Genomic DNA, 101,034 nt, shown 5'->3' on the forward strand with positions numbered 1-101,034 from the left:
CACCTCGGGCAGACAGCGGGTGATCTCCTCGACGCGCGCCACCCGTCCGGAGCGCATGGCGGCGAGCACGGGCGAGTCCACCAGGGCCTGGGGTGTGGGGCCCTGGGCGAGGAGGAGGGCGTAGTTCCAGCCGTAGCGCAGGGCGTCCTCGGTGGTGCCCGCGGTGCCCTGCACGGTGAGCGCGCTGGTGCCGCAGACGGCCGCCGCCAGCTGTTCGGACAGCATCGACTTGGCCGTGCCGGGCTCACCGACCAGCAGCAGTCCGCGCTCTCCGGCGAGCGTGACCACGCACCGTTCCACCAGGGCGCGTTCGCCGACGAACTTGGGGGCTATGACGAGTTCGCGGGGCAGTGTCTCGTGGGGCTCGGCGAGCTTGAGCGGTTCGCCGGCGGTGCCGCACACGAAGGTGATGACGGAGCGGGGAGTCAGCCGCCAGCCGGGCGGGCGGGGCCCCTCGTCGTGGGCGGCGAGGAAGGCGAGTTCGGTGGCGTGGCGCTCTTCGGCGGGCAGCGTCTGCCGGTCGGGCAGGGTCCTCGCCGTGTCGGTCGGGGTCATGAATGTCCTTGCTGGGTAGGTCTGTTGGTCGTTGGTGAGGGGGCGCCGGTGGTGTCCGGCGCCCCGGTACGGCATCCGTCAGCGGCGGCGGCCCCGGCGCACCTTCAGCTCCTCGAACCGGGGTGCGTCGCCCTCGCGGACCCGCTGCCAGGCTCTGCGGTAGAGGTCCGCGGCCGGTTCGGTCGGCACGATCACGCCGAGGGGTGCCTGATCGCCGTCGGCGAGGTCGAACAGCGGCAGCTTCCAGCGCTCCAAGGGCACGCGCGGGGACGGCTGTTCGGCCCAGCCGCCGGGCAGGAAGAGCGAGCGTCCGGCCCTGGTCCGGGTGGCCTGGACCACGAGGTCGGTGGCGGCCAGTTCGGCGCGGGCCGCCTTGAGGCGGGCCGGCTTCCACCCCGTCCACCGGGCCGTCGTGCGGTCGGTCGGGTCGGGCATGGCGAGCAGTATCAGATACAGCGCGGCCGCGTCCTCGCCGAGGTCGTACTCCTTGGCCACCTCGACGACCAGATCGGGCACGGAGTGGCCCGGGTGCTGGGGCCACCAGGTGCCGTCCTTGTCGCACTCGCCCGCGATCGGCTCGCCGGGGTCGGCGAGAAGCGCCGCGAAACGGGGGTCGCGGACCAGCCGCAGGGCGACCTCGGCCGGATACGGCTGGTCGTTGACGCGGGTCGCGGGCAGGTAGGGATCCTGGCCGGCCTCGTCCAGGAGGTCGACCCGGATGCCCGGGGCGGGCTGGTCGTCCTGGGTGGCGAGGACGACGGCGCCGTAGCGCTCGAAGCCCGCACCGGTCTCGGTGGGGGTGCCCGCCGTCTTCCGGAACGCGGGGAGGCTGATGTACTGGTCGAGGTCGAGCATGAGCCCGGGGGCGGCGAGGCGTTGGCGCACGGCGGTGAGCGCGGGCGGCAGTGCGGCCCGGATCGGGTCGCCGGAGGGCAGCCGGTGGGCGAGCCACGCGGCGAGGCCGACCGAGCCGACCAGGATCTGCGCGGTGAACCCGGCCGTGTCGTCGCCGACCGGCCGTACCCGGTCGCCGATGACCTCCCAGCGCAGATCCCGGCTGAACTCCGGGGAGCGGGCCGGGTCCAGCAGCGCGGGCAGGGCGTCCCGCACTCGCCACGGGTTGTGCTTGAAGGCGCGGATGGCGTCGCTGAGCAGGTCCTCGGGTACGGCCGGACGCTTTCCGATCCTGCTGTTCCACACCGCGGCGCCCGCCGCCACGTCCGGGCCCTCGGTCCACAGGCGCACCGGGTCGGCGGGGAGCAGCGCGGCCACGACCGCGGCGCGGACGGCGCTGTCGAGGGCGCGCAGTTCGTCCTTGGCGACCGCCGCCGGGGCGACCTTCACCCCGATGACGGTGCGGGCCTCGGTGGTGAGGAAGGCCCGCTCGTAGGCGTCGACTCCGGGCAGTCCGGCGACGACGAGCCGGGCCATGGTCTCGGTGACGCCGGTCAGCCGGGCGAACTCCTCGGCGGCGTCCGGGAACCAGGGTGCCGGACCGCGCTCGTCGAGCGCGGCGAGGAACGCACCGAGCCGGCCCGGGTGTTCGTCCTCACCGATCGGCTCGCAGGCCAGGACCTTGTACGGCTCCGGAGCGGCGAACCGTCCGGTCGGGTCGTGGAACAGACCGGTGAAGTCGCAGCCGTCGTCGTTCGGGGATCCGTGTCCGGTCATCGCGATGAACGCGCCGTCCGCCAACGGCAGCAGCCCGTTCCAGGAGCCCTCCCGCCAGGCGCCCGAGGCCAGCCGCAGCCGGTGCGCGTCCAGGCGCAGGGTCACCGTGCGCCAGTGATCGGCCCTGCCGAGCCCCAACTGGTCGAATCGGGCGAGCAGTTGTCGAAGTGCCTTACGGTGCTCGTCGGTGGTGGTGCAGGCCGCCGCCCGATGGGCGAGGGCCGTCACCCGCCCGAGCAGGGTCTGCAACTCCGGCTGTCCGACGGGCAGTTCGGGCCCGTCGAGGTGGAGCCGGGCATCGCCCGGTTCCGGTACGACGTCGGTGGCGTCGGCGGCCCGGGTCAGCGTCCGCAGGACGCGGAAGACCGTGTCGGCCTGGTCGTCGCGGTTCCACCAGTAGCCGTTGGAGGCGCCGAGACCGCTCATCGCGTCGCGCAGCAGGCTGTCCGTCGGACCGGCCGGACCCTCGTCCGCCACGCCGCCTTCCAGGGCCAGGGTGAGCCGGGTCGCCGCCGCGTCCAGGACCGCCTGCTGGGCCGCCGCGTACCGCACGACCCCGGCGATGCCCGCGAGCAGGGCGGGGTGGGTGACGTGCAGCAGGGTGCGGATCGCGCCGGGCAGCGCCTCCGGTTCCTTGTCGCCGGCGGCCGACAGCAGGGCGGCGGCCGTGTCCCGGTCGATCTGCCGCAGTCCCGTGGAGCCCGCCGGGTCGCGCGGGGTCAGGCACTCCCAGTACTGCACCGGCGGCAGCAGCAGCGAGCCCTCGCCGAAGACGCCCGCCGTGCGGTCGGTCTTCCCCCGGGCGGTGACGACACCGTCCGCGTCGACCAGGTCGAGCTGCCAGCCGTTGTGCACGACGGCGGTGGGCCGCTCGGCGCCCGGGAACATCACCAGCGTGAACGGCCGGCCCGCGTCGGCGGGCAGCGTGAGGGAGTGTCCGGCGAGATCCTCGACACGCGTGGAGCCGTCGGGGAGTTCCAGCCTGCGCAGGCCCACAAGGCCGTCGACGGGCGCCGAGGCAGGGGCGGCGCCGGTCGTGGGGGAGGGCCGCAGCCGGCCCCCGGCGAAGGTGCTGCCCGCAGGGGCGTCGCGCAGCGCGTCGGCGAAGAAGGCGGGGCGGCTCATGCGTCCGCGCTCGTCGGTGGCCGGGTCGTACTCGTACCAGCCGTGCTCCTCCCGGTCTTCGGAATCCGCCTGCCAGACCCAGTAGTTGGCGCCGTCGAAGAGCAGCGGACGCTCCTCGGGCACGGTGGTGTCCCCGGCGTGCAGCACACCGCGACCGGTGGTCCGGCCGCCGCCGGGGAGCGGCAGGGTGATGGGGAAGTTGCCCTTGTACCAGTCCATCTCGGTGCCGCGGGTACCGCGCGGGCCTTCCAGGTTCTCGACCCGGTCGGCGCGGGTGTGCCAGTAGCCGCGCAGCCCGTCGTTGCGGCTGTTCCAGTAGACGAGGAGTTCGCCGTCGACGTGGTGGAAGCCGGGGTCGCCGTACCGGTCGTCCTTGGGGATGCGCAGGTCGTGGGTGAGCAGGGTGCCCTCGGCGCCGATGACCCGGGCCTGGGCCTCGCCGGCCACCACGAGGTGGGGCCAGGCGTCGGCGACGATCAGGTCCTCCACCTGCTTCTTCGGGACGAGTTCGGCCGCGGCCTCCTCCCAGGCGGGCCAGCCGAGTTCGTCGAAGAGCCCGGTCCGCAGGGTGTGTGCCAGCACGGGGGCGAGGTCGGTGGCGACCGCCTCGCGCACGTCCGCCTCGGCCAGTGCCAGCGCCTCGGCGGGCAGCCACTTCAGGCGGGCCAGTGCGTCGGGCAGCTGGGGCAGACCGACCGCGGTGAACCGCTCGACGACCGTGCGCACCCACTGGGTCAGCAGCGGACGGCAGCCAGGCGACTGTGCCAGCAGCCGGATGGCCCGCAGACCCGGCTCGTCGTCGCTGAACCGGTCCGCGCCCTTCAGGAAGGCACCGTGGAACCGGGCGTCGGCGCCCAGGTGCAGCAGGTCCCGGTGGCCGTCGCCCGAGGCCCACTGCTCCAGCGGCAGGGCGTGGCCCCGCTCCGGAGCCGCCACGGGTACGTCCAGGGACAGCAGCAGGTCGATCAGGTCGATGTCGTGGGTGACCTTCAACGCGCCGCCGGACGCGGCGAGTTCGGCCCGCAGTCGGTCCACCGCCCGCTCCACGAGCGGGTACAGCTGCGGCATCCGGGTCGAGCCGCGCCAGGACCGGGCCCGCTCACGGAACGTCAGGAAACGCTCCAGCCAGCCCGCCGTGCCGTCCCGGGGACGCTCCTCCTCGGGCAGGGCGGTGTCCCACAGCCCCGCCGTGGCACCGGAGTCCTCCAGCACCTGGAGCCACAGCGCGGGCATCTCGTCGTCGGAGCCCGCGGGGAGCATGTCCAACAGGGTGCCGCGCACCTGCCGTTCCCGCGCGGCCAGTGCCACCAGCGCGGCACGGTGGCCCTTCCACCAGCCGGCCGCGGCACGCAGCGTCGCCGGCAGACCGAGCAGCTCGGACAGGTAGTCCTGCTCGGCGAGGTCGGCGTCCTGCCCCGCTGCGCGGGCCAGCTTGCGCAGGTCGCCCGCCATCTGCGCGGACGGCGGCAGACCGCCCGCGGTACGCCGCAGACACAGCCTGGTGAAGCGCCGCAGCGCCTCCTCGGCCGGTACCCGCGCGGCCAGCTCCTTGCCGTAGGCGGACAGCACCTTCACCGGCAGCGCGCCCGCCAGCGCGAACTCCAGGAACACCGCGTCGAGCCGGTCCTCCTCGATGACGAGCCCGTGCTCCGCCTCGGCCTTGCGGGCCCGGGTGAACAACTGGGCCGCGTAGGTGGCGTTCTCCTCGGCGAGGAACACCCGGCCCGCCTGCTCGTAGAACGTCGGCAGGAAGTGCGGGACGGAGGCCGCCAGCCGCGCGCCGAGTTCCACGTAGGCGTCCAGCGCGGCTTTGGGCCGGGACTTCGCCTGCCGGGCCGCTCGCTCCAGGTCCGGTACGACACCGAGCGCGTGGTGCCCGTCCTCGGGATGGTGCACCAGCACCCACTCCGGGAAGCCCAGCGACTGGCGCAGCCCCAGCCCCACGACGGCCGGTTCGGCGGCCTGCTCCAGGCCGAGGAAACCGGCGGCCAGGTCCTCCGCCGCGCCCAGTTCACCGGCGACCAGCTGCACCACCACCCGGTCGTCGAGACCCGGGTGCGTATAGGTGCGCGCCGTCAGCGGCACCGCCCGCTCACCGGCGCCCTCCGCGTCCGGCGGCAGCACGGCCCCCGCCGCGAGCATGTCCTCGTACGACACCTGCGTCCCCCCGCTCATGCGCTCTTGCCTTCCTCGATGTCACGCCCGGCGTACAGCGCCGCCGCCATCCGCATCCCCTCGGACCAGGCCACCGGTCCCACCTCCCGCAACGGCAGGGCACGGCCGTCCTGGTCCTGCCAGCTGAGGCCACCGGTCTCCACCGTGTCCTCCCAGTACGGCTCCCCGATCCACACGGAGGCCTCGACCGTGCGCCCGCCGTCGCGCACCCGGGCCGTGGCGTAGCCGCCGGAGACGCGGTAGCCCAGCGAACTGGCGCGCGCGGCAAGGGCGAAGCGGGAGCGGAACGTGCCACCGGCGAACTCCCGTATCTCGGTGGCCTTGGGGGCGAGTTCGTCGGGGCGCTGCCAGGTCGCCCGGTGGATCTGCTCGACGCGCTGGACCATCCCCAGCTCGGCGGCGAACTCCCGGATGTCGTCGAGGTCCGGCAGCAGCACCGGGTGCGGCAGGGTCACCGTGCGCGGGGACAGCCGTACCGTCTCGCCGTCGAGGTTCACCACCCGTAGCTCGCCGTCCTCGGTGGTGCCCCGCAGGAAGCCGACCTCGTCGGGGTCGTCGCCGACCACGGCCAGGTCGCGCAGCGCCGACTGCCAGGCCTCGTCCGGCCACACCCGGACCAGCAGACCGGTGGGGACGGGCAGCGACGACACCATCCAGGAGTCGACCTGCGCGACACACCCCGCAGCGTGCCGATTCAGCCATTCGGCGAACCGCCGCAGCCGGTCCACCTCCGGGTGGTCCTTGAGTGCGCGCGGCAGTGACTTCAACTGCCGTCCCGCTGCCCGGCCCCCGGTGGCGCGCGCCGCCACCCGCCCCTCCACCAGGGCGACTTCATACCCGTCACCCGCCGACAGCCAACCCACTATGCCCCCGCCTCCACATCAACGCAGCCCGAAGAAAGCACAGTTCAGCCGGGACGTCCCGACATCTGTGCGACGACAAGTGGAACGTTAGCGGCGATCACTGACAATCGGCCGGGGAAGCTGTGGACGGGCTGAGACGAGACATCTGCGGAACCGGTGAACGAGGCGCGCGGCCATGCTCGTTCCACGTCCTCGCGCAGGTCCGGCGGGTGGTTCGCCGGGCCGCGAGTTCAGGCCAAACGCAGGGCCCCGGCCCGGAACGGACGCGCCGTCAAAGACGCAGGACGATCAGGGCCGTGTCGTCGGTGTTGCCCTCGGCGGGGAGCAGATCGGCGAGCAGGGCGTCGGCCATGGACTCGGGCTCCGCGTGCCGGTGGTGGGCGAGGGAGCCGGCGAGGCGGGCCAGACCGCGGTCGATGTCCTCCGTACGACGCTCGATCAGCCCGTCGGTGTACAGCACGAGGGTGGCGCCCTCGGCGAAGGGGACACTCGTCTGCACCCGGCCGACATGCTCGGGCATGGCGCCCAGGGGCGGGTCGGTGGCCTGGTCGAGGAAGGTGACCGTGCCGTCGGGGTCGAGCAGGGCCGGCGGCGGGTGGCCCGCGCAGCTGTAGGTGATGGTGTGGTCGTCCCAGTCGATGTACGTCGTGACCGCGGTGGCCGACTCGGCGCCCTCGACGAAACGGGAGTAGAGACCGAGCGCCTCAAGAGCGGCGCCCGGCCCGTCGGCGACCCGGCAGGCCGCGCTCAGGGCGCTGCGCAGCTGGCCCATGGCGCAGGCCGCCGCGAGACCGTGTCCGACCACGTCACCGACGGCGACCGCCATCCCGCCGTCGGGCAGGTCGACCAGGTCGTACCAGTCCCCGCAGACGTTCAGCGCGCCCACGGCGGGCTGGTAGCGGACGGCCGCCCGGTGATGGCCGACGGGTCGAGGCGGGGGCAGCATCGCCGCCTGCAGGGTGAGGGCCACCTCGCGCTCGTGGGCGTGGGCCGTGCGAAGCCGCTCGTTGACCTGCTGCAGCTCACGTGCCCGGGTGTACAGCTCGGCCTCCAGCACCCGGGCCCGGCTGTCGTCGGACCGGTCGCCGAAGCCCCGGACGAACTCGGTGACCTCCTCGACCCGGTGCACGATCAGCATCACTTCACCGTCCGGGCCGCGGACGGGCGCGTTGACCGGGCTCCAGAAGTGCTCCACCCAGCGGCCGGAGAGCGGGGGATCCTCGATGTCGTAGCGGAGGAGTGCCATGGTGTCGCGCTCCCCGGTGGTCACCGCGCGGAGCATCGACTCCCGGGTCTCGCGCATGCCTGCCGCCGCCGGGTCCTTGGGGTTCTCGGGGAAGACGTCGAAGATGTACCGGCCGACCAGTTCCTCGCGCTTGCGTCCCGACAGGCGCTGGAAGTCCTCGTTGGCGTCGAGGTAGACGAGCTCGGGGGTGAGCAGGGCCACCATCCCGGGCAGGTCGCGGAAGACCGCCGCGTAGTCGATCTCCGGATCCGGATCCTGCATGGTCTGCCCGCTTCGACGCCGATGGTCACTGTGTCGCTCCACGATAAGAGGGATCTGGCCATGAAGCCCGGAAACGGCACTTTTCGGTCCGCCAAGCAGCGGTGATGCCGTCGGCCGTCACCCGACCGAGTGGCCGGCCCGCGGAGGCCGCCGTGGGCGGCCGGGCGATGGTATTGCCCGATGGGCGGCCATGCCGTTCATGATCAGGTGTCCGTCGTGCCGACGACGCCGGTGGTGACCCGGCGGTAGGCGGCACGGGCGTGGAGGAGGCGGGCCAGAGCCGTGCCCAGCAGGGCGGCGGCGAACAGGCAGCCGAGCCAGAACGTGTCGCGGTGTCCGGCCCAGGTGAGGGTGCCTGCGGGCGGAATGGCGAAGCCGTTGAGGAAGAGCCGGCACAGCACCGCGATGCCGGGGGCCGCCGTGAAGCGGGCGCACAGACCGAGCACCACGGAGAGCAGGGACAGCGCGGCCAGCGCGGGCGAGGGCCGGTCGGGGCCGCGGACATCGAGGCCCTCGCCGACCGGTTCACCGCGATGGTCGACGGCCTGGCGATGCAGATCCTCGCCGGCTCGACCGAGATGCGGCCGGACCGCATGCGCTCACTCCTGCTGCGGGCCTTCGAACCGCACCTCGACCTGACCTGACCGATCGGCTCGGGACACCGGCCTCTGCCGAACCCTCCGAAGCGCCGGGGGCACCGGCCCGGCGCGAACCGGGTCCCGGCGCCCCCGCCGGCATCGATCTGTCGGAGCTTCGGAGTCAGGCTCGGGGTGTCACGGCTTCCGGGCGAGGCCGCCGTGCTCGCCGATCTGTTCCGGAGCCGGGGTGGCGGTTTCCGGACGCCAGAGGGGAACCGAGACCACACCGGGGTCCACCAGTTCCAGGCCTTCGAAGTAGGCGGTGATCTCGTCGACGGTGCGCAGGTTGTAGGGGACGGCGCCGCTCTCGTTGTAGGCGTCCTGAGCCTGCTCGAAGACCGGGTCGATGCCCCGCGAACCGTCGTTGATGGAGAGGTAACTGCCGGAAGGCAGCGCTTCCATCAGGCGGGTGACGATGGAGAGCGCCTGGTCGTGGGTGGCGACGTGGCCCAGGATGTTGCTGAGGATGAGCGCGGTGGGCCGGCTGAGGTCCAGCGTCTTGGCGGCCTCCGCCAGGATGCGGTCCGGGTCCGTCACATTGGCGTCCACGTAGGCGGTCACCCCCTCCGGCGTGGAGTAGAGCAGAGCGTGGGCGTGCGCGAGGACCATCGGGTCGTTGTCGACGTAGACGATCCGGGCCTCGGGGGCGATCCGCTGGGCGACCTGATGGGTGTTGTCAGCGGTCGGCAGGCCGGTGCCGACGTCCAGGAACTGGCGGATGCCCGCCTCGGAGACCAGGTATGTGATGTTGCGGCGCAGGAACGCGCGGCTGCTGCGGGCGATGGTCACGATGCCGGGGAAGACGGCCGTGTACGCGTCGCCGGCCTCCTCGTCCACGGGGTAGTTGTCCTTGCCGCCCAGCCAGTAGTTCCAGATCCGGGCCGAGTGCGGCACCGATGTGTCGATCTTCTGCTGTGCGGCCGGTCCGGGGGTCATTGCTTGGTCTGGCATGGGTAGCGTTCGTCCTTCAGCCGAGGTGTGCGGTGTCCGCCGCTCAACCTACGTCCCAACGGCCCGGCCGCGTAAGCCAGTTCATCTCTCCGGAGGAGCCGAGTGCCGGTCCGTGCACATTCCGTGACCCGGACCGCTGCCCGCCCCCGGGCGGCGCGGGAGCAGTGGTTATCCTCACAAATGCTACCCATAGTGCTTTTTCGTGGCACTGGTCACGTCGCGGAACCGCCGCCTCGTCTACGTTCGCAGCTCTGTGCCCCCGAACCGCCGAGGCCCCATGTCGTACCGACCGAATTCCCGCCCGACCACGCCGACCGCGAGCACGCCCGCCCGACGCGGCAGGCGGGCGGTACTCCTCACCGGAGCCGTGGCCGCCCTTCTCGCGGCCGGCGCGGCCGGTCCCGCCGCGGCAGCCGTCAGCACGCGGACGCCGGCGACGACCCCGCCGAGCCAGGCACGCCTGACGACCGCCGTACTGAACCTGGACCACCCCGACCGGAGTCCGCAGGTGCGCGGCAAGGACGTCCCCTACGACACGGCCAGCATCATCAAGGTCGACATCCTCGCCACGCTGCTCCTCCAGGCGCAGGACGCCGGACGTGGCCTCACCCAGCAGGAGCAGAGCCGGGCCGAGGCGATGATCGAACGCAGCGACAACGACGCGGCGACCGCACTCTGGCGGCAGACAGGCCAGGCCACCGGCCTGGAGACGGCGAACAAGCGCCTCGGCCTGTCCTCGACCGTGGGCGGATCCGGCGGCAAGTGGGGACTCACGCAGACCACGGCGACCGACCAGATCCGCCTGCTGCACGCGGCCTTCGCCGACGACGCAAGCGCGTCCGCACTGACCACGACGTCCCAGAACTACATCCGTACCCTGATGACCCGCATCTCCGCCGGACAGTCATGGGGCGTCTCGGCGGCCTCCGACGCCGGGTGGGCGCTCAAGAACGGCTGGCTGCAGCGCAGCACCACCGGCCTGTGGGACATCAACAGCGTCGGAGAGGTCACCTCGGGAACACACCACTACCTCGTCGCGGTCCTCTCCAACGGCAACGCCTCGATGGCGGGCGGCATCGCGGCGGTCGAAAGCGCGGCCCGCACGGCGGTCTCGGCGGCACAGGCGGCCGGCTGACAGCGGACCCCGCAGCGATCAGTCGACCGCGACTTTGGTACCACCCCGTGGAACTCACCTGCTGTTCCCCACGGCCGAGCCGCCTAACGTCGGGGTCGTACCCATCCCCGTGCCGCTGCGCGAGAGGAGAGGGGGACCGACGAAGAAGAGGGACGGACATGGAGTACGCGTTTCTCGGTTCCAGCGGGCTCAAGGTGTCGGAGCCCGTCGGGCAGGGCCCGAACGACGGCTCGTTCACCACGCCCTCTCCACCTACGCCGGTTGGGAGTTGACGGAGGCCGTGCTCACCGCGGACCGGCTCGGGGCCCGGCGGCCGGTCTGCCATCCGGTCCTGGGCCTCCCCGCGGTCGCGGTCCCGACCGGCGTCGTCGACGGCCTCCCGACCAGGGTCCAACTCCTGGGCGGCAAGCTCCAGGAACGCGTCCTGCTCCAGGCCGCGAAGGCGATCGAGTCGGCGGTGGGGAGGTTCACTCCGATCGACCCGATGCGGTGAACGCGCGGTCGCCCGGGCCACCGCAACGGCGGGTTCCGCAGCAGCGGGGGCTTCCCGCCCGGGCACGTCCCGCTCGAAGGAGCTGGGCGAGGACTGCGGAGGCCGCCCTCCGGCGTGCGGGCCGGGTGGACCACACCGCGGGCAGCACGACTCCCGCGAACACGGAGAACACCAGGGCGGCCGGCACGAGAGCCGGTACGGGGGCGGTGAACCAGGACATGCGCACTCCTCAAGGAAAGCGGGGGTGTCTCGCATCGACCGTGGCGGACGGCGGACCCGGGTCGGCGATTCGCTGAAAAGTCCCAAAGCAGACGGGAGTTGACGCAGGCCACTGCCTACGCTGCCAGAGATCACACTGATTCAGCGTGAACGGCGGGGGTGGGGGCGTGAGCGCGGAGGAGACCTCGGGGCCGGTAGCGGTCTTCTGCAAATTACTCGGACGCCTGGTACGAGAGCACGGCATCCAGCAGAGCGACCTCGCGCGCGCCGTGAACCGCAGCAACGCCTCCATCTCCATGCTGCTCAACGGGCATCGCACCACCCTGCCTCCCTGGGACGAGGTCGCCCGCATCGTGGAGTACTGCCAGCAACGGGCAACAGCCGCCCGCCCGTTCGGGCTCGACCCGGACCTGGCCTACTGGCGCCGCCGCCACCGCGAGGCGGAGACCGACGCCGACCGGGAGCCACCGCGGCCACGCGCCGCCGAACCGCCCGCACCGCCACCCGCCCGGACCGTCCCCGAGGTGCCCGACGACTTCGTCGGTGCCGTGGACGTCCTCATCGGAGAAAGGGCGGGCTTCGACCGGCTGGCCGCGGAACTACTGGAGCCACTGAAGCTGCAGGGTGCAGTCGTCACCGACCTGAACGCCGTGCTGGAAGGATTCGCCGACCGGGTAGGAGCCAGTTGCGGCACCACCCGAACCGCCCTGCTGCGCGCGGCCGATCTGGTCGTCCTGGTGACGGCGTTCTGCGAGACCGTGGGCGCCTCCGGCATCCGCTACACGACCGAACTCGGACACGAGCAGTCCGATCTCGCCGGCGACGTGGTGGCCGAACTGGAACGCGTCACCCTGGGATCGCAACGGGTGAGGCACCCCGCCGAGCTGCGTGCCGAAATCACCTCGGCCTACGCCTACGCGGCCGACACCGTATGCGACGAGAGCGGCGTGGGCGGCCAACGGCCGGACAAGCTCGCGTACCGCGCCTGGCGCCGCTACGAAGCCCTGCTGACCCACGTGACCTGGGAATGCCCCGAGCTGCGCCTGACCTCCGAGACGCAGGACCCGCCCGAAGCCCTGGACCCGTCCGGGACAGTGGCAGCGGCCGCCTCGTCCCGCCGTGGTCTTGCCGGGTTGTCCCGGCTGTTGGACGCCTTCGCCCGGGACGACGGCGCCCCTGCCCCGGCGCACCAGCAGCAACTCCGTGCTCCGCTGGCCCAGGTCGAGGAGTCTGGCCCGCGCATCCCCGACCTGGAGACCGGCTACATCGACCCGGCCTTTCGCGTGGCCGGCCGCTCGGGTGACCGCGCCCTGGCCCGCGACGACTGGTGGCGGGCCCAGCCGCTGTGGGACGACCTGGAGGACTTCCTCGCAGCCCATCTGCTCACCGAGGACGCCACCCGTGCCCCGCTGCTGATCCTGGGCCATCCCGGGTCCGGCAAGTCGCTGCTGACCAAGCTGATCGCCGCCCGGCTGCCCGCCGCGGAGTTCTTCTGCCAGCGCGTCGAACTGCGCCATCTGCCCGGGGACATGGGCGTCCAGGAACAGCTTGAGGAGGCCGTGCTGCGCTCCACCGGCCGCCGCACGCCCTGGCCCGACGTCACCGACCCGGACGCGGAGGTCGTCAGAGTCGTCCTCCTGGACGGCTTCGACGAACTGCTCCAGGCCGCGGCCGACCACATGGATCCCGCACACCACTTCGCCTATCTGCAGAGCGTGCAGCAGTTCCAGCAGCGGGAGGCCGACCACGCCCGCCCCACCATCGTGACCGTCACCAGCCGCACCGTGGTCGCCGACCAGGCCCTGACCCCGCATCCCAGCACCGTCATCCGCCTGGAACCCTTCGACGCGGACCGCATCCGCGGCTGGCTCCAGGTCTGGAACACCACCAACCGCCGCTACTTCTCCACCCACGCCCTGCGGCCCCTCACCTGGGACGTGGTGCGCCGGCACGAGGAACTCGCCGGCCAGCCGCTGCTGCTGCTCATGCTCGCTCTCTACGACGCCTCGGGCAACGCCCTGCATCTCCTGCACGGTGAGGACATCCAACGACTGGGCCTGTACGAGCGGCTGCTGACCGAGTTCGTCCGCCGCCAGGTGACCAAACACAACGCCCTGCCGCCCGGCACCGAGGCCGACCGCGTCGCCCACGAACTGCAGCGCCTGTCCGTCATCGCGATCGGCATGTTCAACCGCCACCGGCAGGGCATCACCGCAGCCGACGCCGAGAACGACCTGGCCGCCCTGCTCGACACCGCGCCCGCCGACGCGATGCCGCTGCTGTTCGGCCGTTTCTTCTTCATCCACGAAGCCCAGGCCATCGTCACCGGCCACGCACGCCAGGCCTACGAATTCCTGCACGCCACCTTCGGCGAATACCTGCTGACCCGCCTCGTCACCGGCGAACTCCGCCAACTCCTGGCCACCACCGGCCCGGACCACGACCGCCCCGTCGACGACAGCCGACTGTACGCACTGCTCTCCCACGTCCCGCTCACCGACCGGGCCGAAGTCCTACGCAACACCGGCGAACAACTCACCCGCCTCACCCAGGCGGAGCGCGCGCACCTGACCACGCTGCTGACCGGCCTCTTCGACCAGACGCCCGGCGACACCCACCACCGCACCCAGGTGCCGTACCGCCCCGCACCCACCCACCGCACCCGGCAGGACGCCGTCTACAGCGCCAACCTGCTCCTGCTGGCGGTCCTCGCCGACTCCACCCTCCGCGCCTCCACCCTCCTGGGCAGCCGCAACACGGTCGACCGGTGGCGCCGCCACACCCTGCTGTGGCGCTCGCAGTTGAGCGAGGGATCCTGGAACGCCCTCACCCGCACCCTGACCGCGGAGCCCTTCACCGATCCCGCCACCGGCCACGGAGACCTGCGTGTGGCCCTGTCCACCCATCGGCCCGAACAAGAACTCGCCTGGACGGTCAACCTCGCCACCCCGGACGACAGCACGGCACAGACCTTCCAGCATCTCGACGGCGCCGCCCCGGCCGACCTGTACCGGCCGGCGGCCTTCGCCCACGACCTCGGCGCCCAGCACGTGCTGCACGCCGTGGCACCGGTCCTGCACCGGATGCCCGCCGCCCTGGAGACCTACCACGGGGTCGACCGCACCCGCGGCCTCTCCCTCGCCCACGCGCTGATCTCCCTGCTGTACCGGCCCACCGACGATGCCTGGCCGCCCGGCGCCCCCTACGCCGAACTCCTCCTGATGCTGCGGAGCCTGTCCGGCGACGAGCGCCTGGTGGCCGCGGACGTCCTGGGACGCCACCTTCTCCACGCCGCCGCCGACCTGCCCGCGGCCACCGTCGTCGACATCCTCGACCAGCTGACCACCATCAAGTTCACCAGCGCGGGCGGCCTGTCCGCCCCGACCTGGCTGGTCCTCGCCCAGTGTGTCGACGACCTCGTCGGACGTCCGGACGTCCCGCACGACCAACTGGCCCGGATCGCACGCCGCTTCGGCCCCGACGCACCCGCCCTCGATGTCGGCGGCGACCCACTGACCCGGCTGCTCTGCCTGTTCACCGAGGCCCGGACCAGCACCGTGTGGCGCGCCGCCGACCACCCACCGGGCCGGGCCGTGCTCACCGAAGGCAGCACCCTGCTGGAGCGCATCCCCCACCCCAGACCGCCCCAGGCCGTGGTCGGCCTGCTCCGCCTGGCCCGCGACCTCGGCGCCGACGACTGGCTCGCCCGACGCGCCGAGCCGTTGCTGAAGACACTCACCCGTGACGGACTGCAGCGCCTGCGCCCCACCGATGTCGACTGGCTGCGGCCCCTCGTGCACGACGCGACCCTCCTGGACGAACTGAACCTCCTCACCCGCCGCTGGCGACAACAGTGACGGGCCGTCGCCGACCGCGAGGACACCGCCCCGGATCCTCAGCCCGCCGAACGGGCCGCAAGGTTTTCGCAAGGCGACCCCGCCACCATCGAGAGCGCACGACAGGTTCAGGTCGTACGGAAAGGTACTTGCGTGAGAATGCTCAACAGATCGGCCGTCGCTCTCGGGATGAGCACGCTGTTCCTCGCTGTCGGCGCCGCCGGAGTCGCCACCGCCGCTCCCGCGGCACCCAACGCTCCCCAAGTGGCGCTCGGAGGATGCAGCAGTTTCCCGCCCACCCCCTGCGGTGAGGTGCAGAACAACTCGAACCGAACGGTCCGTGTCTCCTTGAACTGGACCTGCACCGCGGACACCGGCAACATCGGCTCGACCTGCCCGAAGGACATCAAGTCCGTTGCCGCGGGCCATCACATCGGCGGCGGCAGCGTCGACGTCGACGCCTTCGAGGTGCCGACCGGCTGCACCTTCGCGTTCGACATCGACGGTCTGAATCTGACCCGGGGCGCGGGCTGGTACAAGTTCTCCAGCCTGAACACCGTCACCATCCACCGGGCCACCTGCTAGGTGCGGTATCGCCTGCCGCCGAGGGAACGGCAGGCGGTACGGCGTGCCTGGGGTGGTGCCTGCTTCAGCGGAATCGGCATCGGAATGTTCAGCATGACGGAGGGAGCCAGCATGATCATGAAGAAGACAGTGGCGGGGTGGGCGGCGTTCGCGGCCGTGAGCGCGGTGGTGGCCAGTGCCCAGCCGGCGGCTGCCGAGGCGACCGTGCACGGATGTGTCTATCCGCGGGTCTGCTTCTACCTGACGGAAGCCCAGTTCACCGCCGGCACTCCCACGGCCGCGTACCAGGACGCGGACTACAACCAGACGCTCGGTTCCAAGAGCAAAGGGGCCGATGTGGTCTACAACTCGCGCAACGACGACACGGTCCTTCTGCGCGTGGGCACCACGAGTATCGCGATCTGCCTGGATCCGAACACCACCCTGTACAACGACGCGACCGTCACGGTGACAGCCATCCGGATCCGGTCCACCCCCGCGAAGTGCAGCGATCTGTTCGAGACGTGGCCGTCGAGTTGATCGTCGAGCGGTTGTCCGAGAGTCGGAGCGACGTACCGAGTGAAGGAGATGCACGGTGAAATTCAGAACGCGGGCTTCGCTGCCGAAAAGGCTGGCCGTGGTCGCCGTATCGGCCTCCGCCGCCCTCATCGGTTTCTCGGCTGTTCCCGCCCAGGCGCTGACCTACAACCTGAGCACGACCGGCGCCGCGGGTTCCGTCACCTATGTCGGGAACGGGGACTGGTCGCTCCACGCCCATGACCCGCTCACCGACGGCCACTGCGCGCGCTTCCAGGTGAAGGAGACGGACAGCGCCAGCTGGCAGTGGTACGGCGACATGGTCTGTACGTCCGCCGACCAGTACGTGACGGGAGCACGCACGTTGTGGTCCGTCCGTATCTGCCGGACGGGGATCGGGAACTGCTCCGCCGCCGTCAAGCTGTGAACCCTTTCGTCAGCAGCAGGCTCGTGCATGCGGTGGTCCGGCATGGTCGCCGGGTCACCGCACGTCGAGCATCTTGCGGATGTCCTGGGCGCGTGGGGAGTTGAGCGCGGTGTAGAGGTCGAGGGCCTTGGACAGATGGTCGGCGACCTTCTCCGGTCGATCGTTGTCCCGGAGGACGGCGGCGGTTCCGAGGTGGGCGCGGGCCTGTTCTTCCTGTTCCTCGATCTCCAGGGCGACTTCCAGCGCCTGGGCGTGCGCTTCGAGCGCCTCGGTGGCCTGACCGAGACCGTTGAGGGCTTCGCCCAGGCCGTTGAGGGCGCCGGTCTCGCCGTAGCGCTCGCCGATGTCGCGGAACGTTCTCAGGGCTTCTCGCTGGTGTTCGGCCGCTTCTTGGTGGCGGCCCAGAGCGCTGAGTGCGTTGCCCAGGTTGGACAGCGCGTGTCCGGTTCCGGCGGGGTTGGTCAGCCGCCGGAACAGTGTCAGTGCCCGCTCGAAGCAGCCTGCTGCCGCCGTGTGGTTGCCCTGTCGCGCCGTGAGGATGCCGAGGTTGCCGAGAGCGCTGGCTTCCCCGAAGGGGTGGTGCGCGGCCCGGTACAACTCAAGGGCCTGCTCGTAGCGTTCGGCCGATGCCGTGAAGTCCTCCAGCAACTCCAGCACGATGCCGAGGTTGTTGAGGACGTCCGCTTCGCCGTGGGCGTCGCCGGCCGAGCGGAAGAGTGCCACCGCCTGCTCGTGGTGTTCCGCCGCCTCCCGGTAGCGTCCGCGCAATTCGAGCAGGACGCCCAGGTTCGTCAGGTGCCGTGCTTCGCCGGCCGGATGGTCGGTCTTGCGGCACAGGGCGAGAGCGGTGTCGTGGAGTCGGCGCGCGCTGTCGTAGTCGCCGAGCCGTCGGTGGACGGCGCCCAGGCAGGCGAGGACGTCCACTTCGCCGCGCGTGTCGCCCGCCGACCGGGCGGCCCGTAGCGCGTGGGTGTGGATGGTGAGGGCGTCCGTGTAGTGCCCCGAGCGCTCGTAGTGGCGGTGCAACGTGGTGGCGATGAGCACCGTGTGTTCGGACGGGCCCGGCTCCTCGGTACGCGAGCACAGTGCCACGAGGGTGGGTTGCGTGGCGGTCAGCCAGGCGCGTGCCTCATCCGCGGTCCGCAGGGGTGGCAGTCCGGTGCCGGAGTGCTCGACGACGGGGCGCAGGTGACGTTCGGCGGGGTAGAGGAGGTCCATCGCGGCCGCGGACGAGGCGAGGCAGTGGTCGAGCAGGCGGGTGAGGGCGGCCCGGTGTTCGGCCGGTGTGTCGTGCCGGGCGGTGAGATCTGCGGCGTAAGCCCGCAGCAGGTCGTGCATGGCGTACCGGCCGACCGGGCTGCGGTTGAGCAGGTGCGCGCGGGCCAGCACGTCCAGGGCCTGTCGTACGGTGTCCACGGGCTCGTCGGCCAGTGCGGCGGCCGAGTGGGCGTCGACGTCGGGTCCGGGGTGCAGTCCGAGGAGCCTGAAGAGGCGGGCGGGCAGCTCGGCGAGGCGGGCGTAGGACCAGGAGAAGACGGCGCGGACGGCGGCGCGGGGATCGTCGCCCAGGTCCAGCAGGTCCAACCGCCGCTGGTGGTCCGCGAGTTCGGCCACCAGGCGGTCCAGTGTCTCGGTGGGCCTGGACAGGACCAACTGCGCCGCCACCCTGAGGGCCAGCGGCAACCGCGCGCACTGTTCCGCCAGATCCATGGCGGCGGGGCGCTCCGCCTCCATCCGCTCACCGATCAGCGCCCGCAGCAGCTTGAGGGCATCGGAACGGGAGAGCGCGTCGAGCACCACGGGGTGTGCCCCGTGCACCGCCATGAGCCCGCTCAGCGAGTCCCGGCTGGTGATCAGTACCCGGCAGCGGGGGTTGCCCGGCAGCAGATGCCTGACCTGGGCGGTGGAGGCGGCGTTGTCGAGGATCACCAGCAGCCGACGTCCGTCGAGGGCCGTGCGGTAGCGCGCCGCCCGGTCCTCCAGACGCAGCGGGATCTCCGGCCGGGGCACACCGAGAGCCGTCAGGAAGCCGGTCAGTGCCTGGGCGGCGGAGACCGGTTGGTGGGGGTCATAGCCCCTGAGGTCGACGTACAGCTGTCCGTCGGGGAAGGCCTCCCGTGACCGGTGCGCCCAGTGCACCGCGAGCGCGGTCTTGCCGACGCCCGCGGTGCCCAGGACGGCGGATACGGTCGCTTCGGTGTCGCCCGCGGCACCGCCTTCGTCGAGCAGGACCCGGGTCAGGGCGGAGAGTTGGTCGTCCCGTCCGGTGAAGGGCCGGATGTCCATGGGCAGTTGGGCCGGAACGGGAGCCGCGGCGGGTGGAGCGGCCGGTCGCGGCCTCGCCGGGGTGACGGCGGACAACTCCTCGTACACCGACCGCAGTTCGGGTCCGGGCGCCAGGCCCAGCTCGTCGGCCAGTTGCTCGCGGATCCTGGTGTAGACGTGCAGCGCGTCCGTACTTGAGCCGGTGGCCGCCAGCGCGCGCATCAACGCCATGGCCAGCGGCTCGGACAGCGGATGTTCGGCCAGCAGGGGCCGCAACAGCTCCGGCACCCTTTCCGAACCGCCCTGCCGCAGCGAGCCCTGTGCCCAGGCGCATGCCGCCTCGATCCGCTCCTGCCCCCAGGCCGCCCGGATGCGCTCCGCCCAGGCTCCGGGCAGTCCCGCCAACGCGGGGCCCTGCCACAGGCGCAGCGCCTGTTCGAGGAACTCCGCACGTTCCGTGTCGGAGCAGGCCGGCTTTCGCCCGCGGGCCACGAGCCGGCGGAACTGCGTCAGGTCGACGGCGTCGTCGTCCGCCTTCAGCAGGTATCCGCCGGACACCTTCCCGATGTGGATCGACGGGCGGCGCGCCCCCGTGCCGCTCTCCTCGGCCGCGGCATCGTCCAACAGCCGCCGCAGACGGCTGACATGGGAGTAGACCACCGAGCGCGCGCCGTTGGGCGGATCGCCGTCCCAGAGCCGGTCGATGAGCGTTTCGACAGCCACGGGCCGTCCGGCGTCGGCCGCCAGCGCGGCCAGGATCACCCGCCTGCGCGGCTGTCCCGGATCCCGCTCGCCGTGTGCGACGCGCAGATGCATCGGCCCGAGCAGAAGGAGCTTCAAAAACCCTCCATCACAAAATTTTCGCAAGACGGATCCTAGATCCTCACATGCTGGGTCGCCAGGCGGATATCCGACCCAACTGCCGTACGTGCACGGGGCATTGACGACGCGACAGAAAGTGACGCGACGCAGTCCTCCGCGTGGGCATGGCGAGGCGGGGGCCGGTTCGGTGCTGAACCGGCCCCCGCACCAGGTGTGTCAGTGGACGTACGTCAGCAGTAAAGGTTGCTGCCGGGGCTGACGCCGAGGATGGAGGTGAAGCGGTTGTAGGCGTCGACGCGGCTCTGGACCTGCGCGGGGTTGCGGCCGTCGCATTCCAGGGAGCCGTTGATGGAGCGGATGGTCTGGCCGAAGCCGGCGCCGTTGACCATGGCGTTGTGCGGGGTCATCGTGCCCGGGCCGGACTGGGTGTTCCAGTACCACAGGCCGGTCTTCCAGGCGACGGCCGAGTCGTTCTGCACCAGCCAGGGGTTGTTGAGGAGGTCGATGCCCAACGCGTCGCCCGCGGCCTTGTAGTTGAAGTTCCAGGACAGCTGGATGGGGCCGCGGCCGTAGTAGGCGGCCTGTCCGGCGGGGCAGCCGTAGGACTGGCTCCAGTCGCAGTACGTAGGGTAGTTGGCGGTGTTCTGTTCGACGACGTAGACCAGTCCGCCGGTCTCGTGGCTGACGTTGGCGAGGAAGGCGGCGGCCTCCTGCTTCTTGACCGTGTCCGAGCCGGTGTTGGCGAAGCCGGGGTACGCGGACAGGGCGGCGGTCAGGCCCTGGTACGTGTAGAAGCCGTTCCGGCTCGGGAACATCTGGTTGAACTGGGCCTCGCTGACGACGAAACCGGACGGGGTCGTGCCGCCGCCGCTCGCCGGGGCGTTCCACTTCTGGTTGGCGCCGCCCGAGCAGGTCCAGATCTGGAGCCGGGTGCCGTTGGCCGAGTTGTTGCCGGTGACGTCCAGGCACTTGTTGGCCTGCGGGTTGACGATGTCGTTGGCGGAACTGACGGCCCACTTCTGGGCGGCGCTGCCGTTGCAGTCGTAGAGCTGGACCGTCGTGCCGTCCGCCGTGCCGCCGGAGGTCACGTCCAGACACTTGCCGAGCGCGCGCAGTGTTCCGTCACCGGAGTTGGACCAGGTCTGGGCACTGGTGCCGTTGCAGTCGTAGAGCTGTACGGCGGTCCCGTTGGCGGTGTTCGCCCCGGCGACGTCGACGCACTTGCCGGCCAGACCGGTGATCCGGCCGTCCGCAGCGCGGGCGGGGGAGATGGTGAACAGGGCGGACAGGGCCGCGGCGAGCAGCATGACGAGGGTCAGTCTGCTCAGGGCCGTGAGTCCCCGGAGACTTGGTGTGGAGTGGGGGGTGACCATGGGGTCTTTGCTCCTGTGGTTGAGAGGCGGGCGAGAGCGGTCGGTCGGCCTGTGTCGGCCGGCCTGGTGAGCCGGGCGTGCCGCGGTCGTCAGCCCAGAACCGTCTGGGTGACGACGATGTGTCCGGCGTCCGGGTCGAGGACGCCGCCGAGGCGGCTGAAGGCACCGTCGGTCAGATCGAGGCACTTCGGTTCCTGCGGGGTCTGGGCGAACGTCCCGCGGTCATTGATCCGTACGGTGAGGGAGCGGTCGTTGGCGACATTGGTGACCTGGACCCGCGTACCGAAAGGCAGTTGGGGCTGGCGCGTGAGCGAGGTGGCCGCCGTGTCCGCGTTGTTGTCGAACACCTCGCCGCTGGCCGTGAGGGCACCGGCGGGCTGGGGACCGTAGTGGGTGGCCCAGCACTGTTCCCCGGACTGCTGTGCGGGGGCGTTCCACTTCTGGTTGGCGCCGCCCGAGCAGGTCCAGATCTGGAGCCGGGTGCCGTTGGCGGAGTTGTTGCCGGTGACGTCCAGGCACTTGTTCGAGGCCGGGTTGACGATGTCGTTGGCGGAGGTGACGGTCCACTGCTGGTTCGTGCCGCCGGTGCAGGTCCAGAGCTGGATCTTGGCGCCGTCGGCGGTCGAACCGCCCGTGACGTCCAGGCATTTGCCCAGCGCGCGGACGGTGTTGTCCGTACCGACCGTCCACTGCTGGGCGCCGGTGCCGTTGCAGTCGTAGAGCTGGACCGGTGTGCCGTCGGTGGAGGCGGCTCCGGCGACGTCGAGGCACTTGCCGGCGAGGCCGGTGATCGCCCCGGTCGCCGCGGCTGCCGGTGCCGCGGTGAGGAGGCCGAGCAGCAGGGCCAGCAGGGCGAGGACCGGGGTGCCGCGTAACGCGATGCGGGGGAGGGGGGAACGAGTGGTCATGGGGGTGTCGGGGCCCTTTCGAGCGGTTCGGCGCACGCGGAAGAGGGCGCACGTCTCAACTGGGCGTGAGCCAAAGGGAGTTGACCACTCGAAGGTAAAAGTCTAGACCAGCTTGGTCAAGGTGTGTGCATGACAGTGCTGGTCGGTGCCGTGCCCGTGGTGCCGGAACCGTGGCCGGCGCCTTGCCCCCCGGCGCGACCGGCTAACCAGAAGTAAATTACTGGTAGCCGTCAGGCGTACAACCCTTCACTCCTGCCTCGCGTCGAACTGGCGTGCAACGGCGCCGCCGTCGCGGGAAGTCCTGTGGGGGGATCCCTTGTCCATGATGGTTCGTTGGTTGTGTGCTGCCCTGCGTGTGCGGGCGAAGGCCGACCTGCTGCTGGTGTTCCTGTTCGCCGCCGGCTTCGCCGCGCTGCCCGTCTTCGCACTGCTGCCGTCCCTGTGGGGCTTCACCGTCGCGTCCGCCGTGAGCTACGGCGTGGACGAGGCCCTGCATGTCCGGGCACCCCAGTTCGTCCGCCGGCTCGCGGCACTGCAGCTCGACCGCACCCTGCGGTTCGCCTTCCGAACGCTGATGCTGCTCGCCCTGGCCGACCGGACGGGGGCCCCGGACCGGGTGCTGGTCGCCGGACTCGCCGTCTTCGGCGCCCACTTCACGCTGGTGATGCTGTACTCGGCGGTGCATCACGCGATCAGCCGTCGGCGCGTGCTGCCGGTGGCCGTGCGCAACCTCGACATGAGCGGGTCCGGCATCGAGAAGCCCCCGCCCGCCTATCTCTACCGGCGTTTCCTGCGCAAACTGCTGCACCTGGACCTGCCCGCCCACGTGGGACTGCTGGTGGCGCTCGCGGCCGGGACCTGGTACCCGGCCGTGATCGGCTACGCGCTGACGGCCGCGTCCGCGCTGGCCGCCGTAGTGGCTCTGCTGATCGCGTTCCGCCGGGCCCGCCGCATGCCGGCGAAGGCCGAGGTGATCGCCGAGGTCAACCGGCAACTGGCCGCCTACCGACCCGAGGTGGCCCTGTACTTCAGCTTCGCGGCGGTCTCCCGGGACTTCATGTACCAGGTCAACATGTGGATCGAGACACTGGAGCAGCTCGATCGACGCCCGCTGATCATCCTGCGTGAGCAGGCCTCGTTCCGCTACCTCAGCCGCACCTGGATCCCGGTCCTGTGCGTGCCCAAGGCCGACGACCTGGCCGAGCTGGAACTGCCGGACGTCCGGGTCGTCCTGTACCCGGGCAACGCCGGCAAGAACGTGCACATGCTGCGCGTCGCCGAGGCCAAGCACGTCTTCATCGGCCACGGCGACAGCGACAAGCTCGCCAGCAGCAACCGTGTCAGCAAGGTGTACGACGAGATCTGGGTGGCCGGACGGGCCGGGCGCGACCGCTACCAGCGGGTCCGGCACGCCATCAGCGACGGAGCGATCGTCGAGGTCGGGCGCCCGCAACTGTCGTCGATACGGCTGCACGCCGACCACGTGCCGGGCTCACTGCCGGTCGTGCTGTACGCCCCCACCTGGGAAGGATGGAGCGACGACGACTGCCACACCTCCCTCATCCCGATGGGCGTGCCCCTGATCGAGAAACTCCTCGCTCAGAACGTACGGATCATCTACAAGCCGCACCCGCTCACAGGCCGCCGCTCTCCCGAAGCGGCTGCCGCGGACCGGGCCGTCCGTGAACTCCTGAGCAACGACAACGAGCGACGCGAGTCCGCGCACACGAAGCACACGCAGCACACGCAGGCGCGGGCCGCACTCGCCGTCGGGACGAGACTGCGGGAAATCCGGTCCCGGATCGACGAGTTGGCCGGACGGCACAGTGGCGACCCCACCCAGCAGACCCGCGACTCACGGGTCCCCGACCGCGGCGACACGGCCGAGTGGCCCGCCCTGCACAGCGAGTGGCACCGGCTCTTCTGGGAGAGCCACGGGCCGGTCCACCACCATGTGATCCTCGGACAACTGCCCACACTGTACGAATGCTTCAACCAGGCGGACCTGCTCATCAGCGACGTCTCCTCGGTGGTCGCCGACTTCGTCGCCAGCCTCAAGCCCTATGTCCTGACCAACGCACACGACCTGCCCGACGACGACTTCCGCGCCGCCTACACCACCGCCGGCGGCGCCTACCTCCTCGACCGCGCCTGCACCCGGCTGCCGGAGATCCTCCGCTCGGTCCGCGAGCCGCGCCACGATCCGATGGCACCGCTCCGCCACGACTTCAAGGAGTACGTCCTGGGCGCCGACCGGCCCAGCTCCATGGAGCGCTTCAACACCGCCGTCGACACTCTGGCCGACCGGGCCGCGGCGGAAGGGGGCGAACACCTGGCGGACGGAGATCAGCACACCGTCAGGGAGTTGGCGTAGTTGCATGACGTCCGGTTCGTGATGGCGGACCGGACGGTGCGGGATGCCGCGGGCGGGGCGGGCGAACACTATGAACGCAATGATCGACGGCTGGTCCCCGCATGCGGCGCTTCCTAACATCACGGTTCGCAGCGCAACTTTGCACAGCGAATTCATAGGAGCCGCTCCCGTGACAACAATTGACGCGCCCGTGCCGGTACGCCGACGGCTCCCGACCCCTCGCCACCGTCGGGCACTGCTGGCCGTCGGCGTGGCCGCGACGCTCTTCGGCACGCTCGGCAACGCCCCCGCGCCCACGGCAGAGACCGCGCGGCCGACAGTGGCCGCCTGCCCGCCCAGCCTGGTCGGGCAGGCGACGTGTTACACCGGCCAGGACAGCAACGGGGCGTACTACGCGATGGCCGTCCCGACGCACTGGAACGGATCCCTCGTGGTGCACGCGCACGGCGGACCCGATCTCGGCGACGTCTCGGACCCGGCACGCAGCACCGACGACCTGGGACGTTGGGCGGTGATGGTCAAGGAGGGGTACGCCTGGGCCGGTTCGTCCTACCGCCGCGGTGGCTACGGCACCCGGATGGCCGCCGCCGACACCGAGAACGTGCGCCGACTCTTCGTCTCGGAGTTCGGCAAGCCCAGGCGCACCTACGTGCACGGCCAGTCCTGGGGCGGCGACGTCGCCGCCAAGGTCGCGGAGACCTACGGCAGACGCCCCGGCGCCTACGACGGCGCGCTGCTGACGAGCGGAGTCCTCGGCGGCGGTTCGCGCGGCTACGACTACCGGGTCGACCTGCGGGTGGTCTACCAGTACTACTGCCACAACCACCCCCGTCCGACGGAGCCGCAGTACCCGCTGTGGCAGGGGCTTCGCGCGGACTCCACCATGACGAGCAGCGGACTCCGCGCCCGCCTGCAGGAGTGCACCGGGTTCTCCTCCACCCCCGCGGAGCGCACGGCCCTCCAACAGCGCAACCTCGACGACATCCTCGCCGTCACCCGCATCCCGGAGCGCTCGCTGGAGTCACATCTGCGGTTCGCGACCTTCACGTTTCGGGACATCGTGTCGACCCGGCTCGGCGGCCGCAATCCCTTCAGCAACCAGGGCGTGCGATACACGGGTTCACACGACGACAAGGCGCTCAACGCGGGTGTCGAACGGTTCTCCGCCGACCCCACCGCGCGCCGCGACCTCTCCTACGACAGCGACCTGACGGGCAAGGTCTCCATCCCCGTCCTCACCCTGCACGCGATCGACGACCCGACCGCCTTCGTCGAGCACGAAGCGGCCTACCGCGCCACTCTCCAAGGCGCGGGCAGGGGCGGCAACCTCGTCCAGACCTTCACGAAGGAGACCGAGCACAGTGCGCTGAGCGACTCGGAGTACGCCGACTCCATCGCGGCGCTCGACGCCTGGGTGCGCCATGGACACAAGCCGACCGCGCGCTCGATCGCGGCTTCCTGCGCGGCCTTCGACCAGAGGTACGGCACCGGCTGCCTCTACGACCCGGCCTTCCACCCCGCGCCGTACGCCTCACGCATCCGGCCGAGGCCCGGCGGACTCACCTGGCCCGCCATGACCGCGAAGCAGGAGCGGGCGTGGAGCCGGATCGACGGCGTGGGTATCGCTCCCTGACCACGACTGCACGAGGTCCGTCCCGCCGGACCTGTCGGCGGCGGAGGTGCTCAGTGCTGTACCGCGAGTCCGGGGCAGTGACGCCGCATCGCGTCCAGGATCGTCTCGGGCGGTACCGGCAAGGTGTTCGTGGCCATGACGGCCGGACCGAAACCGAGTCGGGCGTTCATGGACGCGGTGCTGCGGACGAGCTTGGGCGCTCGGGCCAGATAGGCATCCGGATCGTGCAGTACGAGTTCGATGAACCGCTGCGAGGCGTTGCGTACTCGCTGTTCGCGTATCCGTACGGCGGCTATCTCGTCCCAGCGGAACCGGCCCAGTCTCTCGTGGTCCACCCCGGTGTCGTCCAGCATCAACTCCGGCCGGTCTCGGCGCAGACGCTGAACGATGATCACCGAGCACAACCCGAAGAAGGGCACGGCCACTGCCCCCGCCGCAGTCATCTTCACGGTGCTGTGGGCGATCAGGAAACCAACGCCCAGACCGACGAAGACGAGAGAGCCGGCGAGCATGGCCCACACACGTCCCTTGGCGAGGGGGTAGACCGTCGGGGGCAGTGGAACGCCGTTGTTGATCACGAGGTCAGACGATAGGACGAGAGCCCTCGTCGGCGAAAGCCTTTTCGTGGACCAGGGGCGGCCACGGCCGGTACCTCGTTGTGGTCGGCGTTTTCGCCGGGGGGTCTCCGATGGCGCTGCTGTTGTCGGTGAAGTTCAGCCGACTGTTCGGCGATGGGGGAACTGACGGGCGCCTGCCACTGTGCGCGGCCCTCCGCCTTCGCCCTGAGCGGAGTCCCCGGCGGAAGTCTCGGGCTCACGCGTCGCCCCTGACCCACAGGGCACCCGGCGGTCTCACGAGCAGCGACGTTGTCCGCAAGATGGCCGACGGGGACGCAGTGGGCGCCAATGGCGCCGCTCTGCTCCACCGGGAAGGCGCCCGCGCCTTCCCGGTGTCCTCCGCGACCCGCCGGATCGCAGGGGAGTGGCAGTTCTGTCTGCTGATGATTGGCTATTGCGGGTTCTTGATCGAGGCGACCGGCTTTCCACGCGAGAAATCGATCCGGCAGTTCGAGTTCGACGCGAACCCCGCCATCGACCCGGTCGCCATCCACACCCTGGCCTCGTGCGACTGGGTCAAGAAGGGCCTGCCGCTGTGTTTGATCGGCGACAGTGCAACCGGCAAGTCCCATCTGCTTGTCGTGCCGGCCAAGACCATCGCCTGCTACGACCGCGTTGGCCTTCTCTGTATTGACGAACCAGCGGAGCTGCCGTCCCAGCTATTGACGGAGCGTGAGGAGAGGAACGGCGTGGCGGCCGCGGACGCCGGTTGACGAAGACGTGGGGCGGGTCGCGGTGTCCTCGCGCCCGCCCTCGCCTACCGCAGGGAGATATTGAGCTTCTCGCCAACGGTTCGGTAGCCGATCCGGGCGTAGATCCTCTGGATGCCCGGATCGCCCGGCTCCAGCCACACCGTCCGGCAGCCTCGGTCGAGGACTGCGGCGGTCAGGTAGGCGGAGAGCATCGCGCCGATACCGCGCCGCCGGGAGTTCTCGGCGACCGCGAGGCCGGCCAATTCGCTCAAGCCGTCCACCGGCGAAGAGCAGACACCCGCGCCGACCGCGGTGCCGTCGTCAGCGCTGGCCAGGGCGACCACGCCGCCGCCCGCCACGGTGTCGCGCAGCCAGGCGGTCTGACCCGTTGTCGGCTCACCCGGATGTCCGTACCCGGCGTGCTGCACCGTCGCGGTGGCAAGGAGCCCGGCGTCGTCGGTCGGCTCAGTGATCAGGACATCGGCCGACGCTCTGGGGGTGATGAGTGTTTCAGCTGAGCAGACCATGACCGCGGCACGGTTCTCGGCCGTGAACCCCGCCGCGAGCAGGGCCGGTTCGACCTGCGGCGCGCAGCTGGGCAGGTACTCCAGACGCGGCACCCGATCCAGCGTGCGAAACGTGCTGACAAGGGCGCTGATCTCGCTCGCGGTCGGCGTGGCCCCGTCATCCGGGATCGCGTAGTTGGCGAAGGGGCTCGACCAGTCTCGGTCATGGCGCACCACGAACGGACCGCTCCGCAGATGGCCGTCGGAACGCAGGGCGCGCGTGCGCGCATGGTTTTGGACGTCGAAGTCCATAGGAAGATCCTTCTGAAGGCATGAAAAAAAATCGGACATGCCGCCGATATCGCCCGGGCCTGCAAACAGGCACACGTCGGGTGATTCATTCGGTGCATCGGCGGCTCAAGTAGTGAACTCGCCCGCATCCAATTGGCGTCAGCTCCAGCTCTGTGAGTCCTTGCAGTCAGCGGTGATCTTGGCATGTCCGCTGCCCATTGGGCAGGCGATTGGTCGATGACCAGGCCAAACGAGACGCCTGGATGGAGCCGGAAAAGACCTACAACTGGAGCCAGTTGTCACCTACGAAGCCACCGATCCGTTGAGCGCTCATCGGGTCGCAGTCGCCCGGCGAGCCGAGTTTGCCCAGATCAGAGGTCAGTGCGCCTCGGACTGAGGTGTCCTGTCGTCTTCCAAGCGCTGGATCAGGTCTTCCACGTATGCGCGCGTCTCGTCGTGGCCGGCGGACATGCCCAGGCGGTCCTCCAGGACCAGGACTCGGGCGACGCAGGTGGTCAGGAACACCAGCACGATCGGGGGACAGGTCCCGGGCGGAACTCCATAGCGTTGCAGGATTCCTGGGAGGGCCTCGGCCTGCGCCGCACGCAGTCGCTCGGCGTAGTGGGCGACTTCGGTGCGGATGACCTCGCGGTGGTTGGCCAGAGACATGAACTCCATGGTCAGCGAGGCGCCGGCCGGGTCGGTGCTGAATGCCCACAGGGCTCGCAGCGGCCGGTCGGAGGCGAGCGCGGCGGCCTGCTGTTCCAGGCCCTGCTCGGCGCGACGGCGGAACAGGGCGAGGAAGAGGTCGTCCATCGTGTGGAAGTAGTAGTGCACGAGTTGGTGCTTGAGCCCGGCCTGCGCGGCGACCCGCCGTGCGGTCACGGCCGAGTAGCCCTCCGCCAGGAGCAGTTCCTCGGCGGCGTCCAGCAGCACACTGCGGTTCTTGGCGTCGGGCGAACCGTAGCGGCGAGGTGACGACGTCACACAGCCTCCGTTCTCTCGGTGTAACTCCGCCCCGCGCCGCATGCCTTGACGGCTCAGGACCCCGGCGCTAAGCATATGTCCAGCATTGCTGTACGACCGTCCAGCATCCGTGCCACGGGTGCGGCCCCAAGGGAGGACGCAGTGCCCGACTTCGACAGGACCGACTTCTTCACGGACGGATCGGTAGTGAACGATCCGTATCCCTACTTCGAGCACCTGCGGGCCCGCTGCCCGGTCCACCGGGAGCCCCACCACGGCGTCGTGGCCGTCACCGGCTACGACGAGGCCGTGCGGATCTACCGCGACCACGAGACCTTCTCCTCCTGCAACTCGGTGACGGGCCCGTTCCCGGGCCTGCCCACCGAACCCGAGGGCGACGACATCGGGCCGCTGATCGAGCAGGTGCGTGAGCAGTTACCCATGAGCGAGCACCTGGTGACGATGGACCCGCCGCTGCACACCGCACACCGCGCGCTGCTGGCCCGCCTTCTGACGCCCCGGCGGCTGAAGGAGAACGAGGAGTTCATGTGGCGGCTGGCCGACCGGCAGATCGACGAGTTCGCCGCCCGCGGACGGGTCGAGCTGCTGAGGGAGTACGCCCAGCCGTTCGCTCTGCTCGTGATAGCGGATCTGCTGGGTGTCCCCGAGGAGTTCCACGAGCCGTTCCGTGTGCGGCTCGGCCTGCAGAAGGTGGGATCCCTGGTCCCGGACGAGGCAGTGTCCGGCAACGCGCTGGAGTTCCTGGAGGAGCAGTTCGGCTCGTTCGTCCGGGAGCGCAGGCGCGAGCCGCGCGCCGACGTGCTGACCGCGCTGGCCACCGCCACGTTCCCGGACGGATCGGCACCCGACGTCACGGACGTGGTCCGGGTGGCCACGTTCCTGTTCGCCGCCGGCCAGGAAACCACGGCCCGGCTGCTCAGCTCCGTGATGCTCGTCCTCGCCGAACGCCCCGATCTGCAGGCCCTGTTGCGCGAGGACCGCAGCCTCATCCCCGCCTTCGTCGAGGAGACGCTGCGGATGGAGAGCCCGGTCAAGTCCGACTTCCGCCTCGTGCGCCGGTCCACCACGCTGCACGACGTGGAGCTGCCCGCGGGCACCACCGTGCTGCTGCTCAACGGCGCCGCCAACCGTGACCCGAACCGTTTCGAGGAGCCCGACCGGTTCCGCATCGACCGGCCGAACGCACGCGAGCACCTGGCCTTCGGCCGCGGCGTCCACGCGTGCCCCGGCAGCCCGCTGGCGCGGGTCGAGGCCAGGGTGAGCGTCGAACGGCTGCTGGACCGCATGGCCGACATCCACCTCGACGAGGCGGAGCACGGCCCGGCCTCCGACCGCCGGCTCACCTATGAACCCACCTACATCCTGCGCGGCCTGACGGCCCTGCACCTCGGCTACACCCCGGTCGGCTGACGGCCCGTATCGAGAGGAAGGCCGATGCGCCCCGGCACAGACCCCGCCTCGGCGAGCCCCCGAACCGCCGTGGTCACCGGAGCGGCGTCGGGTATCGGGCTCGCGGTCGCGCACCATCTGACGGCAGCAGGCCACCGCGTGGCCCTGCTCGACCGGCGGGCCGAGGCCGCCGAGTCGGCCGCCGCCCGACTCCGTGACACCGGCGCGGAAGCTACGGCCTACGCCTGCGACGTCTCCGACCGCGGTGCGGTCGCATCGGCGGTCCAGGCGGTCCGTGAGGCGTACGGTCCGATCACCGTCATCGTCACCAGTGCGGGCGTCGAGACGTTCGCCTCCGTCACCGACATCACGCCCGATGCCTGGGACCGGGTGATGGCGGTCAATCTCACCGGCACGTTCACCTGTGTTCAGGCCGTCATCCCCGACATGCGTGCTGAGAAGTGGGGGCGGATCGTCACCATCTCGTCCTCCAGCGCCCAGCACGGCGCCCCGAACATGGCCCACTATGTCGCCGCCAAAGGCGGCGTCATCGCCCTGACCAAGGCTCTCGCGGTCGAACTGGCCGCCGAAGGAATCACCGTCAACACCGTCCCGCCCTCGATCGTCGACACTCCGATGGCCCGCGAGGCCGAGAAGCGCGGGGATTTCATCGGCGTCGACACCGTCGCCGGCATGACCCCGGTGCGCCGCGCCGGAACACCGGACGACATCGCGGCCGCCTGCGCCTTCCTCTGCTCCGACCAGGCCGGATTCATCACCGGCCAGCAGATCGGCGTCAACGGCGGCTGGTACATGTGAACCGGTCCGCCGCGAGGGCGCGTGTGTACGGGATGTGCACCGCAGTGGACCGGACGACAAGTATCTGTAGCCCTGGCGGGCGTCGGCGATGAAGTTGGCGTTCTCGTCCCGGGCTCCGGCGCGCACGAACGCAACGACGTGGGCTCCGTAGCCGACCGCGAAACCGAGATCACGAATCGCGATCGCGCACCCAGCGGACGGGTAGTCACACCCGCGCGGTCGCCTCGTGGCGGATGGTGGCCTCGGCCAGCCGACCAGGTTCGAAGACCGCCATCGCCACGCGGAACTCCGGGGTGAGCGCACCCCACACCTCATCCAGGAGCCCGGCCGGGTCGGCCGCCCCGGTCCGGGCTTCGACGAACGGCTCACCGGTGGTGACCCGGTGTCCGTCGGACCGGTACGTCGTCATCAGAACGGCGTCACCGGGACCCAGGTCGCGGACGGCGAGCGTCAGTACGTCGGCCGACGTCCTGCCGCCGGCGCTGCGGCGGGCAGCACCGAACCAGGCGTCCTGCCCCACGCTCAGGTCAGCCACCACCGTGATGCGGGGCGTGAAGATCGGCGGGTCGGGTTCGTACTCCAGGCCTGACATCGCCTCGGTCGGTGTTCGTCTCTCCTGGAGCAGGTCCGACACCACGGCGACCTGTTCTCCGTTGCCGAAGACCAGCCAGTCACTCAGCTCGCGCGCCGCGACATAGTGCCGCAGCGGATCGTGAGCCGACTCGCCGGTCGGCGCGACGATCACCTCTCCGTCTCCTCTCCGCAGGACACGGGCCTTGGAGGCGGCGCTGCGTCCGGTGAGGAAGTACGCACCGCACAGCGCGCCACCGAGGGTCCGCGCCCACAGCACACCGCGCCCGGGATAGCGATTGCCCGCCAATGCCTCGTGCACCAGGTCCACCGGGACGCTCCTCTGTTGGTCGACGACATCAGGGACGGTCTTCACGCACCGCCATCCCACCGCGGTCGCCGATGACGAAGGCGGCGGGCCAGGTATCCGTCAGCACCTTGGTGAGCAGGGGATCGCTGGACTCCAGAATTTCGCTGAGGCGGACCGAGCCGTCCTCGTCGATCCGCTGGCCGCCGAGGACGACGGGGGCGCGCAGGACGTCCTCGCCCCAGGGGCCGATGGCGTTGCACAGCAGGCCCTCGAAGCGGTGGCCGGCCAGGTCGTCGTCGCGGACCCGTCGCACGAAGTCGTCGAACACGGCTACCTGGAGGTGGACCCAGGCGAGGTAGACCGCCGTCCTTCCGTCGTCCAGACGGATCGGGAGGCGGACCTTGAGGAAGTTGCCGACGCCCTCCGCGGTGATGACGGCGCCCGTGTCGGACTTCACGCGGCGCCTGCGTTCCTCCTCGGAGAGTTCGGCGACCAGGTGGGGCAGGGCCAGGTCGAAGCCGGGGTGCTCAGAGTCGAGGTGGCCGCCGCAGTCGCAGGAGGGGCCGTGGGTGTGGGGAGTGGCCTGCGCCGGGGCAGGAACGGGATCGGGCCGGGCCGTCGTCGGTTGGCTGGGCTCGTCCTCGTCCTCCGACGGCGGAAGCAGCAGCGCGTAGAACCGCACGGCCGTGAATGCCGTCGGCTCGGGCAGTCCGAGCGCCGTCATCGCTGCCGAAGCGGCCTCGTGGCGCTCACCGTTGACGCGGATCTCTGCCTGCATCGCGCCTGGGCGTCCGCCGTAGAAGACCTTGACGCCGTTGAAGAAGGGCGATTCCAGGTCCGCGGTGAACGAGTCCGCGATCCGGTGCAGCACGTTCGCGTCCAGCAGCGCGCGCTGCAGTCGCCGGTTCTCGTCGACGTCGGTTCCGAGACCGACCGCACCCGACGTGATCATGTGCCAGCCGGGCACGCCGCGCTTCTCGTCGGGGCCCGCGTGGTCCGCGAACCGCTCGCGGCGGTCGAGGAGTTCGAGCAGGCAGGCACCCGCCGTCTGTACCCAGGTGTTCGCCGCGTCCTGCGGATCGGCGGACATCGACACGACGCAGTCCATGAAGCACGGCACGTCCGGCTGGAGACTGACGTCCGGCAGCGCGACGAGGTCGTAGTGGTGGCCGCCCCCGTGGTGCGGCGGGGCCACGGCCACCGCCCAACCGTCCCGGCTGATCAAGGAGTTGCCCTTGAGTTGGGCGCCCTGCGTCGAACCTGGCGCGAACTCTTCGAGCCCGGCCCTGACCAGGGCGAGGAACTCCAGGTCGGGCAGCCGCTCCGCCGGCGGCTCCGCCTTGTGCTTACGACGTCGTATCCAGGACATCCGTGGATGGTACTGAGCCCGGCCGACGACCGACGCACCGCATCGCCTCGACAGGGCGCTCCGGTGCCGCCGTTGGACCACCGCGGCATCGGAGCGCCCGCAGGTGTCAGAACCAGCTCTGGTTCTGACCGGCGTTGCACGCCCAGGTGCGGAAGCCGGCGCTGCTGTCGTCGATGCAGCGGTTGGTCGCCTGGTTCCTGAGCTCGATGGTGTTGTCGCCCCACTTGTGCACGAGCCAGCTCTGGTTGGTGCTGGAGTCGCAGTTCGCGGTCTTGAACCCCTGGTCGCTGTCGTACATGCAGCGGTTGGTGAAGGCGTTCTTCAACTGCACGGTGCCGTCACCCCACTTGTGGACGATCCAGTTCTGCGGGGTGGAGCCGTTGCAGTCCCAGGTGCGGAACCCGGCGCCGGTGTCGTCGATGCAGCGGTTGGTCGCCTGGTTCTTGAACGTGTTCACGGCGTCGGCCGCCGAGGCCGTCGCGGCGGGCAGCAGCGCGATGGCGGCGGCGGAGACGCCGAGAGCCGCGACGCGGGTCAGGACGGAGACGGACATGGGTGTTCCCTTCGGTGGGGTGGTGGTGCCCCGCAGCCGAGTGCGGCGGGGAGTCGGGTGCGGGCGCTCGGACCGGGGAGCGGTCAGCCGCACTGGCGGCTGACGTTGCCCTTGTCGTCGCCCTTGAGGTAGATCGCGCTGACGTAGCCGACACCGCCCGCGTTCAGGGGCAGTTCGATCCACTTGTCGTTGCTGTAGCCCTCGGCCGTGACGAGCTGGCCCGTCTTCCAGCAGTTCGCCGGGTAGCTCTCGTTGGGGTACACCGTGCTGACGACGGCGCACGAAGTGGCCGCGCAGGAGCGGACGTTGGCCTGCGCCCAGGCGGTCACGGTGGTGCCCTGCCCGCCACCACCGCCGGGCGTGCAGGGCAGGTTCACCCCGCGGTCGCGCAGATACGGCACCGGGTCGATGCCGCGGACCGTGGTGGAGGTGCCGATCCTGACCCGCAGGTGCAGGTGCGGCCCCGTCGCCTCGCCCTCGCTGCCCATCAGGGCGATGCGCTGACCGGCCTGGACATGCTGGCCGACGACGACGTCCCGCTGGTACATGTGCCCGTACTCGGTCACCGTGCCGTCGTCGTGCAGGATGCGGATCCACTGCCCGTAACCGCTGGCGGGGCCCGAGTTGATGACCTCGCCGGAGCCCACGGCGTAGATGGGCGTGCCCTGGGCGTTGGCGATGTCGACGCCGTCGTGGCTGTCGCCGTACCCCTGGGTGATGACCCCGGCGGTCGGGCACGAGGCGGCGAACGCGGCCGGGGTGGCCGGTGCCGCGGCGGCGGGCAGGGCCGCCGACAGCGGCAGCAGGACGACGGCGGCCGTGATGAGTCCGGCGTACGGGAACAGACGCACGAGGCTTCCTCTCCGGTGACTTCTGGTGGACGGCACGGAAGCTATCCGCGCCTCCACGACCAGCGGCATCCGGAACGTTCCGGAATGACGCGGCGGTGCGCGGGCGGATAGGGCTGGGGATCGTCAACCGCACCGTTTTCCCGACCAGTTGGAGAGATGCGTCATGCGATCCACCACCAGACGACTGATACAGGGCCTGTGCGCCCTGCTGGTTCTGGGCGGGCTGCCGCCGGTCGCCGCCGCTGCCGCCGACGGCCCCGGCCACGAACGCCCCGCCGCCCGGCCGGCCACCGACTGGCGCATCGACCTCGCCGCCGCCTCGGCCGACCAGCACAACATCGACCATCGCAAGAACGGCGCGCTGACCATCGGTGACCGCCGCGCCCGCACCGCGTCCGCGCCCGGCAGGGCGTTCGCCGTGTACACCGCGCCGGCCCGCAGCCTCGGACGGCAGGCCGACGCCTTCACGATCCGCCCGCGGGTCCAAGTACCGTCCGGAACACAGGTGTTGACCGAGGTGCGGGGAAGCGACCACCCTGGGCGGTGGACGCAGTGGACCACCCCCGACCGCACCGGTCGGCTGCGGCTGGCTCAGGCCGTCTCCGTCGTCCAGGTGCGACTGACCCTGCTCGGCAGCCGTACCGCCGCCCCCGTGGTCTCGGCCGTCTCCGTCCACGCCGACCTCGCACAGCCGGCTCCCCAGGCACCCCGCACACTGACCACGGCCTCACCGACGTACCGCGTCTTCGCCACCCGCGAGGGCCTCGCCGGGCAGACCACCGCCAACGGCCATGTCATCCAGCAGCGCGACCACTTCGTCGCGCTGCCGTCCCGGCGGATGCTCGCCTCCAACGGGGGCCACGAGTACCAGGTACGGCTGTGCTACCAGCGCACGGGACGCTGCGAGACGGCACCGGTGTGGGACGTCGGTCCCTGGAACACCCAGGACGACTACTGGAACCCGTCCGCGCAGCGGCAGACGTGGCGTGATCTGCCGCAGGGCACGCCCGAGGCTCAGGCGGCCTACCAGTCCGGCTACAACGGTGGCCTGGACGAGTTCGGGCGCCGGGTCGCCAACCCGGCCGGCATCGACGTGGCCGACGGCACCTTCTGGGACGGCCTGGGCATGACGGACAACGACTGGGTGGACGTCACCTTCCAGCCGTCCGGCGACACCGGCGGCCAGACGAACGTCACGGCGTGGATGCAGGCCAACGTCCGCTCCTGCGCCTCCACTTCCTGCGACGTGGTCAGCACGGTGTACCCGAACCAGAGCTACCCGGCGAACTGCTGGAAGACCGGCCAGGTCGTCACCGACGAGGGCTACACCAGCGACAAGTGGATCGAACTGGCCCTGAACGCGGGCGGTGTCGGCTACGTCAGCGGCATCTACCTCAAGGGCGACGCGACCGGCGGCGTGACCCGCCAGTGCGGCACCTGAACCGTCCCACCCCGTAACGTGCCGGAGTCCTTTCAAAGCCCGTGTACGGCACCGTCGTTGCCGCACACCGAGGCGAAGAGAGGGCGAGAACCATGAAGTTGAGGCCGACGGGAAGAGCGGGCTGGGCGGCGACACTGACGGCGCTGCTGATGACGGCGGGACTGTGCGCGAGCACACCGGCCGCGTCGGCGGCGCCCACCGCCCGCCCCGACTTCCGGCTGCCGTTCCCCTGCGGACAGACCTGGCAGCTGCAGACGTACCTGGGCCACGATCCCGACGACAAGAAGCTCGACATGTACCACGTCGACGGCCCGACCCTGGGCGCCACCGTCACCGCGTCCGCCGCCGGCACGGTCACCGAGTTCTTCGAGCCCGGCGGCATCGAGATCAACCACGGCGGCGGATGGTTCAGCGTCTACCTCCACATGGACCGCATCGACGTCCACCTCGGCCAGCAGGTCGCGTCGGGAGACCCGGTCGGTCGGCTCGGACTGGTCGGCACGGAGGAGGCGCATCTGCACTACGAGCAGCTCTACGACACCAACGGCGACAACGACGGCGAGACGGACGAGATGGTCCACCCGGTGCTCCAGGGCACCGAGTACCGGCTCACGCCCGACGGCCCCTTCCCCCGCGTCACCAGCACCAACGCCTGCGACGGCGGGGGAGAGCAGCCGACCCGGCACTGGGTGGACACCCTCGCCGACGCCACCGGCTATCCCGACGTCAACTGCACGCACGACAGCACATCGCGCTGCGCCGCCCAGGGCACCCTGCGCAAGGGCACCAACTACGTCCTGTGCAGGAAGTGGGGCGACGAGGTGCGGGTCGGCTCGGCGTACAACCACTGGTGGCTGCTGACCGACCTCGACGAGGTGGCACCGGGCGGCCGGGGACGGGCGTACGTCTCCGCCTACTACCTCGACCGATGGGGCAACGACGAGGCGAAGGACAACGACGGCCGGGACATCCCCGCGTGCACCTGATCCGGCCGGATCAGGTGCACGGCCTCATCGGCACGTGGGCAGGGCGGGCCGGTCCTTCGTGCGCACGGCGGGGAACCACGCGGTGGAGTCGGCCGCGCCGCCCGGCAACCGGACGCGGTACCACACGGTGGAACGGGTACCGAACTCGTCGGTCACCGGCAGCCCTTGAGGCAACCGGCACTGCGCCGTGAGGACGTCCCCGTGCCACACACGGGTGGCCACCACATTGGCCACGGTGTACGGCGCCAGCGGGTCGATCGCCAGACCGAGGCTGCACTGCTGATCACGGTCGGCCGCATGGGCCCGGCAGGTCGGCTCCACGTTGTACACCTTGATGGCGGCGGGGCCGGCGGTGTCGGAGACGTTCTCGGCACGGACGGGGGCGTTCCGCGTCGCACTGTCGTCGTCGGCTACGTAGACCCATCCGGCGACCGTCGCCGCGCACAGGGCGGTGGCCGCCGCGGCGCCGAGGAGGACCCGTCGTCTGCGCCGATGCCCGCGGTCACCCGCCGCACCCGCACCTGTGCCGTCGGCCGACGCACCGATGCGGGCCAGCAGGGCTCCCGCGGTGCACGCGGCGCGCGCCTCATGGGTGGGGGAGAGGCAGTCCGTGGCCAGATCGCGCCAGAACGGCGGTACGGCGGGATCCAGCCGCAGGGGCGCCCGTCCGCCGGCGTACTCCTGCGCCGCGGCACCCCGTGCGGCCGGGGTCGCGCCGGGGAAGGGCGAGATTCCGCCGGTGAACATCTGGTGGACCATGATGCCGAGCGCCCAGATGTCGGCGCTCGGCCGCGCCTGCACACCGCGTTCGCCCAGCGGGGCCTTCCAGCGCTCCGGCGGCAGATAGTCGGGAGTGCCCAGAGGTGGCATCCACGCATGTGTGCCGTGGGTGCCGTCGAGTTCCGAGGCCAGCCCGAAATCCGACAGACGAACCGATCCGTCCGCCATCAGGAGAACGTTGTCGGGCTTGAGATCGCCGTGCACCCAGCCCAGCTCGTGCAGATGGGCCAGCCCCTCGCAGATCTGCGTCAGAATCAGCTCGGCCTGCCCGTCCGTCAACCCCGCCTCGCCGCCGAGGAGTTGGCGGAGACTGCGCTCGGCACGCTCCATCACCAGCACGATCGCGCCGTCGAGTTCGGGATGGTCCGGCTCGTTCAGTACGAGAGAGTCGAGCACCCGGATCAGCCGGGGATGCCGCGCCCGACGCCCGAACTCCCGCTCGCGGTGGGCACATTCCAGCAGCCCGCGCGCCTGTTGAGGGGCGAGTCCGGACGTGGGCAGGAACTTCAACGCGACGACGGCCGGGTGGCCGTCCGTCGTCCCGTGCACGCTCCGACCCTCGTAGACCCACCCCCAGCCCCCGTCCGCGATCGGTGCCCCCACCTCCCAGTCCCCGACCCGGTAACCGGCCGGAACCCGCTCGGCCTCGGCCCCACGGCTCACCGGCCCACCGCCTGGGCCTGGGCACTGCCGCCGGAAGCCGCCGACCGCGGCGGAAGCAGCCCCAGATGGGACTCGCCGACCACCCCGAACCGCAGGGCGATGCCGACCAGTGCCTCGCGCTTTCCGTTGCGGCGGGCACCCCGGCCCGCGTCACGCGACTCCGGCAGGACGATGCGGAGTTTCTCCTCGGCGAGGTAGTCGATGTGAGCGCTCACCCCGCGAGCGGTGAGGCTCGCGCACTGCGGCAACTGCCGCAGACGTTCGACGATCTCGGGCGTGGTCGGAACGGCAAGCGCGGACTCGTCACGCAGCCGCGGCTCGCACAGGGCGACCAGGACCAGGAAGTACGTCGCGGTCTCGTCCAACGAGTACGCGGTCAGGGTCCGCGTGCCCAGTCGGCCGCCGACCACCCCCTGAGGGTCCAGATACACATGGTCGGGGGCGAACACCTGAAAACTCACCACCCGTTCCCGGGTGGGCAGAACCACACGCGCGAACTCGAAGGGAATGGGCGCCCCGAGACGGCGCGGCGGCACCCGCAGATACTCGCCGGCGCCCTCCGGGTTCTCCACCAGATAGCTCTGCGTGGCGCTGAGGTTGCTCAGCAGCCAGTGGTCCTCGCTCACCCGGATCTCCCCGGCCAGCCGTGACACCGCCGGATCATCGAGCCGCAACTCCACGGCGACCGTGTCCGAGCCGCGCCCGAAGCGGGCGACCTCACCCGCGCCGAGCCGTAGCGTCAGCGGCGGGTCCTGTGGCACATGGATCAGTACGCCGCTCATCGTCCCCCGATTCCGACGCGGATCTGTCGCTTGTCACTGCCCCCGACTTGCAGGCCCCTGGTCCGGGCCGCTTCTCTTCCGCACAAGGCAGGCACACGAGCGCTGGTCATCGCGCACACCCCGTTTTACCTCGATTCGTTCCGCTCTTTCGCACGCAGGCCGAAGGATCACACGAGCCCCGTTCGTCAACACCGCTGACGCGGCGCGGCGGTTGCATGCGCGAGGACTCTTGCACAAAGCTCTTCGAACCGAATGGCGGAGGCTCCGGCTTTGGCCGATATCCGCTGCTGCCTCGCCCCGTTGCCGTACTTCCGCCGCTGGACGTGCAAGTCGGTGGCGGCCTGAGAACCACCAGGGTAAGTTGGCGATCTTCGGATGCCAGAGGCTTCCGGAGTCCCCGAATGCGAACGCCATGATGAACCCCGACCAACCCTCCGCACGACCGCGACTCACTGCCGCGCTCGACGGCCTGGCCGCCGTCTTCGGCGGCATGACGGCCCACCCCGACGAGCACAACTGCGAGTGCCACTGGGGCAGCGCCGGCGAACTCGCACAGCTCAAGGTTCCGGACACGGAGCTGGACCTCGACCTCCTGGGCCGCACCTGGCGGGCCCCCGACTGGAGCGACCACGCATCCGTACTGCGCCGGATCCTGCCCCAGTTGGCCACGGCCCTTGTCAAAGGCTCCGTCGAGACGCTCTTCGGTTCGGAGGAAGTCGGCCACTCTTTTGCCCGCGGTCATTGGCAGCAGTGGCCCACCGCGCAGGCCGAAGCCGTCAGGGACTTCCTGCACGCGTGGTGGGCCCACACGCTCACGAATCCCGATCCCGCGGTACCCGCGTACGAGGTCCTGGCATTGATCACCGAGGCATCAGCCACGCTCACCCCGTGGCTCACCACATGGGAAACGCAGACTGACCATCCGGCCGACGACCACTTGGCAGAGGCGGCGGCAAAGTGGGAGTACGACCTGCTCGGAGACCAACTCCCCTGGGACTCCTGGGAGAACGAGGAGGAGAAACGCACCGAGCTGACCGCCTGGCTGGTCCGCAATGCCCCTGCCCGGCTCCGGGCCCACGGCGCATCGGAGGAACTGCTCCACCGAATAAGGCTGTTGGGCCTCACCGGCGACGATCGTTGGGAGGACCCGCATTGGCCCGGCTACCGCTACTGATCCACCGGACCGTGAGGGCGTTTCCCTGTGCTTCGTGGAGTATCGAGGCGAGCACCTTCGGGCGGCTCCCGGTGTCGCCGTCGATGACATTCGGCCAGGGCGGTGCGACAGTGCCACCGACGTGACCCGCTTAGGTACGTGATCGCGGTGGCGTGCAGAGCCGCCCGGTTGCGGCCGTGGTGGCGTCCGGCCGGGCTGTCACGGGGGGAACCTCTCGGGGCGGAAGTCTGCGAGCAACTCGTCTCTCTTTCCGCCGAGGATCTCTGAAGCCAGCAGTCGGCCGAGTACCGGCCCGAGCGTGATCCCGCTGTGAGAGACGGCCTCGTAGTAGCCCGGCACGGACGGCACCGCTCCCACCGAAGGGAATCCATCAGCGGGGATGGGCCGATCGACCACCCGTGTCTGTGTGATGCGGGCGTTGCCGAGTTCGGGGACGGCGTGGCGCGCCAATTCGTGGAGCAGCCGCGCGAGTTGGGCTGGATTTTCGCCGGTGTCGATGAGTGCGTCGATCTCGCGGCTGTGGAGAACCACGGACCCGCCTCCGTCAGGGCGGATCTCGACGTGAGGCGCGTGCATGACCCGGTGAACGGGGACCTGGGCGCAGTCGACGCGGGTGATGACGCCGGGTTCCCGGCGCATCGGCAGGTGCCGTGCGACGAGTCCTGCGACATGGGATGCGCTGGGACCTGCCGCGTTCACGACGATGTCGGCGTCCAGACGGCTTCCGTCGGACAGAGCGACTGTCCGGATGCTGCCGTCGGCGCCGGTGCCGATGTCACATACCGCGTTGCCGGATCGGATCTCGGCGCCCGACGCGACGGCCTGGCCGACCAGGAGGCGCACGAGGTGACGTCCGTGCACCCAGCCCTCTTCGGGGTAGAACACGACTGGAGTCTCGTCGGGCATCGTGAGGGAGGGTTCGAGCTGGCTGCGGACCTCGGCGCCCGTGTACATCTCGACCCGATAGTCCCAGGCGGTCAACAGTTCGGCTGTTTCCAGGAACTTCGTCTCCGCTGCGGGGGTGTCCGCCCAGCGCAGGTGGCCGCTCGGATACCACCACGAGTCCGGCCCGATGATCCCGGCGAGTTCACGGTGGGCAGCCATGCCCGCGACGTTCAGATCGAAGTAGGACTTGCGCACGGTCTTGTTGCTGGCGTTGACCCACGAGAAGGACCAGTCGGTGACGCCTTCGCCCGGCTGTCCCGCGTCGATGAAGACCACGTCGGCGCCGTGCCGGGACAGGTGCCAGCCCACACTCGCTCCGACGATGCCCACTCCGATGACGGCAACACGTTCAGGCCGCTGCACGGACTCGTTCCTCACGAACGCCCCCTTTTTGCAGATCACGGGCGGACTTCCGTCTTTGCGGGCTCGCCTCGGCCATACCCCCGCGAGGTCCACGGAATCGTGCCCCTCGCCGCAGCAGAGCAGCCGACTCGGCGATGCCCAGGCCGCGCGGGACAGCGGAGTCTCAAGACCGGCTGATCAGTGTCTGCGGAGTCCGTCGAGGATGAGCGCCAGCATGTGGGGCGCCCGGTCCTCCGGTGTGGACGCGGCGCGCCACAGGGCGCCGGTGAGCTGGAGGAAGTCTCCCGGGTCGGCGTCCGGGCGGATGCTTCCGTCCTTCTTTCCGGCGTCGAGTAGTTGTGTGATCGCGGCGATGACCGGCCCGTAGCTCTGCTCGCTGATCGTCTGGTGTGCGCCGGGGCCCAGGGCGTCGCCGAGGCCGTGTTTTCTGCGCATGCCCTCGACGAGGTCGATCGTCCAGTGGCGGAGCGCTTCCAGTGGAGGCATGCGGGCCAGCAGGTCCGGCACGGTGTCGACGATGCGTGCCACCTCGTCCTGGTAGACGGCCAGGACCAGCGACTCGCGGGTGGGGAAGTTGCGGTACAGGGTGCCCGCGCCGACTCCCGCGCGCTGGGAGATCTGGTTCATCGACGTACTGCCGTCCTCCGCGAGCGCTTCGCGTGCGACGGCGAGGATGCGTGCCCTGTTCTCACGGGCGTCCGAGCGGACCACGAGACCTCACCTTGATAAGCGGAGAGTTCTCCACTACGTTATGTGGAGACCTCTCCGCATACTTTAAGGAGCGCCATGCGTTACATCAAGCTCGGCACGACCGGCCTCGACGTGTCCCCGATCGCGATCGGCGCGATGACCTACGGCGAGCCCGACCGCGGGCACCCCGTCTGGTCGAAGGGCGAACAGGACGCGCGACCACTCGTCAAGCACGCGCTGGAGTCGGGCATCAACTTCTTCGACACCGCGAACATGTACTCCAACGGTTCCAGCGAGGAGATCCTCGGCCGCGCGCTCAAGGACTTCGCCGACCGCGACGCCGTGGTGATCGCCACGAAGCTGCGCCATCCCATGCGGCTGGGACCCAACGGGCGGGGACTGTCGCGCAAGGCGATCATGACCGAGGTCGACCACTCGCTGCGCCGCCTCGGCACCGACTACATCGACCTCTACCAGATCCACCGCAACGACCACTCCACCCCCTGGGAGGAGACTCTGGAGGCGCTCAGCGACCTCGTGCGGGTCGGCAAGGTCCGCTACCTCGGTGCCTCGTCCATGTACGCGTGGGAGTTCGCGAAGGCGCTGCGCCTGCAGAAGGAGAACGGCTGGGCGCGGTTCGTGTCCATGCAGGACCACTACAACCTCCTCGCCCGTGAGGAGGAGCGCGAGATGATCCCGCTCTGCCTGGACGAGGGCGTGGGCACGATCATCTGGTCACCGCTGGCCCGAGGCCGCCTCACCCGCGCGTGGGACGACGCCCGCTCGACGGTGCGCTCAGAGACGGACGGCGCCTACGCGGACACGCTCTACTCGCCCGCGGAGGAGGCGTCCAACCGCGCGATCGTCGACGCGGTCGGACAGGTCGCGGACGCCCACGGCGTCAGCCGCGCACAGATCGCGCTCGCCTGGCTGCGGAGCCGGCCGGTCGTCACCGCGCCACTGGTCGGCGCCGGCTCGATCCGGCAGATCGACGAGGCCGTGGCCTCGCTCGACATCGAACTGGCCGACGACGAGGTGCGCGCACTGGAGGCCCCGTACACACCCCGGCACGACTGGCAGGGCGTCTCGGACGAAGCCGAGATGGAAGCCATCCGCAAGCGCGTCCCCGGCATGGCCCTCGCGTGAAACCCGTCCTTCGCGACCCTTCACGCCCACCGGCACTCATCACCGCACGAGTCCACAACTGAGGAGAGACAGATGACACACGTACTGGTCACCGGAGGAACAGGATTCATCGGGAGCTGGTGCATCCAGGCCCTGCTCGACGCCGGGTACACCGTCCGCACCACGGTCCGCGACCTGCGGCGCGAACCGGCACTGCGAGCCTGGCTGCACGCGGCCACACCGTTCGACGACGACCGTCTCACGGTCGTACGCGCCGACCTCGAACAGCCCGACGGCTGGGACGCTGCCGTCGCCGACTGCGACTTCGTCCTCCATGTCGCCTCGCCGACCCTGCGTCATACGCCCGCGAACGACGACGACCTGGTGGTCCCGGCACGCGAGGGTGTCCTGCGGGTGCTGCGCGCGGCCCGCGACGCCCGCGTGAGCCGGGTCGTCCTGACAAGTGCCTTCGGCGCCATCGGGATCGGACACCCGCCGCGCTCGACCCCGTTCACCGAGGAGGACTGGACCGACGTCGACAGCGACATCCCGCCCTACCAGCGCTCCAAGACACTCGCCGAACGCGCCGCCTGGCAGTTCGTTCAGGACGACGGCGGAGGTATGGAACTGGCGGCGGTTCATCCCGTGGGGGTCCTCGGCCCGCTGCTCGGCCCCGACGACCCGCCGTCCCTGCGGCTGGTCCGCAGAATGCTCGAAGGACACGTCCCCGCGTGCCCTCCCTTCGGGATGGGCTTCGTCGACGTGCGCGACGTCGCGGACCTGCACCTGCGCGCGATGACCGATCCGGCAGCCGCCGGCGAACGCTTTCTGGCGGTCGCCGGGCACAGCCTGCGTGTCCTCGACATCGCACGCATTCTGCGCGACCGCCTGGGCGACCGGGCCGCGAAGGCCCCCACCCGTGAACTGCCCGTGTGGCTCGCACGCGCCCTGGGCACCGTGAACCCGGAACTGCGACTGCTCAGGCACCAGCTCGGCCGGGATCTCGACGCCACGAGCGCAAAGGCGGAGAAGGTTCTCGGGTGGCGGGCGCGTCCCATCGAGGACACCATCGCGGAGACCGCCGAGAGCCTCCTCGCCCACGGCATCGGGACGAAGACCGGCTCGTAGCCGGCCGACGACACCACACCTCGGCAGGGGCTGTCCGCTTCTGAACCAGAACCGGGAATCAGGCCGCGACCAGCTCCTGCTCACGCTCCGGCGCCTTGACCGTGGGCTTCTTGTTCGGCAGCGAGAGCCGGAAGACCTTGTGCCACGCGGAGTACACCTGCTTGGGCAGCGGCCCGGTGACGTACTCCAGCTCGTACTTCTCGAACAGCGCGCGCACCTTCACCGCGACCTCGGCGTACCGGTTGCTCGGCAGGTCCGGGAAGAGGTGGTGCTCGATCTGGTGGGAGAGGTTGCCGGTCATGAAGTGCATGGCCTTGCTGCCGCTGATGTTCGCCGAGCCCATCATCTGGCGCAGGTACCACTGGCCGCGCGTCTCGCCCTTGATCGACCGGCGTTCGAAGACCTGCACGCCCTCGGGGAAGTGCCCGCACATGATCACCGAGTGGGTCCAGATGTTGCGGACCAGGTTCGCGGTGAACGTGGCGGCGAGCGTGGGGAGGAACGAGGGGCCCGACAGCAGCGGGTGGATCACGTAGTCCTTGAGCACCTGCTTGCGGATCTTGCGGCCCACGGCCCTGGCCCGCGCGCGGAACTCCGGGTTCTTGCGGCGGCGCTTGTTCAGGTTCTTGCCGAGCTCCAGGTCGTACGCCGCGATGCCGTACTCGAAGAAGCAGGCGTTGAGGAAGTTCCACAGCGGCTGGCCGAGGTGGAACGGGTGCCACTTCTGGTCCTCGTCGACGCGCATGATGCCGTAGCCGAGGTCGTTGTCCTTGCCGATCACGTTGGTGTACGTGTGGTGCAGCTCGTTGTGCGAGTGCTTCCACTGCTCGGACGGCGAGACGTGATCCCACTCCCAGGTAGTGGAGTGGATCTTCGGGTCGCGCATCCAGTCCCACTGGCCGTGCAGGATGTTGTGGCCGATCTCCATGTTGTCCATGATCTTCGCCACGGACAGACCGGCGGTGCCGAGCAGCCACGCGGGCGGGAAGAGCGAGAACAACAGCACGCCCCGGCTGGCCAGTTCGAGCTTGCGCTGCGCCGAGATGACCTTGCGGATGTAGGCGGCGTCCTTCTCGCCGCGGCCGGCGATCACCTCGTCGCGGATCGCGTCCAGCTCGCGGCCGAGCTCCTCGATCTGCTCCGCGGTCAGGTGGGCGGTGGGGTCGATGGCGGTCAAGGTGCTCCTACCGTTCGATGTCGCAGGGGCCCGCCGCGGCGGACACACAGGTCTGGATGAGGACGCCCGGCTCGGCCTCGGTGATCTCGCCGGTGCGCAGGTCACGTACGGCGCCCGCCTTGAGCGGTGTGACGCAGCCGAAACAGATGCCCATGCGGCACCCGGAGGGCATGAGCACGCCGGCTTCCTCGCCGACGTCCAGCAACGGCGTGGCGCCGTCCGCGTCGACGGTCCTGCCGGTGGCGCTGAACGTGACCTCGCCGCCGTCGCCGGTGACGACGATGCCGGGGCGGAAGCGTTCGGTGTGCAGGCGCTCTCGTACGCCGTACTCGGCCCAGTGCTCCTCGGCGGCGTCGAGCAGTCCCGCGGGCCCGCAGGCCCAGGTCTCGCGCTCGGCCCAGTCGGGCACGAGTGCGTCGAGACGGGCGATGTCGAGTTTGCCGTCGGTGTCGGTGTGCACCTCGGTGAGCCGCAGCTTCTTGTCCGCGACCAGGCCGTGCAGTTCGTCGCGGAAGATCACGTCCTGCGGCCGTGGCGCGCAGTGGACCATGACGACGTCGTCGAACTCGGTGTCGCGCAGCATGCCCATCACGGGTGTGATGCCGCTGCCGGCCGTCAGGTAGAGCACCTTGGCGGGCCTGGCCCGCGGCAGCACGAAGTCACCGGTCGCCTGGTCGAGCTGGATCAGCGTGCCCGGTTTCGCCCTGCGGACCAGGTGGTTGCTGACCTTGCCGTCCGGGATCGCCTTCACGGTGATCGTGAAGCGGCCGTCCTGGCGGTCGGTCGGCGAGGTGAGGGAGTAGGCACGCCACAGGCGCACCCCGTCGACGTCGACCCCGATCCGCACGTACTGACCGGCAGTGTGGCCGCGCCAGCCCCGTCCCGGTCTGATCACAATGGTTGCGGCGTCATCCGTCTCGGGGTGTACGGCCTCGATGCGCCCCCGCAGGTCGGCGCCCGCACGCAGCGGGCTGACCAGGTCGAGGTAGTCCGACGGCAGCAGCGGCGTCGTGACCATCTCCAGCAGTTTCCACGCCCTGCTGCGAAGGGCTGTACTCGTCATGGCTCCAGCCTGCTGCGCCCGAAGGCGTAAAGTCCTGTCCGTAGGGCGTGAATCGAATCGGCAGAATTGTTCGCAGGGAACAAAAACGTGAGTCATGCAATCCAGAGGGCCGGCGAACTGACCCTGGACGAGACGACGGTCACAGTACTTCGGGCCGCGCTGAAGAGCACCGCCGACGAGGTCGTCCAGGCGATCATCGACGAGGTCCCTCCCTACGCCAACGCCCTCTCGGGCCCCATGGGCGGCACCATCCGCCGGGCCGTGCGCACCGCCCTGGGGCACTACCTGGACCTCGCGAGCGGCAACGCCACGGGTGGCGACGGCGGCGACGCGGCCTACGACCTGGGCCGCGGCGAGGTGCGCGACGGCCGTTCGATGGACGCCCTGCTCAGCGCCTACCGCGTCGGCGCCCGCGTGGCCTGGCGATGCCTGGCGGCGGGCGCCGTACCCGCCGGTCTGCCCGCCGCCGAGGTCGCCAAGTTCGCCGAGCTGACCTTCGCCTACATCGACGAGCTCTCCGCCGCGAGCGCCGCGGGCCACGCCGACGAACTGGCCGCCCGGGGCAGGGCCCACGAGCGCCACCTGGAACACCTGGCCCGCGACCTCCTCGCCGGCGCCGGCCCGGACGTCCTGCTCGCCTCTGCTCAACGGGCCGGGTGGCAGCCTCCGGTCTCCCTGACCGCCGTCCTGCTGCCCGCCGCCCAGGCCCGGCCCGCCTACCGCACGCTCGACCCGAGCACCCTCGTCCTCGACGATCTGCCGGACGCCACCGGGGTGTTGCTCGTCCCCGACGCCGACCGGCCCCATCTCCTGCGGCAGTTGACCGACCGCACCGCCGTGGCCGGCCCGGCCAGGCCATGGACCCGAGCGTCCGCCTCGTACGCACGAGCCGTACGCGCGCGCTCCCTCTCCTCCGACATCCGCGACACCGAGCAGCACCTGCCCGAGCTGGTGCTGAGCGCCGACGCGGACGCGTTCGCGGATCTGCGGGCCCGAGCCCTCGCACCGCTGCGGACCCTGCCTGCCGCGACCGCACGGCGGCTGGAGGAGACGTTGCGGGAATGGCTGCTGCACCAGGGCAGACGGGACGAGGTGGCGGCGGCGTTGTTCGTCCATCCCCAGACGGTCCGGTACCGGATGTCGCAGCTCCGGGAGCTGTTTCCGGATCTCGCCTCGCCACAGCGGGTCCTTGAACTGACGCTGGCGGTCGGTCTGCGGGCCGGCTGAGAGGCGGGACCGGGCAGGCTCGCCGCAGCGTGCGGGGGATGATGGGGACGGAACGACGGAACGTGAGGTCAGGAGCTTCCATGGCGAAGAGGGTTCACCGACCCCGTGAGGACGCGGAGTTCGACTTCATCCTCGGGATGAGCGGAGTTCCCGTCCTCGCGTACTTCACCGGGACATGGCCCAAGGCGATCGAGCCCTGCCGGGTGATGGACCTCGTCGTGGAGGCCGTCGCCGAGGACTACCCGGGCCGCCTGACGGCCGTCCGCGCCGACATCACACGTTGCCCGGCCGCCACCGAGCGATACGGGATCACCGGAGCCCCGTCCTACGTCCTGCTGAAGGAGGGAGAGGCGGTGGCGCACGGCACGGGGCCGATGACCGTCGCCGAGGTACGGACGTTCCTGGACGGCCACCTCTGAGTGAGTGCCCGGGGGCGGCGGGCCCCGGACTGTACTCTTGATCCACTCTGCGATGCATGTCGTCGAGGCCCGGTCGATCACCGATGGGGCCATGACCGGGAAGCGACATTGAACAAGACCGGAACGACGCGCGATACGCAGCGCCACGGACCCGACGCGGGTCTCGGCTCGGCGCGAGCCCTGGCCCGCCTCGCCCTGCTGTGCATCGCGGGAGCAGTGGCGGCAGTGGTGGCCGGCACCGATCATTGGTTCATTCTGCTGCTCGGCCTGGCGGGCCTCGGACTGGCCGGCGCCGGCCTGTGGTGGGCGTTGGCGCACCGCGGATTCGCCCGGCTCCTCGGCGCCCTGCTGGCGATCGGCGCACCCGTCGGCGTCCTGGTGGCGTACGCCGTGTCGGGCCTGTGGGTGGTCGCGGTGGTCGCCCTCGCGGCATGGACGGCCGCGCTCGGCTGCGCGCGCAGCGCCCTGCGCCGTCTGCGCAAGCCCCACGGCATGCACACCCGCACGGTCCGCCCGCCCCGCCGGGCCGTGCTGATCATGAATCCGAAGTCCGGTGGCGGGAAGGTCGGGCGGTACGGACTCGTCGAGCGGGCCGAGGCACTGGGCGCGCGCGTGATCCTGCTCGACCCCGACACGGACCCGGATCCGGTGGCACTGGCCCGGCAGGCCGTCGCCGAGGGAGCGGACCTGCTCGGTGTGGCCGGCGGCGACGGCACGCAGGCCCTGGTGGCGGGAGTGGCCGCCGAACACGGTCTGCCGTTCATGGTCGTGACGGCCGGCACCCGCAACCACTTTGCCATGGACCTCGGTCTCGACCGGGACGACCCGGTGCGCAGCCTGGAGGCGCTCTCGGACGGTGTGGAACTCCGCGTCGACCTCGGAGACATCTCCGGGCGGCCGTTCGTCAACACCGCCTCGTTCGGCACGTACGCGCACATCGTGCAGAATCCCGACTACCGCGACGCCAAAGCGGTCACCGCGCTCGACCAGCTGCCGGACCTGCTGGCGGGCGAGGCGGGCGCCGAACTCAGTGCCCGGACCGACGAAGAGCGGTTGGAGGCCCCGCAGGCGGTGCTGGTCAGCAACAACCCCTACGCACGCGCCGACCCCCTGACCGGCGGCCGCAGGGAACGGCTCGACACGGGCACGTTGGGCGTGATCGCGGTCCGGGTGGAGGGCGCGGTGCAAGCCGCCGAACTGGCGCTGCTGGGGGAGCGGGCCAGCGGCATCACGACCCTGACGTCCCGCAGCGTCCTCGTGGAGTCCGACGAGGAGACCATCCCGGTGGCCGTGGACGGCGAGGCACTCGTCCTGCCTCCGCCCGTCGTGTGCACGATACGGCCCGGCGTGCTGCGCGTCCGCGTGCCGCGCGAACGCCCCGGGGCACCGTACGTCGCACCGACCGTCGACTGGTACCGCGTCGTGCGTCTCGCCTTCGACCTGTCGCCCCACGCACGCGAGAGCCACGACCGAGCGACCTCCCGCGACAACAACCAGGAGCAGAGCGATGATTGACCGTCGGACTCGGCAACGACGAGTACCGCAGGGCCTGTTGCGCGACCTCGCTGGCCTCGACCAGGCGCTCTACGAAGCAGTGACGGTCACCAGCACACCGGCACTGGACTCGGCACTGCGCCGATTGTCCGCGGCGGCCGACCACTCCAAGATCTCCCTCCTGATCGCCGCCACCCTGGCGCTGCGCCCGGGCCGCTCCCGCCGCGCCGCGGTGCTCGGCGTGGCGGCGATCGGCGTCGCGTCCACCACGGCCAATCTGCTCGGCAAGCGTCTTGTACGGCGGCCACGCCCGCACCGTGCCGAGGACTCGCCGTTCCCCGGTCGGCACGTCCCCATGCCGGCGTCCGCCTCGTTCCCCTCCGGCCACACCGCTTCCGCCGTGGCCTTCGCGGCGGCGGTCGGGCCCGCGTTCCCGGCCGTCTCGGTCCCTCTCGGCCTGCTGGCCTGTGCCGTGGGCTACTCGCGCGTCCACACCGGGGTGCACTACCCGGGCGACGTCGTCGCCGGCGCCGTACTCGGAACGGGCGCGGCTGCCGCCGTCCTCGCGGCGGCCGCACACTGGGACGGCTCGGGCGGCGGCAGCGCCGGGCGGCTGACCTGCAGCCACTAGGCCCGAGGATCGAGTTCAGCCGGGTCGGCGTTTTCCGCCACTGGATCCAACGGGCAGCGGCCTCGTAGGTGGTGTCCGGGGCGCTGTTGAACGCGATCGCCGCAGCGGGTGCGTGCCGCCGAATCAGGTTGATGATCAGCTCAAGGAGTTCGACCTGGTCGTCCGAGTGCCGCAGACGGTGACGCACTCCCATGGATGAGCGCGCAGCGCACTCCCGACGACCACTTCAACCTCGTCACTCACATCGATGCCGATCAGGCAGGTTTCCACGCCCACGCCGTGTTCGGACGATACGCGTCGGTCGTCACCGACATGCGTGCCGTCCTGCCGCCCGGGAATGCACGGCGGGGCAAGGTGGTTGGAAGGACCGTGGGAGTGGAGGGGACAGTGTCCCCGGGCCTCACCTATTGCCTGCGGGGACGATCGTCCGGCTGAAGCCCCGCAGAGCGCATCGCCGCGTAGGCGACCGCCCTCCATTCCCGCAACGCGCAGACGCGGCCCCGAGTGCTTCGATCGCCTCGGGGCCGCGGTGTGCCCTTTCCTCTCCCCCTTCCGCGACGGACTGACTTCTCCAACTGGCCGTCGGTGCAAGGGCGTAGCGTCCGCCAGTTCGTGCCGCAGGGGTTGACGGGCGTATTGGTCTAGGCCTTAATGGCTTCAGCTTGTTCACATGAACGGAAACTGTCCATGAACATGAACAGGCGTGGTTTCCTCTACCCCCCACCAGCGCACCGGGTGCGCCGCGTCTTGGAGGACTCATGCGTCGAAAGAGCAGCTACACACTGGCCGTTGCAGTGACCGCCGGCGCGGCGGTGGCAGCCGTCGTCGCCCCCTCGGCATCCGCCGCCCCGACCGCGGCGAACCCCGGGCCGGGCTTCCCCGCCCGGTACTCGGCACCGTATGCCGAGACCTGGAACTCCCCGTCCGCCCTCGCCAACGCACGCAACGCCACCGGCCAGAAGTACTTCACCCTCGCCTTCGTCATCGCCGGAAGCGGCTGCAACGCGACCTTCAACGGCGACACCTCCATCACCGACGCCTCCTGGACCGCCGCCATCAACTCCACGAGGGCGGCCGGCGGCGACGTCATCGCCTCCTTCGGCGGCGCCTCCGGCACCGAACTGGGCGTCGCCTGTACCTCGGTGTCGACCCTCAAGGCCCAGTACAAGCGGGTCATCGACAGCCTCGACCTCACCCGCGTCGACCTCGACATCGAGGGCTCGACCCTCAACAACACGGCTGCCAACGACCGGCGCAACAAGGCCCTGGCGCAGTTGCAGAGCGAGTACGCGACAGCGGGTCGCCGGCTCGACGTCCAGTACACCCTCCCGGTCAACCCGACCGGCCTGGAACAGAACTCCATCAACCTGCTGAACAACGCCAAGAGCAACGCCCTGACGGTCAATCTGGTCAACATCATGACCATGGACTACGGCCCGGCCATGGACATGGGCAAGGCGGCCACCGACGCGGCGACCGCCCTGCACGACCAACTGGGCCGGATCTGGACGACCAAGAGTTCCGCACAGCTCTGGGCCATGGAGGGGAACACCCCCATGATCGGCGTGAACGACAGCACAGCCGAGGTGTTCACCACCGCCAACGCCACCACGCTCGCCAACTTCGCCGCGAGCAAGGGCATCCAGGAACTGTCCTTCTGGTCGCTGGGCCGGGACAAGGCCTGCGCCACCAATGGCCGGCTGTCCGACACCTGCAGCGGCACGTCGCAGAGCGCATACCAGTTCACCCGCACGCTCCGCTGACCCGGCCCGGGCGGCCCCTGGGGGCGCAGGAGACCTCGGGGGCTCAGCCCCCGTAGGTCGCGAACAGTTTGGAGAACTGATACGGGGTCTGCGGGATGTTCGTGCACTGGCTCAGGGCGCCGGTGCAGGCGTTCCCGTCGCGGGTGACGTCCCAGAAGCCCAGCTCACCCAGGTGGTTCTGCTTGGCGTAGGTGAGCACCTGCTGTGCGTCGGCGGCGGTGAACACCTCGCTGGCGGTGTCGTTCTGACCGAGCATCGGGGTGAGGCCGACCATCGCCCAGGTCTCGGCGGTGGTGAGGTTGGGCCACACCGCGGCGATCTGGGCGCGGGTCGAGGTCGCGGCCTGGATGGCGTACGTGCCCATCTTCCCGGACGGGCTGGGCGCGGCGCTGTCGCCGTAGTCCATGGCCATCAGGTTGACGGTGTCGACGTTCAGGTTGTGCGACTTGGCGGAGTTGAGGATGTATACGCCGTCGGCGGTGAGACCGCTGGGCAGGACCGGGAGCGTGAGGGTGACCCTGAGGTCGCGGCCCTTGGCACGCTGTGCGGCCTGGACGGCGGCCACGGCCGTCGAGCGCCGGTCGATCGAGGTGTGGTCGACCGCCGCTGCGCCCTCGATGTCGAAGTCCACGCGGTCCAGGGCGTAGGCGTCCACGACCTTCTGGTACTGCGCCTGGAGCGCGGTCGTGCTGGTGCAGGCGAGGGCCAGTTCGGTGCCCGACGCGCCGCCGAAGGACGGCCGTACGTCACCGCCCATCGCGCGCAGGGAGTCGAAGTCCGCCCGGTCCCAGGCCGCGCCCGGGTCGAAGGAGTTGAACCAGCTCGCGTTGCAGCCGGTCGACCCGGCGGTGATGAAGCCGAGCGAGAACTGCCGCAGCCCGGTGTTCGTGGCGATCTGTGTGAGGTTCGGTGTCGGGTAGGCCCCGAGGTCGACAAAGGGGGCCGCCACGCCGGGAGTTGTGCCGCTGCCCGCGGTCGCGGTGAGCGTCGCGGAGTGCGCCGACTGGTTGTTGGAGTCGTCGAGGGCGGTTACCGAGAAGCTGTGGCTGCTGCCGGGGAGCAGGCCGATCACCGTGAAGGTGGTGCCGGTGCCGGAGGTGGTGGCGATGACGTCGCTGCCCTCGTAGACCCGGTAGCCGACCACGCCGACGTTGTCGGTCGAGGCGTTCCAGCCCAGCGTGACGCTGCCGGGGCCGGTGGCCCGGACGGCGAGGCCGGTGGGGGTCGAGGGTGCGGAGGTGTCGGCGGGGACGCCGGCGCAGGGGCCGTTGTTGATCAGACAGGCGCTCGGCGGGACGACCGAGCCGGTGTAGCTGAAGTCCATGCCGACGACGGGCGCGGTGTCGCCGGGGGCGAGCGGGGCCTCCCAGGTGGGGGAGGTGATGGTGTACTGCGTCCCGCTGTGGGTGACCGTGCCGTTCCACGAACTGGTGACGGCCTCGGTGGCGGGCAGGGTGAAGGTGATGGTCCATGAACTGACCGTGTGGGTGGACTTGTTGGTGACCGTGTAGCCACCCTCGAATCCGGCACCCCAGGTGGAGGTGATGCCGAAGGAGGCGATCAGACCGGTGTTGTCGGCCGCGTGGGCGGCCGGGGCGGCGGTCGTGGCCAGGCCGCCGACCATCAGGGCGGCGGTCAATGCGGCGCGCAGCGACGCACGTCTCATGCGGTTGCTCCTCCGTGGGGGCGAGGCCGCGCACGGCGTCGCGCCGGTGCGCGGATTGTGGTGCCCTGCATGCCCGTCGCACGGTGGAGGGGTGCGGGTGGGGAGGAGCCGTGCGACGTGATCAGGGCGGAGTGAGGCAGGGGAAATCCGTCGAACGGCGAGTCGTGAAGTTAATCGGAAGCTTTCCTTACATCTGCCCGCGGTACGAAGCGTGGCCGTCCGCGTCGGCCTGCGTCAAGAGATCTGGGAAAAATTCATCTAGACCAATTCCGGCCTCGGGGGCGCGAGTTGCCGAGGGCCGTCACCGCAGTCCGCCGTAGGCGGCCATGATCATCTCCATGCCGCGGCTGTCCTCCTGCTGCTCCCGGTCGAGCATCTGGTTCATCACGTAGGCCACCGTCATCCGTGCATCAGGGTCGCTCGCGACGAGCGAGCCGCCCCATCCGCCCCAACCGAACATGGTGCCGAACTTGCCGAAGCCCACGGTCCAGGACATCGAGGTCCGCAGCACCCGGTCCTCGCCGCGGAACACCTCCTGCCACGCGGGCTCGCAGCCCTGGGCCGACAGCAGCCGTACGCCCCCGGCGGAACCCCGGTTCGCCAGCACCGACTGGACGAGGGCGACGGAGCGAGCGTTGCCGAAGCCGTTCACCGCGGGGATCTGCGCACGGCGCCAGGCGACGGAGTTGGCGTCCCTGACCCGGATGGCGACACCGTCGTACTCCCGACGTGTGCCGTCCGGTCCGGTCGGTGCGTCGGCGGTGTACTCGTCGGTCAGCGACGGCGGCGGGACGAGCGGTGCGACGCGGCGGTCGTCGGCGGCGGAGAGCCCGATGTGGAAGTCCGCGCCCAGCGGCTTGGCCACTTCCTCCGCGAAGAAATCGCCGAGGGAGCGGCCGGTGACACGGCGGACGATCTCACCGATCAGGAACCCGAAGGTGAGCCCGTGGTACCCGGCGGCGGTTCCCGGTTCCCACTCGGGGGTCTGCGCGGCCAGCCCTGCCGTCACGCTCTGCCAGTCGTAGAGGTCCTCGACCGTCGTCGGCCCGGACAGGTCCGGCAGCCCCGCGGTATGGGACAGCACGTGGCGTACCAGCAGACGCTCCTTGCCCGCCGCGGCGAACTCGGGCCAGTAGGCGGCGACCGGCGCGGACAGATCGAGCAGGCCCTGATCGGCCAGGATCAGCGCGCACAAGGCGGTCATGTTCTTGGTCGTCGAGTTCACGCCCGTGAGGGTGTCGCGCTCCCAGCCGACGGTACGGTCCGCGTCGGCGTACCCGCCCCACAGGTCGACCACCGGTTCGCCGTCGAGGTAGACGGCGACCGAGGCGCCCACATCGTCCTTGCCGAGCGAGGCCGCGAGGGCCGCCTCGACTGCGGCGAACCGCGGTTCGCACATCCCCTTAACATCAGTCATGTGCGCCAGCCTCAGGCAACGCCGGGGCCACCCGCCCGACAATTCCCGCACGGCTTCTGTCGGGCGGGGCGCGAAGAAACCACCTACACCTGAAAACGGCCCGGCTGTAGCGGCAGGAAGAGGTACGGACACACGTGCTGGAGCGGCTGAATCAGGCGCTGGACCACCTGGAGGCCTGCCTCGACCGGGAGGTCGACGTGGCCGAGGCGGCCCGGATCGCCGCGGTGTCGGAGTACCACTTCCGACGGTTGTTCTCCGCCCTCGCCGGGATGCCGCTCCCGGTCTACGTGCGGCGCCGCAGGATGACCCTCGCAGCGGCCGAGGTGCTGGCCGGGGAACGCACGCTGCTCGATGTCGCGGTGCGCTACGGCTACGGCTCGGGTGAGGCGTTCGCCCGAGCGTTCCGCTCGGTGCACGGCATCGGTCCGGGCGAGGCCCGGCGCACGGACGCACTGCTCACGGCGCAGCCGCGCATGTCCTTCCGCGTCGTCGTCGAAGGGAGTACGACGATGCGCTACCGGATCGTGGAGAAGGAGGCGTTCCGGATCGTCGGCAGGAAGGCGCGGGTCCCGCTGGTCCACGAGGGGGCCAACGCGGCCGCCGCGGCGCACCTGGAGAGCCTGGACGAGCGGGCGATCGTACGGATGAAGGAGCTGTCCGACCGGGAACCCGAGGGGATCATGTCGGCAGCGGTGTATCTGACCGACAGCCGGGAGGAGGGGGCCGAAGCGGACTACTGGATCGGCGTGGCCACCGGCCCCGAGTCGGGCACCGAGGAACTCGACGCCCTCGACGTGCCCGCCGGGATCTGGGCGGTGTTCGACAACGACGGGCCCTATCCGAGCGCGCTCCAGGCACTGTGGCGGGACGTGTTCACACAGTGGTTCCCCTCGAACCCGTACACGAGCCGGCCAGGTCCTGAACTCCTGCGGACGCAGCCGGTGGAGATCGGCGCAGAGACCCACTCCCAGCTGTGGATCCCGGTCGAGCGGAGCAGCGGCAACACCGGCGCGTGAGCATGGGGCTGCCGACGGGCGGGGGTGCTCCAACTCGGCTTGACCTCACGACTGGGCGAGCGGTGCCCGGAGCGCTCGTAGACTCTTCCTGCCCCCAGGGGCGCATCGGGCAACGGCGGCCGAGGCGACAGGTTACAGAAACAGGGCGAACCGGACGCATCACGGTCCTGCCCTCTTCCCCCCGCATCCGCACGCACACCGCAGCCCGTGAAAGGTACTCGCGCCCCATGCCACTGGCCCTGCTGGCCCTTGCCCTCGTCGCGTTCGGAATCGGTACGACCGAGTTCGCCACCATGGGGCTGCTGCCCCAGATCGCCGACGGCGTCGGCGTGTCCGTGCCGCACGCCGGCAACCTCGTCTCCGCCTACGCGCTCGGTGTCGTCGTCGGGGCGCCGATCCTGACCGGCATCGGCGCGCGCATCGCCCACAAACGCCTCCTGCTCCTGCTCTCCGCGATGTTCGTGATCGGGAACGTCGCCTCCGCTCTCGCTCCGAACTTCGGCCTGCTGTTCGCCGCACGGTTCCTGGCGGGTCTGCCCCACGGAGCACTGTTCGGCGTGGGCGCCGTCGTGGCCTCCCGACTGGTTGCCCCCGAACGGGCCGGGCGGGCCGTGTCGAGGATGTTCCTCGGGCTCACCATCGCCAACATCGTCGGCGTCCCGGCCGGCACCGCCCTCGGCCAGCACCTCGGCTGGCGGTACGCCTACTGCGGCGTCGCCGTCATCGGCCTGCTCGCGCTGGCCGCGCTGGCCGCATTCGTCCCTCATCAGCCCCGCGGCAACCAGTCCGGCATCCGGTACGAACTGCGAGCGATGGCCAACCGGCAGGTCGCTCTCGGCCTGGCCACCGCCGTCGTGGGATTCGGCGGCTTCTTCGCCGTCTACAGCTATCTGGTGCCGATCCTGACCCACGTGACCGGCCTCGCCGACTCCTCCACCACCTGGGTCCTCGCCCTCTACGGCATCGGAATGACGCTGGGCACCCTGATCGCGGGTCCGCTCAGCGACCGGGCCCTGCGCCCGACGTTGTACGGGGGTCTCCTCCTGCTCGGCTCGACGCTCGTGGCGTTCTACTTCACCGCGCACAGCACCGTCCCCGCCCTGGTGACCCTCGTGTTCATGGGCGCGATGGGCGCCCTGGTCACCACCCCGGTCCAGATGCTGCTCATGGCCAAGGCGAGGAACGCCCCGACGATGGCCGCGGCCTCCAACCACTCCGCCTTCAACCTGGCCAACGCCGGCGGCGCCTGGCTGGGCGGCCTGGCCATCTCCGCAGGCTGGGGCTGGGCCTCACCGGCCCTGGTCGGAGCGACGCTCGCCGCGGCAGGTCTCGGCCTCGCCCTCCTCGCGGGCCTCACGGACCGTGACACCGGCAGCTCCGCGCTGATCACTTCTTCTTCGACCCCGACCTCGTCGGGGGCGGTACGGGACGCGGACCCTCAGTACGCCCAGACGCGGTCGGCGTAGTCGAGGAGGGTGCGGCCGAGGATCTTCTCGATGCGTCCGGAGCGGTAACCGCGCTTCTCCATGAGGTGGATCAGGTGGCGGAACTGGTCCGGCTGCCACCTTGCTGCCGAAGCAGTAGGGCCCTCCCAGAGGGGTGTGCGAACGGCTCCGGGAGAGACGGTGTTGATGCGTACTCGTTTTTTAGGGTCGAATTCCTCGGCCAGGGTCTTCCCCAGTGCGGCGAGGGACGCCTTGGCTGCACTGTGGGCGACCGGACACCGGCCACTGGAGTCCACCGGGTGTCGTCGGTGTCGAGGAAGCCGACGGGCCGTACGTCGTCCCCGGCTCCGACGTTGTTCACCAGCAGATCGATGCCGCCCAGTTCCGGTGCCCGTATCGATGTTGATCCAGTCGTCCAGATTCAGCAGATCTGCGCGGCGCAGGTCGGTCAGCAGGGCGGTGTGCGAGTGTAGCGAGACGTCGGCCTTGGTCCAGTCCCGCAGCCGACGCCAGGACGTCGCCGCGGAACAGCCCGCAGTCTCCGCGGGGGGCATCGCGCCAGGCGACGCCGGTCCGCAGCACGTACCTGACGCCGGCGGGTGCCGCTCGGTCGGGAACACGCAGCCGCCCGGGGTGGGGGCTGGGCCGTTCGGGAGCGGGCGGCAACAGCGGGGTCACCCGCTTCCGCAGGTCGTCAGGGACAAGATCAGCACGTATCTCGGACACTCTGTCGACCGAGATCGCCGAGCACGAGACCAGCAGCTCGACTCATGCTGAATGATCAGTGGAACAGGCCCTGGATGGCGGAGGGTCACCCCGTGACGTGGAACTCGTTCCCGCCGGCGTCGAGGAACTCGCCGGATTCCCAGTCGGGTTGGGTGACCTCCAACCGAAGCCTGTTCCGCGCCTCTTTCGGCGCCGCGGGCGGCCCCATCACCAACGAGACCGTACTGGCGGACCTCCGGCGCAGCCGGACACCCCAGTCGTGGGATTCGACCGCGTGCCAGTCCGCCTGGGACTGCCAGAAGGCCCACTGCGCGTAGCGATCCTCCTCCGCGACGTCCAGGCAGACCGCGACGAGGCCGGAGTCGGCAAGCACGCCGGGGTGACCGGGACGCAGCACGCAGAACTCGTTGCCCTCCGGATCGGCCAGCACGTCCCACGGGACGTCTCCCTGGCCGATGTCGACCCGCGCCGCACCGAGTGCGAGCAAGCGCGCCACCTCGGCCTCCCAGTCCGGCCCTCCGGCCAGGTCGAGGTGGAGTCGGTTCTTGCGCACTGTCTTCGGCTTCGCGGTCGGCACGAACCGCAGTTGCAGGCCACCCGACCGGCCTCGCGTCGCCTTGGACCAGAAGCGGTCCATACGCCCGACATCCAGCGCGTCGATCACGATCCCAGTCAGCATCCCATTCCCCCGAGCCCTGAAGCTGTCGCCTGTTCATTGTGGCCGCGCTGTCGGTGTCAGCGCTGGGCCCCCGGTCGGGAGCGCGCATCCCGGACACCCTGCCGACCAAGATCGCCGAGCGCAAGACCAGCAGCTCGACTCATTCTGAAATGATCAGTAAGGCGACTTCTTCCGGTCCCACCGAGGCGATGGCAGAGGGCCCGGAATCGACGGGTTCCAGTGAGCACAGGCCAGGGCCGCGTCCCGATGCCCGGAAGTCGCGGGTTCAGCGTCAGTGCGGGGAGTCGGGCAGCGCGGTGAGCAACTGTTTGTCCGTCACCACGGCCAGCGACAGAGTGCGATAGCCGACCGACGTGAACAGGATGGTGATCTTGCCGTCGCCCCCGCTCATGACCTCGCCCTGGCCCCACTGGTCATGGTGCACGCGAACGCCCGGCGGGTAGGCGTGCTCGTCCACGGTGGGGCGTGGCGCCGTCCTCGCCGCCCGGACGGCACCTGCGGAGGCGCCCGCGCGCGCACCGGCCCGTGGCCACCGGCGCAGCCGTCCGGCGGGCTTGTAGGGATGTCCGGCGTCCCTGGACCGCCCACGCTTCAGCCCGCTCACAGGATTGACCACCGCTCTCGTGCAGTTGTCGCATGCCGTGCACGGGACGGGGACGGAGTCGCCGAAGTATCCGAGGAGGAACCGCCGTCGGCAGTCGGTCGTCTCGGCGTACCCGCGCATCATGTCGACCCGGGACTGTTCGAGCTTGAGGTGCGTGGCGTGGACGGCGAGCGCGCTCCGGACAGCGGCGTCGACGTCGTCCTCCGCGGAGGCGCCGAGCGCGCCGGTGAAGCGGCTGCCGTCCCGTCCGGTACGGACGGCGCCGACTTCCTCCAGCAGGTTCAGCACGGCGGACAGTGTCGTCGCACTGAGTTCGCAGTCGTCTCGGAGCCCGGTTGCGCTCACGGCGCCTGCGTCGGCGCGCAGGCGCCCGGCGACGCGGCGCAGTGCGTCTGCGTCGGGGGCGCCGGAGGCGAAGAAGCGTTGCAGACCCAGGTCCTGCGGGCGGTAGGCGAGGATCGCCCTGGCCGGTGCGCCGTCGCGGCCGGCCCGGCCGATCTCCTGGTAGTAGGCGTCGAGAGAGCCGGGGACGGACGCGTGCAGCACGAACCGTACGTTCGCTTTGTCGATGCCCATCCCGAACGCCGAGGTCGCCACCACCACGTCGAGTTCACCGGAGCTGAACCGGTCCTGGGTCTGGCGGCGTTCGGTGGGGGAGAGGCCCGCGTGGTAGCCGGCGGCGGACAGCCCGAGGCCGCTCAACTGCTCCGCGTAGCTGTCCGCTGCCTTCCGCGTCCCCGCGTACAGGATCCCCGGCTTCTCCTCTACGACCGCCCGCTCCACGACGAACCGCTCCTTGGCGGCTGCGTCCTGAAAGGCCGACACGTCCAGGTGGATGTTGGGACGGTCGAAGCCGGCCACGATCTCCACCGGGTCGTTCATGCCGAGACGTTCGGCGATGTCGCGTCGTACCGGGGCCGCCGCGTTCGCGGTCAGGGCGAGCACCGGCGGATTGCCGAGCCGTTCGCGCGCGTGGCGCAGCCGCAGGTAGTCCGGCCGGAAGTCGTGGCCCCAGGACGACACGCAGTGTGCCTCGTCCACCACCAGCAGTCGGGGACGGACGGCGGCGAGCCGGTCTGTGACGTCCGGCTTGGCGAGCTGCTCAGGAGCGAGGAAGATCACGTCGACCGAGGAGGAACTGATGCGGGCCCATGCCGTCTCGTTGTCGCTCCGGCGCTGCGCGGAGTTGATGGCGGCGGTGCGCAGCGCGCCCGATCCGAGCAGACTCTGCATCTGGTCCCGCTGAAGCGCGATCAGCGGCGAGACGACCACGACCGGACCGCCGAGCAGGACTGCAGGGACCTGGTACACGGCGGACTTGCCCGCGCCGGTCGGCATGACGGCGAGTACGTCACGCCCCTTCATCACGGCCTTCATCGCGGTCAGTTGGGCCGGACGCAACTGCTGCCAGCCGAAGACCCGACGCGCGGTGCCGCGCAGACGCCGGGACGTGAGTGTGAGCATCGTTCTCCTTGAAGCGTGGGCGTCCAACCGCTGGGTGTCTGGCGGCTACCCCGGTTCGCCGGAATATCGCCTCGCGCGATTCGGTCGCCCTTGGCAAGATCACCGCGGTATGCCCGCAGCGCCCGGTATCCGACCGCAGATGCGATGTGGATCCGTGGGCGTTGCTTCTCCGAAACGGCTTCCCGGTACCGCCCTTTGAGGCACCGTCAGCCCGCTGGGGCTCGAAAGAAAGCCCTTGGCCGGCGGGAACGACGAGCTGCCGCTGGAGTGCTCATGGGTGATGAGTGGTCATCCGCGAGCAGGCAGCACCATGTCCGACGGATCCAGGCCGAGATGATGGTGGAGCCTGGCGCGCAGTGCCGCGGCATCCGGGTGATCAAGTTCCTCGAAGAGCGCCGGGGACAGGGTCCAGGCTTCGTGGGCGGCTTCGGGATTCCGGGGCGCGTGGTGGGTGCCGCCGAGGTGGGCGAGGATGTCCGCCTCGTAGTAGCGGTTTCCGATGTCGTGGAAGGGCGCCAGGGTTCTTTCGTAGCAGGTGGCAGCCTTGCTGTGTTCGCCGAGGTGGTGGTAGGCGTATCCGATGGTGTCCCAGGTGTGAGCCTCTCCGGAGGCGTGGCCGGTCTCTTTCACCGGGGTCAGCGCCTGCTCGCAGTAACTGATGGCATGCCGATTCTCGCCCATCTCCGCGTGGTCCCAGCCGACGTTGTTCAGTGCCAGTGCCTCCCAGGCACGGTCTCCGGCGGCGCGGAATCCCTGCACGGCCTGCCGTGAGTGTTCCAGTCCCTCGGTGTGGCGACCCTGTTGGGCCGAGATTTTGCCCAGTGCGAGAAGGGTGTGCGCTGTGCCTGACGGCCCACCGGGTTGCCGATAGACCGGCACCTCACCTTCAGGCACTCCGCCTCCCCGCCCGCCCGTGTGCACCTCGGCGCAGGGGGCCTGTTCGTGCTCGGCTACGTGGTCACGTCTGCGGCGGTGCTGTGGTTGAAGCGGCTCGACACCGGCGCCTCGCCGGCCGCGGTCCATACCACGGCCTCCCAGCCGACCGTCGGTTCCCCACGAACAGTCACGAGACGGCCGGTGCCGCCGAGTTGCCCGCTCGCGACGACGCCACGGCCGACGCCGTGCGCCACGACGGCTACGCCTCTTCGTCCTCCTGCCGACGGACGACGGATCTGTTCCCGTTGCCGGCGCTTCGTGCTGTGCGGACCGCCGATTGCCGACGTGCTCCTGACATGGTGCCTGGTGAAGTGTCAGGATGCTGATGACAAGGGGCATTTGGGGGATTCATGCGGCAGCGCTCGTTGCTTCCTGTGCAGATTGTCGTGCTGGTCTCGGCGACCCTGTTGGAGGTCCTGGCCAATTTCGCCGCGAACGCTGCGCAGTCGCCGGTCGTCAGGCTGATCAGCCGGATCGCGCCACTGGCGGTGGTGGTCCTGATCTGCGTGGTGATCGCCGGGCAGGTGGTTGTCCAGAAGCGCTCGAACCCCGCTGCTCCGCGACCCGCCTGGGACAGCGACCGCACCCCCTACCCGGGACTGGCCGCCTTCGACCGTGGCGACGCGGCGGTGTTCTTCGGCAGGGAGGACGAGATCGCGGGGATCATCCGGCGGTTGCACCTGTCCGCGCAGCAGCCCGAAGAGCGGTTCGTCTGTCTGACCGGTACCTCGGGCAGCGGCAAGAGCTCGCTGGTGCATGCGGGCGTGCTGCCCCGGCTGTTGGAGTCCCGGTGGCGGCTGCTGCCCGTGATCGTGCCCGGCGCCGACCCTCTGCGGCATCTGGAGGAGGCGCTGGCGGCCAGGCCCCGCGGCGTGGCCGCGGTCAGATCCGGGCGCACCCTGCTGGTCGTCGACCAGCTGGAGGAACTGGTGACCGCCTCGCCACCGGAGCGGCGTGAGCGCTTCCTGGGCGGGCTGGCCGAGGCGCTGCGGGAGGACCGTCGGCTGTGGGTGATGGCCACCCTGCGGGTGGAATTCCTGCCGGAGTTCCTCGCCTCGGCACAGCAGGAGCTGTTCACCGCTCCCACCGCCCTCGGCGCGATGAGCACCGCCGAGCTGGTGGCCGCCGTGGAGCAGCCCGCCCGGCTGGCCGGTGGCGCGTTCGAGCCGGGACTGGTCGCGCGGATCGTGGAGGACACCGGCACCGCCGACGCGCTGCCGCTCCTTGCCTACCTGCTGCGGGAGCTCTACCTCTCGGTCGGCGACTCCAAGATCGCCACCAAGGAGAGCTACCTGGCCCTCGGCGGCGTCACCGGCGCCCTCGCCCGTCAGGCCGACGAGGTCTTCGCCACCGTCGTCGAAGAGCACGGCGCGGACACCGTGCTGACCGCGCTGCTGCTTCTGGTGGGGATGGAGGCGGGCGAACCGGTCAAACGCCGGGTGCCGACGGCGGAACTCTCGCCCACCGAGCGGGAGATCCTGCGGCCCTTCGACGCGGCCCGGCTGCTGGTGGTCACCAGAGTCGACGACGTGCCCGCGGTCCAGGTCGCCCACGAGGCGCTGTTCCGGCAGTGGCCGCCGCTGCAGCAGCAGGTGACGGTCCGGGCCGAACTGCTCAAGAGCCGCAGCGAGTTGGAACGCTGGGCCGCTGACTGGCAGGCCTCGGGACGCAGCCCCGACTACCTGCTCACCGGGGAGCGGCTGGCGGTGGCCGGGCGCTGGCTGGCCGGTCTGGAGACCGCGGACGGCGCGACGGTGGCGGTGCGGGAACTGGTCGTGGCCTCGCGCAGCCGGGACCGGGACTTCCTGCTGCGGGTCTCGGAGTCGATCGGCCAGTACGTCCTGGCCAACGCCGAGCGCGAACCGGAGTTCGGCACCCTGCTGGCCGCGACCGTCCTCACCGAGTGCCCGCCCACCTCTACGGCGGTGCGCGCGCTGATGACCGCGCTGGCCCACAACCACACCCGGGCCGTGCTGATTGGTCACCGGGCCGGGGTGCGCGCGATGTCCTGGTCCCCGGACGGCGCCTGTCTGGCGACCGGCTCGCTCGACGGCACCGTACGTCTGTGGGACGCGGCCACCGGAGCGGCGGGCGCGGTCCTGGAAGGGCACGGCGACGGCATCGTCGCGGTGCACTGGTCGCCGGACGCGCGGCTGCTGGCCACCGGGTCGCGGGACCGTACGGCCCGGGTCTGGGACCCGCTCACCGGACGGACCGTCGCCGTGCTCGACGCGGCCACCGACACCGTGCGGGACGTCGCCTTCTCGCCCGACGGCGAGCTGCTGGCGACCTGTTCCAGGGACCGGCGCATCCGGGTCTTCGCCACCGCCGGGTGGGCGCAGGTCGCCGAACCGGCCGGGCACAGCGACGAGATATACCAGCTGGCCTGGTCCCCGGACGGGACGCGGCTGCTCTCCGCCGCCTACGACCGCAGCTACATCCTATGGCTGCGGGAGAACTGGCGGCCGCAGCGGGTCGGGGACCGGCCCTCGGGTCATGCCACGCCGTTCGGCTGGACCGTGGACGGGGCCTTCCTGGTCTCCGGCGAGCAGTGGATCAAGGTGATCGACGCCGCCACCGGCCAGGTCCGGCAGGTCTTTCCCGAGCGCAGCGAACTGATCGTCAGCCTGCGCTGCTCACCGGCCGGCGACAGCTTCGCGCTGTCCTCACGCGGGCCCGAGGTGAGAATCCGTACGCTCGACCACGGCGACGTGCGGGCCAGACTCTGCGGTCACGCCACCCGGGTGGAGACAGTGGCCTGGTCCCCGACCGGAGAGCAACTGGCGGCCGGAGCGGAGGACGGCGCCGCCCGGATCTGGTCGGTCGACGTCCCCGGAGCGGAGCTGTACGCCACGGCCCGGCATCCGGGCCTGGTCACCGGCCTCGACCTGAGCCCGGACGGGGAGTTGATCGCCTCCGGGGCCGCAGACGGTGTGGTGCGGATCTGGAGCGCGCACGACGGCAGCCCGGTGGCCGCCCTCGCCGGGCACGGCACCTCTGTCAACGACCTGCGCTGGCACCCGCACGGCGGGGCGCTGGCGAGCTGCGCGGACGACGACACGGTCCGGATCTGGAGGCCCGCCGCCGATGGAACATGGGCCGGAGCGGAAGCGGGGACGGAGACCGTCCTCACCACCGAGGAGACCGTCGAGGCACTGGCCTGGTCACCGGACGGCGGACGGCTGGCCCTCGGCCGGCGGGACCAGCGGGCCACCGTGCTCGACGCCGGGACCGGGCAGGTGCTCGGCCGGTACGGCGAGCACTCCCAATGGGTCTGCGCCGTGGCCTGGTCACCCCGCGCCGATCTGCTGGCGACCGGCTCGGACGACCATACGGCGCAGCTGTGGGACGTCGCCTCGACCACCCTGCGGCACCGGCTGGTCGGGCATCAGAGCTGGGTCGACGCGGTCACGTTCGCTCCGGACGGCGCCCGGCTGGCGACCAGCTCGGCCGATCTCACGGTACGGCTGTGGGACACCGCCACCGGGGAGCAGGCCGCCGAGCTGCGCGGCCACGAGGCACGCATCCGCGCGGTCGCCTTCGCCCCCGACGGACGGCTGCTGGCCACGGCCTCCGACGACCGCACGGTGCGGCTGTGGGACGCACGCACCGGGCAGGAGCATCGAGTGATCGGCATCCACCGGGACCGGGTTCAGCGGCTGGCCTGGTTCCCCGACGGCCGCCGGGTGGCCACCGCCTCCGAGGACGGGACCGTGCGCGTCTGGGGTGCCGGGGGAGACCTCGACGCTCTGCTGGCGACCGCGAGGGAACGTATCTTCCGCACACTCACGCCGAACGAGCGCCGGACCCATCTGCTCCCCGAGTAGCCGGCCTGTGCCGCCTCGACGGGCATCGGCCTCCACGCCGTCGAGGCTGCCTCATCCTGGTGCGAAGTGGTCGATGCTCGGAGTCCTTCGGGGGTTGATCAGGCGGCGAGAGGGGTGGATTCTTTTTGGCGATCGCGTGCGTGCCGGTCGAGCCCGGCCGGCGGATCGTCCAGGTCGGAGAGGGTGCACCTCCACCGGAACGGCTGTGCTGTGACGTTGTGGCGGTCTTCGAATGCTCGGAGTCTGTCCCGGACCTCGGCGAGGTCTGTGACGTCGTGGGGTGGGACGGCCTTGCGCCGGACGATCGGGAAGAAGATCTCGGTTTGGTTGGTCCACGAGGCGTGGACGGGGGTGTGGACCATGACGGCGTTGGGAAATGCGCCGGCCAGACGGTCGACAGCCCGCTCGCTCCGGTGGGACGAACTGTCGTCGACGATCCAGAAGACGTGCTTGGCGCCGGCGTGGGGCTCGGCGGTCATGGCCTGTTCGACCACGGCCGCGAACGGCACGATTCCGGTGGTCGACTCGTAGCGGCCGAAGACCGTCGCGTGGTGGACGTCGTAGGAGGCCAGGCAGGCCGGCGCGCCGCCGCGACCGTACTCGTGGTTGACACGCATGGCTCGGGCCCGGCCCGGTGCCAGGGCCGGGTGGCAGCGGCAGTGGGCCTGGATCGAGGTCTTCTCGTCGTTGGAGACGACATATTCGTCCTCGCTGAGCGGGATGCCTTCGAAGGTGCGGGCGTACAGGTCGAGGATCCGTTGGGCCTTGGCGCGGAAGTCCGGGTCGCGAATGAATATCCAGGACCGGTACCGCCAGGGCTTGATCGCGTTCTCGCGCGGCCGGCGGCGCACCGTGGACGCGGAGACGCTGTCGGTGATCCCGCGCGGTCGGTTCGGCGGCCGGCTCCGGACACGACCAGCGCGACAGCGGCATACCGGTCTCGGCGGGGCACTGGCGGAGCCAGTGCCTTGGCCTCGGTGACCTGCGCGGGGGCGAACCGGGCGGGGGGCGCTGAGCGCTTGCGGTCGGCCAGGGCCGGCGGCCCGCCCGCGGCGAATCGGCCGAGGCCTCAGGTGACAGGAGGGACGGCTGCCTGGCGGGTCTGCTGGATCAGCACGGTGGTGGCTCTCTCCAGGAGTTCGCGCAGTGCGGCATGCTCGGAAGGCGTGAACGCGTCCGCGAGTGCGCGCTCAAGGACGACCACCTCCTGGTAGGCGCGGTCCAGGAGTGCCCGGCCCTCGTCCGTGAGGGTGGCGATCTGCACCTTGGCGTGGACGGGGGACGTCTCGCGGCGGATGTGCCCCTTGGTCTCCATGTTGGTGAGCACGCTGCTCATGCTCTGCTGGGTCACCCCGCAGGAGCGGGCCAGTTGAGCGCCGGACATGCCGCCCTCGCGCGCGAGGGCCAGCAGCACGGTGTACTGCGTCATGGTCAGCCCGTAGGCCCGCAACACCGCCTCGTGGTGCGCCATCAGCGCCTGCTCGGAGCGCCTGATCCGGACACAGAGGTCGTCCTCGACCGGAGCCTCCATCATGTACTCCCACTCCATTAACAGGTTCATGGATTGACTCAGGAACCTTACATACCTACAGTCCTTGACTGACGACTGTAAGGATACTGAGTCAGCGCAAGGGGCTGTAATGAAAGCTGTCCTTTTCGACGCCGAGAACCACTACCGCGTCACCGACCTGCACGAACCCGAGCCGGGCCCCGGCCAGGTGGCGATCCGCGTCGCCTACGCCGGGATCCAGTGGGGCGACACCATGGTCCGCGACGGCCACTTCCCCGTACCGCGTCCCTTCGTACCCGGCTTCGAGGCATCCGGGCACATCGTCGCGGTCGGCGACGGCGTCGATGCGAGCCGCATCGGCGAGCCCGTCGCCGCACTGACCTCCGCGGGCGCCTACGCCGAGGTGGCCCTGGCACCCGCCGCGCTCACGCTGAACATCGGTGACCTGTCACTACGGACGGCGGCAGGCCTCGGCTGGGGCGCACCGACCGCCTACGACCTGATCAACACCGTCTCGCGGGTACGACCCGGCGAGAGCGTCCTGGTCCACGCCGCCGCCGGTTCGGTCGGCACCCTGGCCGCCCAGTTCTCCCGCCTGGCCGGCGCCGGCCGGGTCGTCGGAGTGGCGGGCAGCAGCGCCAGGGCCGACTACGCCGCCCAGTTCGGCTACGACCAGGTCCTGCTGCGCGAGGAGTTCCAGGACAAGCCCGGCGACGAGAAGTTCGACGTGATCCTCGACCCGGTCGGCGGCGCGACCCGGCGGTACGGCCTGGAACAACTCGCGCCGCACGGCCGACTGGTGGCGTACGGCAACCTCAGCACCTACGAACCCGTCCTGGCCGACGTCAACGACCTCCTCATGCAGGGCACATCCCTCATGACCTACAACAGCAACCTGCTCAGCCGAACCCACCCGCAGCAGCTCGCCGACAGCGCCCGCCGCGCACTCGACCTCGTCGCGGACGCTCAGGTGCGCGTGGACATCACCGCCGAATACGACCTGCCCGACCTGGCCGTCGCCGTACAACGGCTCACCGACGGCTCCACCCACGGCAAGAGCATCCTCCGGGTCTCCTGACAACACACACAAAGCGCCGATCGCGACGTGGCTCCCCTCACTCATCCCATCAGGAAGGGACCACGCCCAACGCGGGGAGTGATCCCCTGTGACCCTCCATCAGTACGGGTCTGCTGCACGATCGGGTGACATCTTGACCTGCCCCACATCTCGGGTTCCAGTTCTGGTGGCTAACTGACAGTCCTTCACGGAAGGCCGGCAAGCAGGCCAAGCAGACGGCGGTGGAGCTCGGCATCCATCCCGTCACGTTGTCGAAGTGGTTGCGGCAGGACGACATCGACAACGGGCGGCGACCGGGAACGCCGTCGAGCGAGTCTGCTGAGCTGCGGGCCGCTCGCCCCGGCTGTGCAGATGGATGCGGGGCATCGTCTCGGAGAAGGAGCCGGGGTCGACGGGGTCGGTGATCGAATTCTTGGGGATCCTCTGTTGGAGCGTGCCCGGCAGGTCGATGCCCAGCACCAGGATCGGCACCAGCGCCCGGTGCCGGCTGAGTCGCTGCGTAAGGAGCTTCGGATCGGTGCGGACCGGTCGAGGCAGTTGGTGGCTCTGCTGCGTGCTAACCGTAATGGCAGTGTTCGCGGTTGAAAGCAGACCAAGTTCCCGCAGGACAACTTGGGGCCGTCTCCTTCGGACTGGACAGGGTCAGCTGAGCGCCGTCGCCCAGGATGGTTCAGCCGCCCAGGTTGCCCTTGCGGATCTCCGTGCTGGGGGCTGCGTTCGTAAGAGTCGTGAGGACGAGGTTCCCCCGGGCAGAGTGCGAGCCGGTTTGAAGGCGGACTCGATCGGGCCCGTTACCGGCCTTGACGGACTACGGCGAACTCCCGGCGGCCCTTGACGTCAGGTCCGGGCCGGTCGGCTCACGTTCGGTGTCGGACATGTCCTCGACCGCGCGGCCGAGCCTGCGGGTCCCCTCGGTGATCTCCTCGGGGGTATGGGTCGGGAAGGACAGCCGCAGGGTCGCGTGGTCGGGAGGTCCGGAGAAGAAGGGCGCTCCCGGAACGAAGACGACCCCCCCTCTCGGTCGCGTGACGCAGCAGGTCCGTAGCGTCGTGTCCATCGGGGAGCCGGGCCCAGACGAACATTCCACCGGCGGGGCGTACCCACTCACTGCCGACGGGCAGGGCCTGTGCCAGCCCCGTGAGCAGCGACTCACAGCGTTCCCGGTAGCTGGAGCGCACGCGTGCGAGGTGGCAGTCGACGTCGGCCGAATCCAGGTACGCGGCGGCCGCCGCCTGATCGATGGTGGAGGAGTGGACGTCCATGGCCCCTTTGACCGTGACGCATGCCTGGCGTACCGCGGCAGGGGCCCTGAGCCAGCCCAGCCGTAGCCCCGGTGCCATGGTCTTGGACAGGCTGCCGAGCAGCACCGTGCGGTCGTGGCACTCCGGCATCGACGCGACCCAGGGCTCCGACCGGCCCGCGAGGCGCAGTTCGCCGTAGGGATCGTCCTCGGCGATCCAGAAGCCGTGCCGTTCCGCGCAGACCGCCACCTCCCGGCGGCGTTCGACGGGCATGCTGCGCGCCGTCGGATTGTGGAATTCCGGTATGAGATACAGCAGCTTGGGCCGATGGCGGGCAACGGCCTCTTCCAGTGCCTCAGGGATCACGCCCTCGCGATCGCAGGGCACGGGAATCACCTCGGCATCCGCGTAGGCGAAGCACTGCAGCGCGAGCAGATAGGTGGGTTCCTCGACGAGGACCGCGTCACCCGGAACGAGCAGCGCACCACTGAGCAACGCCAGAGCCTGCTGTGCCCCCGTGGTGATGACCAGCTGGTCCTGGGTGGTCTCCAGCCCCCGCGTGCTCAGCCGGGGCGCGATCGCCTCACGAAGCCGAGGATCGCCTTCGGTGGTCGAATACTGCAGGACCTGGCGGGGGGACCGCAGCGCGCGGCTGTATGCGGCTGTGATGCCTTCCGAGTCGAACAACTCGCTGGCGGGCATGCCCCCGGCGAAGGAGATCACGTCCGCGCGGGCGTTGTGGCCCAGTATGTCGCGGAGGGAGGAGGCCAGTCCGTCCATCGCCGCGATGCGGCCGGCCGTGCGGAAGGGCTCGACCTGGCCTCCGCCTGCTTCCGCTGTGCGCCGTAAGGCGTCGATTCCGTCTTTCATCCGAACTCCTCCCGATTCCGCACCGAAGCGTGCGCGAATCTTCACAGGTCTTTTACTGCGACGCCCGCATGAATTCCATTCAGTATCGCGGGGTGGATGCAACGGTTCCTGGGTCCTAAACGGCATCATCACCTGGGAGGCCCAGCAGACCGACTATCCCTCGGTGGGCCCGGACCGCCCCGAGTACGAGCCGCGCGGTTGCCCGCGCGGGGCCGCGTTCTCCTGGTACACCTACTCGCCCACGCGGGTGCGCTACCCGTACGTGCGCGGTGTGTTGCTGGAGATGTACCGGGAGGCCAAGGCCCGCCTCGGCGATCCGGTGGCGGCCTGGGCGGACATCGTCTCCGACCCCGTACGCGCCCGCCGCTACAAGGCGGCGCGCGGCAAGGGCGGTCTGGTACGGGCGAGTTGGGACGAGGCGGTGGAGATGGTGGCCGCCGCGCATGTGCACACGATCAAGGAGTACGGGCCGGACCGGCTGGCCGGGTTCTCCCCCATCCCGGCGATGTCGATGGTGTCGCACGCTGCGGGGGCGCGGTTCTACTCGCTGCTCGGCGGCGTGATGCTGTCGTTCTACGACTGGTACGCCGACCTGCCGGTGGCCTCGCCGCAGGTGTTCGGGGACCAGACCGACGTGCCCGAGTCGGGGGACTGGTGGGACGCCGGCTATCTGATCATGTGGGGCTCGAACCTGCCGGTCACCCGTACGCCCGACGCGCACTGGATGGCCGAGGCCCGCTACCGGGGCCAGAAGGTCGTCGCGGTGTCGCCGGACTACGCGGACAACGTGAAGTTCGCCGACGAGTGGCTGGCGGCCCAGCCGGGTACCGACGGAGCCCTGGCGATGGCCATGGGACACGTGATCCTCAAGGAGTTCTTCGTCGACCGGCAGACGAAGCACTTCGCCTCCTACGTGAAGCGGTACACCGACCTGCCCTTCCTGGTCGCCCTCGACGAGGCCGAGGACGAGCCGGGCACCTACACGCCGGGCAAGTTCCTGACCGCCGCCGACCTCGGTGGCGAGGCCGCCCAAGCCGAGCACGCGGAGTTCCGTACCGTGCTGCTGGACGCGGCCACCGGGGAGCCGGTGGTGCCGAACGGCACGCTCGGCGACCGCTACGGCGAGACCGGGGTCGGGAAATGGAACCTCGACCTGGGCGACACCGATCCGTTGCTGTCGGCCGACGGCGGCGGCGAGCTGCCGGTCACGGTCGGACTGCCCCGCTTCGACGCTCCGGACGGCAGCGCGGACAGGCTGCGGCGCGGAGTGCCGGTACGGCGGGTCGCCGGACGTCTGGTGACCACGGTGTACGACCTGCTGCTGGCCCAGTACGGGGTGGCCCGCGACAGCCTGCCCGGTCGCTGGCCGTCCTCGTACGAGGACGCGACGGAGCCGTACACCCCGGCCTGGCAGGCGGCGATCACCGGCGTGGACGCCGAACGGGCGGCCCGTATCGCCCGGGAGTTCGCCGCCAACGCCGAGGAGTCCGGCGGCCGTTCGATGATCATCATGGGGGCGGGCACCAACCACTGGTTCCACTCCGACACCATCTACCGCGCCTTCCTGACCCTCACCACACTCACCGGCTGCCAAGGGGTGAACGGCGGCGGCTGGGCCCACTACGTCGGGCAGGAGAAGGTCCGTCCGATCACCGGCTACTCGGCGATCGCGACCGCCGCCGACTGGAACCGGCCGGCCCGGCAGATGATCCAGACCGCCTACTGGTACCTGCACGCCGACCAGTTCCGCTACGACCCGTTCTCCGCCGACACCCTCGCGGCGGCCGGTCCCGGCCGGGACGGCCCGTTCGCCGGGAAGAGCACCGCGGACGTCATCGCGCAGTCGGCTCGGATGGGCTGGACGCCGTCGTACCCGACCTTCGACCGCAACCCGCTGGACCTGGCCGACGAGGCCGCAGCCGCGGGCCGCCCGGCCGCCGAGCACGTGGTGGACGAACTGAAGGCCGGTCGGCTGCGGTTCGCGGGCGAGGATCCGGACGCACCCGAGAACTTCCCCCGGGTACTGACCATCTGGCGGGCCAACCTGCTGGGTTCCTCGGCCAAGGGCAACGAGTACTTCCTGAAACACTTGCTCGGCACCGACCACGCCGTCCGGGCGGCCGAGGCGCCGCCGGACGCCCGCCCGCGGGACGTGGTCTGGCGGGAGGAGGCCCCCGAGGGCAAGCTCGACCTCCTGCTCACTCTGGACTTCCGCATGACCAGCACCACGGTCTTCTCCGACGTGGTGCTGCCGGCCGCCACCTGGTACGAGAAGCACGACCTGTCGAGCACGGACATGCACCCCTTCGTGCACGCCTTCAACCCGGCGATCTCCCCGCCCTGGCAGACCCGTACCGACTGGGACGCCTTCCACACCCTCGCCAAGGAGTTCAGCCGCCAGGCCGCCGGTCATCTCGGCGTACGGAGGGACGTGGTCACCGCGCCGCTGCTGCACGACACCCCCGACGAACTGGCCAACCCGCGAGGGGAGGTGCGTGACTGGAAAGCCGGGGAGTGCGAACCGGTTCCCGGCCGCACCATGCCGAAGCTCGTCACCGTCGAACGCGACTACGGGGCGGTGGCGGAGAAGATGGCCGCGCTCGGCCCGCTGCTCGACTCGCTGGGCGCCACGACCAAGGGCGTCACCTTCAAGGTCGGCCGCGAACTGGAGTACCTGCGGCACAAGAACGGCACCGTGCAGGGCGGAGTGGCCGACGGGAGGTCCTCGATCGCCCGCGACACACACGCCTGCGAGGCGATCCTCGCCCTGTCCGGCACCACCAACGGGCACCTCGCCACCCAGGGCTTCCACACCCTCGAAGCGCGCACGGGCAGGCAGTTGGCGGATCTCGCGGCCGAGCACGAGGGGAAACAGATCACCTTCGCCGACACCCAGGCCGCTCCCGTCCCGGTCATCACCTCACCGGAGTGGTCGGGCTCGGAGACCGGCGGACGCCGATACTCCCCGTTCACCATCAACGTCGAGCGCCTCAAGCCCTGGCACACCCTCACCGGCCGCCAGCACTTCTACCTCGACCACGACTGGATGGCCGCCCTCGGTGAGCAACTGCCGGTCTACCGGCCCCCGTTGAATATGAACGCCCTGTTCGGCGAGCCACGCGTCGGCGACACCGGCGAACTCGGCGTGACCGTGCGCTACCTGACCCCGCACAACAAGTGGTCGATCCATTCCGAGTACCAGGACAACCTGTTCATGCTGTCGCTGTCCCGGGGCGGTCCGACGATCTGGATGAGCAAGGAGGACGCGGCGAAGATCGGCGTCCACGACAACGACTGGGTCGAGGCGGTCAACCGCAACGGCGTGGTCGCCGCCCGCGCGGTCGTCTCGCACCGCATGCCCGAGGGCACCGTCTACATGCACCACGCCCAGGACCGCCTGATCGACGTGCCCCGCACCGAGACCAACGGCCGGCGCGGCGGCATCCACAACAGCCTGACCCGGCTGCTGATCAAGCCGAGCCATCTGATCGGCGGCTACGCCCAGTTGACGTACGCCTTCAACTACCTCGGCCCGACCGGCAACCAGCGCGACGAGGTCACCGTCGTCCGCCGCCGCACAAATCAGGAGGTGACGTACTGATGCCCAGTGGCGAAGCCACCATCGGACGTGTCATGGCCCAGATGGCGATGGTGATGAACCTCGACAAGTGCATCGGCTGCCACACCTGCTCGGTCACCTGCAAGCAGGCGTGGACCAACCGCACCGGCGTCGAGTACGTGTGGTTCAACAACGTCGAGACCCGTCCCGGCCAGGGCTACCCCCGCCGCTACGAGGACCAGGAGAAGTGGCGCGGCGGCTGGGAACTCAACAAGCGCGGCCACCTCACGCTGAAGGCGGGCGGCCGTTTCAAGAAGCTGATCACGATCTTCTCCAACCCGGTGCTGCCGTCCCTCGACGACTACTACGAGCCCTGGACGTACGACTACGAGACCCTGACGAACGCGCCGCTGCAGGAGCACACCCCCGTCGCCCGCCCCAAGTCCCTGATCACCGGCAAGGACATGAAGATCGCCTGGTCGGCGAACTGGGACGACGACCTCGGCGGCTCCGTGGACCACGGCGACAAGGACGTGCTGCTGAACCAGGTCTCGGAGAAGATCAAGTTCGAGTTCGAGCAGACCTTCATGTTCTACCTGCCGCGGATCTGCGAACACTGCCTCAATCCGTCCTGCGCGGCCTCCTGCCCGTCCGGCGCGATCTACAAGCGGGAGGAGGACGGCATCGTCCTGGTCGACCAGGACCGCTGCCGGGGCTGGCGCATGTGCGTGACGGGATGCCCGTACAAGAAGGTGTACTTCAACCACCGCACCGGCAAGGCCGAGAAGTGCACCTTCTGCTTCCCGCGCGTCGAGGTCGGCCTGCCCACCGTCTGCTCCGAGACCTGCGTGGGCCGGCTGCGCTACCTCGGCCTCGTCCTCTACGACGCGGACAGGGTGCTGGAAGCGGCCTCCACCCCCGACGACACGGATCTGTACGAGGCCCAGCGGCAGGTCTTCCTGGACCCGCACGACCCCGCGGTCGTGCGGGCGGCGGAGAAGGCGGGCATCCCCCGGGACTGGATCGAGGCCGCCCAGCGTTCCCCGGTCCATGCCCTGATCAACACCTACAAGGTGGCGCTTCCGCTGCACCCGGAATACCGCACCCTGCCCATGGTCTGGTACATCCCGCCACTGTCCCCGGTGGTCGACGCCGTCCGCGACACCGGCGAGGACGCCGAGGACCACCGCAACCTGTTCGCCGCCGTCGAATCCCTGCGCATCCCCGTCGACTACCTCGCCCAGCTGTTCACCGCCGGCGACCCGGTCCCGGTCGACGCGGTGCTCCGCCGCCTGGCCGCCATGCGCGCGTACATGCGGGACATCAACCTCGGCCGCGAGCCGGACGCGTCCATCCCGGCGGCGGTCGGAATGGGCGAGGAGCAGATGTACGACATGTACCGGCTGCTGGCCCTGGCGAAGTACGACGAGCGGTACGTCATCCCGCCCGCTCACGCTGAACAGGCCCACAAACTGGAAGAGCTCGCCACCGAGTGCAGCCTGGACTACGAGGGCGGCCCCGGTATGGGAGGATCCGGCCCCTTCGGCGAGTCGTCCGGCGGCGCCGCTCCGATCGCGGTGGAGAACTTCCACGTCCTGCGCGACCGGCAGACGGCCGACACCCCGGCCGCCCCCACCGACAAGACCACCCGCGTCAACCTCCTCAGCTGGGACGGCAAGGGCTCCCCGCCCGGCCTGTTCCCGGACAGACCGTCCGACGGCAGCGAGGCCGACGGGGAAGCCGAACTGAGGCCATGAAGAGCAAGAGCACGCGCACCGCCCGCACCCAGCCCTGGCACCCCCACGCCTGGCAGGCCCAGTCCCTGCTGCTCGACTACCCCGACGAACAGTTCGAGCAGCGCCTGGCCCTGGCCGGCCAGGTCGCCGCCACGCTGCCGGGACCCGTCGCCCGCCCCTTGCTCCGCTTCACGGCACACGCCGAGCAGACCACCCCCGCCGATCTGGCCACCTCCTACGTCGCCACCTTCGACCACCGCAAACGCTGCTGCCCGTACCTGACGTACTACGCGTACGGCGACACCCGGAAGCGCGGCATCGGCCTGCTGCGGCTGAAGCAGGCCTACGCCGCGGCCGGCTGGCGCCTGGGCGAGGACGAACTGCCCGACCACCTCGCCGTCGTCCTCGAATTCGCCGCCACCGACCCCGCGGCCGGACACGGCCTGCTCACCGAACACCGTGCCGGCCTGGAACTCCTGCGCCTGGCCCTGACCGACGACGGCTCGCCCTGGGCGCACGTCCTGGACTCCGTCTCCGCCACCCTGCCCGCTCTGGCCGGCGACGACCGCGAAGCCGTCATGCGCCTGGCCGCGCAGGGCCCGCCCGAGGAGCAGGTCGGCCTCGACCCGTACGCGGCATCCCCCGTGTTCCTGCCCGACCCCGTCGTAGGAGGACCCCGATGACCGCGACCGCGCAGCCCCTCACCCTGGCGGCCCAGGCAGGCACCGGCGGAACCCTGTTGTGGGCCGTCCTGCCCTACGTCTCGCTCGCCGTCTTCGTCCTCGGCCACATCTGGCGTTACCGCTACGACAAGTTCGGCTGGACCACGCGCTCCTCCCAGCTGTACGAGAGGCGGCTGCTGCGCATCGGCAGCCCACTGTTCCACTTCGGCATCCTCGTGGTGCTCCTCGGCCACATCGGCGGCCTGGTCATCCCCAAGGGCTGGACCGAGGCGGCCGGCGTCAGCGAGCACACCTACCACATCGGCGCGGTCGTGCTCGGCACGATGGCGGGTGTCGCCACGCTCGGCGGGCTGGCCATCCTGATCTACCGGCGCCGCACCGTCGGCCCGGTCTTCTCCGCCACCACCCGCAACGACAAGGCCATGTACGTCTCGCTGACCCTGACCATCGCGCTCGGCCTGTCCGCCACGGTGGCCGCCAACGTCATCGGCGGGGGATACGACTACCGCGAGACCATCTCCCCCTGGTTCCGTTCCATCTTCTACTTCCAGCCCGACCCCGATCTGATGACCGGTGTCCCCGTGCTGTTCCAACTGCACGCGATCAGCGCCCTGCTGCTGTTCGCGGCCTGGCCGTTCACCCGGCTCGTCCACATGCTCACCGCTCCACTGGGCTACCTGACCCGCCCCTACATCGTCTACCGCAGCCGCGACACCCACCTCGGCGCCCGCCCGCCACGCCGCGGCTGGGAACGCGTGGGGTGATGAGCGACCGACCGCCGTGCAGTCATCCTGCGGCGTGTCAGTGGCACCGCGTCACGGCCGGAGCCGGCCCACGCCCACCGATCGACGCTTCACCGGTCGGCGACCGGGCGGCCAAGCGAGCGGTAGGTAGGCAAGCGGGCAAGGGACCGCCCGGTGACCTCATCTCGGGCCAAGGGGCCCCGTAGCGAGGGAAGTTCGGCCCTGTCGGCGTCGGCGGAGCCACCGGGATCATCGACGGGACGGGTGGATCCGCTCCCCACCGGTGGATCCGCTCCCCACCGGACCCAGTGGTGAAGGTGCGTCCCGTTCCCGGCATTCCCGCACCCTGAAGGAGTCCCATGCTTTCGCCCGAGTCGGCCGCTGTCGTCCGTGCCACCCTGCCAGCTGTCGGTGGCGCCCTGGACGAGATCACCACCCGCTTCTACGCCACGATGTTCGGCGAACGGCCCGAGCTGCTGGACGGGCTGTTCAACCGCGGCAACCAGGCAAGCGGTGAACAGCGCAGGGCGCTGGCCGGATCCATAGCCGCCTTCGCCCAGGCGCTGCTCGCCGACCGCGACACCCGGCCGGACGCCCTGCTGGCCAGGATCGCCCACAAGCACGCCGCGCTCGGCGTCACCGAGGACCAGTACACGATCGTCCACAAGTACCTGTTCCGTGCCATCGCCGACGTGCTCGGCGAGGCGGTCACCCCGGAGGTGGCCGCTGCCTGGGACGAGGTGTACTGGCTGATGGCCGGCGCCCTCATCGCCCAGGAAGCCCGCCTCTACCAGCAGGCACAGGTCGATCCCCACAAGCCGTGGCGGCAGTGGACCGTGGTGGAAAGCCGGGAGGAGACCGCGGACGTGACCTCCTTCCTGCTGCGCCCCACCGACGACGGCCCCCTGCCACCGGCCCGCGCCGGCCAGTACGTCAGCGTCCGGGCGCTCATGCCCGACGGAGTCCGCCAGACCCGCCAGTACAGTCTGTCCAACGCCCCCGGCGACCGGATACGCCGCATCACCGTCAAGCAGGTCGCGGGCGTGGCCGAGGCCCCCGAGGGCGAGGTCTCCAACCACCTGCACCGCACCGTGCGCGCCGGAGACGAACTGACGCTGTCGGCACCCTTCGGTGACGTGGTCCTCGACGACGCCGACACACCGCTGCTGCTCGTCTCCGCGGGCATCGGCTGCACCCCGATGGTCGCCATGCTCGAACACCTCGCGGCCACCGGAGCCACCCGGCCGGTATGGGTGCTGCACGCCGACCGCTCCCCGGCCGAGCACGCCCTGCGCGCCGACACCGACCGCGCCCTGCGTGAACTCCCGGCCGTTCGGGCCCAGTTCTGGTACGAGCAGGACGCCGCCCGCGAACCGGGCTCCCGCCCCGGCCTGATGGACCTCACCGACCTGGACCTGCCCGCCGACGCCGACGTCTACCTGTGCGGCTCACTGCCCTTCATGCGTGCGGTGCGCACCCAGCTGCTGAAGGCGGGCATCTCCGCCCGCCACATCCGCTACGAGGTCTTCGGCCCCGACCTGTGGCTGGCCCACGTGGAGGACTGAACCCGCCCGCTTCATCGGTGACCTGACCGCCGCAGGGGAGGACGGACGCTCCCGGTCTGTTCGGACGGGGTGGGGAACTCCAGGCGGGACTACGTGCTGCAGTAGTCGCCCATCGGCGCGGAGAGCCCCGTTGCCAGGCTATTTCAGTGGCAGTAGCTGCCTCGTGCTGGATGGCGGCCGACGGCTGGGCCGCGATCACCCTTATGACCAGGCGAATCACCCGCGAAGTTCTCGCAGAAGCGGACAGTCGACCTCCCGCGAGGCCCAACGCGACTGATCGTCTTGGCGCTGGCAGTCAGCAACCCCAGCAAGAGGACGCCTGGGCCCTCGGACCTGGACCATCCTCCCGTCACCACTGCGAGACCGTCAGCGAGAGGCCCAGAACTTCGCAAACCGCACTCAGGGGTGGCTCGCCGTGTCGATGTACATCTTGGTGACGTCGGTGATGAAACCGCGGCTGCTGTCGGGACTGAGGGCCAGGGCCTGGAGGTGGTCGAACATCACGCTGTAGTGCTGCACGTCGGATGGCTTCTCCAGGTAGAGATCGCTGGTGAACCGTTCCAGGTACACCAAAGGAACAATCCGCTGCCGCTGCCCTTGAGCGGTCGGAGGATGTGATAGTGACTGACGAGTGTGATCAGGATGTCCTCGATCTCACCCTTGAATCCGAGGTGTTCCATGGTGCGGAGCTCGGATCGGATCACGTCCGTGTTGCCCGCCGCCGCAACAGTCAGGTCGAGGTCCTTGCCACCCCCCCCCCAGAGTGCCCAGCGCCATACCGCTGGTGAAGTCGACCAGGGCAGTTCCCAAAGCGCCCTCGATCGACGTCATGATGTCCTTCAGACAGATCTCCACATTGCTCATGCAGGCATCTCCTCCTTGTCGCTGCGAGACTCGGGCGTAGCCCTCCTCGCCGATGCCCCGGACCTTACGTAGCACTGTGGCCCGGCAGTCCCGTTGTTCCTGTACTGGCCGAGGGAGCCCCGAAAAGGGCGGATGATGCGATGCCTGCGACCGCTCGTGCTCGGCGAATGGCGCTCTCCGCAACCCCGATGCCAGTGCCGCCGAGTGTCAGCGAATGCCCGAGTCGAAGGGGGGCGACGGTGGTGAACCGTCCGATCGTGATGGTGTCGGGCACTCCCTCGGGCAGGCAGGTGACCGCCGCGGTTGGCACAAGTGCGGTCGGGGTCCGAACGCCGGTCGGCTTTGCGAACCCGTTGCGAGCCCAAAAGGTTCCGCGGGACCCCGCATCCGTACTCCTGTACGTGCGGCTCCGAACCGGACAGGAGACACAGTGCTCGTTTCACGGAGAACGGCGGGAACTCTCTTCGTGGGTGGCGCGCTCAGCCTCACCCTCGGATCGCTCCTGTACCCCGCCATGCTCGGAGTCCAGAAGGTCGGCAGCGCGCCCGAGCGGGTCATCGCCACCCCGGCGACCGGACCGCTGACGGAAGCCGACCGGGATTTCGTGGTCGAGGTGCGCTCCGCCGGATTATGGGAGTACCCCGTCGGTCAGATGGCGTTGAAGAAAGCCACGACGAAAGCCGTCAAGATCGCGGGGGAGCACCTGATCGACGGGCGTGCCTCGCTCGACGCCGACTCCCGCGAAGCCGCCGGCAAGTTGGGCATCACCCTGCCCGACCAGCCGTCACCACAACAGCAGGGCTTCGTGGCCGGACTGAACGCGGACAGAGGCAAGCAGTTCGACACCGACATGGCCACCCTCCTGCGCGCGACGGACGGCCAGTTCCTCCCCACGATCGCGAGCGTCCGTACCACCACGAGGAACTCGCTGGTCCGCGCCCTGGCCGACCAGGCCAACGACATTGTCCTGGACCACATCGCGGTCCTGGAGAAGACCGGTCTGGTCGACTTCGACCAGGTCCTCCCCCAGGAGACCACCCCGCCCACGCTCCCGGCCCAGGAGCTGACCCCGCCACCCCCGGTCGCGACACAGCCGCAGGTCGTTCTCACTCCGCCGGCGAACAGCACGCTCTCGCCGAGTCCGACGGTGGGGTGAGGACGCGGGCCGAGCCGCCTACGCCAGCCAGGCCGTCGCGTCCGGCCGCGCTTTGAGGAACACCGGGCCACCGGGCGGCGGTCGCCTTCGCCGTCGGCGAAGCACCACCAGCCATCCAGTGGGGATGGTCAGCCTCGCGGCAGCGAGCGGGGGAACCCGAAGCGGGCGAGGACCCCCAGGTCTCCGAAGCGGGTGAGCGTGTGGATCCGGTTGCCCCGCAGCGTGAGCACGATGAGACCGCAGGCCCGCCGGATCGGCGCGCTGGGGTCGGGGAGGTAGAGAACGAGGGCGGGCTGGCTGTTGGCCCGGGTGGGGAGGAATGTGAGGTCCTGGCCCACGTGGGATTCCAGGAGGAATCCGGCGATCGGCCGGGGGCCCCGGTGCTCGGCGGGTTCGGGTGGCATGGTGAGCCTGGCGTCGTCGGTCAGAAGGGCCACCAGTTCGTCTCCCACGCCTCCCAGGTCGGCGAGAAAGGGTTCGTGCTGAACGGCGGGCTCATCCCCAAGATGAACCACTCCTGCGAGCCGGACTGCGGAGTCCGCCTCAACGCCGGCGGCGCCCACGACCTCATCGCCCGCCAGCCCATCCCCGCAGGCCAGGAGATCACGTTCGACTACGCCATGCGGAACTGCTCCGTCGATCACTTCGCCGCCCCCTGCCGGTGCGACTCACCGCGCTGTCGTGACCGCATTACCGGCTGGAAGGATCTACCCGCCGAGCGCAAAGCCGACTACCACGGCCTCGTCGCCCCCTATCTCACCGACATCGACAACCAGCCCTCTACCGAGCAGCCCGGACAGGTCGCGCTGATCGAGTGAAGGACGCCGCGCAGATCCCGGTACATGACCGAGAGAGCCGCGACTGCCCCCTGGACAAGGGACTCCCCAGCTCGGAAGGCCGTCCTCGTCCATCACCACAACCTCGCTGTGAGATCGGAAAGGCTCCTTTTGGAGCAGCGGGTGTGGACGCCGGGAGCGTAGTGGCACCAGGTGCCTCCGGCCCCGGCTGCAAGTTGGGCGGTCGTCTCGTCGTGGTAGCCGAGCATGCAGGCGATCAGGGGTGCGGGGACCTTCGCGACGAGGTGGCGGATCGCCGCTGTGCGTCCTCGCTGGGCAGACAAGCCCAGACGGCGGAGCCGGAGTTATGGACTGGGTTAGGTGCTGTCCATTGTCCATCGGAGCAGTCATTAGCCACATTGGGCCGTAGGTCCGGGGTCATGCCGCCCGCAGGAAGCCAGACACCGCCCGCTGCGGGAGCCGACTGCCGACCACGACAAACTCGGCTGGCACGGCGAAGACGGGGAAGACGAACCGACCGTCAGGGTGATGGTGTCCAGGCGATTGTGCAGCGAGCAGAAGCCGATCTGGTACACGCGTCAATCGTTGGCGAGAGCCGTGTGGACGGAGGAGACTGCGCCAGCGCCGTCACCGACGGCGGTGGCCACTCTTTTCGTCGAGCCTGAGCGGAGGTCGCCGACAGCGAAGATCCGGGGTGCGCTTGTCTGGAATGGCAGGGTTGTACCGAACGGTTTTGCGGGCAGCCGGCTGCCCGTGAGGATGAAGCCGTCGTCGTCCTTGGCCACATCGGTCAGCCAGCCCGACACCGGGTCGGCGCCGATGAAGCAGAACAGGGCGCGGCAAGCCAGCCGGTCCTGACGCCCATCGGACCTCTCGGCAATGATCGACGCGAGGGTGTCACCGCCGACCAGTTCGCGGATCCTGCTGCTGGTGTGGACCCGGATCCGCGAATGTGCCCGGATCCGGTCGCTCAGGTAGGACGACATCCGGGCTCCGAGGTCGGCGCCGCGGATGATCAGGTCCACTGTCGCGCCACGGGCGGCGAGGGACAAGGCCGCCTGCCCGGCAGAGTTGGCGCCCCCGACGACCGTCACCGGCTGACTCTCATAGCCCCGGACGTCCAACTCGGTCGCGGCGTACCGGACACAGCCGGACTTTTCGAAAGTCGTCCATTGCGCCAGGTCGAGGTGCCGGTAGTGCACCCCGGTCGCGGCGATCACCGCGCGGCATTGAATTCTTGCGCCGTCCTCCAGCAGGACGGCAGGCCGTCGCTCCTCGGAGAGGTCCAAGCCGACCACCGCGCAGGGCGAGTGGATCCTTACGCCGAACTTGAGTGCCTGGACCATCGCCAGACGGGTCAGGTTCTGGCCGCTGACTCCGTGGGGGAAGCCCAGGTAGTTCTCGATGCGGGCGCTCTTGGCGGCTTGGCCACCGAGCCCGGCGCGATCCAGCAGTACGGTGACCAAGCCCTCGCTCGCCCCGTACACGGCGGCGGCCAGACCCGCCGGGCCGGCGCCCACCACGACGAGATCGACCGGACGCCCGTCGGCTCGATAGGTGAGACCGAGCACCTCGGCCAGAGTTCTGGGCGTCGCGCGCCTCAGCAGCGAACCTTTGACCATCGCGGCCGGGAGGTCGTCCTCGCCGAGCCCCGCTCGTCTCATCAGTGAGCGTCCGGGGTCCGAGGCCGCGTCGAGCCAGTAATTCGGCAGAAGCATCTGCGCGACATAGGTGCGCAGTTCCAGCGTCTCCGCCGCATCCGACCGGCCGACAAGCTCCAGGGCATTGCCGGCCGTCTCACTGATCACTTCTCGCCGCTCCCGGAACGCCTCGATCAGCGTGTCGGCGATGTCGACCTGTTCGGCGAGGGCCTGGCGCAACATCGTCGGCCGGATTCGGATGATTGTCCCGGCGGACGCCACCCGGGCGGTCAGGTAGACGTGCTGTCCGGTCAGCAGGTTGAGCTCCCCAAGAAAGTCTCCGGGGCCGCTCCGGTAGATCAGACGCTCCGGCTCGATCGCCGTCGCTTCCCGGACGATGTCCACGCTCGCCGACCGGAGCAGGAAGAAGTCGTAGGTGTCGTCGCCGGACGTGTGGAGCTCCCGGCCGGGCTCGGTGTGCTCCGCCTCGCCGTACTCGGCGAGGCGGCGGAACTGCTCGTCGTCCAGGACCGGCCCGCGCTCCGCCACAGCGTCGTTCACGTGGTTCCTCCGTCGCATCGGACCAGAACGGGTCTCTTGCCAAAGCAGTGGTTCCAGCGAGCTGTTCAGACACGAACGGGAACGGGCGTCGGCTTCACCCGGGCGACGGTCATGACGTACAGGAGCAGACCTACGGTGGTGAGGACGAAGCCGGCCCAGACGGTGGATAGTGTCCCCCAGCCGGCGTCGAGGGCGATCGCGCCGCCGATCGCGCCGAGACAGTTGGCCAGGTTGAGGGCGGCCAGATTGAGCGTTCCCATCAAGGTCGGGGCGTCCGGTGCGAGATCGGTCAGCCGGACCTGGATGGTGGGGATGGCGAACATCATGGTCGCGCCGACGCCGAACAGGCAGGGCAGCAGAACCACCAGGTCGGCGCCTGCCACGCCGATCAGCACCAGGAACGCCAGCGCACCGCTGTAGCCCCAGATCAGACCCCGGTTCTCGTACCGGTCGGCGACCCGTCCGCCGACGTGGTTGCCGACCGCCATGCCGAGGCCGAAGACGGCGAGCGCGATCGGGATGAGCGAGGCGTCCCGCCGCGCCGCGTCGGTGACGAACGGGCCGATGAACGTGTAGACGGCGAAGATGCTGGAGATGCCGAGCGCGGCGACGGTGACCATCAGCCAGACGCCTCGCCGCCGGAGGGCGCCCAGTTCGCCCGTGAGGGAGCTGCCGCGCAGGTCGTCGGTGCGGGGCAGCCAGGCCATCAGGGCGGCTCCGGCGAGTAGGCCGACGGCGACCACGGTCCCGTACAGGGCGCGCCAGCCGGCGTGCTGGCCGATGAAGGTGCCGAGCGGCGACCCGGCGATGGTGGCGAGGGTGAGTCCTCCCATCACGGTGGCGAACGCCTTGCCGCCCTTGCCCGGCCCGTACACGTACGCGGCGACGACGGCACCGGCGCCGAAGAACGCACCTTGCACGCTGCCCGCGACGAACCGGAAGACGACGAACGACGCGATGTCCGGCGCCAGGGCGGAGAGTCCGTTGCCGACCAGGAACAGTCCGATCAGGCCGAGCAGCAGAGTGCGCCGGTTGACCCGGGCGGCGAGCAGGGTGATCGCCGGAGAGCCGACCATGACCCCGAAGGCATACGCGGTGATCGCGTAGGTCGCGACCGGAACGGACACACCCAGATCGGACGCGAACAGCTGGATGATGCCGTTGCTGCCGAACTCGCCGGCCCCCATCGCGAAGGTCCCCAACGCCAGTGCGAACAACGTCAGCCTCGGATTCCTGATGGGCGACTTCGCGGAGGTGTGCCGCTTCTCCTCGGCGGTGCACTGGCTGTCGTATGCGCGCTGATGCATTGTCTCGTCTCGTCCTCGGCAGGAGGGTCAGTTGGACGGCGTACGGGCCGGTGCGGAGCGAAGATCAGATGTGGGGGGCGGGTCGTCGCCTTCCCGGAGGCCGTGGCGGGCATAGAAGCGCCGCAGGGGCTCCGGCGCCCACCAGTTCGCGTTTCCGAGCAGGCGCATTGTGGCCGGTACCAAGAGCGCGCGGACGATCGTCGCGTCCACCAGGACGGCGATGAGCATCGCCACCCCGATCAGCTTGATGAACGTGATTCCGGAGATGGAGAACAGCCCGATCACGACCAGGATGAGCAGCGCGGCGCTGGTGATGATCCGGCCGCTGCGCTGCAGCCCGACGGCGACCGCCGCGGTGTTGTCGCCGGTCCGGTCGTACTCCTCGCGGATCCGGGACATCAGGAAGACCTCGTAGTCCATCGACAGCCCGAACACGACCGCGAGTATCAGGATCGGTTGGGTCGCCTCCAGCGTCCCGGTGGAGGTGAAGTCCAACAGGCCGGAGAGATGGCCGTCCTGGAAGATCAGGACCAGTGCGCCGAACGAGGCGCCGAGCGACAGGATGTTCATCACGATCGCCTTGATCGGCAGCACGACGGAGCCGAAGGCGAGGAACAGCAGGACGAAGCCGGCGCCGCCGATGATCAGCGCCATCCAGGGCAGCAGACGGCCCACGGCGTCGAGTTGGTCGGTCAGCTGCGCGGTCTGGCCACCCACCAGCGCCGCACCACCCGGTGGTGCCGGTACGGCCCGGATGCGGCTCACGAGATCCCGCGACTCGGGCGATATGGGATCGCCGCGGTATGTGATCGTGACCCTGGCGACGTCGCCGGACCCACCCGTGACCTTGGCTCCGGACACCCCGTCGACGGTTCGGACGGCGTCGACGTAGCGCTCCAGACCGGCCCGGTCCGACGAGGTCACGATCGCCTCGATGGGCACCTGGCCGTTCCGTACGAAGTCCCGGTCGAGGGTTTCCGTGACCACACGGCTCTCGGTACCCGTCGGCAGCACCCTCGGGTCGATGCCGCCGAACTCGACGCGCAGGAACGGCGCGGCGGCCAGCAGCAGGACCGTGAGCACGCCGGTCGCATAGACGACCGGGCGGCGCATGATGCTGTGCGCGAGGCGATACCAGAACCCGTGCGCGACCTCGTGCTGCGGGAGGGCCGACGGCGGGCGGCGGATCAGCCGCCGTACCGAAAGTGCCTCGACCCGGGGGCCGAGGACGGCGAGCAGGGCCGGCAGCACGGTCAGTGCCGCCACCATCGCCACCACGACCGCCGACAGACCGCCGAGGCCCATCGAGCGGAGGAAGGACATCGGGAAGATCAGCAGTCCGGCCAACGAGACGGCGACGGTGACGCCGGAGACCGCGACCGTACGACCGGCGGTGGCCATCGTGCGGGCGACGGCGTCCTCGACACCGAGCCCGCGGGCGATCTCCTCCCGGAACCGCCCGACCATGAACAGGCCGTAGTCGATCGCCAGGCCCAGTCCGAGAATCGTCACCACGTTGACCGAGAAGACCGAGACGTCGGTCAGGTAGGTCATCCCGCGCAGCGCGGTGAACGCTCCCAGGATGGCCAGAGCGCCGATCGCGAGCGGCAGGCTCGCCGCGGCCACACTGCCGAAGACGACGACCATGAGCACGAGCAGCACCGGTACGGAGATCGTCTCGGCGAAAGCGATGTCCGCCGCGACCCGCTCGCGGATGTCGCGGTCGACCGTGGTGGCGCCGCCGACCTGGGTCCGCAGGCCGGGCGCGGCCAGTTCGTTCTCGATCCCGTCCAGCGCTTCGCCGCGCTGCGCCTCGTCGTCGCCGGCCAGGGTCAGCACCGCATAGGTGGCGTGCCGATCGTGGCTGACCAGGGCCGGGCTGCCGGTGCTCCAATAAGTGACGGTCCGGGTCACCACGTCATGCGGGAGCGCTTGGAGCGTCTGCGTGGCGGCTTGCCGGAACGCCGGGTCGTCAACTGTCGCGCTGGAGCTGGTGTACAGGACCACCACGTCGTTGCCGGTCCGGCCCAGCGTCGCCTCGGCACGTGCAGCCGCGCGCGAGCTCTGGCCGGCCGGGTCGTCGAACCCTCCGGTGGTCAGCGAGCCGAAGACCCGCGCGCCCCAGATGCCGCCGAGCGCCAGGAAGGCCGCGGCCAGGCCGATCACCCACCACCGTCGGCGGACCATCGTCCGCCCCAGCCTCTCAAACATCGCCGCCCCCTCCTGGCTTCGTCGGCTTGGTGGTGTCAACGCGCGGCGCGCTTGACGAGGGCTGCCGTCGCCGCGGGCTGCGCGATCATCGCGACATGCGAGGTGTCGGCCTCGACGGTGTGCGTGCCGGCCCGGCGCGCCATGAACCGTTGCGCCGCCGGGGGCAGCACCTGGTCGTCGCGGCCCACGAGGTACCAGGACGGAATGGTCTTCCAGGCCGGGGCGCCGGACGGTTCCCCGAGGGTGCGCACGTCCGCCGGCCGCTGGCCGGCCCACATCAGCTTGGTGGTCGCCTTCGGCAGGTCCCCGGCGAACACGTCGTGGAAGAGCTCCTTCTTGATGTAGCCGTCGACAAGGCCCTCACCGTAGGGACGGAAGTCCAGCGCCGCCTCGCTGAGCCTGCTTCCCGGGTACTTCGTCTGCAGGCCCAGCAGCGTCTCACCCTGATCGGGCACGAACGCGGCCACGTAGACCAGCGCCTTCACGTTCGGATTGCCGGTCGCGGCGTTGGTGACGACGATCCCGCCGTAGGAGTGCGCGACGAGGACGAGCGGGCCGTCGAGGGTCGCGAGGATGGCGGCCAGGTAGGCGGAGTCGGAGGCCACGCTGCGCAGTGGGTTGGGCGGTGCGATGACCGGATAGCCGTCGCGGATGAGCCGGGAGGCGACCCCGTTCCAGCCGGAGGCGTCAGCGAACGCGCCGTGCACGAGTACCACGGTGGGCTTCTGGCCGCCGCTTCCGGTGTGTGCCTGCGCGGCCGGCGCGTCGAGTGCGGCGCCCAGTACGACCGCGGCGGATCCGGCCAGCAGCCCTCGGCGAGTTGTCGTCATCGATATACGCCCTTCGATATCCGCTGTTTCAGTGGTGATCGCGGTCAGCGTAAAGCCGGCTACTTGACGAACACTGAACAGATATCCGGGCGCCAATTCCGTTGTTGTCAAGCGCGACTTCGTGCAAAGCCTGAATACACGTCGGTGAAATACCCGCCGGGAAAACCGAGTTGCCCTGGCCGGGCCAACAACCTCTGTGAGTGGGTGCTGCGGGGCTGTCGTCCCGCTGGCGGCCGGTACAGGGCGGGCGGCGTCACCCCGCTGTTTTTTCCTGGGCGACGGCACTCGGCGCCGCAGTGTGGGCCTGCTCGTCCAAGGTGTACCGGCGTTGCAGCGCTATGGCGATCGTCATGAGCACGGCCGGCACCAGAGTGAAGCCGTAGCGAACGGCCGCCAACGCGCCGGGAGACTGCGTGGTGTGCTCGCCCGCAGTACTGGCCACGAACCCGCCCGCAGCCAGGCAGGCGGAGTACAGGTACGGCCCCACTGCGCCGCCGGTGGCCTCCGCGGCGGTCCACACGCCGGTGTAACTGCCCGCACTGGCGGCACCGTTCGGCCCAGCGGCGGCGATGACGTCGGGCACCATCGACAGCGGCATCAGTTGCATCGCGGCGAACGCGACACCCAGCACGGACACCGCTGCGATCAGCAGAGGCAGGCCCGCCGCAGCGCCCAGGGCCAGCACCAACGAGCCGGCCACGAACGCGGCCTGGGCGACGAGCAGGCTGCGCTGCTTGCCGAGACGCCGGGCCACCAGTACCCACAGGGGCGTGGTCAGGACCGCCGGCGCCATGAACGCCGCGATGAGCACCGTCGTGAGCGAGGCGCGGCCCAACGCGTACTCGGCGAAGTACGGCATGGCGGCCAGCACCAGGTTCATCGTGATCGCGACGGTCAGATACGACGCGGTCAGCGCACGGAACTGCCGGTCGCGCAGCGCCACCAGCAGCCCGCCCCGGTGCCCCGACTCGGCCGGGGTGCCCGGCGCGGCCCGGTTGAGGCGGGCGACGCCGGTGATGCCGACCAGCATCGCCGCGAGCATGACCGCGCCGAGCAGCAGGGCCATCCTCGTGTAGTCGCCGACGCCCGGATCGTGGCCGGCGACCAGCGGCGCGGCTACGCCGGCGAGCAGGACGCTCACGGTGATCACGACATTGCGGTAGCCCATGAGGCGGGTCCGCTCGTGGTAGCCGATGCCCAGGTCGGCCGGTGTGGCGAGGTAGGAAACCTGGTAGAGCGAGTAGAGCACGTTGCCGGCGACCAGTGCCGCCGCGACCCATATCGCGGCGGTTGTCCCGTGCAGGTCCGACGGCACGGCGAACATGGCCACGAAGGCGAGCATGACGACGCAGCCGGACACCATCAGTCGCCGTCGGTGGCCAGTGGCGGCCCTGTTGGCATCCGAGATCCGGCCTACCCACGGGTGCAGCACGATGTCGGCGACATTCGGCAGCAGCAGCGCGAGGCCGGCCGTCTGCGGTGGCACGGCCAGGACGTCGGTCAGAAAGTACAGCAGGAAGATGCCCGGCACGGTGACCCAGATGCCCATGCCGACCGAACCGGCGGCGAACGGGGCGAGTGCGCGCAGGGGGAGCCGAACGTTGGTCATGAGCCGCCTTCCGGAAATCCACCATCAGGGACTGCCGTTGCTCGCGTGCGTCCTCAAAAGGCCAGGGCCAGCCGGCGTACGGCCTCCCGTAGTTCTTCCGGAGTGCGGTCGCTGTAGGCGAACCGCAGGTGCCGGGCCGAAGACCGCTGCCGGGGGTCCGCCGCGAAGAACTCGCCCTGCTGGTAGATCACGCCGTGGGCGGCCGCCCGCCGGAACAGCGCCGCGGGGTCCACGGCGTCGTCGGTGAGCCGCGGCCAGAGGAACAGCCCGCCTTCGGGAGCCTCGACGTGGAGGGCACCCGGGAGTTGTTCCTCCAGGGCGTCGATCAGCACGCCGGCGCGTTCCTGGTACAGCGCGGTGGCGCTGCGCACGATCCGGTCGAACCATTCGGCGTCGTCGGTGAGCAGCCGTTCGATGATCGACTGGGTCACCGAGGATGTGTGCACGTCGAGGCGGTTGCGCAGCCGGATCACCGGGTCCACGAGGTGGTCCGGCAGCACCAGCCAGCCCACGCGCCAGCCGGGGCCGAGGGTCTTGGTGAAGGTGTTGACGTGGATCGCCCGATCCGACTGGTTGAAGACCCCGACACCCTGGTCCTGGCCGCCGAAGCGCAGTTCGCGGTACGGATTGTCGACGATCACGTAGAAGCCGTACCGCTCGGCGAGCTCGATGAGTGCCTGTCGCTTCGGCGCCGAGAGACTGACCTGGGCGGGGTTGTGGAAGTCGGGCACGGTGTAGGCGGCGGCGATCCGGGCGCCGGTGGCGAGCCGCCGGGCGAGGCGTTCGACATCGAAGCCGTCGGCCACGACCGGCACCGGCAGGATCCGTGTCGTCGCCACCTCCAGGGCCCACAGGAAGCCCGGGAACACCGGGTCGTCCACCGCGACGGTGGCACCGCGCTCGACGACGGTCAGTACCGCCAGTGCGAGGCCGTGCATGCCACCGTTCGTCACCACGATCCGGCTCGGGTCGACGCCCTCCCGTTTCGCGATCCAGTCGCACAGCGCGGCGGATCCGCGCGCCGGCGCATACTGCAGGCTCGCGATCGAAGCGTCGGGGGTCTGCCACAGCTGCGCCGATGCTTTGCCGATCGCCTCGACCGGCAAAGCCTCAGGCGCGGGGATGCCGCCCAGCAGGCGAATCGTTCCAGGGGCAGGGGTGGCCAGGCTGGCGTCGACGAAGCCCTTCGGTGCCGAGAGCCCGCGGGCCAGGGCGGTCAGCCCGCTCTGTTCCTCAGGGCCAGCGGTCATGTAGTGCCTCCAGGTCCGGAGAGGAGTTGTTCGGCGCGGCGCGCGAACAGGTGCGCCTCGTATGCGGTGGATTGCGTATAGGCGCGTTCGGCGGCGGCCCGGACAGCAGTGAGGGGTGCACCGCGGGCCTGCAACAGGCGCGCCTTCAGCAGCAGGAGCAACCCTTCTGCGTAACGCTGGCCGTAGTCCCACATCGCCTGGTCGGCCCGGTCGAGAGCGGCGTCGGCCCGGTCGGGCGATCCGGCTGCCAGCCACATCTCGGCGATCAGTCCGTAGTGGTAGGCGATGCCCCATTGCGGCGGATCGAGCAGGTGGGCGAGGAGTTCCTCGGCCTCGGCCGCGGCGCCGGCCGGATCATCGCCGGTGAGGGCGCGTGCCCAGCACCAGAACTGCCGGATGTAGTGGTCGATCTGAGTGCCGAGACGGGCGAGGCCGGCGACGGCCCACCGCTCGCCGGCTCGCCGTGCCGTGTCCGCGTCCCCGGCCATGGAAGCGATCATGGTCGTGTAGTAGACCCAGACCGAGGCCGCGTACAGGTCCCCCGGGGTGTCCCAGGTGTCGACGAAAGCCAGTGCGGTGTCGACATCGCCGTGCAGCGCGGTCATGACCGCCCGCCAGCCGGGCCCTTCCCCGGGAATGCTGCCGTCCCGCCGCAGCGGTGTCTCTTCGTCCGGGGCGAGGGTGTCGCCGCCGGCGGCGGCATCCTCCTTGCTGAAGGACCGGTACGCCTCGCCGATGTTGCCGATGTCCCACTGATGCAGACCCCAAGCCTGCCGGCCGTAGCGTCGGACGGCCGGATCGGAGGACACCTGACCGAGCTCGTGCATGCGGCGGGCCAACTGTCCGCGGCCCTTCTCGATGGAGGTGTAGGCACCCATCAGACGGATGAAGAGGAAGTCGGCGGCCTCCGCCTCCCGGCCGAGGGTGCGGGCCAGGTATTCGGCCCGCTCCAGCAGATCGAACGTCGAGGCGTCGTACCCCGACTGCCGTCTGACGACGATGGCGAGCAGCGTGAGGGCGGAGAACTCCAGCTCCATGAGTCCGGAGGCCCGGGTGACCTGTACGGCGGAGCGCAGCTGTCGATTGGCGGACTCGAAGGCGAGTTTGGCTGCCGCGCGGCGCCCGGCGCGGATCAGTGCCTCCGCGGCGCGCACGGGCTCGGCGAGGGGGCCGGCGGCCCACAGGTGGTATGCGAGGCGTTCGGCGACGTCCTCGTCGTCGGCATGGATCTGTTCGAGCGCGTCCGCGACGCGCAGATGCAGGTGGGTGACCTGCTGTTTTGTCGCGGTCTCGGAGACCGACTCGCGCACCAGGTCGTGCGCGAAGCGGAGCGAGGACGGGTCCTGCGGCCCGGGTTCGAGCAGCCCGAGCGTATGCAGCGGTTCCAAGCGATGGAGGCAGTCAGCGACGTCCACACCGGTGGCGCGGGACAGCAGCCTGAGGTCGACGTCGCGGCCGATGAGCGCGGCCACCCGGAGCAGGTCGCGGGCGCGGTCGTCGAGCCCGGCCATCCGGTCGCGGACGACGTCATGGACGGTGGAGGGGACCCCGGCCGATACGGACGTGTCGCCGTCGCCGATCGCGCCGGCCCCGCTGAGGAGCCGGGACAGTTCGCGGACGAAGAACGGATTGCCGGACGTACGGGCGTGGATGGCGCGGGCGGCGGCGTCGCCGGGATCCTGGCCGCCCTCCTGGCGGATGAGTTCGGCCACGTCGGCCGGACCGAGCGGGCCGAGCCGGAACCTGCGGTGACCGGGCCGCCGGCTGGCGGCGGCCAGCACCCGGGAGAGGTCCGGGCTGAGTGTGGGCGCGCGGTCACGTAGCGCGCCGATGATCGCGGTGCCAGGGGGCAGCCGACCTGCCAGGTGTTGCAACAACTGCAGGGAGGTGGCGTCGGCCCATTGGAGGTCATCGAGTATCAGGAGTGTCGGCCGCCGCGCCGAGGCTTGTCCGACGAGGGCGACGACCTGTTCGAACAGCCGGAACTGGGCGTTGCCGTCGGGAAGTTCCCGGGTCGCGTCGTCCCGTGCTGCGAGGAGGCTTCCCAGCCCGCCGGTGAGCCACTGTTCGCTCGCCGGAGCGGGCAGACTGCGGACGACCTGGCTCAGTGCCTGCTCCCATGGCCACATCGCCGGTGTCCCGTCGCCCTCCAGGCAGGAGCCCCAGACGGTGAGTGCGCCCAGCCGGCCCGCCACGGCGGCGGCCTCCTCCAGCAGCCGGGTCTTGCCTGCGCCCGGTTCGCCTTCGACGACGCCGATCGCGGTGTCGCCGGCGAGTGCGCGCTCCACGATGCGCCGCAGCGTGGCGAGCTCCTCGGTCCGGCCGATCAGGGCTGCCCCGGTGGTCCGCCCGGCCTTCTCGTCCTCCTCCTGCACGAGAGGCAACGCCTGGGGCTGGGTGAGAATCCGCCGTTGCGCGTCCTCCAGAGCCGGCCCCGGGTCGATGCCGAGCTCCTCGGCGAGCCGGTCGCGGACCTGACGGAACACCGACAGCGCCTCCGCCTGGCGGCCGGCAGCGCCGAGAACGCCTACGAGAGCGGCCAGCACGGGCTCGTTGAACGGGTCCATCGACGCGGCCAGTTGCAGAACCGCGAGCACCCGCTCCGGTTGGCCCGTCGACACGGCGAGCTCCGCCGCCGCCGTGCACGCGTCGTAGAACTCGTTGTCGAGTGCGGCGAAGACCGTCGTGGCGCTTGTCCCGTCGGCGATGCCGTCACCCGCCGAGCCGTGCCAGAGCCCGAGCGCTTCGACGTAGTGGTCGAGGGCCACCTCGTGATCACGATGGGTCAGCGCGGCCCTGGCGGCGTCGACGCGTTCTCGGAAGACGACGAGGTCCAGCATGGCGGAGCCGACGGTGAAAAGGTAGGAATTGCCGCGACGGTGGAGGAACGAGCCGGCTTCGCGGACGGGCAGCAGAGGCTCGAACAGCCGTCGCAGTGCGCCGACGTACTTCTGGAGAATGTTCACAGCCGACGCCGGGACGTCCTCGGCCCAGATCAGGTCGACCAACTCGCTCGTACTGATCGGCTCGCCCGCACGGGCGAGCAGCGCCGCGAGCAGGTACGACTGCTGCCGCGGCCCGGCGTCCAGTTCGACGCCGTCCCGCCAGATCCGCAACGGACCGAGAATCTGCAGACGCAGGTGTCCGCCGGAGGAAGCCATGCCCACCCCTACCCCCACTCACAGGCCGACCACGATCGGCTGCGGTGTAGCCACTTTACGGTTGGTCCGCAGCCTGGGTCCATGCGCCGAGGCGACCGCTGGGCGGTGCCGTCGCGGCGGAACCAGGTGCCCGATCGGTCGGTAGCGATGCATCGGCGGCCCGCGGCCGTCCACGTGCCGATCACCGAGCAGCGCAGTTCCAGGGGAGTTGCGTCCCAGAACCACACAGCGCAGAGGCTGCCCCGGGCACCACTACGCCGATTGCGTGCCGGCATTCGCGCAGTCTTCCGCCAGGGTCTTCGCTGCCTCGTCGAAGTTCGCGCGCCGCACTGGGCTCGCGGACATGTCTGCGCGCGACTGCACGCCGTTCCGGCGACGACGATGAGGCGGCCGTACCAGGTGGCCGGGCCCGGGCGTGGCGGGTCAGAAGCCGTGGTCCGTCGTGCTGTCGACGGGACGGCTCGGACGGTGACCGCGGCCGGACCGTCCTACTGACCGATCACCAGGTCCTCGGTGGGCAGTGTCTGGCAGGCCAGCCGCCAACCCGCCGCCAACTCGTCGGCGGAGAACATCCCTCGGTCATCGGTCTCGTAGGCGCCGGAGAGCACCCGCACCCGACAGGTACCGCAAGCACCTTCGCCGCACGACTGGGGCAACGCGACGCCGACGGCGTTGGCGGCGTCGAGGACCGACTGCCCAGGGCTGCACGGGAACGCCGGGGCGCCGCCCACCGTGCCGATCATGAACTCGGTGACACCGGCCGCCGCGGCGGCGACGGCAATGGCATGCGCCTTCTCCCGGCGGGTCTCCTTGCTTCGGCCGGACACGAACGCCTCGGTGTGGATGGCCTCTCGCGGCACCCCCAGTTCGGTCAGGCAGCCGATCAGGTCCTGCATCATAGGCGCCGGCCCGCACAGGTGCACGCGGGTCGTCGGGCCTGCGTGGGGCAGTAACTCGTCGAGACCGATCCGCCGTGCTCGGTCGGTCGCGAAGACCGACACCTCCAGCCCCGGCAGCCGGAACCGCAGCGCTTCGATCTCCGGCCCGAACAGCACCTCGTCCTCGGTCCGGTGGCTCGCCAGCAGGACGATCCGCCCCGTGTGACTGGCGTCGGCGGCCGCGTGCAGGACGCTCATCAGCGGGGTGATACCGACGCCCCCGGCGATGAGCAGGAGTGTGTCCGCCTCGGTGCCTGGCTCCCAGGTGAACTCGCCGTGCGGGCCGCTCACCCGCAATGCCGGCCCGACCTCCAGTTCCTCATGCAGGAATCCCGAGCCCAGCCCGTCCGGCTCGTGCTTCACCGCGATCTCGACGAAGCCGTTCTCCCCGGGACTGCTGCATATCGAGTACGACCGTTCGATCGGCTCGACGGCAACGGGCAGGTCGACCTTCACGTACTGCCCGGCGGCGAACGAGAACGGCATCGCGTCGCCGGCCAAGGGTTCGAAGCGGATCCGCCGGACCGTCGGGGTCAGTACCTCGATGCCGGCCACACGCAGATAGCCCTCCCAAGGCTTGGCCGGATCCCGGGTCATCCCGCCGGCGCGGATGGCCTGCCACATCGTCCCGAGCTGCGGCGGTTTCAGGACGGCGTTCGCCGCCATCAGCCCGCCCGCCAGCGCCCCCACCACACCGGAACCCCAGGCGTCCTGCCCAGCCACGAACAGACCCTTGACCGGAGTACGGCATCCCGCCCGTGCCGAGCGCAACCGCTGGGGAGTCGCCGCGAGGCCGTAGAAGGAGCCCAGCACGCTGTGCTGATAGGTCTCGAACGACAGCGGCGTCGCCAGTTCGGCGAATGAGATCGTCTCCCGGAAACCGGGCCACCGTTCCTCCAAGCGGGCGATCAGCCTGCCGGTCAGCTCATCCTTGAACTTCCGGTAGCTGTCCGGCCGTTCGTTCTCGGGCGTGCCACGCCACTGGTCGACCACCTTCGGATCGACGAGTTCCAACAGCTCCACCGTGTGGAACCGGGCGGCGGGGTTGTTGAGCGAGGCGAACGAGACGTACAGGGTGCCTTCCCCCGGAGAGCGATGGATGCTGTCGTGCTCATCGAGATCCGGCATGAACCAGTGGTTCTCGCCGCGCAGCCCGAACTCGGCCGGCGACCGGTCCAGTCCGAGAAACAGCATCACCGCCGACCGTTCCTCGGGCAGCTCCGTCAGTTCGTGGGTTTTCCCGATCAGGGCGTACGTGTTGCGCACCCCGGCCGCCGAGACGACGGTGTCCGTCCGCACACGGTAGCGGCGGCCGTTGGCGGTGTCCTCGACATCGACACCGACCACCCTGCCCCCCTCGACGACGACCTCATGGACCCGCTGCCGGGAGCGCAGCACCACGCCGTACCGCGCGAGGATCTCCAGAACGACCCGGTTGAGCTCCTGCGGGCCGCCTACGGGATGTGCGGTGCCTTCCATGAAGAAGGTCAGCGGGACCGCCGCGTGATAGCCGAACGCGCTCGATGCCGGCGGAGTGCCGTAGAGCCCCCATCGCGCGGCCAGCACGGCCTGCAACTGCGGATCGCGGAAACTGCGGGCGACCTGGTCCCGCAACGACCGGTACGCCGACGGGAAGAGCCGCTCGATGACGGACACACCCGCTCTGCGTACGCCGGCGGGGAACGACGCGAAGATATTGCGCGCGGTCAGCCCGGCCATGGCCCAGCGAGTGGTCCGGAAGAATCGGTCGATCGCGTCGGACTCGGCGGGGAACCGTTCCTTCAGACGCCCACGGAACCGTTCCTTCGTGGCGGGGACGGCGAAATCGAATCCCGGGAAATGCAGTGCGTCGTACTCGTCCGGCAAGGGCGAAAGCTGCGCTCTTCCGTCCGTCATGAACCCGAGGAACGGGCCGGCACTCGCACTCATGTAATGCAGCCCGGTACCGAACCGGTATCGCCCGGCGCGGGAGAACTCATGCGTCATCCCACCGAGCGTGTAGTGCTGTTCGAGAACGAGAACACGCTTCCCGCCGAACTGCGCGATCGCGCGCGCCGCCGCGAGGCCGCCCATACCCGACCCGATCACCACCACATCGGCTTCCTCGTCCGACACCATCGGCACCCCCCAAGTCAACTGTCCTCCGAGGCGCTCAGATTGGTCGAACCGGCTTGACGTCGACTGAATGATCAGTGAAGGCCACCCGGAACCAGGTCCCGGCCTCATTCATTTCCCGTCCAGTCCGACGCCATAGCTTTGCGTCGATCCGCACGCCCGAGGAGAGGCTGGTCCATGGTGAACGGGAAACCGACGATCGTGCTCGTACACGGAGCCTTCGCCGACAGCAGCGGCTTCAACGCCGTCGCCAAGCGGCTTGTCGCCGACGGCTATTCAGTGATCGCCGCGCCGAATCCACTTCGAGGGCTCGCCTTTGACGCGGTACACGTCAAGGCACTGCTGGACAGCATCGCGGGACCGATCGTGCTGGTCGGGCACTCGTACGGCGGAGCGGTCATCTCCACTGCCGCCGAGGGAAACGCGAACGTGAAGGCACTGGTCTACCTGGCGGCGTTCGTGCCGGAGACGGGCGAGAGCGCGCAAGCACTGGTCGAGAAGTTCCCGGGCAGCACCGTGGGCGAGTCCCTCAAGCCTGTGCCGCTGCCCGACGGTCAGGTCGACCTGTACATCGACCCGAAGGTCTTTCATCCTCATTTCGCCGCCGACGTGTCGGCAGAGGAAGCCGCCCTCTACTCGATCACGCAACGCCCGGCCACCGGTGCCGCGCTCGGCGAGCCCGCCACCGGCCCGCAGGCATGGCACACGATCCCGAACTACAACCTGATCAGCGGCGCCGACAGGATCATCCCACCGGCGACGCAGGAGTTCATGGCCCAGCGCTCCGGCGCCAAGACCCAGGTGGTCGAGGGTGCTTCGCACATGGTGTTCGTCTCACGGCCGGGTGCGACGGTGGGCCTCATCGAGGCAGCCGTGCAGGACCAGACGCTCACGCAGTAACAGTCCGATGATCCATGGGAGGGAACATGCACAAGAGCGAAAAGGCCATGCTGTGGGGTCTGCGGATCCATCTCTTCTGGTACGTCGTCGCCAATCTGGCCCAGGTGGTGCTGTGGGGCATCCTCACCCCTGACCGATTCTTCTGGCCCTTGTGGTCGATTCTCGGCTGGGGTGTCGGGCTGGTGATCCACTTCTGGGTGATCCGTGCGAAGTCCCGGTCACTGGTCGGGACATGAACTGAGCCAACGCGAGGGAGAAGGACGGAGATTCATGTCCGAGAAAGTGGTCCCGGGTCGTAACACCGCCGCCGCCGAAGGCGATATCGTAGTCTTCCACATCGGGCTACGGATCAACCGGCTGCGAGCATTCTCCAGTTGGCTGCCGGCGTTCATGTCGATGCCGCGCATGCTTCGCGAGCTGTCGGAGGAGAAGGGCAGCGGACTTCTCGGCTACAAGGTGCTCTACGGCAGCCTACGAGACTTCTACGTCGTCCAGTACTGGACCGACAAGGAACGGCTCCTCGCCTACGCCCACCAGCAGGACAAGGAACACCGGCCCGCATGGACGGCGTTCAACCGACGAGCACGCGCCGGGAACGGCCATGTGGGTATCTGGCACGAGACGTTCATCGTCCCGGCAGGCGCCTACGAAACGGTGTACGACGACATGCCCGCATACGGCCTCGGCGCCGCAACAGGTGTCGTGCCGGTCGGTCGGCGCGGCGACACGGCGGCCGAGAGGCTGAGAGTGGCAAAGGGGTAGGCGTCCGTTCTACGAGGATCGCCTATGCTGAACCGTCCTGGCTCGCAGGTCACCACTGGTCGCGTCGCCGCAGGGCAGCCGGGTACCGGACGTCGGTCAAACCTGCCGAGGGGCTGCGAGTGAAAAAATGGTCGGCGCCGGGATGAGCCGTCCAGACCGATGCCTATTTTTGACGTTCAACTCCACCACGCCAACAACATGGTGGAGTCTAGGAACTGAAGCGATCGTGGGCCCAGCGTCACTTTGCTACATCGCCCGCTCTGGTCCGCACGCCAGACGCCTCTGGGACGGCGCGGGTCAGGACGATGCGGGCATGGTGCGGGTGGGCAGGGGAACGACGGCGGCGCCGCCGCGCAGGGCGTCGTTTTCGAGGGCCAGCCGGCGGATGGCCTCCTCGTACAGGGCGAGGGTGCGGCGCAGGTCGGTGTTCTCCTTCCGTAGCCGGCTCAGGTTGGCTTCCGTATGTGCGTCGGATCCGGAGGGTTCCGTCGGCGTCGCAGGCTGGGCCGGCGCCGGGATGCGGGGCCGGAAGTGCACGTCGATCAGGTCGGCGTAGTGCCGGTGGAAGGTGGCGTGCGGGATGTCCAGGAGCCGCTCGATCGCGGTCACGGTGGGGCGCCGTCCGCGGGCTGCGGCCTCGGCAAGGACGGTGTCGATGGCGGCTTTGACGGTGTCGGTGCCGGGCAGGGCGCGTTTCACTCGGCGATCTCCGGGGCGTGGAGGGTGAGGAACACTGCGGTGGCGCGGTGCTGCTCCTCAAGGCGGTGACGGACGTAGGGGGCGAGGCGGTCGCTGTCGGCGAGGGCGTCCTCCAGGCGGGCGAAGTGACCGGTGAGGGCCTGCCGGTTGGCGGGCGTGAGAGCGGTGTTGCGGCAGACCAGCGGTTTGCAGTCGGCCATGACGGGCTGATCGGCGGGGCCCTCGGACGTGCGGCACAGGGCGCGGTCGGGGTTGTAGACACAGGTGATGAAGGTGCCCGGGTAGAGGTGGGTGTCGTGGCGGGCCAGGATGCGGCGCAGGCGGGCTTCGTCGGTGACGACCTGGCCGTCGAAGACGGTGTGGCGGGCGAGCTCCGCGAGCCGGGCTTCGGCTTCCGCGCCTGCGGGGCCGGTCAGGGCCGGCCGGTCGTCGTCGGCGCCCAGCTCGGCGAGGAACTGGCCGCGGGCGAAGGCTTCTTCGGCCTCGACTTCGTCGCGGAAGTGCCCGGCATGCGGTGCGGTACGGAATCTTCTGCCCGGCCTTGCAGCTGCTGATCACCCCGACCGCCACGGCCGGGTCCGCGTCAGCTACTT

At 70.1% G+C, this 101,034-nt stretch carries 76 protein-coding genes and 7 pseudogenes (1 of these 83 cut by a window edge); 38 read left to right on the forward strand and 45 right to left on the reverse strand.

Annotated features, from left to right (window positions below; translation table 11 throughout):
- The 5 genes and pseudogenes from ACIBJH_RS36005 to ACIBJH_RS36025 form a co-directional block, all read right to left on the reverse strand.
- On the reverse strand, positions 1-555 hold the start of the coding sequence (locus ACIBJH_RS36005) for an AAA family ATPase (protein ID WP_399121154.1). 606 nt of this gene lie to the left of the window's left edge; only the first 555 of its 1,161 coding nucleotides appear in the window; its start codon is at positions 553-555; its stop codon lies off the left edge, out of view.
- Positions 556-633: 78 nt separating this feature from the next.
- Positions 634-5,526 carry a DNA-binding protein gene (locus ACIBJH_RS36010; protein WP_399121155.1) on the reverse strand — a complete coding sequence of 1,631 codons (4,893 nt, stop codon included), beginning with the start codon at positions 5,524-5,526 and terminating at the stop codon, positions 634-636.
- On the reverse strand, positions 5,523-6,389 hold the full coding sequence (locus ACIBJH_RS36015) for a DUF4132 domain-containing protein (RefSeq protein ID WP_399121156.1): 867 nt from the start codon (positions 6,387-6,389) through the stop codon (positions 5,523-5,525). Before ACIBJH_RS36015 ends, ACIBJH_RS36010 begins: the two co-directional genes overlap by 4 nt.
- 271 nt (positions 6,390-6,660) lie before the next feature.
- A complete protein-coding gene (locus tag ACIBJH_RS36020) occupies positions 6,661-7,896 on the reverse strand; it encodes a PP2C family protein-serine/threonine phosphatase (protein ID WP_399121157.1) in 1,236 nt (411 codons plus the stop codon).
- Between the two features lie 203 nt (positions 7,897-8,099).
- Positions 8,100-8,393 (reverse strand): annotated as a pseudogene (locus tag ACIBJH_RS36025) (hypothetical protein); the annotation flags it as partial.
- Between the two features lie 6 nt (positions 8,394-8,399).
- Between ACIBJH_RS36025 and ACIBJH_RS36030 the strand changes: the two are divergent.
- A complete protein-coding gene (locus ACIBJH_RS36030; protein ID WP_399121234.1) occupies positions 8,400-8,540 on the forward strand; it encodes a TetR family transcriptional regulator C-terminal domain-containing protein in 141 nt (46 codons plus the stop codon).
- Between the two features lie 129 nt (positions 8,541-8,669).
- Here the strand turns inward: ACIBJH_RS36030 and ACIBJH_RS36035 are convergent, their stop codons facing one another.
- A complete protein-coding gene (locus tag ACIBJH_RS36035) occupies positions 8,670-9,485 on the reverse strand; it encodes an SAM-dependent methyltransferase (protein WP_399121158.1) in 816 nt (271 codons plus the stop codon).
- 277 nt (positions 9,486-9,762) lie between these two features.
- On the opposite strand from ACIBJH_RS36035, the gene ACIBJH_RS36040 reads away from it, so the two are divergent.
- The 6 genes from ACIBJH_RS36040 to ACIBJH_RS36065 all read left to right on the forward strand — a co-directional run bounded on the left by ACIBJH_RS36040 (position 9,763) and on the right by ACIBJH_RS36065 (position 16,696).
- Positions 9,763-10,620 (forward strand): serine hydrolase, encoded by an 858-nt coding sequence (locus ACIBJH_RS36040; RefSeq protein ID WP_399121159.1) that lies wholly within the window; start codon positions 9,763-9,765, stop codon positions 10,618-10,620.
- A gap of 280 nt (positions 10,621-10,900) precedes the next feature.
- Entirely contained in the window at positions 10,901-11,113 is a 213-nt protein-coding gene (locus ACIBJH_RS36045; RefSeq protein ID WP_399121160.1) for a hypothetical protein, read from the forward strand.
- Between the two features lie 386 nt (positions 11,114-11,499).
- Complete coding sequence (locus ACIBJH_RS36050; RefSeq protein WP_399121161.1) at positions 11,500-15,189, forward strand: NACHT domain-containing protein; 3,690 nt, start codon at positions 11,500-11,502, stop codon at positions 15,187-15,189.
- A 138-nt stretch (positions 15,190-15,327) separates the two neighbouring features.
- The gene (locus ACIBJH_RS36055) at positions 15,328-15,753 is read left to right on the forward strand and encodes a hypothetical protein (RefSeq protein WP_399121162.1); all 426 of its coding nucleotides are present in this window, start codon (positions 15,328-15,330) and stop codon (positions 15,751-15,753) included.
- A gap of 117 nt (positions 15,754-15,870) precedes the next feature.
- Entirely contained in the window at positions 15,871-16,272 is a 402-nt protein-coding gene (locus tag ACIBJH_RS36060) for a hypothetical protein (RefSeq protein ID WP_399121163.1), read from the forward strand.
- 55 nt (positions 16,273-16,327) lie between these two features.
- Positions 16,328-16,696, forward strand: a complete 369-nt coding sequence (locus ACIBJH_RS36065) for a hypothetical protein (protein WP_399121164.1) — start codon at positions 16,328-16,330, stop codon at positions 16,694-16,696.
- Between the two features lie 54 nt (positions 16,697-16,750).
- Here the strand turns inward: ACIBJH_RS36065 and ACIBJH_RS36070 are convergent, their stop codons facing one another.
- The 3 genes from ACIBJH_RS36070 to ACIBJH_RS36080 all read right to left on the reverse strand — a co-directional run bounded on the left by ACIBJH_RS36070 (position 16,751) and on the right by ACIBJH_RS36080 (position 22,064).
- Positions 16,751-19,801 carry an AfsR/SARP family transcriptional regulator gene (locus ACIBJH_RS36070; protein ID WP_399121165.1) on the reverse strand — a complete coding sequence of 1,017 codons (3,051 nt, stop codon included), beginning with the start codon at positions 19,799-19,801 and terminating at the stop codon, positions 16,751-16,753.
- Positions 19,802-20,013: 212 nt separating this feature from the next.
- Complete coding sequence (locus ACIBJH_RS36075) at positions 20,014-21,090, reverse strand: glycoside hydrolase family 19 protein (protein ID WP_399121235.1); 1,077 nt, start codon at positions 21,088-21,090, stop codon at positions 20,014-20,016.
- 155 nt (positions 21,091-21,245) lie between these two features.
- Positions 21,246-22,064: a lectin gene (locus ACIBJH_RS36080; RefSeq protein ID WP_399121166.1), complete on the reverse strand. Its 819-nt coding sequence runs from the start codon at positions 22,062-22,064 to the stop codon at positions 21,246-21,248.
- Between the two features lie 322 nt (positions 22,065-22,386).
- Here ACIBJH_RS36080 and ACIBJH_RS36085 point away from each other — a divergent pair, with 322 nt between their 5' ends.
- Positions 22,387-24,438 carry a hypothetical protein gene (locus ACIBJH_RS36085; RefSeq protein ID WP_399121167.1) on the forward strand — a complete coding sequence of 684 codons (2,052 nt, stop codon included), beginning with the start codon at positions 22,387-22,389 and terminating at the stop codon, positions 24,436-24,438.
- A gap of 178 nt (positions 24,439-24,616) precedes the next feature.
- Positions 24,617-26,071, forward strand: a complete 1,455-nt coding sequence (locus ACIBJH_RS36090) for a hypothetical protein (RefSeq protein WP_399121236.1) — start codon at positions 24,617-24,619, stop codon at positions 26,069-26,071.
- A 50-nt stretch (positions 26,072-26,121) separates the two neighbouring features.
- Here ACIBJH_RS36090 and ACIBJH_RS36095 read toward each other — a convergent pair whose 3' ends face one another.
- A complete protein-coding gene (locus ACIBJH_RS36095; protein ID WP_399121168.1) occupies positions 26,122-26,649 on the reverse strand; it encodes an STM3941 family protein in 528 nt (175 codons plus the stop codon).
- Positions 26,650-27,095: 446 nt separating this feature from the next.
- Between ACIBJH_RS36095 and ACIBJH_RS36100 the strand changes: the two are divergent.
- Positions 27,096-27,389 (forward strand): annotated as a pseudogene (locus ACIBJH_RS36100) (ATP-binding protein); the annotation flags it as partial.
- 56 nt (positions 27,390-27,445) lie between these two features.
- Here ACIBJH_RS36100 and ACIBJH_RS36105 read toward each other — a convergent pair.
- Together ACIBJH_RS36105 and ACIBJH_RS36110 are read right to left on the reverse strand one after the other, a co-directional pair.
- Positions 27,446-28,198, reverse strand: coding sequence for a GNAT family N-acetyltransferase (locus ACIBJH_RS36105; protein ID WP_399121169.1), 753 nt, complete (start codon positions 28,196-28,198; stop codon positions 27,446-27,448).
- Positions 28,199-28,555: 357 nt separating this feature from the next.
- Entirely contained in the window at positions 28,556-29,164 is a 609-nt protein-coding gene (locus tag ACIBJH_RS36110; protein WP_399121170.1) for a TetR family transcriptional regulator, read from the reverse strand.
- 141 nt (positions 29,165-29,305) lie between these two features.
- Between ACIBJH_RS36110 and ACIBJH_RS36115 the strand changes: the two genes are divergently transcribed.
- The gene (locus tag ACIBJH_RS36115; RefSeq protein ID WP_399121171.1) at positions 29,306-30,574 is read left to right on the forward strand and encodes a cytochrome P450; all 1,269 of its coding nucleotides are present in this window, start codon (positions 29,306-29,308) and stop codon (positions 30,572-30,574) included.
- Between the two features lie 24 nt (positions 30,575-30,598).
- Positions 30,599-31,372 (forward strand): SDR family NAD(P)-dependent oxidoreductase, encoded by a 774-nt coding sequence (locus ACIBJH_RS36120; protein ID WP_399121172.1) that lies wholly within the window; start codon positions 30,599-30,601, stop codon positions 31,370-31,372.
- A gap of 205 nt (positions 31,373-31,577) precedes the next feature.
- On the opposite strand, the gene ACIBJH_RS36125 is transcribed toward ACIBJH_RS36120, so the two are convergent.
- The 4 genes from ACIBJH_RS36125 to ACIBJH_RS36140 form a co-directional block, all read right to left on the reverse strand.
- On the reverse strand, positions 31,578-32,318 hold the full coding sequence (locus tag ACIBJH_RS36125; protein ID WP_399121173.1) for an IMP cyclohydrolase: 741 nt from the start codon (positions 32,316-32,318) through the stop codon (positions 31,578-31,580).
- Positions 32,302-33,621 carry a DUF6348 family protein gene (locus ACIBJH_RS36130; protein ID WP_399121174.1) on the reverse strand — a complete coding sequence of 440 codons (1,320 nt, stop codon included), beginning with the start codon at positions 33,619-33,621 and terminating at the stop codon, positions 32,302-32,304. The genes ACIBJH_RS36125 and ACIBJH_RS36130 overlap by 17 nt, the downstream gene beginning before the upstream one ends.
- Before the next feature lie 106 nt (positions 33,622-33,727).
- Complete coding sequence (locus ACIBJH_RS36135; RefSeq protein WP_399121175.1) at positions 33,728-34,174, reverse strand: RICIN domain-containing protein; 447 nt, start codon at positions 34,172-34,174, stop codon at positions 33,728-33,730.
- A gap of 83 nt (positions 34,175-34,257) precedes the next feature.
- Positions 34,258-35,025 (reverse strand): peptidoglycan DD-metalloendopeptidase family protein, encoded by a 768-nt coding sequence (locus tag ACIBJH_RS36140; protein WP_399121176.1) that lies wholly within the window; start codon positions 35,023-35,025, stop codon positions 34,258-34,260.
- A 163-nt stretch (positions 35,026-35,188) separates the two neighbouring features.
- Here ACIBJH_RS36140 and ACIBJH_RS36145 point away from each other — a divergent pair, with 163 nt between their 5' ends.
- Positions 35,189-36,466 carry an SH3 domain-containing protein gene (locus ACIBJH_RS36145; RefSeq protein WP_399121177.1) on the forward strand — a complete coding sequence of 426 codons (1,278 nt, stop codon included), beginning with the start codon at positions 35,189-35,191 and terminating at the stop codon, positions 36,464-36,466.
- A 92-nt stretch (positions 36,467-36,558) separates the two neighbouring features.
- Positions 36,559-37,452 (forward strand): M23 family metallopeptidase, encoded by an 894-nt coding sequence (locus ACIBJH_RS36150; protein ID WP_399121178.1) that lies wholly within the window; start codon positions 36,559-36,561, stop codon positions 37,450-37,452.
- 24 nt (positions 37,453-37,476) lie between these two features.
- On the opposite strand, the gene ACIBJH_RS36155 is transcribed toward ACIBJH_RS36150, so the two are convergent.
- Both ACIBJH_RS36155 and ACIBJH_RS36160 read right to left on the reverse strand, forming a co-directional pair.
- On the reverse strand, positions 37,477-38,895 hold the full coding sequence (locus ACIBJH_RS36155; protein ID WP_399121179.1) for a serine/threonine-protein kinase: 1,419 nt from the start codon (positions 38,893-38,895) through the stop codon (positions 37,477-37,479).
- A complete protein-coding gene (locus tag ACIBJH_RS36160) occupies positions 38,892-39,677 on the reverse strand; it encodes a serine/threonine protein kinase (RefSeq protein ID WP_399121180.1) in 786 nt (261 codons plus the stop codon). The genes ACIBJH_RS36155 and ACIBJH_RS36160 overlap by 4 nt, the downstream gene beginning before the upstream one ends.
- A gap of 412 nt (positions 39,678-40,089) precedes the next feature.
- On the opposite strand from ACIBJH_RS36160, the gene ACIBJH_RS36165 reads away from it, so the two are divergent.
- A complete protein-coding gene (locus ACIBJH_RS36165; RefSeq protein WP_399121181.1) occupies positions 40,090-40,851 on the forward strand; it encodes a hypothetical protein in 762 nt (253 codons plus the stop codon).
- A 198-nt stretch (positions 40,852-41,049) separates the two neighbouring features.
- Here the strand turns inward: ACIBJH_RS36165 and ACIBJH_RS36170 are convergent, their stop codons facing one another.
- Both ACIBJH_RS36170 and ACIBJH_RS36175 read right to left on the reverse strand, forming a co-directional pair.
- Entirely contained in the window at positions 41,050-42,159 is a 1,110-nt protein-coding gene (locus ACIBJH_RS36170) for an NAD(P)/FAD-dependent oxidoreductase (protein WP_399121182.1), read from the reverse strand.
- Between the two features lie 177 nt (positions 42,160-42,336).
- Entirely contained in the window at positions 42,337-42,870 is a 534-nt protein-coding gene (locus ACIBJH_RS36175) for a TetR/AcrR family transcriptional regulator (RefSeq protein ID WP_399121183.1), read from the reverse strand.
- Between the two features lie 75 nt (positions 42,871-42,945).
- Here ACIBJH_RS36175 and ACIBJH_RS36180 point away from each other — a divergent pair, with 75 nt between their 5' ends.
- On the forward strand, positions 42,946-43,995 hold the full coding sequence (locus ACIBJH_RS36180) for an aldo/keto reductase (RefSeq protein WP_399121184.1): 1,050 nt from the start codon (positions 42,946-42,948) through the stop codon (positions 43,993-43,995).
- 72 nt (positions 43,996-44,067) lie between these two features.
- Positions 44,068-45,102 carry an SDR family oxidoreductase gene (locus ACIBJH_RS36185; protein WP_399121185.1) on the forward strand — a complete coding sequence of 345 codons (1,035 nt, stop codon included), beginning with the start codon at positions 44,068-44,070 and terminating at the stop codon, positions 45,100-45,102.
- Positions 45,103-45,160: 58 nt separating this feature from the next.
- Here ACIBJH_RS36185 and ACIBJH_RS36190 read toward each other — a convergent pair whose 3' ends face one another.
- On the reverse strand, positions 45,161-46,279 hold the full coding sequence (locus tag ACIBJH_RS36190) for a fatty acid desaturase family protein (protein ID WP_399121186.1): 1,119 nt from the start codon (positions 46,277-46,279) through the stop codon (positions 45,161-45,163).
- 7 nt (positions 46,280-46,286) lie between these two features.
- Positions 46,287-47,342, reverse strand: coding sequence for a ferredoxin reductase (locus ACIBJH_RS36195; protein WP_399121187.1), 1,056 nt, complete (start codon positions 47,340-47,342; stop codon positions 46,287-46,289).
- Positions 47,343-47,429: 87 nt separating this feature from the next.
- Between ACIBJH_RS36195 and ACIBJH_RS36200 the strand changes: the two genes are divergently transcribed.
- From ACIBJH_RS36200 to ACIBJH_RS36220, 5 genes are all read left to right on the forward strand, one after another.
- On the forward strand, positions 47,430-48,569 hold the full coding sequence (locus tag ACIBJH_RS36200) for a PucR family transcriptional regulator (protein WP_399121188.1): 1,140 nt from the start codon (positions 47,430-47,432) through the stop codon (positions 48,567-48,569).
- 80 nt (positions 48,570-48,649) lie between these two features.
- Positions 48,650-48,988 carry a thioredoxin family protein gene (locus tag ACIBJH_RS36205; protein ID WP_399121189.1) on the forward strand — a complete coding sequence of 113 codons (339 nt, stop codon included), beginning with the start codon at positions 48,650-48,652 and terminating at the stop codon, positions 48,986-48,988.
- 108 nt (positions 48,989-49,096) lie between these two features.
- Positions 49,097-50,503 (forward strand): diacylglycerol/lipid kinase family protein, encoded by a 1,407-nt coding sequence (locus ACIBJH_RS36210; protein WP_399121190.1) that lies wholly within the window; start codon positions 49,097-49,099, stop codon positions 50,501-50,503.
- The gene (locus tag ACIBJH_RS36215) at positions 50,496-51,113 is read left to right on the forward strand and encodes a phosphatase PAP2 family protein (protein ID WP_399121191.1); all 618 of its coding nucleotides are present in this window, start codon (positions 50,496-50,498) and stop codon (positions 51,111-51,113) included. Before ACIBJH_RS36210 ends, ACIBJH_RS36215 begins: the two co-directional genes overlap by 8 nt.
- 758 nt (positions 51,114-51,871) lie before the next feature.
- Positions 51,872-52,876 carry a chitinase gene (locus ACIBJH_RS36220; protein WP_399121192.1) on the forward strand — a complete coding sequence of 335 codons (1,005 nt, stop codon included), beginning with the start codon at positions 51,872-51,874 and terminating at the stop codon, positions 52,874-52,876.
- 43 nt (positions 52,877-52,919) lie between these two features.
- Here the strand turns inward: ACIBJH_RS36220 and ACIBJH_RS36225 are convergent, their stop codons facing one another.
- Positions 52,920-54,542: a cellulose binding domain-containing protein gene (locus ACIBJH_RS36225; RefSeq protein ID WP_399121193.1), complete on the reverse strand. Its 1,623-nt coding sequence runs from the start codon at positions 54,540-54,542 to the stop codon at positions 52,920-52,922.
- A 301-nt stretch (positions 54,543-54,843) separates the two neighbouring features.
- Positions 54,844-55,959 carry a serine hydrolase domain-containing protein gene (locus ACIBJH_RS36230; protein WP_399121194.1) on the reverse strand — a complete coding sequence of 372 codons (1,116 nt, stop codon included), beginning with the start codon at positions 55,957-55,959 and terminating at the stop codon, positions 54,844-54,846.
- Between the two features lie 134 nt (positions 55,960-56,093).
- Here ACIBJH_RS36230 and ACIBJH_RS36235 point away from each other — a divergent pair, with 134 nt between their 5' ends.
- Together ACIBJH_RS36235 and ACIBJH_RS36240 are read left to right on the forward strand one after the other, a co-directional pair.
- Positions 56,094-56,975, forward strand: a complete 882-nt coding sequence (locus ACIBJH_RS36235) for a GyrI-like domain-containing protein (RefSeq protein WP_399121195.1) — start codon at positions 56,094-56,096, stop codon at positions 56,973-56,975.
- Between the two features lie 227 nt (positions 56,976-57,202).
- Complete coding sequence (locus tag ACIBJH_RS36240) at positions 57,203-58,441, forward strand: MFS transporter (protein WP_399121196.1); 1,239 nt, start codon at positions 57,203-57,205, stop codon at positions 58,439-58,441.
- Here ACIBJH_RS36240 and ACIBJH_RS36245 read toward each other — a convergent pair.
- From ACIBJH_RS36245 to ACIBJH_RS36265, 5 genes and pseudogenes are all read right to left on the reverse strand, one after another.
- Positions 58,414-58,716: an SDR family oxidoreductase gene (locus ACIBJH_RS36245; protein ID WP_399121197.1), complete on the reverse strand. Its 303-nt coding sequence runs from the start codon at positions 58,714-58,716 to the stop codon at positions 58,414-58,416. The genes ACIBJH_RS36240 and ACIBJH_RS36245 overlap by 28 nt on opposite strands.
- A 114-nt stretch (positions 58,717-58,830) precedes the next feature.
- Positions 58,831-59,182, reverse strand: a pseudogene (locus ACIBJH_RS36250) (transposase); the annotation flags it as partial.
- Positions 59,183-59,231: 49 nt separating this feature from the next.
- On the reverse strand, positions 59,232-59,825 hold the full coding sequence (locus ACIBJH_RS36255) for a VOC family protein (RefSeq protein ID WP_399121198.1): 594 nt from the start codon (positions 59,823-59,825) through the stop codon (positions 59,232-59,234).
- A 271-nt stretch (positions 59,826-60,096) separates the two neighbouring features.
- Entirely contained in the window at positions 60,097-61,893 is a 1,797-nt protein-coding gene (locus ACIBJH_RS36260; RefSeq protein ID WP_399121199.1) for a RecQ family ATP-dependent DNA helicase, read from the reverse strand.
- A 288-nt stretch (positions 61,894-62,181) separates the two neighbouring features.
- Positions 62,182-62,787 (reverse strand): tetratricopeptide repeat protein, encoded by a 606-nt coding sequence (locus tag ACIBJH_RS36265; protein ID WP_399121200.1) that lies wholly within the window; start codon positions 62,785-62,787, stop codon positions 62,182-62,184.
- Between the two features lie 392 nt (positions 62,788-63,179).
- On the opposite strand from ACIBJH_RS36265, the gene ACIBJH_RS36270 reads away from it, so the two are divergent.
- Positions 63,180-66,656: an NACHT and WD repeat domain-containing protein gene (locus tag ACIBJH_RS36270; RefSeq protein ID WP_399121201.1), complete on the forward strand. Its 3,477-nt coding sequence runs from the start codon at positions 63,180-63,182 to the stop codon at positions 66,654-66,656.
- A 98-nt stretch (positions 66,657-66,754) separates the two neighbouring features.
- Here ACIBJH_RS36270 and ACIBJH_RS36275 read toward each other — a convergent pair whose 3' ends face one another.
- Entirely contained in the window at positions 66,755-67,507 is a 753-nt protein-coding gene (locus tag ACIBJH_RS36275; protein ID WP_399121202.1) for a transposase, read from the reverse strand.
- 218 nt (positions 67,508-67,725) lie between these two features.
- Positions 67,726-68,190: a MarR family winged helix-turn-helix transcriptional regulator gene (locus ACIBJH_RS36280; protein WP_399121203.1), complete on the reverse strand. Its 465-nt coding sequence runs from the start codon at positions 68,188-68,190 to the stop codon at positions 67,726-67,728.
- Between the two features lie 106 nt (positions 68,191-68,296).
- Between ACIBJH_RS36280 and ACIBJH_RS36285 the strand changes: the two genes are divergently transcribed.
- Both ACIBJH_RS36285 and ACIBJH_RS36290 read left to right on the forward strand, forming a co-directional pair.
- Positions 68,297-69,244, forward strand: coding sequence for a zinc-binding alcohol dehydrogenase family protein (locus ACIBJH_RS36285; RefSeq protein WP_399121204.1), 948 nt, complete (start codon positions 68,297-68,299; stop codon positions 69,242-69,244).
- A 191-nt stretch (positions 69,245-69,435) separates the two neighbouring features.
- A pseudogene (locus ACIBJH_RS36290) lies at positions 69,436-69,582 on the forward strand (IS3 family transposase); the annotation flags it as partial.
- 470 nt (positions 69,583-70,052) lie between these two features.
- On the opposite strand, the pseudogene ACIBJH_RS36295 reads toward ACIBJH_RS36290, so the two are convergent.
- Positions 70,053-71,265, reverse strand: a pseudogene (locus ACIBJH_RS36295) (PLP-dependent aminotransferase family protein).
- A 7-nt stretch (positions 71,266-71,272) separates the two neighbouring features.
- Between ACIBJH_RS36295 and ACIBJH_RS36300 the strand changes: the two are divergent.
- The 5 genes from ACIBJH_RS36300 to ACIBJH_RS36320 all read left to right on the forward strand — a co-directional run bounded on the left by ACIBJH_RS36300 (position 71,273) and on the right by ACIBJH_RS36320 (position 79,641).
- Positions 71,273-74,956 carry a nitrate reductase subunit alpha gene (locus ACIBJH_RS36300; protein WP_399121205.1) on the forward strand — a complete coding sequence of 1,228 codons (3,684 nt, stop codon included), beginning with the start codon at positions 71,273-71,275 and terminating at the stop codon, positions 74,954-74,956.
- Positions 74,956-76,671: a nitrate reductase subunit beta gene (narH, locus tag ACIBJH_RS36305; protein ID WP_399121206.1), complete on the forward strand. Its 1,716-nt coding sequence runs from the start codon at positions 74,956-74,958 to the stop codon at positions 76,669-76,671. Before ACIBJH_RS36300 ends, narH begins: the two co-directional genes overlap by 1 nt.
- Positions 76,668-77,333: a nitrate reductase molybdenum cofactor assembly chaperone gene (gene narJ, locus ACIBJH_RS36310; protein ID WP_399121207.1), complete on the forward strand. Its 666-nt coding sequence runs from the start codon at positions 76,668-76,670 to the stop codon at positions 77,331-77,333. Before narH ends, narJ begins: the two co-directional genes overlap by 4 nt.
- On the forward strand, positions 77,330-78,097 hold the full coding sequence (gene narI, locus ACIBJH_RS36315) for a respiratory nitrate reductase subunit gamma (protein ID WP_399121208.1): 768 nt from the start codon (positions 77,330-77,332) through the stop codon (positions 78,095-78,097). The genes narJ and narI overlap by 4 nt, the downstream gene beginning before the upstream one ends.
- Positions 78,098-78,435: 338 nt before the next feature.
- Positions 78,436-79,641, forward strand: a complete 1,206-nt coding sequence (locus ACIBJH_RS36320) for a globin domain-containing protein (protein ID WP_399121209.1) — start codon at positions 78,436-78,438, stop codon at positions 79,639-79,641.
- A 399-nt stretch (positions 79,642-80,040) separates the two neighbouring features.
- On the opposite strand, the pseudogene ACIBJH_RS36325 reads toward ACIBJH_RS36320, so the two are convergent.
- Both ACIBJH_RS36325 and ACIBJH_RS36330 read right to left on the reverse strand, forming a co-directional pair.
- Positions 80,041-80,214 (reverse strand): annotated as a pseudogene (locus ACIBJH_RS36325) (Scr1 family TA system antitoxin-like transcriptional regulator); the annotation flags it as partial.
- A pseudogene (locus ACIBJH_RS36330) lies at positions 80,142-80,505 on the reverse strand (hypothetical protein). The pseudogenes ACIBJH_RS36325 and ACIBJH_RS36330, both read right to left, overlap by 73 nt.
- Before the next feature lie 466 nt (positions 80,506-80,971).
- Between ACIBJH_RS36330 and ACIBJH_RS36335 the strand changes: the two are divergent.
- On the forward strand, positions 80,972-81,661 hold the full coding sequence (locus ACIBJH_RS36335; protein ID WP_399121237.1) for a DUF4142 domain-containing protein: 690 nt from the start codon (positions 80,972-80,974) through the stop codon (positions 81,659-81,661).
- Between the two features lie 128 nt (positions 81,662-81,789).
- Here ACIBJH_RS36335 and ACIBJH_RS36340 read toward each other — a convergent pair whose 3' ends face one another.
- Entirely contained in the window at positions 81,790-82,113 is a 324-nt protein-coding gene (locus tag ACIBJH_RS36340) for a hypothetical protein (RefSeq protein ID WP_399121210.1), read from the reverse strand.
- Between the two features lie 27 nt (positions 82,114-82,140).
- Here ACIBJH_RS36340 and ACIBJH_RS36345 point away from each other — a divergent pair, with 27 nt between their 5' ends.
- Positions 82,141-82,479, forward strand: coding sequence for an SET domain-containing protein-lysine N-methyltransferase (locus ACIBJH_RS36345; protein WP_399121211.1), 339 nt, complete (start codon positions 82,141-82,143; stop codon positions 82,477-82,479).
- Positions 82,480-83,036: 557 nt separating this feature from the next.
- Here ACIBJH_RS36345 and ACIBJH_RS36350 read toward each other — a convergent pair.
- From ACIBJH_RS36350 to ACIBJH_RS36385, 8 genes are all read right to left on the reverse strand, one after another.
- Complete coding sequence (locus ACIBJH_RS36350; RefSeq protein WP_399121212.1) at positions 83,037-84,659, reverse strand: FAD-dependent oxidoreductase; 1,623 nt, start codon at positions 84,657-84,659, stop codon at positions 83,037-83,039.
- 65 nt (positions 84,660-84,724) lie between these two features.
- Positions 84,725-85,966, reverse strand: a complete 1,242-nt coding sequence (locus tag ACIBJH_RS36355; RefSeq protein WP_399121213.1) for an MFS transporter — start codon at positions 85,964-85,966, stop codon at positions 84,725-84,727.
- Between the two features lie 27 nt (positions 85,967-85,993).
- Positions 85,994-88,177, reverse strand: a complete 2,184-nt coding sequence (locus tag ACIBJH_RS36360) for an MMPL family transporter (RefSeq protein ID WP_399121214.1) — start codon at positions 88,175-88,177, stop codon at positions 85,994-85,996.
- Between the two features lie 35 nt (positions 88,178-88,212).
- On the reverse strand, positions 88,213-89,007 hold the full coding sequence (locus ACIBJH_RS36365; protein WP_399121215.1) for an alpha/beta fold hydrolase: 795 nt from the start codon (positions 89,005-89,007) through the stop codon (positions 88,213-88,215).
- A 253-nt stretch (positions 89,008-89,260) separates the two neighbouring features.
- Entirely contained in the window at positions 89,261-90,616 is a 1,356-nt protein-coding gene (locus ACIBJH_RS36370; RefSeq protein ID WP_399121216.1) for an MFS transporter, read from the reverse strand.
- A gap of 53 nt (positions 90,617-90,669) precedes the next feature.
- Positions 90,670-91,866, reverse strand: coding sequence for a PLP-dependent aminotransferase family protein (locus ACIBJH_RS36375; RefSeq protein ID WP_399121217.1), 1,197 nt, complete (start codon positions 91,864-91,866; stop codon positions 90,670-90,672).
- Positions 91,863-95,027 (reverse strand): ATP-binding protein, encoded by a 3,165-nt coding sequence (locus ACIBJH_RS36380; RefSeq protein WP_399121218.1) that lies wholly within the window; start codon positions 95,025-95,027, stop codon positions 91,863-91,865. The genes ACIBJH_RS36375 and ACIBJH_RS36380 overlap by 4 nt, the downstream gene beginning before the upstream one ends.
- Positions 95,028-95,515: 488 nt before the next feature.
- Entirely contained in the window at positions 95,516-98,083 is a 2,568-nt protein-coding gene (locus ACIBJH_RS36385; protein ID WP_399121219.1) for an FAD-dependent oxidoreductase, read from the reverse strand.
- Between the two features lie 174 nt (positions 98,084-98,257).
- Here ACIBJH_RS36385 and ACIBJH_RS36390 point away from each other — a divergent pair, with 174 nt between their 5' ends.
- The 3 genes from ACIBJH_RS36390 to ACIBJH_RS36400 are packed head-to-tail and all read left to right on the forward strand — an operon-like array spanning position 98,258 to position 99,742.
- On the forward strand, positions 98,258-98,980 hold the full coding sequence (locus tag ACIBJH_RS36390; RefSeq protein ID WP_399121220.1) for an alpha/beta fold hydrolase: 723 nt from the start codon (positions 98,258-98,260) through the stop codon (positions 98,978-98,980).
- A 26-nt stretch (positions 98,981-99,006) separates the two neighbouring features.
- Positions 99,007-99,216 (forward strand): 2TM domain-containing protein, encoded by a 210-nt coding sequence (locus tag ACIBJH_RS36395; RefSeq protein ID WP_399121221.1) that lies wholly within the window; start codon positions 99,007-99,009, stop codon positions 99,214-99,216.
- A 34-nt stretch (positions 99,217-99,250) separates the two neighbouring features.
- Complete coding sequence (locus tag ACIBJH_RS36400) at positions 99,251-99,742, forward strand: DUF4188 domain-containing protein (RefSeq protein WP_399121222.1); 492 nt, start codon at positions 99,251-99,253, stop codon at positions 99,740-99,742.
- A 297-nt stretch (positions 99,743-100,039) separates the two neighbouring features.
- Here the strand turns inward: ACIBJH_RS36400 and ACIBJH_RS36405 are convergent, their stop codons facing one another.
- Positions 100,040-100,441, reverse strand: a complete 402-nt coding sequence (locus ACIBJH_RS36405; protein ID WP_399121223.1) for a hypothetical protein — start codon at positions 100,439-100,441, stop codon at positions 100,040-100,042.
- The gene (locus ACIBJH_RS36410; protein ID WP_399121224.1) at positions 100,438-100,641 is read right to left on the reverse strand and encodes a hypothetical protein; all 204 of its coding nucleotides are present in this window, start codon (positions 100,639-100,641) and stop codon (positions 100,438-100,440) included. Before ACIBJH_RS36410 ends, ACIBJH_RS36405 begins: the two co-directional genes overlap by 4 nt.
- A gap of 96 nt (positions 100,642-100,737) precedes the next feature.
- Here ACIBJH_RS36410 and ACIBJH_RS36415 point away from each other — a divergent pair, with 96 nt between their 5' ends.
- Positions 100,738-100,995, forward strand: a complete 258-nt coding sequence (locus ACIBJH_RS36415) for a hypothetical protein (protein WP_399121225.1) — start codon at positions 100,738-100,740, stop codon at positions 100,993-100,995.
- Positions 100,996-101,034: the final 39 nt, after the last annotated feature.

Source organism: Streptomyces sp. NPDC050548 (genome assembly GCF_044457385.1).
Classification (GTDB): domain Bacteria; phylum Actinomycetota; class Actinomycetes; order Streptomycetales; family Streptomycetaceae; genus Streptomyces.

Bases quoted from the DNA above. Each gene is read 5' to 3' on its own strand.
- narI (WP_399121208.1), top strand. From the start codon at position 77,330: ATGACCGCGACCGCGCAGCCCCTCACCCTGGCGGCCCAGGCAGGCACC.
- narJ (WP_399121207.1), top strand. From the start codon at position 76,668: ATGAAGAGCAAGAGCACGCGCACCGCCCGCACCCAGCCCTGGCACCCC.
- ACIBJH_RS36205 (WP_399121189.1), top strand. From the start codon at position 48,650: ATGGCGAAGAGGGTTCACCGACCCCGTGAGGACGCGGAGTTCGACTTC.
- ACIBJH_RS36165 (WP_399121181.1), top strand. From the start codon at position 40,090: ATGATGAACCCCGACCAACCCTCCGCACGACCGCGACTCACTGCCGCG.
- ACIBJH_RS36395 (WP_399121221.1), top strand. From the start codon at position 99,007: ATGCACAAGAGCGAAAAGGCCATGCTGTGGGGTCTGCGGATCCATCTC.
- ACIBJH_RS36370 (WP_399121216.1), bottom strand. From the start codon at position 90,616: ATGACCAACGTTCGGCTCCCCCTGCGCGCACTCGCCCCGTTCGCCGCC.
- ACIBJH_RS36120 (WP_399121172.1), top strand. From the start codon at position 30,599: ATGCGCCCCGGCACAGACCCCGCCTCGGCGAGCCCCCGAACCGCCGTG.
- ACIBJH_RS36240 (WP_399121196.1), top strand. From the start codon at position 57,203: ATGCCACTGGCCCTGCTGGCCCTTGCCCTCGTCGCGTTCGGAATCGGT.
- ACIBJH_RS36055 (WP_399121162.1), top strand. From the start codon at position 15,328: ATGCTCAACAGATCGGCCGTCGCTCTCGGGATGAGCACGCTGTTCCTC.
- ACIBJH_RS36040 (WP_399121159.1), top strand. From the start codon at position 9,763: ATGTCGTACCGACCGAATTCCCGCCCGACCACGCCGACCGCGAGCACG.
- ACIBJH_RS36390 (WP_399121220.1), top strand. From the start codon at position 98,258: ATGGTGAACGGGAAACCGACGATCGTGCTCGTACACGGAGCCTTCGCC.
- ACIBJH_RS36260 (WP_399121199.1), bottom strand. From the start codon at position 61,893: ATGCTCACACTCACGTCCCGGCGTCTGCGCGGCACCGCGCGTCGGGTC.
- ACIBJH_RS36130 (WP_399121174.1), bottom strand. From the start codon at position 33,621: ATGTCCTGGATACGACGTCGTAAGCACAAGGCGGAGCCGCCGGCGGAG.
- ACIBJH_RS36300 (WP_399121205.1), top strand. From the start codon at position 71,273: ATGCGGCCGGCCGTGCGGAAGGGCTCGACCTGGCCTCCGCCTGCTTCC.
- ACIBJH_RS36360 (WP_399121214.1), bottom strand. From the start codon at position 88,177: ATGTTTGAGAGGCTGGGGCGGACGATGGTCCGCCGACGGTGGTGGGTG.
- narH (WP_399121206.1), top strand. From the start codon at position 74,956: ATGCCCAGTGGCGAAGCCACCATCGGACGTGTCATGGCCCAGATGGCG.
- ACIBJH_RS36375 (WP_399121217.1), bottom strand. From the start codon at position 91,866: ATGACCGCTGGCCCTGAGGAACAGAGCGGGCTGACCGCCCTGGCCCGC.
- ACIBJH_RS36220 (WP_399121192.1), top strand. From the start codon at position 51,872: ATGCGTCGAAAGAGCAGCTACACACTGGCCGTTGCAGTGACCGCCGGC.
- ACIBJH_RS36285 (WP_399121204.1), top strand. From the start codon at position 68,297: ATGAAAGCTGTCCTTTTCGACGCCGAGAACCACTACCGCGTCACCGAC.
- ACIBJH_RS36075 (WP_399121235.1), bottom strand. From the start codon at position 21,090: ATGCTGCTCGCCGCGGCCCTGTCCGCCCTGTTCACCATCTCCCCCGCC.
- ACIBJH_RS36230 (WP_399121194.1), bottom strand. From the start codon at position 55,959: ATGACTGATGTTAAGGGGATGTGCGAACCGCGGTTCGCCGCAGTCGAG.
- ACIBJH_RS36380 (WP_399121218.1), bottom strand. From the start codon at position 95,027: ATGGCTTCCTCCGGCGGACACCTGCGTCTGCAGATTCTCGGTCCGTTG.
- ACIBJH_RS36180 (WP_399121184.1), top strand. From the start codon at position 42,946: ATGCGTTACATCAAGCTCGGCACGACCGGCCTCGACGTGTCCCCGATC.
- ACIBJH_RS36400 (WP_399121222.1), top strand. From the start codon at position 99,251: ATGTCCGAGAAAGTGGTCCCGGGTCGTAACACCGCCGCCGCCGAAGGC.
- ACIBJH_RS36270 (WP_399121201.1), top strand. From the start codon at position 63,180: ATGCGGCAGCGCTCGTTGCTTCCTGTGCAGATTGTCGTGCTGGTCTCG.
- ACIBJH_RS36105 (WP_399121169.1), bottom strand. From the start codon at position 28,198: ATGGACTTCGACGTCCAAAACCATGCGCGCACGCGCGCCCTGCGTTCC.
- ACIBJH_RS36410 (WP_399121224.1), bottom strand. From the start codon at position 100,641: ATGGCCGACTGCAAACCGCTGGTCTGCCGCAACACCGCTCTCACGCCC.
- ACIBJH_RS36060 (WP_399121163.1), top strand. From the start codon at position 15,871: ATGAAGAAGACAGTGGCGGGGTGGGCGGCGTTCGCGGCCGTGAGCGCG.
- ACIBJH_RS36020 (WP_399121157.1), bottom strand. From the start codon at position 7,896: ATGCAGGATCCGGATCCGGAGATCGACTACGCGGCGGTCTTCCGCGAC.
- ACIBJH_RS36185 (WP_399121185.1), top strand. From the start codon at position 44,068: ATGACACACGTACTGGTCACCGGAGGAACAGGATTCATCGGGAGCTGG.
- ACIBJH_RS36010 (WP_399121155.1), bottom strand. From the start codon at position 5,526: ATGAGCGGGGGGACGCAGGTGTCGTACGAGGACATGCTCGCGGCGGGG.
- ACIBJH_RS36080 (WP_399121166.1), bottom strand. From the start codon at position 22,064: ATGACCACTCGTTCCCCCCTCCCCCGCATCGCGTTACGCGGCACCCCG.
- ACIBJH_RS36280 (WP_399121203.1), bottom strand. From the start codon at position 68,190: ATGATGGAGGCTCCGGTCGAGGACGACCTCTGTGTCCGGATCAGGCGC.
- ACIBJH_RS36145 (WP_399121177.1), top strand. From the start codon at position 35,189: ATGCGATCCACCACCAGACGACTGATACAGGGCCTGTGCGCCCTGCTG.
- ACIBJH_RS36085 (WP_399121167.1), top strand. From the start codon at position 22,387: ATGATGGTTCGTTGGTTGTGTGCTGCCCTGCGTGTGCGGGCGAAGGCC.
- ACIBJH_RS36255 (WP_399121198.1), bottom strand. From the start codon at position 59,825: ATGCTGACTGGGATCGTGATCGACGCGCTGGATGTCGGGCGTATGGAC.
- ACIBJH_RS36355 (WP_399121213.1), bottom strand. From the start codon at position 85,966: ATGCATCAGCGCGCATACGACAGCCAGTGCACCGCCGAGGAGAAGCGG.
- ACIBJH_RS36225 (WP_399121193.1), bottom strand. From the start codon at position 54,542: ATGAGACGTGCGTCGCTGCGCGCCGCATTGACCGCCGCCCTGATGGTC.
- ACIBJH_RS36320 (WP_399121209.1), top strand. From the start codon at position 78,436: ATGCTTTCGCCCGAGTCGGCCGCTGTCGTCCGTGCCACCCTGCCAGCT.
- ACIBJH_RS36035 (WP_399121158.1), bottom strand. From the start codon at position 9,485: ATGCCAGACCAAGCAATGACCCCCGGACCGGCCGCACAGCAGAAGATC.
- ACIBJH_RS36150 (WP_399121178.1), top strand. From the start codon at position 36,559: ATGAAGTTGAGGCCGACGGGAAGAGCGGGCTGGGCGGCGACACTGACG.
- ACIBJH_RS36195 (WP_399121187.1), bottom strand. From the start codon at position 47,342: ATGACGAGTACAGCCCTTCGCAGCAGGGCGTGGAAACTGCTGGAGATG.
- ACIBJH_RS36135 (WP_399121175.1), bottom strand. From the start codon at position 34,174: ATGTCCGTCTCCGTCCTGACCCGCGTCGCGGCTCTCGGCGTCTCCGCC.
- ACIBJH_RS36160 (WP_399121180.1), bottom strand. From the start codon at position 39,677: ATGAGCGGCGTACTGATCCATGTGCCACAGGACCCGCCGCTGACGCTA.
- ACIBJH_RS36215 (WP_399121191.1), top strand. From the start codon at position 50,496: ATGATTGACCGTCGGACTCGGCAACGACGAGTACCGCAGGGCCTGTTG.
- ACIBJH_RS36385 (WP_399121219.1), bottom strand. From the start codon at position 98,083: ATGGTGTCGGACGAGGAAGCCGATGTGGTGGTGATCGGGTCGGGTATG.
- ACIBJH_RS36365 (WP_399121215.1), bottom strand. From the start codon at position 89,007: ATGACGACAACTCGCCGAGGGCTGCTGGCCGGATCCGCCGCGGTCGTA.